Here is a 113852-nt window from a genome sequence, read left to right on the forward strand (position 1 = left end):
CCTCCCTGCGTCACGAGCCCCGCGAAGCTCTCTCATCCTGATTGACGCTGCACTTCCATCCTGATTGCCGCGCCGCAAGCAGGGGTACCGGTAAGCGGGCCTCGCAATACCCATTGATGCGGATGTTCGAACATAGGGGTAGATCCCAGCGGGTATCTTGGCCTCTTGCTTGAGCGCAGCGCAGCATCACGAGAGCCGGAAGGGGGAGGGACCCGAACGGTCTTCCCTATTTGGAGTCGGAATTTCTTCGCGGAGTGAGTTGGACGATCAGCCCGGGAGAACTGCGCAACGCATGCGACGAAAGCGCCTTTGGGACGACTGAGCGTACCACCGCACGGCCAGCAGCCGCACGCGATCATTTTGCCGAATGACGAGCATCCGATAGCCCCGGAGCTTTACTTCATCGAGCCAGTGCGGTCCCGATGGGACGGGCTTGCCGTCGGTCGCAGAGCTCGTACGCCATGCGCATGTGCGAAAAGACAGGCGTGCCTGGTATTTTCAAGTCGGGAACAAGCGGCAATCGGCGGTGTTCGTCTCCAGCTCCGGGCAGAATCTCGGAGCGAACGCGTAGAACTTCCGGCCTCAGGACTCATCCTCCGGGGCCGACTTTTTGCGGGGTTGCAAGACTTGGCGCGTTCGGCCGGGTCACCCTCTCAGGCCTCCTGCACGGGGGTGTGATGCGCTTTGTGTGAATTAGTTCACAAGCGGCAGGCATCGCCCAGCATAGCGTGCGCGCTTCAACCGGAGGAAGCGCCATGAACGTTAATTGGACGACCTCTCGATTCATCGCACTGACAGCCGTTGTTCTAGTGGCCGGTGCTACTATGGCTATCGGCACTCCTCGCGGAGTGTTTGAGCCGACTTTGGGACAAGATTGGCAATGCAGCCGAACCTTGCTGCTCGTGACGACGTGTTCTCACTTGAGCGTTCGGCCGGAATAAGCTTGCAGCCTTCGAACGGACCCATCGTGGGGCCGAACATGGCCGGCCCCGAACTTAAGCGTATGCCGTCGCCGTTTGCATCGCAAGTGCGACCGCGATCGGCTGATGACGCATCGCCGGCGGCTGAGGCGCTGAAAACGGGTCAGCTGGTTCGCGCTGAGCCGCCGACTCGGCTAACCCAAGCCTCGTGATCGGTGCCCGCCGATCGCCAATATGTCAGTCAAAACTCCCGCCGGCTCACAAGGTCGGCGGGCTTTCTTTAGCCCTTGGCCTATGGGACAATCAGCCTAACCTAAGTTATTGTTTACGACGGGTTGTCTGGTTACAATCATCTATTGCAGATTGCGGTGATTGGAGCCCACATGATTACGGCCGCCCAATGCAGGAATTTGAGCAAGCAGTTCAAGGCACTTTCCTCCGCCCCCAAAACCTCCGAAGATCGAGCTTCTTTGTTGAGAAATATCGCCAAGAGCTTTGCGGGTGTCGCGGGGCAATTGGATCGGCTCGGCGCTCTGGTTAGAGCCGAAGGGTCCCGGAGACTCTCGCGGGCCGGCTAGCAGCCAAGCCGCCCCTACTTAGTTTGTTTCATTGCGTCCCACGGATGCGCATGCACGATGGGCCCGCAGTCGGCGGCAGCGCCGACGCTCGGTCCCGTGCTGCGGATTCAGGTGCGGACCTCCTAAAGCACGGGGCCGATTTGGCAACACTCTCCGGTGGAAATAGCGGCAGTTGCCTCAAGGCTTGTTCCAGCAATAGTGGAACCCGTTAGTTAGGGCATTTTCCAATGAGTGCGCGTAAGGTTAGCGAGCATTTCCGCTCGATGGAGCGGCTGTGCCTCGAGCAGGCCAAGCTCTCTCTTCCCGGTCTTGGTCGCGAGGCGCTTGAAGAGATTGCAAGAACTACAACGATGAGGCAAAGCGGCTGGAGAGCCGACACCAGTAAGCCGTTCAGGGAGATCCCGGTATGCGCAGGCTTACGAAACCGATGACTCTAGCTGGTAGCCTCGCTATCGCTGGCACATTCCTGGCGTCCTGCACCACTTCGGAGCGGATCGGATCGCAATCGTCTCCTCAAGCTGGCGCCGCCTGGGCGCGGAATCTGGGCGAGCCGCCTCCAAGCCGAGAGCTGAATGGCGAGGGCGTAGCAGCAGCGAAGTCGGGCCTGAACGCCGCTCGCGAGAAGGCGGTGCGGTAGGGCCAAACACAAGCGAGGTTGCGAGCGGACGGGTGCACTAAGTTTGTCTGTCTCTGGGGAGAGACGGCTCCGGCTGCAGGGTGGCTTTTGGGGTATGCCGGGGCCGGTCCGCCAGCTTGGGCAAGCTAGCGAGACAGCAAATCGGATGATCAGGGTTCGGTTCCTAACGGAGCGTCAGCAGATCCTCGCCAGGCGTCAGCAGCCGCACATAGGTCCTGATTTCGTGCAGCTCGAGCCAGCCGCGCTCGACTGCATACTTGATCCCGGCGCCGAACTCTGCGCCGCTTCCCTTCAGCGTGTAGAGGAAGGGATAGTTGATCTTCTCGATGTGGATTCGGCCGTCCTGTACCGGCTCGATGCTCCAAGCCAGCTTAACGAGCTGCCGCGCGGCAGCTTCCGGATCGGCGAAACGGCGTTCGGTGACGAGCTTCATGGCTGGAACAAAACCTCGACCCCATGCTTGGCCTGACTTCCCCAGGCCTGTCATGCCAGTTCGGGACGATATGCAGAGATCCTGCGGCGCCGCATGCTGAGCAGACCAGGCGCAAGCCGATGCGGACCACGGCTGATCCTGCGGAAGGGTGTCGAGCCGCACGTCGACCCTGCAATCGCAACGCCCGTTCAGGCATTGGATGCTGCAGGTCACATGGCCATCGAGCAGCCATTCCGCGGGGCTGCGGGACGGATAGTGGCCGGGCCCATTTCGTGTATCGACGGCGAGAGTGCATGCCGCATCAAAGCGACATCGCAAGTGCCTCGCAAATTGTCGATTCCTAGTAGCTCGGAAGGCGCGCGAGCTACGTCTGTCGTAGGTGGGGAAAAATCGCTTTCACGCTGGGAGGTGCTCGCCTGAGCCGACAAGCCAAAATTAGGCCGCCGGGCACGCAATAACTTGTCCCGGCGGCGTTTGTTCAGTCCAGCCCCGAGATTGGGATTAGCAAAAAATCCCGGATACTCTTGAGTATGGGCGTTGAGTGTGAAAGTTCAGTTCGCTTTGAGAAAAAACCACAAAGCCCGCCGGTTCACCATGCTACAATCCAGGAGCGATCAAAGAGTCCTCTGCCCCGCATTGCAGGTAGGGAGTGCCGGATGATTAGGCCGATCTTATTTGCTTCCCTCGTCCTGGTCGGCGGCGCTGTACAGGCTCAGCAGGGCGCGCCTCGCAACCCTCAAAAGCTGGAAAGATGCCAGCAGCTCGCTACCGAACGCGGTTTTTCGAGTGCGGGCGGAAGAGCAAAGGGACAAGCCCGCGTCGTTGCTGCCCGATGCGCAATAGTCCAGGGAACTTGTCTGACGGTCTTGGGGGCGATGGATCGACTCCCAGATTGGAAGCTCCGGAAAATTTCCCATCTCGCTGTTAACCGTGTGGATCACCTTCCCGTCGGTGTCGACAAACTCGACGACCAGAAGGATGTTTGAGGCGCGCTTGCCCAGGCTAACGGCTGCCCCTTCTTCTCGAACAAACGTGCGTCCGAAGCACTCAGCCGAAGCGAAAGTTCCGTAACGGCCCGAACGTGGCTGATAGGCGCGACCAGGGCCGGCGAAATCCTCGGGGCTCGATCTCTTCACCCCTGTGACGAAGCAGACGGCCGGTATTGATAAGGCGGTGTTCGAATCTTTTCTGAACGGTAGCGACGCCGGCGAAATTGTCTGCAGGCTGCAGCGAGGCTCGCTAGGTATTTTGGTCACCTCTAACGAGACCTGTTCCCGCTTGTCCGCGATTAGCTTGATTTTCTCAGTCCATTCCTTGTTCGCGGCGCCGCTGGCAAAGAATGTGATCGGCACGGTTAGCCAAACGGAGTCAGATGCCGACGGCAGATTCGCATTAACCTCCGCCTTTCCAACACCGATCGTTACTAAAGCGTCTATTCGGGCGATCAGGTCCTTGTAAGTTTCAAACGCTGCCGCCCGCTCGGCACCCAATGTAGTCGCCGCTGCTTCGGCAGAGTTGCTGTCGAACTCGACCGTAGGCACCGCGCTTGCGCGCAGTGTCTGGACCAGCGGGGCGACGTTCACCGTAATCCGTGCGACAACTTTGCAGTTTCCATTAGTGCACTCCTGGGACACCGGCTCGAATTTCGATACGTAGGCATTGGTGTACGACAGAAGCTTTTCTTCTACGATGGTCGAGACTTGATCGGCCGACATCTTGGTTTCAACGCGGCGCCGATTATCGATGTAGAGGCCGGCCACCTGTTGAACAGCCAAACGCGAGGCGTCTTAACGATCACGTCCGCCGGATGCATATCCTCCTGGGCGGGTTCTTCGGTCTTTTTCTTCCCCGGCTTTTGTGTCGAAAACGCCAGTTCCGCCCGATCGAACTCGGACAATTCCTTCGCGAACGCTGCCGACCAGCGTTTGTTGACCGGTTTGGCAAAAGCGAGCGCAGCCTTCACCGCGGCCGATTTGGCTGAACCTGGGTCCCCGACGAGCGCGGTCCACAGAACGCAGAGCACCGACCAGGAGCTCCGGTTTTGGTACATTTGCAGCCGATTGGTTGCCGGAATGAGCGAACCTACGACAGCTACAGCCGCGGCGGTGATCGCGTCTTGGTTCACGCCAAGCGACCGGGCCCGGTCCCTTCCGAACGCGTTCAGAAAGGGAGGAACGATGCCGTCAAGCATGTCTTCTGGCGGCTTCTCCTGTTTCCAGAGGTCAACCGGTCCATCCCATTCGCCGGCCAGCTTCGGTCGTTCGTCCACTTCGACAGGCTCGAACTCCACCTCGGCGCATGCGATGCCGGGAGGATCCTGGGCGTAGGTGTAGGCGTTTCGAACCCGCATCTCGATGTGGTCCTGGCTCTTGCCTTCGGCGCCCGGCCAATGCTCGACGATCAATTCTAGGCACGTCTCTTCGCTGATGCCGAGGCCGCGGACGGAGCAGGCTACGACGTATGTGCCATGCGCCGGCGCACCGCCGGCTAGGTACGACATGGCGCGTTCGATGTTGGTTGGTTGATCGAGCTCGACTAGGGGAATCGCGCGGTCGAGGGCGGATCGCTCACGAGGACGTCCACAGGCTGTTGCCCATGCCTCCGGAAGAACGAAGAATTGTGGGTTTGTGAATCGCTAAAATCGACAAACCCACAAATGCAAGGGGAGACGGCTTCTGATGGTCGTTGCTAGCATCTGATCCAAGTGGTGGGCGCGGGCTTCCTTCTGATGACGGCGCCCCGCAAATGGAGAAGGGATCAATGCAGCAATTTCTCGACACGAAAGAAGCCGCCAAGCACGTTCGACTTTCGACTGCCACGCTCGAGCGCTTGCGCGTGCGAGGTGGCGGTCCCCCCTACATCACGCCTATTCCTAGCCGCGTGCTTTACGACGTGACCGACCTTGATGCCTGGATGTGGAGCCGCCGGCGTAAATCGACTTCGGAAACTGAAGCGGCCTAAGTCACGGCGCGCCTACGCGTCTTCACCGGCCAAGCATTCCTAGACACCAGATATGAGGGCCAAATAGCCACGTCCCCCGCGGGCGCCAAAAGAATGGCCCCGCCGACTGCCAGGTCGCACGGGGCCAAATCGAAACCAAGAGATGGATATCACAAGCAGCGTTACGAAACAACGAACTACCCTTGCCAACCTAAAGCCGAAACTCGACATCGCGCTCGGTCTTGCCGAGCTGGGTTTCGACGTATTCCCGCTAGCGCCCAACCGGAAAACACCGGTCTTCAAGGACAATTGGAAGGACCTCGCAACCCACGATACCGATCGTGTGAAGAGGCTTTGGGCCGGCGGCTATCGCGTGTGCAACGTTGGTCTGCGCACCGGCCTTCCCTTCTTGAACGGCCTTCTTGCTGTGGTCGATATCGACATCAAGGATGGGAAACCAGGGAAGCAGTCACTTGCCGAGCTCGAGCAAGATCTAGGCAAGCTCCCCTCAACAATGACGTTCCGGACCGCCTCGGGCGGCGAGCATCGCTACTTTGTTGCGCCTTGGCCATTGGGTAACAGCAATTCGAAGCTAGGTCCGGGAATCGATATTCGAGGTGTTGGCGGCTACGTTGTCGGATGTGGTAGCACGGTCGACGGCAAAGAGTATGGCCTGATCGGGGGCGAAGAGTTTGCCGCCCTCCCTCGGTGATCGGTACGACATTCTCGCCAGCGCCCAGGAGCGGCGCACGCGAAACGGGCCTGGTGCCGATAATCTTCCGGAGCTCCGCCTCAAGAATCCCGACGACCGTTCGTTTCTCGGGGAGCATGTCGTATTTGTCGTAGGTCGCCGTCACATCGCCCTCGAGGTGATCGAGCAGCGCTTTGACATCCTCACGCTTGGCCCCGCCGCGGCGCGCGATCGTTGCGGCCGTACGTCGGAGGTCATGCGGCGTGAAGTGGGCCATGCCGAGATGCTCTCGAATGCCTTTGCGCGCAGGCCGCTTTCCTTTTGCCAGCCGGCCATTGAGCGCGGCAGACAGGGCATCTCGGGTGATCGGGGATAGTTGGGGAGGCGGGGGATCAGCCGGCCTTCCGTTCGCCGGTTGCGATTCATCTGAACCGGACCGCACCGTCCAGGAACAAAAGACCGCCCCTTGGTCTTCGGAAACGATAGCATCGCGCAGAACTGAGGTCGCCAAACCATTCATAGGGACAATCACTTCGCGCCGCTTCTTCACCCGATTCTTCGGGATGTGATACTGCGGGTCATCCGAGGTGAAGCCGACAAGCTCGGGGACTAGAAGGCCGGCGGACTGGCCTGGCCGGACCATGGTTGCCAGAATGAATCGCAGGGCGAGCGCAATCGGCCGGCCGGCGGGGAGGGCCGGCCCATCCAAGCCCCACCACAGCGTTTTGATCTCGTCGTCGGTGAGAACGCGTTCCCGCGGCGTTTCTTGGTAGCGCCGGCGCATGTCTGCCACGGGATTGAGTGGCACATGTTTCCGCCCCGGTTCCTTGGCCCAGGAAAAGAGAGTGTGCAGGACCGACTGGGTTCGGTTGGCCCCGACCGGCGCCGTCGCGCCAATCTCCTCGAGGAGCTCCGCGACGTCGTCATCGGTGATTTCGGCGGCGATTCGCCGTTTCCATTTGGCCCGGGGCTTTTTCAGGTAGCCCTCATCGTTCTTCCAGGACGATTTCCGGACCTTCGCGTATTGGTCCAGGTAGAGTTGGGCGAGCTCATCGAATGTCAGCCGCTCACGCTTGGGGCGATTCGCGCGCTTCTCCGCGGCCGGGTCGGAGCCGTTGGCCACGGTTCCCAGCAGTATCTTGGCTTGGGTTCGAGCGGCCTCCGGGGCGATCTTGCCCACGGCCGCCAGAGTGAGCCGGCGAACGGGCGCGGTCCGGCCGGTTCCGGCCCGGTAAACGATGATGAATGACTTGGCCCCGGTCGGCCGGACGCGCACCCCGAACCCGGGAAGCTTGGCGTCCCAAACTGTATACTCCGACGCTTGCTTTTCCAGTCCGTCGACCAGGGTTTTGGTGATGGTTTGACCGCTCATTTGCCCTCCGGGAAGCACGGGGGAAGCACCGCGGTGCCAATCACAGCAGGTGATGGATGGCACGAGGTGAAAGAGCGGGCGATTTCCAGGCCACGACTGAGGCCTGGGATGGTGCCGGATGGTGGTTGAGGGACTAGCTGGTATGTTTTGGGTACTGCAGGTCGTTGGTTCGAATCCAGCTGCCCCGACCAGTCCCCGACCCGGACCGACAGCGTCTTCGTCCATCGCCGCAACGTCATGCTTCGCCGCGCGAAATCGCGCGAGGGTCATCGAACCTTTGGCTGCCGCCACAGACATATGGGTGTTGGGGATTTCAGCGCCCAATATCTAAACGGACGCCGCCAAGCGATAATACTCCGCTTGCGCGGCGTTGCGCGTTTCTGGACTGGCTTGATGGGCTCGCACAATCAGTTCGTCGCGTACCAGCCGAGCGGAAATGGAAGGTACGGCCAGACCAGCTGGTTGTCGTTGGCGGCCTTCGGCGGCTCCGGAACGGAGGTCTGGACGCGCGGAACAGGCGGCGTCGAGCGAAACGCCAGGCGCAGCCATAGACATTGCAAATTCATTGTGGTCGCGCCCCCGGCCGGTCAATTCCCTGAAAAATTCGCGTCAGTTCAAAATTGCAAATGCGTGCCTAAAACGGCGCGCTCGTTCTCAGATTATGCACGCACTGTAGAAACATCGGCGCCGGTTTTCAACCGGCCGGGGCCGCTGGGCACGACAGGTAAGGTTGACCGGTTAGGTTAAGGACCGACGATAGTTGCGGCCGCATGAGGGGCTGTGGTCAGGTCTGCAAGGCGCGCGATGGGCTGCCTGCAATTGATGCTCACACGGGATCACAGTTCGTCGCGGCGCGCGTATCCTGCGAGTTCTGCGCCATGACTTTCGATCGCAACATCCAAACCGTCCGTCCGCAATCCAGCTGGACTGAAATCTGGCACCTCTGGACCGTGATCGTGCCGCGCCGCTCGATCAACGGGCAGCTCGTGATCGGAAAGGTCTGGCGCCGCCACGACGGCCGCGACTGGATCTACAGGAAGTTCACCGAGTACGACAGCGAAGCGGCTTGAAGCCGCATCGCCATCATCGGGCTCAGGCCGCCTTTGCCGGCGCGCTGGCTGCGGGCTTGGCCGGCGGCGGCTTCAGCGGCTTGTCCTGCTTCTTCGACCAGGAAATGTAGTACGCAACCGTCGTCATGATCGCGATGCCGGCGATGCTGACGAAGATCTGCGCGAACAGCGAGCCCGAGCTCATCGACAGCTCGAAATGGCCGACAAAGGACAGGAACACGCCGACGCAGAACACGGCGAGCGACTGCTGGCCGCACACGATCAGCGGGTCGAACACCTTCCACTCCAGGCCCGGCCATTCCTTCGGAACGAAGCGGATCACCAGGATCACGATCACCACGAAGTGGAGGAAGCGGTAGGGCGCAAGATTGGTCTTGTCGTTGGGGTTGAAGGCCGAGAACAGCCATTCCGGGAGCATGCCGCCCAGGGCCGGGAAGCGGCCGGCCATGGTCATGACCAGCGCGAACAACAGATAGCCGAGACAAAACCACAGCGTAACGGGCGAATTGATCACCGCTCCCGAGCGCCGTGCCCCGCCCATCGCACACCAGGCCCCGAACACGAACAGCACCTGCCAGGCATACGGGTTGAAATACCACTGGCCGGCCGGATAGGCAGTCAGGTTCAGGCCGTAATAGCGCGCGGCGAGCCACAGCACGATCGACAGCGCCATCGTCAAATCCGGCTTGCGCAGCATGAACCACAGCACCGGTGGAAACAGGCCCATCAGCACGATGTAGAGCGGCAGCACGTCGAGATTGAGCGGCTTGAAGCGCAGGAACAGCCCTTGGCGCAGCGTCTCGGTGGCGTTGTCGACGAGGCCGGCGACGTTGAACTCGTTGATCATCTCGGAATCGCCGAAGCGCAGCGCGAGATAGCTGATCGAGGCGATGTAGATCACGAACAGGATGATGTGGGCGACGTAGAGCTGCCAGACCCGCTTGGTCAGCCTTGTGGCGCCGACGATGAAGCCGCGCTCCAGCATCATCCGCGCATAGACGAAGGAGGCGGTGTAGCCGGAGATGAAGACGAACAAATCGGCGGCATCGGAAAAGCCGTAATTGCGCGTCGTGATCCAGTTCACGACGTTGTCGGGGATGTGGTCGAGGAAGATCGCCCAGTTGGCGACGCCGCGAAACAGGTCGAGCCTGAGGTCGCGGCCCTTCTCGGGAAGCGTTGCGCTGACGTTCAGGAAGGCCATGCGAGGTGGGCTTTCGAATGGGACGGACAGGCTGATGTCGGCGAGGCAGGGCCACCGGGCGGGATCCCGGCGCGGAAGGCGGGTACGCAATTGTCACGGTGCAGCATAATGACTATACCCGTCGGCAAGGCGTCCCGGAGGACCGGAATCACCGAACAGTTCCGAAGGGTGTCTCTATACTATGCCCGCGGTTTCCACCAACTGCTACCGTGACGCATCGAAATCGAACGAAAAGACGAGGCCCGGACCACCCATGACCGCACGCATTTTCAAGCCAGCCAAGAACGCGATGCAATCCGGCCGGTCCAAGACCAAGGAATGGCAGCTCGATTACGAACCCGAGCAGCCGCGCGCGGTCGAGCCGCTGATGGGCTGGACCTCGTCCGGCGACATGAAGCAGCAGATCACGCTGCGCTTCCACAGCAAGGAAGAGGCGGTCGCCTATTGCGAGCGCAAGGGCATCGCCTACCAGGTGATCGAGCCGCAGGAATCGGTGCGCCGTCCGGCGGCATATGCGGACAATTTTTCGTTCCGCCGCGGCGAGCCCTGGACGCATTGACCTCCGTCCGCGTAACCGCGTGAAAGACGTGGATGGCCGGGACAAGCCCGGCCATGACGCGAGGACTCACCTGCCGTTCAACCCCTTGGCACCCATTCCGCCGCGTGCTTCGCTGCCCCGCATGACACGATCATGGCGAGGTGGGGTATGGCGGGACGTGACCAGCTCGACGGCGTCGATCTGAAGATATTGTCCGAGCTGCAGCAGGACGGGCGGATGCGCAACAACGAGCTGGCGCTGCGCGTCGGCGTGTCCGGACCCAACTGCGTGAGGCGGCTGAAATCGCTGTTCAGCCGCGGCGTGATCCGGGCGGTGCGCGCCGTCATCGACGAGCGGCTGCTCGGCTACGAGGTGGTGTCGTTCGTCTCGATCCAGCTCGGCAGCCAGGCGCAGCCGGTGCTGGAGGCGTTCGAGAGCTCGATCGCCGTGATCCCGCGCATCCAGCAGTGCTGGCGGATCTCGGGCGATACAGATTATCTGCTGAAATGCGTCGCGCCCAGCGTTGAGAGCATGCGCCAGCAGCTGCTGCATTTCGCGGCGATGCCGAACGTGAGAAACGTCCGCAGCTTCCCGGTGCTGGGCGTCGCCAAGGACGTGCCGCTGCCGTTGCAGGAGGCGGCGGTATCGGCTGCAGGATAGGGCTGCCAAGCCGGGGGCTCGATCACCGAAAATTCCGAAGCGCAGGGCCTTCGAGAGCGAGCACATCGATTCGGATAATGTCACAAAAGCTTAGTAACTCACCTAACTGTGACATGTGATTTAGGAAGCCCTGCAATGCGCGGGCCCGTGATTGCCGGTCATGGCGCGCTGCCTAGATGCTAGGGTGTGAACCTCGGCCTGCGTCGCACGCTGGGGATGCTTTTGTGGGACCCTAAGCAGGAAAAGACATCATGACATCGACTTCGAAGACGATCGCGGCTTCAGCCGCGACGCTGATTGCTTCCGCGTTTTTCGTTCTGTCGGCCCCGGCTGCAAAGGCCGACGATTACTGCATCACCAACGGCGCCCAAGCCGCGCATGGCTGCGGCTATCCGACCATGGAAGCCTGCCGGCAGGCGGCGGGCGGCATCGGCGGCCAGTGCTCGCAGAGCGGCGGAGCGAAGACCAGCAACGACGCGCTCGCCTTCCAGCCGAAGCAGACGCAGTCGCGCACCAAACTTCGCCCGGCCGGCCAGACCAACTCGAACTAACTCCTGACATCCAGAGCGGTTTCGAAAATCGCGGCCTCCGGGGATCGATCCCGGGGGCCGTCAATTTGTGACAGCCGGGCGACGGCACGCCTCAGCGATACCTTGCGCGAAACTCGCGCGGGCTCGCGCCGGTCCAGGCGCGGAAGGCCCGCGAAAAGCTCTTGTCGTTGCGGAACCCGGCGATCTCCGCGATGCGCTTGATCGGCGCCCGTCCGCGCATCAGCTCCTGCTTGGCGAGCTCGAATTTCGCCTCTTCCTTGAGGTCGCGCAGCGAGGTGGCCTCCGCGCGCAGGCGCCGGTGCATGGTGCGGGTGGAGAGCGCCAGCTCGCGCGCGACATCCTCGGCGCCGAGACTGCGTCCGCGCGCGTTGCGGAGCACGCGGCGGACGCGCTCGACCAGGAGACGGTCGCGCCGGTAGGGCAGCACGGTCAGCCGCAGCGCCCCCTTCAGCATGTTGTCCAGATCGGCGGCGCTGCGGGTGAGCGGCAGCGACAGGTAATGCTTGTCGAAGACGATGCAGGCGTGGTCCGCATCGAAGCGGGTATTTCGGCAAAAGATGGTCGGATAGAGCGAGACGTGGCCGGGCTCCGCATACGGGAAGTCCGCCGTTCGGAGCGCGATGGCGGAATCGACCGCCCAGCACGAGAAGCCGAGCACGTAGCGGAGCAGGGTGACCAGGCAGAATTCGCGCAAGCGGCCGAGGTCGCGCTGCTCGCGGATCGATACGATCGCGGTCTCCTCGCCGACCGCGAGATCGAGCAGCACGTCCTCGGTGAGCAGGCGGTGATGCCGGCACCAGCGCTTGAGCGCGACCTCGAGATTGGGCGCCGTGATCGAGGCGCGGCACAGCATGCCGTAGGTGCCGAAGGGCAGCCGCCGCGAGAACCAGCCGAGCGCCTCGTCGTCGAGCTCGCGCATAGCGTGGCCCGCCAGGGCCTCGAACTGGGCGGCCGTGACCCGCCCGTCCGGAGAATTGACAAGGTCCGGCGCTATCTGCCCTCGGCTCAGCGCCTCGGCGGGGTCGCGGCCGTATCGTTCGTAAGCGGCAACCACGCCTTGGACGAAGGCGGCAGGGGTCACGGCGCGGCGCGGGATGGCCGTTGCGGCTTGAAAAGGCATAGCAAATCCTCTGGGAAAATCCTCGCCAAGTTTGGCGGAAAATGCAACCTTTTCGACCGCAAGAGGGCGCTGATGCAGTTAGGTTCGGTGCCAAATTACGGAGGAATCGCCTTGAACATCCCGAGCATCGACTTCGATCTGGGCGAAGACATCGGCATGCTGCGCGACACGCTCCGCGCCTTCGTGGAGGCGGAGATCGCCCCGCGCGCGGCCGAGATCGAGAAGGCCAATCTGTTCCCGGCGGATCTCTGGAAGCGCCTCGGCGACCTCGGCCTGCTCGGCATGACCGCGCCGGAGCAATATGGCGGCTCGAACATGGGCTATCTCGCCCACATCGTCGCCATGGAAGAGGTTTCGCGCGGGTCCGCCGCCGTGGGCCTGTCCTACGGCGCGCACTCCAACCTCTGCGTCAACCAGATCCGCCGCAACGGCAACGACGCGCAGCGCCAGCGTTACCTGCCGAAGCTGATCTCCGGCGAATATGTCGGTGCGCTCGCGATGTCCGAGCCCGGCGCCGGCTCCGACGTCGTCTCGATGAAACTGCGCGCCGACAAGCGCGGCGACCGTTACGTGCTGAACGGCTCGAAGATGTGGATCACCAATGGCGGCGATGCCGACGTGCTCGTGGTCTATGCCAAGACCGATCCGGACGCGGGCCCGCGCGGCATGACGGCCTTCCTGATCGAAAAGGGTTTCAAGGGCTTCACCCACGGCCAGCATCTCGACAAGCTCGGCATGCGCGGCTCCAATACCTATCCGTTGTTCTTCGACGAGTGCGAGGTGCCGGAGGAGAACGTGCTCGGCAAGGTCGGCGAGGGCGTCAAGGTGCTGATGTCCGGCCTAGACTATGAGCGCACGGTGCTCTCGGGCGGCCCGCTCGGGATCATGGCCGCCTGCATGGACGCGGTGGTGCCCTACATGCATGAACGAAAGCAGTTCGGCCAGCCGATCGGCGATTTCCAGCTGATGCAGGGCAAGCTCGCCGATATGTACGCGACCTGGCAGGCCACCCGCGCCTATGTCTACGCGGTCGGGCGAGCCTGCGACCGCGCCGACCACGCGCGCAGCTTGCGCAAGGATGCGGCGGCTGCGATCCTCTATTCCGCGGAAAAGGCGACGTGGATGGCGGGCGAGGCGATCCAGGCGCTTGGCGGCGTCGGCTATACCAGTGAATTCCCGGTCGGGCGCCTCTGGCGCGACGCCAAGCTTTATGAGATCGGCGCCGGCACCTCGGAGGTCCGCCGCATGCTGATCGGCCGCGAACTGATGGCTGAGACGGCTTAGAACCTTCATCCAATTGGAAACAACATGCCGCTTCATTCCAGCATCGATCCGTCTTCATCAGACTTCGCGCGCAACTCGGAATCCATGCGCACCCTCGTCGCCGATTTGCGCGAAAAGCTCGCCCAAGTCGCAGGCGGCGGCGGCGAGGTTTCGCGCAGCCGCCACACCTCGCGCGGCAAGATGCTGGCGCGCGAGCGCGTCGACCTGCTGATCGATCCCGGGACCTCGTTCCTGGAGCTGTCGCCGCTTGCGGCCTACGGTCTCTATGGCGGGGACGTGCATTCGGCGAGCGTCGTCACCGGGGTGGGGCGCGTTTCGGGGCGCGAATGCGTCATCGTCGCCAACGACGCCACCATCAAGGGCGGCACCTATTACCCCATGACCGTGAAGAAGCATCTGCGCGCGCAGGACGTGGCGCGGCAGAACAATCTTCCTTGCGTCTACATGGTCGACTCCGGTGGCGCATTCCTGCCGCTCCAGGACGAGATCTTTCCGGACGAGCGGCATTTCGGCCGCATCTTCTACAACCAGGCGCAGATGTCGTCGCAGGGCATTCCGCAGATCGCCATCGTGATGGGCTCCTGCACCGCCGGCGGCGCCTATGTCCCCGCGATGTCGGACGAGAGCATCATCGTGCGCAATCAGGGCACCATCTTCCTCGGCGGCCCGCCGCTGGTGAAGGCTGCGACCGGCGAGGTGGTGACTGCGGAGGAGCTCGGCGGCGCCGACGTGCATTCGCGCCAGTCTGGCGTGACCGATCACTACGCACAGAACGACGCCCATGCGATCGGGATTGCCCGGCGCATCGTCGGCACCTTGAAGCCGTCCACACGGCCGAACCTCAACATGCATCCGCCGCGCGATCCGCTGTTCGCGGCCGAGGAGATCTACGGCGTCGTGCCGGTCGACGGTCGCAAGCCGTTCGACGTGCGCGACATCATCGCCCGCATCGTCGACGGGTCGGAGTTCGACGAGTTCAAGAAGCTCTATGGCACGACGCTGGTGTGCGGCTTCGCCCATGTCTGGGGCTATCCGGTCGGGATCATCGCCAATAACGGCATCCTGTTCAGCGAGAGCTCGCTGAAGGGCGCGCATTTCATCGAGCTGTGCTGCCAGCGCGGCATTCCGCTGGTGTTCCTGCAAAACATCACCGGCTTCATGGTCGGCAAGAAGTACGAGGCCGGCGGCATCGCGCGCGATGGTGCGAAACTGGTGACGGCCGTCGCGACCGCCTCGGTGCCGAAATTCACCGTCGTGATCGGCGGCTCCTACGGCGCCGGCAATTACGGCATGTGCGGGCGCGCCTACTCACCGCGCTTCCTCTGGATGTGGCCGAATGCGCGCATCTCGGTGATGGGCGGCGAGCAGGCCTCGATGGTGCTGAGCCAGGTCCGGCGTGACAACATCGAGGCCAAGGGCGATAGCTGGTCCAAGGAAGACGAAGACAAGTTCCGGGAGCCGATCCGCGCGCAATATGAGAGTCAGGGGCACCCGTATTACGCCACCGCGCGTCTCTGGGACGACGGCGTGATCGACCCGGCCGATACGCGGCTCGTGCTCGGTCTCGGCCTCTCCGCGGCGTCGAATGCGCCGATCGAGCCGACCAAATTCGGCCTGTTCAGGATGTGATGCGATGGACCGCTCAAAGCTCTACCGTCGTTTTCGTACGCTCCTGATCGCCAACCGCGGCGAGATCGCCTGCCGCGTCATCCGCACCGCCCGCGCCATGGGCCTGCGCACCGTCGCGGTCTATTCCGAGGCCGACCGCGACGCGATGCATGTAGCGCTCGCCGACGAGGCCGTGCTGCTGGGGCCCGCGCGTGCCCGCGACAGCTATCTCAACGTCGAGCGGCTGATCGAGGCGGCGCGCAAGACCGGTGCGGAGGCCGTGCATCCCGGCTACGGCTTCCTGTCCGAGAACGCCGAATTCGCGCAGGCTTGTTATGACGCGGGGCTCGTCTTCGTCGGCCCGACCGCGGCGATGATGAATGCGATGGGCTCGAAGTCCGGCTCGAAAGCGCTGATGGAGAAGGCGGGCGTGCCGCTGGTGCCGGGCTATCACGGCGAAGCGCAGGACGATGCGACGCTGGCGAAGGCGGCCGAGAAGGTTGGCTTCCCCATCCTGGTGAAGGCCTCCGCAGGCGGCGGCGGCCGCGGCATGCGCATCGTGCGTTCGGCGGCGGAGTTTGAGCCTGCCATTGTCAGCGCCAAGCGGGAAGCAAAAGCCGCGTTCGGCGACGACCGTATGCTGATCGAAAAATATGTCGACAATCCCCGCCACATCGAGGTGCAGATCATCGGCGACAGCCACGGCAATCTGCTCTCGCTGTTCGAGCGCGAATGCACCTTGCAGCGCCGCCACCAGAAGGTGATCGAGGAGGCGCCGTCGCCGACGCTCAATCCTGCCCAGCGCGAGACGGTCTGCGCCGCCGCGAGAAAGGCGGCGGGGGCGGTGAACTATGTCGGCGCCGGCACCATCGAGTTCGTCTCCGACGGCAAGGACGTGTTCTTCATCGAGATGAACACGCGTCTGCAGGTCGAGCATCCCGTGACCGAGTTGATCACCGGCATCGACCTCGTCGAATGGCAGTTGCGCGTCGCGTTCGGCGAGGCGCTGCCGCTCAAACAAGATGAAATCAAGCTCAACGGCCACGCCGTCGAGGCGCGCGTCTATGCGGAAAACCCGACCAGGAATTTCATGCCGTCGGTCGGCCGGATATCGACCTGGCGCTTGCCGGCGGAGACCGGTGGCCTGCGCATCGACGCCGGCTATCGCGAGGGTGATGCGGTCTCGCCGTACTACGACGCCATGCTCGCCAAGATGATCGCGTGGGCACCTTCGCGAGATATCGCGGTCGAGCGGCTGAACCGCGGACTGGAAGAGTCCGACGTTCGCGGCATCGTCACCAATATCCCGTTCCTGTCGGCGCTGATGACCCATCCGAACGTGCGGACCAATGCGATCGACACCGGCTTCATCGAGCGCGAGCTGGCGGTGCTGACACAGGCCTCGCCGGCGCCCGGAGAGCTCGAGCTGTGCGCGGCGGTTGCCGGGATCGTCAATGACGAGCGGCAGGCGGCGCAAGGCGGGGCGAACTCGCCCTGGCAGACGTTTGGCTGGCAGCCGGTCGGCCGCCGCCAGCGCAAGTTTTCCTTCCGCATCGGACATGGCGTCGGACATGGGCCCGAGCACAAGATCACACTGAACTATGGCAGCGGGTCGTCGACGCTGCTGATCGGCGAGCGCGAGCTGGCGTTTGCCGTCATGCCGAAGGACGGCGGCTTCGATCTGACGCTGGACGGCGTCAAATCGCAGGTTGCCGCCGTGATCGACGGCCATGAGCTTTACTTGCGCACCCGCAACGGGCGCTTCGATCTGCACTGGATCGACCCGTTCGGCGGCGAGAGCGAGGAGCATGTCGGCGAGGACAAGATCACGGCGCCGCTGCCGGGCACCGTCGTCGCCGTGCTGGCGGAGGCGGGTGCAACGCTCGAGAAGGGCGCGCCGATCCTCACCCTGGAGGTGATGAAGATGGAGCAGACGCTGCGAGCCCCGTTCGCGGGCGTCCTGACTGCGATCAAGTGCAAGGTCGGCGACATCGTCCAGGAGGGCGTCGAACTCGCCGTGGTGGAGCCATCGGGTGAGTGACATGAGCGATCAGGTCCGCATCATCGAAATGGGGCCGCGCGACGGCCTCCAGAACGAGAAGATCCCCGTCAGCGTCGAGGCCCGCATCGGCTTTATCGAGGCGCTGGTCGCAGCCGGCCTCACCACCGTCGAGGTCGGCGCCTTCGTCTCCCCCAAGGCAATCCCGCAGATGGCGAGCTCCGATGCCGTGCTGCGCGGCGTGAGCCATGTGACGGGCGCCGAATTCCACGTGCTGGTGCCGAACGAGAAGGGCTATGACGCCGCGCGCGCCGCCGGCGCGAAAGTCGTCTCGGTGTTCGCGGCGGCCTCCGAGGGCTTCTCGCGGGCCAACATCAACTGCACCGTCGCGGAATCGATCGAGCGGTTCAAGCCGGTTCTCGCGCGCGCGAAGACCGACGGCGTCAAGGTACGCGGCTATATCTCCTGTGTGCTCGGCTGCCCGTTCGACGGCGAGATCAAGCCGGGAGCGGTGGCCGAACTCGCGAAGACGCTTTGGGAGCTCGGTTGTTACGAGATCTCGCTCGGCGACACCATCGGCGTCGGCACGCCAACCAGGGCCAAGGAGATGCTGCGCGCTGTTGCCGCCAACATTCCAGCTGCCAAACTCGCGATGCATTTCCACGACACCTACGGCCAGGCGCTCGCCAATCTCTACGCGGGGATGGAGGAGGGCGTCCGCGTCATCGACGCCGCCGCCGGCGGCCTCGGCGGTTGCCCCTACGCCCCCGGTGCGACCGGCAATGTCGCGACCGAGGATGTGGTCTACATGCTCGAAGGCATGGGCGTCAGAAGCGGCATCGACATGGTGAAGCTGCTGGCCGCCACGAATGAGATGAGCGGCGTGCTCGGCAAACCGCCCGTCAGTCGCGTGGTGTCCGCGTTGAATGCGAAGAAGAAGCGCGCGGCGACTTCAGCTTCGTAGCTTCGTAGGGTGGGCAAAGCGGAGCGTGCCCACCATTGGAGAAGACGGACGCGGGGAAATGGTGGGCACGGCGCTACGCGCCTTTGCCCACCCTACGAGACCTTCCGTCAGGCCGCCTTCAGCCCAACATCCGGCAGGCGCGGCCGGTTCTTCAGCGCTTTGGCCATCATCGCCTCGACCTCGGCCTTCTCGTGCGGCAGCAGCGCGAGGCGAGGCGGGCGCGTCAGCGCGGTGCCGCGGCCCATGATGTGCTCGCACAGCTTGATGCACTGGACGAGGTCCGGGCGGGCGTCGAGATGCAGCAGCGGCATGAACCATTCGTAGATCGGCATGGCCTCGGCAAAGCGGCCGGCCTTGGCGAGACGAAACAGCGTCTCGCCCTCGCGCGGGAAGGCATTCGACATGCCGGAGACCCAGCCCACCGCGCCCATGGCGATGCTCTCGACGATGACGTCATCGAGGCCTGCGAACAGCACGAAGCGGTCGCCGACCATGTTGCGCGTGTCAATGAAGCGCCGTGTGTCGCCGGAAGAATCCTTGAAGCAGACCACGGTCTCGACGTCGGCGAGCGTCGCCAGGATATCAGGCGTGACGTCGTTCTTGTAGATCGGCGGATTGTTGTAGAGCATCACCGGCAGATCCGTCGCGCTGGCGACGGCGCGGAAATGCGCGGCGGTCTCGTGCGGTTTCGAGGAATAGACCAGCGCCGGCATCACCATCACGCCGTCGATGCCGACGCGCGCGGCTTCCTTCGCGGTTTCGACCGCGAAGGCCGTGGTGAATTCGGCGATGCCGCACAGTACCGGCACGCGGCCCGCCGCGACCGACTTCGCCGTCTCCATGATCGCGACCTTCTCCTTGCGCTCCAGTGACGTGTTCTCGCCGACCGAGCCGCAGACGATCAGGCCGGAGACGCCGTCGCGGATCAGCCCGTCCATGACCTTCGCGGTCGCCTCGATGTCGAGCGAGAGATCGTCGTGGAATTGCGTGGTGACGGCCGGGAAGACGCCTTCCCAGGAAACGCGGCGGCTCATGAGTTCACTCCAAGTGACTTGTGACAAGTGTATGGCCGGCGGGGGGCTGGGTCCGCCGGGCGTTGTGAAGAAGATGGCGGGCTAGATCAGAGCGTCGCGCCGACCTTGCGCAGTTCTGCGAGAACAGGTGCCTTCGGCAGCCAGATCTTGTCGAACTCGGCAATGACAGCCTCGGTGTCGCCGGCCGGCACCTGGCGGATCGGGATCGGCGCGTTGCGGAAGTTCTCGATCAGCGTCGGCTCGTTGGAGGCCAGCTCGTCGATCTGTGCGTCCAGCGTCGTCTTGATCGTCTTGGTGATCAGCTCGCGGTCGGTGGCAGGCAGCGTCTGCCAAACCCGGCCCGAGACGACCGCGGCCATCGGCATGAAGACCGCGTTCATCTGGAGGATCACCTTGGAGACCTTGTCGAAGCGCTGGTTCCAGGAGAATTCGAGATCGGCCTCGAGGCCGTCGACCTGGCCGTTGGCCATCGCGTCGAACACCTGCGGCGTCGGGATCGGCGTCGGCGCGGCGCCCAGCGAGGAATAGAAATCGCGATAGACCGGCGTCGGATTGATGCGCAGCTTCATGCCCTTGATGTCGGCGAGCGAATTCAGGTCCTTGGACGAGAACACCGCACGCATGCCGGTGATGCCCCAGCCGAGCCCGATCGTGCCGGTCTCCTGCGGCAGCACCTCGAACAGCTTCACCGCCGCCGGATGCCGCACGAATTTCGCAACCGCCGGCGTCGAACGGACGATGTAGGGCGCGTTGATCGCGGCGATGTGCGGCACGCGTGAGCCGAGCTCGGCGGCCTGGATGAAGCCCATGTCCAGTGCGCCGGATTGCAATTGCTGCATCATCGCGGGCTCATTGCCGAGCTGGCCGGAGTGGAACACGGTCAGGGTCAGGCGGCCGTTGGTCGCGGCCTTGAGCTCGTCACCGAACTTGATGGCGGCCTTGTTCCAGGAATGGCCGTTCGGCGTGATCAGGCCGAGGCGGAATTCCTTGGCCTGGGCGAGCGCCAGCGATGGCGCGAACACCGATGCGGCGGCACTGGCGGCGAGAAAGCGGCGGCGAGTAAGCGGCATGGTCGGGCTTCCTTTTGAACGGGGCTATTTGACGAGGATCAGCGAGAGCGAGGGATAGAGCGAGAGCAGCACCAGCAAAACGCAGGAGATCACGAAGAACGGCAGCGTCACCATGAACATCTTGCCGGGCTTGGCGCCGGTGACGGCGGCCGCGACGAAGAAGCAGAGCCCGACCGGCGGCGACAGCAGGCCAAGCACGAGATTGATCACCACGACGACGCCGAAATGCCGAGGATCGATGTGGTACACCTCGGTTGCGACCGGCAGCAGGATCGGCACGGTCATGATCAGGCCGGGAATGCCGTCGATCACCGTGCCGATCACCAGCAGGATGACGTTGCAGATCAGCATGAAGCTGACCGGGTCCTTGGCGACCGTCTGGATCCAGGCCGCGGTTTCCTGCGGCACCTTGCCGAAAATCAGCACCCAGGAGAACACCGCCGCGGCCGCCACCAGGAACAGCACGATGGCCGAATAGATGGCGCTGCGCAGCATCATCTGCGGCAACTGGGAGAACTCGAACTCCCTGGTCCAGTATTTTCCGACGAGGGCAGCGGCTACCGCGCCGACGGCAGCGGATTCGGTCGCATTGGCGAGGCCGCCGAGGATGGTGCCGACGATGACGATCGGGATCAGCAGCGTCGGCGAGGTCCGCAGGATCGTCATGACGCGCTGGCGCGGCGTCTGATAGTCCGCGCGCGGATAGTTGTAGACATACCCCATCAGTGCGATGACGAGGCAGAACATCACCGTGAGGATGACGCCCGGCACGATGCCGGCGATCAGCATGTCGCTGACCGAGACCTGCGCGAGCACGCTGTAGACCACGAACATCACCGATGGCGGGATGATGGGGCCGAGCATACCGCCATAGGCGGTCAGTCCCGCCGCAAAGGTCTTGTCGTAGCCCTTCTTCTCCATCTCCGGCACCATGATCTGCGCCATGATTGCGACCTGCGCGGTGGCCGATCCCAGGATCGAGGAGATGAACATGTTGGCGAGGATGTTGACATAGGCGAGCCCGCCCTTGAGCGAGCCGACAAACGCCATCGCCATGTCGACGATGCGGCGTGTGATGCCGCCGCCGTTCATGATCTCGCCGATCAGGATGAAGAGCGGGATGGCGATCAGGCCATAGCTGTCGACGCCGCCGAACAGTTGGAGCGGATAGGACTGGAACAGCACCGGGTTGCCGGACGCCGCGATGTAGACGAGGCCGGCGAGGCACAGGCAGAGGCCGATCGGTACGCCGACCAGCATGAAAACCATGAAGGCTGCCGACGTGATCATCAGTTGACCCCGTCGAGCTCGGAGAGCGCAAAGCCCTTCGGCGGGGTGCGCGGGACCAGCTCGAGATCTTCCAGCAAATTGGCGAGCCCATGAGTGGTCATCGACACCGCGAAAATCGGCAGCGTCAGGTACAGCACCCAGGTCGGCCAGTTCAGCGTCTGGGTGTGCTCGGTGTAGAGGAAGTTGAAGGTTTCGGCGGCGAGCTTGCGTCCGTCGAAGCCGGCGCGTGCGAGGCCGATCGGGTCCATCCAGAGCACGCAGGTGACGGTCAGGGCGATGCCGAACGCGACGACGAGGCCGGTCGAGATCACCTTGGCGATCTTCTGGTGCTGTGCCGAAAGACGCTCGGTCAGCATGGTCACCGCGAAATCGAGCCGCAGCCGCGTCATCGCGGAGGCGCCGACGAAGGTCAGCCAGACCACGCAATAGACCGCGGATTCATCGATCCAGTAGATCGGAAAGCGCGCGTAGCGGGTGACGACGTTCACCAGGATCAGGCCGGTGAGCAGATACATCAGGCCCATCAGCGCGAGGCGCTCACAGGCGAGCAGGCCGCTGGAGGCGCGGACGACCATGCGTCGAACGTTGAATGCGCGCGTGGCCGGCATCGTCTGCTCGATCATGAAAGATCCCAACCCCCGAAGATTTGTCGTGCGATTGCCAAATGTATAATTTATACATTTTTGGTGTCAAACGAAGATTGCGGTCATTTCGGCGGCAGGGCGCGCTTTTGCTGGGCACTCGCTTTTGCCGGGGCCTTCGACATGCAAGAGAGGGACCGCTTCGGCCGACGAGTCGGGAAGGACAACAGAAGGTCAGATGAAACAGCCTCTGAAGCATCGTACCCTGTCGGCTGCGATCGTCGACCAGCTCCGGCAGGCCATCCTCGACGGCACCTATCCGGCTGGATCGCAGCTCCGTCAGGATGCACTTGGCGAGGCCTATGGCGTCAGCCGCATCCCGGTACGCGAGGCGCTGTTCCAGCTCGAAGCGGAAGGGCTGGTGCGGATCGTGCCGCAGAAGGGCGCCATCGTTTCCGAGCTGTCACTGGACGAGATCAACGACGTGTTCGACCTGCGCCGGATTCTCGAGCCGCGGCTCCTCGCGCAGTCGGCGCCGCGTTTCGGCGCTGATGATTTCGACGGGCTCGACGACATCCACAAGAGCTTCGAGAAGGCGATCAAGGCGCGGAACGTCAGCGAATGGGGGCAGCTCAATGCCGACTTCCACATGGCGCTGTACGTCCACGCGCCGCAGCCGCGCACGCGGGCGATCGTGCTGTCGTTGCTGCAAACCAGCGACCGCTACACGCGCCTTCAGCTTTCCAACACCAAGGCGATGGGGACTGCGGAGAGGGAGCATGCCCATCTGATCGCGCTCTGCCGCGCGCAGAAGGTCGAGGAGGCCTGCCGGTTTCTGGAACGGCACATCGAGGCCGTGCGGAAGGATCTACTGCAGGTCGTGGCCAGCACCACGACCGCGGCGAAGGGGCGGAAGGGCAAATCGTAGGGTGGGCAAAGGCGCACTTGCGCCGTGCCCACCATGCCGTTCAACGACTGCGAGAGGTGGTGGGCACGCTACGCTTTGCCCACCCTACGGCGGTTGCGAGTGCCGCTACCTGCTCCCGTCCGGTCCCATCACCAGATCCGGCAGGCCGGTCGAAATCCCCGGGAAGAAGCACAGCAGCAGCACCGCGACCATCATCAGCAGCACGAAGGGCAGGGTGCCCCAGATCACCTCGCGCAGGGGAATATCCGGCGCGACGTTGCGGATGACGAAGATGTTGAGGCCGACCGGCGGGTGGATCAGGCCCATCTCCATCACGATGGTCATGACCACGCCGAACCAGATGATGTCGAAATTGGCGGCGCGCAGCGGCGGCAGGATGATCGGCGCGGTCATCAGAATGATCGAGACCGGCGGCAGAAAGAAGCCGAGCACGACGACCATGACGAGGATCGCGAACAGCAGCTCCCAGCGCGGCAGGTGCATCGCGACGATGGACTCGGCGACCGATTGCGAGATGTGCAGATAGCTCATCACGTAGGAATAGAGCAGCGACATGCCGATGATCATCATCAGCATGGTCGATTCCCGGATCGTCGATTTCATGATGGGGGCAAGGTCGCTCGGTCGCCACACGCTGTAGATCGCCGCGATCAGTGCCAGCGCGAGCAGGCCGCCGAGGCCGGCGGTCTCCGACGGCGTGGCATAGCCGCCATAGAGCGCGATCATGACGCCGGTGAGCAGCAGCACGAACGGGATCACGCGCGGCAGCACGCTGAAACGCTCAGCCAGCGTGTACTCGTCGCGGGCGAGGATCGCGGCCTCCGGTCCGCCGTTCTTGTACACCGCTTCGGCGGCGGCATATTCCTGGCGGAAGCGGATCACCGCATAGGCCCCGAACAGCGAGACCAGCAGCAGGCCGGGGCCGATGCCGGCGAGGAACAGCCGGCCCAGCGATTTTTCGGCGGCCACTGCGAACAGGATCATGGTGATCGAGGGCGGCAGCAGGATGCCGAGCGTGCCGCCGGCGGCGATGATGCCGGCGGCAAAACCGCCGGAATAGCCGCGCTTGCGCATCTCGGGGATGCCGGCCGAGCCGATCGCCGAGCAGGTCGCGGGCGAGGAGCCGGCCATCGCCGCAAACAGCGCGCAGGCGAACACGTTGGCGACGCCGAGCCCGCCGGGGACGCGATGCAGCCAGGCATGCAGAGCCAAATAGAGATCCTGGCCGGCGCGCGACTTGCCGATCGCGGCGCCCTTCAGGATGAAGAGCGGGATCGACAACAGCGTGATCGAGGCCATTTCCTCGTAGACGTTCTGTGTCACGGTATCGAGAGAGGCTGATGGCATGTAGATGCCCATGAACACGACCGCGACCGCTCCGAGCGCGAACGCGATGGGCATGCCCGAAAACATCACGAGCAGTGTCGCGACGGCGTAAGCGAGGCCGATACCGAAAACGCTCATGAACGCCTGGCTCCTGCGAAAGGCAGCGCAAGCTGCACGAGGATCTGGACGCAGAGCAGGCTCATGCCGAGCGCCATCAGTGAATAGGGAATGGCGAGCGGCGGCGACCACATCGAGTTCGAGACCTGGCCGTCGACATAGGCCTCATGGGCCAGCGTCCAGGACTTCCAGGTGAAGAAGGCACAGAACAGGAATGTGGCGGCATCGACCAGCCACAGCCTGATCCGGTTCGCCAGCGGCGACAGCAGGCCGACGAACGCCTCAATGCCGATGTGACCGCGGTTCTGCTGCACATAGGCCGCCGTCATGAAGGTGGCGCCGACCAGCAGGAACACGGCGGCCTCGTCCTGCCAGTAATTGGCGGCCTGAAACAGGGCGCGGCTGAGCACGCTGTAGCTCAGGATGGCGCAGGCCGCGATCAGCGCGATCGCGGCGAACACGACGATGATGCTGTTGAGGATGGCGAGAGCGCGATCGATGGCCGCCGCAAGGCCTGTGCTTGCGGCAGCGGTCACGTGGCCGTCGCGATCCGGAAGCGGACCGTGACTCATGCCGCGACGTCGGTGGCGAGTTTGAGCAGGTTCGCCGAGGTCGTGGTCTTGGCGCTGTAATCTTTCCAGGCGGTGTCGCGGGCGATGTCGCGCCACTTGCCGACGGTCGCGGCATCGAGCGCCGAGACTTTTGCGCCGGCCTTCTCGTAGACCTTGGCGACCTCGACGTCGTCGTCCTGCGCGCCCTTGCGGCCGAAGGCCTCGAGTTCGGTGCCGACCGTGAGCAGGACCTCCTGCTGATTCTTCGGCAGCTTGTCGAAGATCGCCTTCGACATCATCAGCGGCTCGAGCATGAACCAGTACGATGCGCCCGCACCCGAGGTCAGCGACTTCGCGACCTCTTCGAGGCGGAACGAGATCAGGCTGGTGGAGGAGGTGATGCCGGCATCGCAGGCGCCGGTCTGCATCGCCGCGTAGATTTCGTTCGACGGCACCGACAGCACCGAGGCGCCTGCGGTCTGCAGCACCATGTCCATCTCGCGCGAGCCGCCGCGCACCTTCATGCCCTTGGCGTCTTCGGGGGCGACGATCGGCTTTGAGCGGCTGGCGACGCCGCCGGCCTGCCACACCCAGGTGAGCAGGATGATGCCCTTGTCGGCGAGGAAGTCGGTCAGCGCCTTGCCGATCGGCTCCTTCTTCCAGCGCAGGCCCTGGTCGTAAGTGGTGACGAGCCCGGGCATCAGGCCGATATTGGTCTCGGGCAATTCGCCGCCGGCGTAGGGCATCGGATACAGGCTGATGTCGAGCGCGCCCTTGCGCATCGCGGAGAACTGCGCGTTGGTCTTGATCAGCGAAGAGTTCGGATAGATCTCGGCAGCAATGTCGCCATTGCTGCGCTTACTGACTTCAGCGGCGAACATGCGGCAGAGGCGATCGCGGAAATCGCCCTTGTCGATGGTGCCGCCCGGGAATTGATGCGAGATCTTCAGCGTGGTCGCGGCATGCGCGGTCCCGGTGCCGAAGCGCAAGATGGCAGGTGCTGCGACCGCGGTTGCGATCAGGTGACGGCGCGTGAGCATGGTGTAATTCCCTTGGACGGTTCTTTGGACTGTTTTTGTTTGGTGTTGGGAGACCGGCGTCAGGCTCATTCTAGCCGGTCTTTGACCCGATATTCTCTCATCTGATAGTTCGAGACCGAATGCCGCGGCAAGTGCCGATCGTGCTGCGCTGCACACTCGCGATCCGCCCTGAAAGCCTGAGTCGACCTCGAATGAGGGATGGCAGGAGGCTCGCTAAAATTTATCGGCGACCGCGTAACAACGCTGCGTCGCAATCCGTCCAGATCAGATAGCGGCGTCCGTCGCTGACAAACATCATCTCGAAGGGAAGACCAATCATGACCATTCGTACCCGCATCGCGCTCGGCGTCTCCGCTGCCGCTCTCTCGCTTGGCCTTGCGCTGTCGCCGGCCGCCTTCGCCCAGGACAAGATGGGCAAGGACGACGGCATGATGAAGAAGGACACGATGTCCAAGGACGGCATGAAGAAGGACACCATGTCCAAGGACGACGGCATGAAAAAGGACACGATGTCGAAGGACGGGATGAAGAAAGACGACGGGATGATGAAGAAGCACTGATCGTCCGGCGGTCGTCGGAACGTTGCGAAGGCGCACGCGCACGTCAAAACTCCGGGGCGGTCATTTCGACCGCTCCGGACTGATGTTCCAGTTCAAATACAATTGAACGTAACTTGCGAACTTACTTGCGCTTCGCCTTGCGCGCGGCGTAGCGGGCGTCTCGCCTGGCCTTTTGCTCGGCCTCGGCTTCGGCCGCCTTTGCGAGGGCTTCTTCGGCTTCGCGGGCGATCCGCGCGGCCTCGAGCGCGGCAGCCTCTTCTGCGAGGCGCTTCTGCTCGGCCTTTTCCGCCTCGCGCGCGGCTTTTGCCTCGGCGCGCTTGGCAGCGAGGGCCTCGCGCTCGGCACGCTTCGCCACAACCGCGGGATCATCCGGTCCCGGCTGCGACTTGAATTTGTTCAAAAGGTTTTTGCGTGCTTCCTGTGCCGCCTTTTGTCGGTCGGAGAAGCCTGGTTCCCTAAATCCACTCATCGACGAGCCTTGTCTTCCTCGCTTCCGATCCTACATCACTGCGGTTGGTACGTCGGCTGGGCATAGCAGGCGCCACGCGACGCAGAAGCGTTTACATCGCCGCGCGTCGCGACGCCACCCATAATCGCAGCCGATCAGGTAGACGAAAAATCGCCAGCCCCGACGATCTCTCGTAACCCGAAAAAACTGCCGAATTGTGATGTCCCTCATAGGGGAGCACATGGAGCGGCGCCTAGCGTCCGCCCCGATACGAGACGGAGCCCGGGCATGACGATCTTCCATCTGAGCCTGAAAGCGCTCGCAATCGTCGTCGCGGTGGCCGCCGTGACCGCTGCCGCGCTCCTGCTTGCCCGTCCCCAGCCGATCGACAGCGCCGTTCTCGGCGCCGATTGGGAGTGCACCCAGACCGCGTTCGTCCTCACGACCTGCGCGCCGCGAGCGACCCCGGCGGTCGAAACCTCGCGCAAGGATCTGGTTCGGCCGACCCGAGGCTGAACGGCATGTGACGCCAGGTCGCAGCGGTGATAAAGCCGGCTCGCCCCTGTGATCGGTTAGCCATGCCCAAGTCCGAGTTCAAGTCCGAGCCCAAGCCAGAGCCGGGCGAGAAGCCCAAATCCCCGCCGAAACCTCAATCCGGTGACAACCGCCGCGGCGCGATCGCGGGGTTGATCATCGCGATTCTGATCCTCGGTGTCGGCTGGTGGCTGGCCCGGGATCTCACCGCCGCCAGTAAGATGCAGGACTGCCTGATGTCCGGGCGGAGCAACTGCAACGTGATCGAGCCGGCCCGCTAGAAGCGGTCCAGCAGGATCCTTTGCGGCCCGTCGGAGCCAAAAAATGCCGTGATCTTAAACATTTGTAACGGGACACGGCCTGCCAAAGCAGATCTGTTATGTCCACCGGCATCAGCCCAGCGCGAGGCGAATCGTCTATTCGCCGCGAGGGGACCACGGCAATCGAGAGAGTAGGGGGCAAGCACGCATGAGTGCGTCCAGCCGCATGAAGATCATTATTCCCTTGGTTTCGGCCTTGTCATTGCTCGCGCTCCAGGCGCAGGCGCAGGACGCGGGGCCATCAAGGCGCGACGGCCAACCGCCGGCAGGGCCGGGCGCGGGCGCGCCGCCCCAGAACAATCAGAACATGCGCAAGGGCCCGCCGCCGCAGCAGGCGGCCCGGCCTGCGCCACAGCCCGGCGGCCAGCCTCATGCCGGCGGCCCCGGTCATGCAGGTCCAGCTCCTGGTGCTCGCCCACGTCCTCAGCCGGGTCCTGGCCCCCACAATGCCGGCAGTCCCCCGCCCGGACGTCATTACGCCAGGGGTCCCGCACCGACGCGCGACTGGGGCGGTCACGCCTATCGCGGCAATCGCGCCTGGGATGGCGGGCGCTGGCGCCACGAGGTCCACAACGGCCGCTCGGGCTGGTGGTGGGATGTCGGCGGCGTCCGGTATTATTATCCGCAGCGCATGGCCGGCCCGCCCACCTACATCTCCGAGGACTATTACGATGATGTGCCGGTGGCCTATGCCCCGCCGGTCGCCTACGAGCCGCCACCTCCGCCGCCCCCGGCCGATCCCGGCGCGAGCGCGCTTGGCGGCGCCATCGTCGGCGGCTTGCTCGGCGGCCTGATCTCGGGGAATGCCTCGGGTGCGGCCGCGGGTGCCGTGATCGGCGGCGCCACCGGCGCAATCGCCGGCGCGACGGCCGCCTCGCGCCCCGGCTATTATCTGGCCGAGGGCAATTGCTACTACCGCTATCCGAGCGGCCAGTATGTGCAGGCCGATCCGCGCGCGTGTTACTGAGGCTTCAGGCAGTCTGTGAATCGAAGAGGCGGGCGCAGGTCCGCCTCTTTTGTTTTGACGGCGGCCGATCGCCTGATCGGATCGTGCGTCACACCAGCCAGTTGAAGAACGCGATCGCGGCCCAGACCAGACCTGCGATCCAGGCCAGCATCAAGATACCGATGGTGGCAAGAAACGCGGCTCCGAACAGGTCGGGCCTTACGCGTTGTGTCGGGACGTGAGCCTCGGCTGCTACTTCTTGTCTCATGACGGCCACCCTTGCCCTCGCGCCGGTGCGAGCGGTTGAGGTGCTGTTTAGCCGAGGCGCCGGGCGCAGGCTGTGACGCACTTCACAGATGGCTCCAATGAGCCCTTGGTCACTCCGCATTCATACGGACGAAATTGCCATCTGCATGTCCAGATCGGCCGGCTAAAGTTCACCTCATGTGTACCAGGTACGACCCCCAGCACGAGGCCGAGGCGGCGATGAAGCGCGCCGCGGCGTCCGCCGACGGCGACGACAGGCAGAGACTGATCCAGCTGGCCCTGGCCTGGCATCAGCTCGCCCGTGATCGGCGTGAAGAGGAAGCGGACTGAAGGCATCCTCAGCGCAGTCTCGCGTCAATGGTCGCCGAGTCGGGAAGCTGGTTGCCAGCATGAGAGAGCCCCGTGCTCGGGGGACAAGCACAGGGCTCTTCAAAGCCGGCTGGGGCTGGCGGGCCGGCCATTCCATTTGGTTGCAACCAACGTGCTGGCCGTGATCTGGTTCCGCGGCCCTGCGCATTTGTCGTGCCGCAGTGCGTCGCGGCTGGTGTCACACGGTTGGGAACATCCGTTCCGCGCCGACGTTGGCCGGCTATGACCAACCCCGAGTTACGCGCACAGTCCTTCGCGATCGCCTGGAGATATCTCGATCAGTCCGGCCTGCTCACCGGCGAGCACGAGGACTCAGCCCGCTTCATCCTGAACCGGATCGACCGGATGATGCTGCGGGGAGAACGGCGCCGGCTGCTGCTGTCGAATGCCGCGATCGATGCGTACCGGTTGCGGCCCATGCTGGTGAGCGAGTCCGCGTGATCAATTCGATCTGCTGAAAGGTGTCGTTAACAACCGTTCGGATGCCGATTTGGCAGTCTCGATTCGTGCTTTGGGAACGAAGCGGAGTCGGACCGTGAACAAATAAAAAAGCCCCCGAAGGGGCTCGGTGGATCAGGCAGCCTCCGTCTTCGGGACCGCGTCGGCATTCACCGAGAGCTTGACGATATCGCCTTCGACGGCGCCGACATATTTCGTGTCGATGTAGTGGTGATGATCCCGGTGGCCTTCCGGGCTGTCCTTCCGCGTCAGCTTGATGCGGCTGCCCTCGAGGCGATCGACGGTGCCGACAGGCGCGCCGTCCTTGCCGATGATCTTCATGTGCTCCTTGATCTCAGACATGCTGTCCTCCTTGGCTGGTATCAACTGCGCAGATGCGTCTTCGTTGCAAGGCGGGCGCGAGCCGATATTTGGACCTCAGGCACGCGCCGGACGTTGACGAGCGACGAAAGCTTGCCAAAGGCCGTATCAAAGAGCCGCATGGAGACCATCAAGGCCTATCTGGAGCGGAAGCACAGGGAAATCGGGCTGATGAATGATTGCCTGAGAAGCCCGCGGCAGCTGCCTTGTCCGCGATCGGTGGACGAGGTCATCAAGGCAAAATTCCAGCTGGCCGCCGCACTGCGCGCGGAACATGAGCTGCAGGACTGGAACGCGACAGAGACGGCTTGGGCGGCAACGGCTCGTCCTGCGAGCGGCCCGTTCGTGTTCAGCTACGACTACCAGCGCGCCGATCTCAGCGTCAGCGGCCCCCCGTTTTACGAACCCGGGCGCGGCCGCACCAGCGACACGATCTACACCGCCTCCGGCATGGCCGCGATCTCGGCGCTGCTGCTGGCGTCAGCACCGATCCTCGCCAAAGGCGACATTCTGGTGCTGCCGGGCTCCTACGGCGAGACGCTGGAACTGATCGAGCGCTTTGTCCCGAACTTGCGCCTTGTCGCTCTTGGACTGCCGCTGTCCGATGCGTTTGGCCCCGCCGGAGTGCCGCGAATTCTCCTGCTGGATTCATGCGTCTCGGCCGCCGCGTTCGAGGCGGTCCTGCGCTGCGACGGTTCGGCGCTCGATCTGCTGGTCTTCGACACGACATGCCTTGCCGGCCGGTCGGGTCGCATCCGGCGCGTGCTGGGCTGGGCGCGGCGCTGCGGAATTCCAGTGGTGATGGTGCGAAGCCATAACAAGCTGGATTCGCTCGGCGCGGAATACGGGCGGCTCGGCTCTGCGGTATTCGTCAGTTGGAGCAAGGAGGGCGCTGAGGCCCGTTCGATGGTCGAACGACTGGCCGCGGAAACCCGCAACGCGGTCCGGCTTCTCGGCGGCGCGGCGCTCCCGGCGCACTTTCCGCCCTATATGGGCGGCGAACCCTATTGGGTTCTCACCAAGGCGCGCGTCGCAGCCATTCTGCGCAATGGCCGCCATGCGGCCCGGCTGTTTGCGCGCGAACTCGCCTCGCTGTCGGCCGAACTCCACTTCAGCCACGGCCTCTACGTCACGCTCCGCGGCCCGCGGCCCTTCGACGAGGCGGGCGCGCGGCAGGCCGCCGAGGCCATGAGCGGCGATCTGGGCCGGGAGGGATATCCGATCCGCCACGCCGGCAGCTTCGGTTTCGACTTTGCGGCCACGGAATGGTTTCACGACGCGACCACCGACCAGTACAGCGTCCGCGTGGCGGTGCCCGATCTGCCGACTGAGCTCTGGAACGATCTCGCGGCGGCGATTGCGGGGTGGTGGAGGTCGAATCAGTTGAAGCTTGGAGGCGGCTAAAAAAGTGTAGGCTTCGGCTAAGATCCATTTATTGCCGCGCCTGACTCAATCGACGGCCAGGCAATGCTCCAAGGCCGGCTTCTGGTTGTCGCGACGCGCCCACGCCTGAACGGCAAAGGCGAGATGATGCTGCCCCATCGCGGCGCCCACAATGGACGCCTGAGCCGTCTCGATGCGCTTGGCGACCACGCTGGTGTTCACGAGGCCGGCGTCGATTGCCAAATACGATATTGCGATCACGGCCACCGCAGAAGCGATAGCCATTCTCGTCCACTCGGTCGGCAGCATCGACAGTCCTTTTTAGGCGCACTTCGTCCGCCGCTTAGATAGGCCTCATTTGTCGGGATCACAGACCGGCGCGAGGGTACCCACGCGTTCGTGAAGAACGGACGGGTTGGCGAGTGCACATGATGTATGCGCCGAGAACTCGTAGGATGGGTAGAGCTCTTGCGAACCCATCGCCTATGTTGGCGCTGGTAGAATGACCGATGTCGTCGCCAAGCGCTTGTCGGCTAGACGGAGCCATATTCGCTCCAGCGACGGGAATGGGACATTTGATGGTTTCGCAAGAGCTCTACCCATCCTACGCGCTGGCGCGTTGCAGTCACTTAGCGCAGTGGGCGTCATTCGGCGATAACGCCACCATCGCCGGGGTAAGTTTTGTATTAACTTTCTCGAACGTCTCGGTCAGTCGTTTGGCCTTCAGCGCTTCCTCTGCGATCACCAGAGCCGCGGTCTTGTAGCAAGCGGATGTGCCGCAATAAACGGCCGCAGACCCTGCGCCATCCGCTCGACGAAGCGATCTTCGCGACAGCGACCGTCAAGTTCCTGGTCGCCTTCGCGATCGTCATTGCGCTGTTGTCGCTGTTCGCCGCAATCGCCAATGCCGGCCGGCGCCGGCCGACCTCCGCCATGGGCTGGCTCGCCGGCGCCGCGATCGTGGCGGCAGTCGTCGCCGCCGTGCTGGTCGGCAGCGTGACCGCGACCTACGCCTGAATTCGTCCGCGCTTAGCCTCCCGGACGAAATAAACCGCGTGGGCCATGTCCCCGGCCGGCGGTTGGCCCGGCGCGCTGACCCGGCGCACCGGGCTTTTTCGTTTTGATTGTGCTGTGAAAACCTGCAATGACGAATTGTCGCGCGCGCTGGTTGCGCCTATGGTTTCGTGCGCGTTTGTGGGGTGCTGGTGACCAGATTCGGACCGTTTATCGAGCTTGGACTTTTGGCCGGGCTTCTCGCTGCTCTTGCGTCGCTGGCATGGGGCTATCCTAGCACGCTCTGGGCGGGTGACGATTATTCGCTGCAGTATCTGGCGGCGGCCTGCAATGCCGGCGCGCGGATCCGTGATCTTGCGATGCACCCGAGCATGACCATGGGCTATCACCCAGCCGTGCTGTTCTACGTCTTCAGCTGGCTCGCCGCCTTCGCCGCGCTGGGTGCCGGCGCGATCGGATCTGACCTCGCATATTTCGATCGGCTGATCGACAATGCGCCGCTGCTGTTTATCTCGCTCAAGGCCTGCGCCATTCTGGTGACCGGGCTGCTGGTGTTTGCCTGCAGGCAATCGCTGGCGCGTCTCGCGCCTGCAGGTGTCGTGCTGCTCGCGATCGCGCTCTATTTCGCGGTGACGCCGCAGTCGGTGTTTCGTGCGGTCTATCCGCTGACCGAGACCTTTGCGCTCGCCGTCAATGCGCTGTTCGCGGTGGGGCTGGTGCGCTTTGCCAAGAATCCACTGGGGTGGGGGCCTTACGTCCTGAACGGCTTCGTCGTCGCCTTTGCCTATCTACTCAAGGTCAGCTTTCTCTATGTCTATGCCGCGTTGGTGGTGGCCTTCCTGTACGTGGGGCTGTTCGGCGGCAGAAGGTGGGGGCCTCTCCTCGGCCGTTTTGTGGCGTCGCATGCGAGGGGCTCATTGTGGTTGCGGCGGTTGGGTTCTTCGTCATCGGCTGGGAGTATTTCCTGGCGCTGCTGCGACTGCATTGGGCAATTCTGACCCATGGGGCGGGCTCTGAAGCGAACGGCAGCGTCGCTGCTGTCCTCGACTCCGTCGCGGCATATTGGCGTAGCGGTGCGAGCGCGATTCCGTTGGTGCTGATCGTCGCCCCGACGCTTCTGCTCGCGGTGACAGTTTCGACCTGGCTGAGGCGGATGCCCATTGTCACGGGCACCATCGCAGTCGGCGCATCCATGGCTTCGCTTGCGTCGTTGGCCGCAGTCCTGACACGGTTTGGCGAGACCTATGTGGTCGCGGTAGCCGCGACCGTCCCGCTATTGGTCGTCAGCGCCTGGCTGGCGGCTGGCACATGGCGGGCGAGGGCGATCGTCACCGGCGTTGCGCTTTGCGTGGCAGTTGTCTCGGCCTGGCGTTCCGTGCCGGCGATCGGGATGCTGTTCCTGGACAAGACCGAAGTGTCAGCGCGAGCGGCGGCCGATATGGCGGCAATCGAGCGGCGCGTGGCGCCCGATGCGAAGGGACTGTTCCTGTATCGGGTCTCGATGCCGGGGTATGGCAAGGGCTACGTCGCGCTGCATTGCGAGGTGCCCAAGATCACCGCGGCGCTGCTCGGAGCCGATCGCAGCCAGCAATCGAGCATGGCGCGCTCGGTTGCCGATCCCGATTACATCGTTGCGGACAAGGGCTACAATTATCCGGAGTCGGCCATCCGGTCGGGCAAGAACCTCGATCCGATCAATCTGGTCGCGACGACTTATCGCGACGGCGACGAGATCCTGCCGCTTGGGGATGCCTGGCTGATCATCCGGCGGCGCTGATCCATATCACGGGATCGTCCGCCTTCGGTCTCCGCGCCGCGCTCCCTTCACTCCGGCGGCAGTTTGGCGATCAGGTGCGGCCAGTTGCGTTCGATGATGCCGCGCAGCTCGAATCGACTTCCTATATGGTCTGGAAGTTCTCGAGCTGAATGCGAAGCTCTTCCAGCTGGTCCGGATCGAGCACCTGGCCACGGTAGACTTCGATTGGCATGGCGCTGTCGCTCCTACGGCAGATCTGCAAGCTTGCGTGCAAGGCGTTGGGTGGCCTCGACCACCTGTTCGTCATCGAGCACGGTAAGCAAGGCGCTCCACGCAACGCAACACGTGGATTCGAGTCATTCAAGCTGGAATCGTTCCGGGGAGGCAGCGCCCGCCGCGTTTCGCGATACGAAATCGCTCCGGGGTTTTCTCCGGGGTTTTGGTGCCTCAATCACCCGCAAATGCCAGCAATGTCCCGCAATTGTTCTCGTCGGGAGGCGGGCTTGTCTGCGCCCGTTTTCGCTAAATGCCTTCGATTGATATGGTTTTTTATGGCGATCCCAGCAGGACTCGAACCTGCAACCCGCGGAGTAGAAATCCGCTACTCTATCCAGTTGAGCTATGGGACCGTCTTGAAGCCGGCCTTGAGACCAGGCTTGCGCCGGCCTCGGCTACCGCCTGCCGGTCTTCTACCATGCCAATATGAAAAATCTGGTCTTTCGCCAAGCCTGAACCGAACCGTTTTCCCTCACGCCGCGACAAAGCGGAACGGTGGGGTGTCAGGGTGCCGGGTTGAGCGGCAGCGGACTGGACGATGGATCACATCGCCGGGAACGCTGGCCAGCTTCCGGGACATTGCCGCCGGTCGACTGGTCCGGAATTGCTGCGCCATCAGGACGGCGTGCGCGGCGGTGTCTGGGTTGGTCTCCTCCGGGCTTGCTTTGTCATGGCGAATGCGACGATTTGCACCTTTGGTTCCATCGCCTTGAGTCCGTCACCTTTCCACGCATTTCATGCTCACGCGGCGCTCGCCGCGATTTCCGGGAGTCCCTCATGATCGGTCTGGTTCGCGCCGTCACAATCTGCGCCACGCTGGCGTTTGGCTTGGGCACGGCGCATGCCGCGGACAAGGCGTTCAAACGCGACGACCTTGCCGATTCCGCGATCAAGCTCGAGGCGCAGATCAAGAGCGAGGCGGGGCCGGTCGCCAAGACCAGCGCGAGCTTGCGCACCGACGCGGACGCCGCCTTCCGCCGTAATGATTACCGCACCGGCCTGTCGGTACTCGGCCAGATCGCGGCGACCACGCCGGAGGATACCGGCAACTGGCTGCGGCTCGCCAAGGTGATCTTCCAGATCTCGCCGAAGAGTTCGAGCGAGCAGACATTCCTGTTTGAGCGCGCCTCGACCGCGGCCTACATCGCCTACCAGCGCGCCGGCAACGCGAACGAGGAGGCGGATGCGCTCGCCGTGCTCGGCAGGTCGCTGGCCGAGCGAAAGCTGTGGCGGCCGGCGCTGGATGCGCTGCGGCTGTCGCTCGACATGCGCGAGGTCGCGGACGTCCGCGGCCAATATGAAAAGATGCGTGACGAGCACGGTTTCCGGCTGCTCGACTATACCGTGGACTCGGATTCGGCGAGCCCGCGCGCCTGCTTCCAATTCTCGGAGGAGCTCGCCAAGCGCACTGACTTTGCGCCGTTCCTCGCCCTCGCAGGCCAGGACAAGCCGGCACTGTCGGCCGAAGGCAAGCAGCTCTGCGTCGACGGGCTCAAGCACGGCGAGCGCTACAACATCAATCTGCGCGCCGGCCTGCCGTCCACTGTCAAGGAAGGCCTGCCGAAATCGGCCGAGTTCAACGTCTATGTGCGTGATCGCAAGCCGTTGGTGCGCTTCACCAGCCGCGCCTATGTGCTGCCCAAGACCGGCCAGCGCGGCATTCCCGTGGTCAGTGTCAACACGCCCGCGGTCAGCGTCAACGTGTTCCGGATCGGCGATCGCAACCTGATCAACACGGTCGTGGACAGCGACTTCCAGAAGACGCTGTCGAAATACCAGCTCAGCGATCTCGGTGGCGAGCGCGGCGTGAAAGTCTGGACCGGCGAGCTCGCCACCGCGATGACGCTGAACCAGGACGTCACCACCGCATTTCCGGTCGACCAGGCGCTCGGCGAGCTGCAGCCCGGCGTCTACGTGATGACGGCCGCCGCCAAGGGCCCGGGCTCGGACGATGACTACCAGCTCGCGACGCAATGGTTCATCGTGTCGGACCTCGGCGTCACCGCCTATTCCGGCAATGACGGCATTCATGTCTTCGTCAACTCGCTGGCCTCGACCGATCCGGTGGGCAAGGCTGAGGTGCGGCTGGTCGCGCGCAACAACGAGATACTGGCGACGCGCAAGACCGACGATTCCGGCCACGTGCTGTTCGAGGCGGGCCTCGCGCGCGGCGAGGGCGGCCTGTCGCCCGCGATGCTGACGGTGACCGGCGAGAAGGCCGACTATGCCTTCCTGAGCCTCAAGACATCCGCGTTCGACCTGTCCGACCGCGGCGTTGCGGGTCGTGCCGTGCCGGTTGGCGCCGATGCCTTCGTCTATGCCGAGCGCGGCGTCTACCGCTCCAGCGAGACGGTCTATCTCACTGTGCTGCTCCGCGACGGGCAGGGCAATGCCGTCTCGGGCGGGCCGCTGACGCTGGTGATCGAGCGTCCCGACGGCGTCGAATTCCGCCGCGCCGTGCTGCCTGACCAGGGCGCCGGCGGCCGCTCGCTCGCCGTGCCGCTCAACTCGGCCGTCCCGACCGGGACCTGGCGGGTGCGCGCCTTCACCGATCCGAAAGGCACGTCGGTCGGCGAGACCACGTTCATGGTCGAGGACTACGTTCCTGATCGGATCGAATTCGAGTTGTCCGCCAAGGTCAAGCTGATCAAAGCTAACGCTCCAGTGGAGCTTAAGGCGGACGGCCATTTCCTCTATGGCGCGCCGGCCTCGGGCCTCCAGCTCGAGGGCGACATGCTGATCGCGCCCGCAAGCGAACGACCGGGCTTTGCCGGATATCAGTTCGGCGTTGCCGACGAGGAGACCACCTCGAACGAGCGCACGCCGCTGGAGAACCTGCCCGAGGCCGACGCCAACGGCGTTGCGACCTTTCCGGTCACGCTGGACAAGCCGCCGGCCTCGACCCGTCCGCAGGAAGCGCAGATCTTCGTCCGCATGGTCGAGACTGGCGGCCGTGCCGTCGAGCGCAAGATCGTGCTGCCGGTCGCGCCCGCGAGCGCCATGATCGGCATCAAGCCGCTGTTCGGCGACAAGAACGTCGCCGAGGGCGACAAGGCCGAGTTCGACGTCGTATTCGTCTCGCCCGAGGGCGAGAGGCTGCGCCGCGACGGCCTGCGCTACGAACTCTTGAAGATGGAGTCGCGCTACCAATGGTATCGCCAGAACAATTACTGGGACTACGAGCCGGTCAAGTCGACCTCGCGCGTCGCTGACGGCGACGTCACTGTTACCGCCGACAAGCCGTCGCGTATTTCGCTGAGCCCGCAGCCCGGCCGCTACCGGCTCGACGTGAAATCGAACGACGCCGACGGCCCGGTGACCTCGGTGCAGTTCGACGTCGGCTGGTATTCCGACGGCAGCGCCGACACGCCGGACTTGCTGGAGACCTCGATCGACAAGCCGCAATATGCTTCCGGCGACACCATGACCGTGTCGGTGAACGTCCGCACCGCGGGCAAGCTCACCGTCAACGTGCTCGGCGACCGTCTGCTGACGACGCAGGCCATCGACGTCAAGGAGGGCACCGCGCAGGTCAAGCTCCCAGTTGGCAAGGACTGGGGCACCGGCGCCTATGTGGTGGCGACGCTGCGCCGTCCGCTCGATGCGGCTGCGCAACGCATGCCGGGCCGGGCGATCGGCCTGAAATGGTTCGGCATCGACAAGCAGGCCCGCACGCTCCAGGTCAAGCTGACGCCACCTGCGCTGATCCGGCCGAACGCGACGCTGAAGATCCCGGTCAAGCTCGACGGACTCAATCCGGGCGAAGACGCCAAGGTCGTAATCGCGGCGGTCGATGTCGGCATCCTCAACCTCACCAACTACAAGCCGCCGGCGCCGGATGATTACTATCTCGGCCAGCGCCGCCTCAGTGCCGAGATCCGCGATCTGTATGGGCAGCTGATCAACGGCATGTCGGGCACGCGCGGCCAGATCAGGTCCGGCGGTGATGCCGGTGCGGCCGACCTCCAGGGCTCGCCGCCCGCGCAAAAGCCGCTGGCGCTTTATTCCGGCATCGTCACGGTCGCGGCCGACGGCACGGCGGAGGTGAGCTTCGACATCCCCGAGTTCGCCGGCACCGCGCGGGTGTTGGCGGTGGCGTGGACCGCGACCAAGCTCGGCCGCGCCAACATTGATGTCGTGATCCGCGATCCCGTGGTGCTGACCACGACCCTGCCGCGCTTCCTGCTCAACGGCGACCACGGCACGGTCAATCTCGAGATCGACAATGTCGAGGGCCAGGCCGGCGACTACATCATCAACGTCAAGACGGGCGGTCCGGTGAAGATGACCGGCAATCCCGCCACCACGGTCAAGCTCGCCGCCAAGCAGCGCAACTCGTTCTCGCTCGCGATCGATGCGACCGCGGCGGGGCAGGCGACGCTCGACGTCGACATCAAGGGGCCGAACGGCCTGGCGCTGGCGCGGCACTACGCGCTCGACGTCAAGGCGGCGACGCAGGTGCTGGCGCGGCGCTCGATCCGCACGCTGGCGAAGGGCGAGAGCCTGACGCTGACCTCGGACATGTTCGCCGATCTCGTGCCGGGCACCGGCAGCGTCTCGGTTTCGGCGAGCCTGTCGACCGCGCTCGATGCCGCGACGATCCTCAAGGCGCTCGACCGCTATCCCTATGGCTGCTCGGAGCAGATCACCAGCCGCGCGATGCCGCTGCTCTATGTCAACGAGCTCGCGGCCGGCGCGCATCTGGCCATGGATACAGAGGTCGACCAGCGCATCCGCGACGCGATCGAGCGGCTGCTGGCACGCCAGGGCTCCAATGGCTCGTTTGGTCTGTGGTCGGCCGGCGGCGATGACGCCTGGCTCGATGCTTACGTGACGGACTTCCTGACCCGCGCCCGCGAGAAGGGCTTTGTGGTGCCGGATGTGCTGTTCAAGAACGCGCTGGACCGCATCCGCAACTCCGTCCTCAACGGCAACGAGCCGGAGAAGGACGGCGGGCGCGATCTCGCCTACGGTCTGTACGTGCTCGCCCGCAATGGCGCAGCTCCCATTGGCGATCTGCGCTATCTCGCCGACACCAAGCTCGCCAACCTCGCAACGCCGATTGCGAAGTCGCAGCTCGCCGCGGCGCTCGCGCTGGTCGGCGACCGCAACCGCGCCGAGCGGGTCTATGGCGCAGCCCTCGACAGCCTCGCGCCGAAGCCGGTGCTGGAGTTCGGCCGCACCGATTACGGCTCGCAGCTCCGTGACGCCGCTGCGCTGGTGTCACTTGCCAGCGAAAGCAACGCGCCGAAGGCGACGCTGACGCAGGCGGTGACCCGGGTCGAGACCGCGCGCGGGCTCACGCCCTACACCTCCACGCAGGAGAATGCGTGGCTGGTGCTGGCGGCGCGCGCACTGGCCAAGGAGAACATGTCGATCGAGGTTGACGGCCAGAGCGTCAAGACCGCGCTCTATCGCAGCTACAAGGCGGACACGCTGAGCGGCAAGCCGCTGAAGATCACCAACACCGGCGACGCGCCGGTCCAGGCGGTGGTCTCGGTGTCGGGCTCGCCGGTGACGCCGGAGCCGGCAGCGTCCAACGGCTTCAAGATCGAGCGCAGCTACTTCACGCTCGACGGCAAGCCCGCCGACATCAGCAAGGTCAAGCAGAACCAGCGTTTTGCAGTGGTGCTGAAGATCACCGAAGCCAAGCCCGAATACGGCCACATCATGGTGTCCGACTATCTGCCGGCCGGACTCGAGATCGACAATCCGAAGCTGGTCTCGTCCGGCGACAGCGGCACGCTGGACTGGATCGAGGACGGCGAGGAGCCCGAGGACACCGAGTTCCGCGACGACCGCTTCACCGCGGCCATCGACCGCGCCTCGGATTCCAACGCGGTCTTCACCGTTGCCTATGTCGTGCGCGCGGTCTCGCCGGGCAAATACGTGCTACCGCAGGCCTATGTCGAGGACATGTACAATCCCTCGCGCTACGGGCGGACGGGCACGGGCACTGTCGAGGTGCGGGCGGCGAAGTGAGTGGCGGTGCGATGAGCGAGGTCAACAAGGTATCTCGTCATTCCGGGATGGTCCGAAGGACCAGACCCGGAATCTCGAGATTCCGGTTTCGACTCTTCGAGTCGCCCCGGAATGACGGAGGAGGAGGGCGCAGCATTATGCGTATACCCTCCGCGCTAGCGCTCACGTTCATCATCGGCTTCGTCGGCTGGGTCTACTCGCTTGGTCCTCTCCCGCTCGGCGAGGCGCGCCAGGTCTCCACCACCATTATCGACCGCAACGGAAAGCTGCTGCGCGCCTATGCGATGGCGGACGGTCGCTGGCGGCTGCCGGTCGACGCCAAGGCCAACGTCGATCCGACCTATCTGAAACTGCTGCTCGCCTATGAGGACCAGCGCTTCTACATGCATAATGGCCTCGATCCGCTCGCGCTCGGCCGCGCCGCGTTGCAACTCACGACGCGCGGCCACATCGTCTCCGGCGGCTCGACCATCAGCATGCAGCTTGCCCGCCTGATGGAGCCGCGACGGCAGCGCTCGCTCTATGCAAAGCTGCGGCAGATCGTGCGTGCGATCGAGATCGAGCGCAGCATGAGCAAGGCCGAGATCCTCGACCTCTATCTCGCGCTCGCGCCTTACGGCGGCAATCTCGAAGGCATCCGCTCAGCCTCGATCGCCTATCTCGGCAAGGAGCCGAAGCGGCTGTCGCTGGCCGAAGCCGCGCTTCTGGTCGCGCTGCCGCAATCGCCGGAGACGCGCCGGCTCGATCGCTATCCCGAGACCGCACGCAAGGCGCGCGACCGCGTGCTCGATCGCATGGTCGAGGAGCATGTCGTCAGTGCTGACGACGCGACGCAGGCCAAGGCGGTGCCGGTGCCAAAACTTCGCAAGCCGATGCCGATCCTGGCGCCGCACGCCTCCGACACCGCGCTCTCGACCGTCAAGGACACGCCGGTCATCAAGCTGACGCTGGATGCGAATCTGCAGAAGGTGCTGGAGCCGCTGGCGCGCGACCGCGCCGTTGCGCTCGGGCCGAACATCTCCATCGGCATCATCGTCGTCGATAATGAGAGCGGCGACGTGCTGGCGCGGGTCGGATCTGCCGATTATTTCGATGAGAGCCGGGCCGGGCAGGTCGACATGACCCGCGCCATCCGCTCGCCGGGCTCGACGCTGAAGCCGTTCATCTACGGCCTCGCCTTCGAGGACGGCTTCGTTCACCCCGACAGCCTGATCGACGACCGGCCGGTCCGCTTCGGCTCCTACGCGCCGGAAAATTTCGACATGACGTTCCAGGGAACGGTGCCGGTGAAGAAGGCGCTGCAATTGTCGCTGAACGTGCCGGCCATCGTGCTGCTCGACCGCGTCGGCGCGAGCCGGCTGGCCTCGCGGCTGCGGCAGGCCGGCGGCAATCTGGTGCTGCCCAAGGACGAGGCGCCGGGCCTCGCGATGGGCCTCGGCGGCGTCGGCGTAACGCTTCAGGATCTTGCCCAGCTCTATACGGGGGTCGCCCGGCTCGGCACCACCAGGCCGCTGCGCGAGGTCATTGCGGCCAGGGACGACCGCGAGCCGCTGCGGCTCCTGGATCAGGCCGCGGCCTGGCAGGTCGGCAACGTGCTGCTGGGCACGCCGCCGCCGGAGAACGCCGCCCACAACCGCATCGCCTTCAAGACCGGCACCTCCTACGGCTATCGCGACGCCTGGTCGGTCGGGTTCGATGGCCGCATGACCATCGGCGTCTGGGTCGGCCGTCCGGACGGCGCTCCGGTTCCGGGCCTGATCGGGCGGGTCGCTGCCGCGCCGATCCTGTTCGACGCCTTCGCCAGGTCCGGCAAGACGCTAGCGCCGCTGCCGAAGCCGCCGAAGGGAACCCTGGTGGCGAGCAACGCGAAGTTGCCGTTGCCGCTGAGGCGGTTCCGCCCGGTCGGAGAACTGGTGCGAATCGGCGGCGAACAGGCGCTGCACATTCAGTTTCCGCTGAACGGCTCGCGGATCGACGTCGATCGCTCCGGCGGCGAGGGAAGCGCAGCCATGCCGGTGAAAGTCGCGGGCGGCGTGCTGCCCATGACCGTCATGGTTAACGGAACGTCGCGCGGCGAGATCGATGGACGCCGCCAGCGGCTGATCGATCCGCCAGGTCCAGGCTTTGCGCGGCTGACCGTCATCGATGCGACTGGCGCCGCGGACACAGTTGTCATTCGAATTCAATGATCCCGCCTCAAGCGGTTGTGGCGATGGCGGTTTCGGCGTAAGCGGAACCAATGGCCGAGACCTATCCCACGCCTCGTTTTGGAGCGCCCCGCGAGCCGAAATCGCCCGTGAATCCGGGCAGTCGGCTCGTGTCCATGCTCGACCTCGCGACGGCTAGCCATGCCCGTGCGGTCGGCTTCCTCCTAGTGTGCGCGCTGCTGCTGTTCCTGCCGGGTTTCTTCACGATCCCGCCGATCGATCGCGACGAGGCGCGCTTTGCCCAGGCCACCAAGCAGATGGTCGAGAGCGGCGACTATGTCGACATCCGTTTCCAGGAAGACGTCCGTTACAAGAAGCCGGTCGGCATCTACTGGCTGCAATCGGCCGCGGTTGAAGCCGCATCTGCGCTCAAGCTGCCGAAGGCCGAATTGCGGATCTGGGTCTACCGGCTGCCGTCGCTGATTGGCGCCATCGGTGCCGTGCTCATGACCTACTGGGCCGCGCTCGGCTTCGTCACGCGCCGTGCCGCGGTGCTCGCCGCGCTCCTGATGTGCGCCTCCGTGCTGCTCGGCGTCGAGGCGCGGCTCGCGAAAACCGACGCGATGCTGCTGCTTTGCGTGACCGCCGCGATGGGCGCGATGGCGCGCGCCTATCTGTCGTGGCAGCGTGCCGAGGACGAGGCCCATCCGCCCTGGAGCTGGCCCGCGATATTCTGGACCGCGCTCGCGGTGGGCATCCTGATCAAGGGCCCGCTGATCCTGATGTTCGCAGGGCTGACCGCGGTCGCGCTGGCGATCCAGGACCGCGATGCCTCCTGGCTCTGGAAGCTACGCCCGCTCTGGGGCCTGATGTGGATGCTGGTGCTGGTGCTGCCCTGGTTCGTCGCGATCTTCTGGCGCGCGGGCGATGCCTTCTTCGCCGATTCCGTCGGCGGCGACATGCTGAGCAAGCTGGGCGCCCAGGAATCCCATGGTGCGCCGCCAGGACTTTACCTGGCGCTGTTCTGGATCACGTTCTGGCCCGGCGCGCCGCTCGCGGCGATGGCGGCGCCTGCGGTGTGGCGGGCGCGGCGCGAGCCCGGTGCCCAGTTCCTGCTGGCCTGGCTGATCCCGTCCTGGATCGTGTTCGAGGCGGTGCTGACCAAGCTGCCGCATTACGTGCTGCCGCTGTATCCGGCGATCGCGATCCTCACCGTCGGTGCGCTGGAGCGGCGCGTGCTGTCGCGGTCCTGGCTGATGCGCGGCTCGGCCTGGTGGTTTGCGATTCCCGCGGCCGCTTCGATCATCGCCGTCGTCGGCGCGGTGATGCTGACGCGGCAGCCGGCCTTCGTCGCCTGGCCGTTCATCGCAGCATCGCTGATCTTCGGCCTGTTCGCCTGGTGGCTCTACGACAACAACCGCGCGGAGCGCTCGGTGCTCAACGCGCTGGTCGCGGCCCTGATGCTGGCGGTCGTGGTCTATGGCATCGTGCTGCCGTCGCTGACCCCGCTGTTTCCGAGCATCGAGATCGCGCGTGCACTTCGCAACGTCACCTGCGTCGGACCGAAGGCGGCTGCGGCCGGCTATCACGAGCCGAGCCTCGTGTTCCTGACGGGCACGCAGACGTTGCTCACCGACGGCTCGGGCGCAGCGGACTTCCTGCTGCAGGGGAGTTGCCGCTTCGCGCTGATCGAGCAGCGTACGGAGCGCAGCTTCGCGCAACGCGCTGAGGCGATCGGGCTGCGCTACAAGGTCGGCACGCGCATCGATGGCTACAATTTCTCGCAAGGGCGCGCGATCTCGATCTCGATCTTCCGCTCGGAAGGCACCGAGTAGGATGCCTGTTACGACCGACATCGCGCCGCGTCCGGGCTATCCCGCGCAATTGCTCACAATTGTGGGACGCGCGCTCGCGCAGCTGATGCGCTCGCCCTCGCATTCGCGCCGCGCCGAGGCCGCGCGAAAGCTGGCGCGGCATTCGCTGTGGCTTAGCGCTGCGGGCGCGGCCCTGGTCATCGGGCTGATGCTCGCGTTCGACCAGACCGAGATCCAGCTGATGCCGGCGCGGGGCACGCCGAGCCTGTGGCCGATCCGCATCCTCACCGATTTCGGCAAGGACGAGTATGTGCTCTCGGTGCTCGGGATTGCGCTGGTGGCCGTGGCGCTCGCTGCGGCAGGCCTTTACGGCAGCCGCCGCACCCTGCTGCTCGGTTTGGGCACCCGTCTCCAGTTCCTGTTTCTGTCTGTTACCCTGCCGGTGTTCGTCACCGAGATCCTGAAATATCTGATCGGGCGCGGGCGTCCGTTCGTCGGCGGCCAAGCCAATCCGTTCAACTTCGTCCCGCTCGAGGGAACGGGGGCCTACGCCAGCCTGCCGTCGGGCCATGCGGTGACGGCGTTCGCGCTGGCCTTTGCCGTCTCGGCGTTGTGGCCGCGCCTGCGCGTGTTCATGTTCACTTACGCAATTGTGATCCTGCTGACGCGCCTGGTGCTGCTCGCGCATCACCCAAGCGACGTCGTCGCCGGTGCCCTGGTCGGCATGGTCGGCGCCATGGCGGTGCGCTACTGGTTTGCGGCCCGGAGGCTGGGCTTCGCCATCAGGGCGGACGGCACCATTGTGCCTCTTGCCGGGACAGTCTCGGGCCGCCTCAAAAGGGTTGCCCACCGGGCATCCGCCCCATAAAAGCGGCTGCCTTGCCGGGGCCGCCGGTTCCGCAAGTCGCAGGCCCATTCCAACCACGAGCTTTCGATTTGTCGTCGCCCCAGCCTTCGGTTTCCCAGCCTGCGGTTTCCATCGTCGTTCCCGTGCGCAACGAAGCGGATAACATCGCGCCGCTGATCGAAGAGATCGGCGCGGCGCTCGACGGCCGTTGGGGCTACGAGATCATCTACGTCAACGACGGCTCCACCGATGCGACCGGCGAGCGGCTCGCTTCCGTCATGCAGCAGCGGGACAATCTGCGGCAGCTTCGCCACGCCAGATCGGGCGGCCAGTCGGCGGCGGTGCGCAGCGGCGTGCGCGCGGCGCGCGGCGCCATTGTCGCGACGCTCGACGGCGACGGCCAGAACAACCCGGCCTTCCTGCCGGACCTGATCGCGGCGGTCGAGAAGGGCGCGCGCGTCGGCCTCGCCGCCGGCCAGCGGATCGGGCGCAAGGACACCGGCTTCAAGAAGTTTCAGTCGCGCGTCGCCAACGGCGTCCGCAATGCGATCCTGAAGGACGGCACGCGTGATACCGGCTGCGGCCTGAAGGCATTCCGGCGCGAGGTGTTTCTGATGATGCCCTATTTCGATGGGCTGCACCGCTTCCTGCCGGCGCTGGTCCGCCGCGAAGGCTACGAGATCGCCTATGTCGAGGTGATCGACCGGCCGCGCCGCTCCGGCGTGTCGAATTACGGTTTCTTCGACCGGCTCTGGATCGGCATCATGGATCTCGTCGGCGTGTGGTGGCTGATCCGCCGCAAGAAGCCGACACCAGACGTGACCGAGGTGAAGGCATGATCATTCAATACGGTCAGGCGCTGAGCAACTATCTCTACGACGTCTTCGTCGCCAAGTTCGATTTCTGGCTGGCGTTCGGCCTGGTCGCGCAGCTGTTCTTCACCGCCCGATTCCTGGTGCAGTGGATCGCGAGCGAGCGTGCCGGCAACAGCGTCGTGCCGATGGCGTTCTGGTTCTGCTCCATGGGCGGCGGGCTGATGACGCTGGTTTACGGTGTCGTGAAGCGCGAGCCCGTGATCATCCTGGGACAGGCGTTGGCCACGGTGATCTACATCCGCAACATCATGCTGATCATCAAGAACCGTGGCCGCGCCTCGAAGACGCTGGAGCGCTGAGGCGGCTTGATCAGCGCGGCAGCGCCGGGGCCGCACGTGTGGCCGGCACGGCGGCGGCATCCGCCTCGCTCCTGCGATAGGGCTCGCCGGCCGCGTCCAGAACGGGGTAGGCGACCGAGCAGATATGCGAGTGGATGCGGCGCAGATCGCGCAGCACGTCCAGATGCAGCGAGGTGGTCTCGATGGTCTGGGGCCGGCCCTCGCGCAGGCGGTCGAGATGGCGCTCGACGGCGGCAAGCTCGGTGTTGCGCAGCGCGGTCTTCTCCGCCAGCAGCTTGCGCGCTTCGTTGGCATCGCCCGACATGAAGACGCCGAAGGCGATCCGCAGCGAGTCCATCGTGCGCTTGTGGAAGGCGGCGAGCTCCTCGGCACCCTCGGCCGAGAACTGGAAGCGCCGCTTGATCTTCTTGGTCGCAAGCTCGCTCAGACTCTTGTCGATGATGTCGCCGATATGCTCGAGATTGATCGCGAAGGAGATGATCTCCATTGCGCGCCGGCCCTCGCTCTCGTCGAGGCTGCCCCGCATGAGCTTCGTCACATAGAGCTTGATGGCCTCGTCGAGGCCGTCGACGACATTGTCCATCTTCGAGACCTGGTCGACCAGCGCGCGGTCGCCCGTCATCATCGCGGCCATGACGTTGCGCAACATGACCTCGACAAAGTCGCCCATCCGCAAGGTCTCGCGTGCTGCGTCGGCGAGCGCCAGTGACGGCGTCTCCAGCGCGGTCTCGTCGAGATAACGCGGGCGGGCGGGGTCGGTCTCCTGCACGCGATCCGGCAAGAGGCGGGTCAACAGGCGCGACATCGTGTCGAGCAGGCCGATGAACAGGACGGCCGTGCCGACGTTGAAAGCGATGTGAAATGCCGCCGTCATCCTGGCGAGATCAGGCTGCCAGGCATGCATGTGCTCGGCGATCGGGCCAAGGAACGGCAAGACGAGGGCTATCCCGATCACGCGATTGATGAGATTGCCGACCGGCAGGCGATAGCTGGCGGGATCGTCGCGGTTGGCGCCTTCGAACACGGGGTTGATGGCGCTGCCGAGATTGGCGCCGAGCACGAGGGCCAACGCCGCGTAGGGTGTCACGAACTGGGCATAGGCCAGCGACATGATCAGCAGCACGCTGGCGACGCTCGAATGCACGGCCCACGTGACGAGCGCTGCGATCACGATGCACAGGATGGGATCGCCTGTGATGGCCGACATGATGACGCGGGCGCCGGGCGCGTTCTCGGCCGGCGCCAGCGTGTCGAGCAGGATGTGCAGCGACAGCAGCATCAAGCCAAGACCGATTGAGATACGGCCGATATCCTTGATGCGCGAGCGTGGGCCGGAGCGGAACGCAACGAGCCCGAGTACGAACAGCACGGGTGCGACAGCGGCGATGTTGAATGACAGCGCCTGCACGATCAGCGTGGTACCGACATTGGCCCCTAACATGATGGCAAGCGCCGCAACGAGGCTGAGCAGGCCCTCGGCCGCGAACGAGCTGGTGAGCAGCGCTGTCGCCGTGCTGCTCTGGAGCAGCGCGGTGAGCCCGAGCCCGGCGGCGAACGCGCTGGCGCGGTTGCCCAGCGCCTTGCCGAGCAGGCGGCGCAGGTCAGGGCCAAAGGCGCGCAGGATGCCGCTTTGGACCATATGGAGGCCCCACAGCAGCAGCGCCACGCCGCCCATCAGATCGAGCAGTACCAACGTTCCCATGCTCCGTGGATGAGGGTCGATTGGTGAAGCTAGCGATAAATGCTTGAGGTTCAAACCATTTGTTGGCGCATCGGCCTTAACGTTTCCGCGCGCTGCTCGTTCCCCCGGCGCGCGTTGGCGCGTCCGCAGGCGCGATGCCTTGCGAGCAGGCTCACATTGCCGCCTTGAGGGCAGCAAAGCCCCGATCGAGATCGGCCTTGAGGTCATCGGTGCTTTCCAGCCCGATGTGCAGACGCAGGGTAGGGCCGCCCGGCTCCCACTTGGTCGCGGTGCGATAGGCGTCGCAATCGAAGGGAATCGCAAGGCTCTCGAAGCCGCCCCAGGAAAAGCCCATGCCGAACAGTTTTAGCGTATTGAGCATGGTATCGACCGCCTTCTGCGGCGCCGGCTTCAGCACGATGCTGAACAGGCCGGAGGCGCCGGTGAAGTCGCGCTTCCAGATCGCGTGCCCCGGATCGGTTTCGAGCGCCGGATGCAGCACGCGCGCGACCTCGGGACGGCCCGCGAGCCAGCGCGCCATGTCGAGGCCGGAACGATGATGCTGTGCCAGTCGCACCGACAGCGTGCGCAGGCCGCGCAGCGCGAGGAAGACGTCGTCGGGGCCGGCGCAGACGCCGAGCAGGCGGATGCCTTCGGCAATCTGCGGCCAGGCCTTGGCGTTGGCCGAGATCGTGCCGAACATGATGTCGGAGTGGCCGCCGATATATTTGGTGGCGGCCTGCATGCTGATGTCGACGCCCTGCTCGAGCGAACGATGATAGAGCGGCGTCGCCCAGGTGTTGTCGTCGATGACGAGCGCGCCGCGGGCGTGGGCGACCTCGGCGATGGCACGGATGTCGGGCATCTCGAACGATTGCGAGCCCGGCGCCTCCACCAGCACGGCACGGGTGTTCGGCTTGAACAGCTTGTCGATGCCGGCGCCGATCATCGGGTCGAAATAGGTTGTCTCGATGCCGAGGCGGGCGAGCATGCCGTTGCAGAAATTGCGCGAGGGCCGATAGACGTTATCGCAGACGAGGATGTGGTCGCCGGTCTTCAGCACCGAGAGCAGCGTGGTCGAGATCGCCGACAGCCCCGACGGCACGATGCCGACGCCGGCGCATTGCGGCCCCTCCAGCGCCATCAGCGTCTCCTGGAACGCCTTGGTGGTGGGGGAGCCGTGCCGGCCATAGGTGAATTCGCCGCGATGGGCGTGCAGGTCCTCGGCGGTGGGATAGAGCACGGTCGAGCCGTGGAACACCGGCGGATTGACGAACCCCTTCTGCGCCTTGGTGTCGCGGCCGGAGGTAACCAGCCGGGTCTCGGCCTGCTGCTCGGAGCGGTGCGAGGAATCCATGCGTCTGCTTTCAAAACCGCGTTTCCGTTCGGCGCCTGGCGCCTGACGGGCCGGCCGAAAGGCCGCTGTTGTTAATAACAGAACACAGAAGAGTCCCGTCAACCCCTTGACCCGGCTCGCCAGTCGTTCTGAGATGCGCAGGTGCTATTCAGTCGCCGCATGTTGAGGGGCTGCCGCGACCTTCGATCCATCGTCTGACCGGACCTTGCGCCACCGCCGGAAGTGCGAGCGCCTGCGGCGGGGGATTAAGGTATGGCCTCCCGAGATCGGCGAGTGTTCGGCAAGGTTTTCCAGCACGACTCTTGCAGGGCAAGCCCGGGTAGGGTTTGCCCTGGCAGAGACGATCCTGAGACAACATTCCTGACCTTGAGACGACCTTGAAAGGCCCTCAGCCCATGAAACGCGTAACCCTGGCTCTCACTCTCGCTCTCGCCGCCGGCCTGACTGCCCAAGCCGCCGACGCGCAAACGCTCAAGACCGTCAAGGACCGGGGCACGCTGTCCTGCGGCGTCAGCCAGGGGCTGCCGGGCTTCTCCTCGCCGGACGACAAGGGCAACTGGACCGGGCTCGACGTCGACGTCTGCCGCGCCGTCGCGGCCGCCATCTTCAACGATCCGACCAAGGTCAAGTTCGTGCCTCTGTCCGCCAAGGACCGCTTCACGGCGCTGCAATCCGGCGAAGTCGACGTGCTCTCGCGCAACACCACCTGGACCATCTCGCGCGACACCTCGCTCGGTGCCAACTTCACCGGCGTCACCTATTATGACGGGCAGGGCTTCATGGTGAAGAAGTCGCTCAAGGTGAATTCGGCGCTCGAGCTCAACAGCGCCTCGGTCTGCGTACAGACGGGCACCACCACCGAGCAGAATCTTGCCGACTACTTCAAGGCCAACAACATGAAGTACGAGGTGATCGCGTTCGGCACCAACGACGAAACCCTCAAGGCCTATGAAGCCGGCCGCTGCGACGTCTTCACCACCGACCAGTCGGGCCTGTACGCCAACCGCCTCAAGCTGGCCAGTCCCAACGATCACATGGTGCTGCCCGAGATCATCTCGAAGGAGCCGCTCGGCCCGATGGTGCGTCATGGTGACGACCAGTGGTTCGACATCGTGAAGTGGACGCTGTTCGCACTGATCACCACCGAAGAGCTCGGCGTGACCTCGAAGAACGTCGACGAGAAGGCCAAGACGGAGAATCCGGAGCTGAAGCGCGTGCTCGGCAGCGACGGCAACTTCGGTGAACAGCTCGGCCTGACCAAGGACTGGGTGATCCGGATTACGAAGGCGGTCGGCAATTACGGCGAGATGTTCGACCGCAATGTCGGCGCCGGCTCGCCGCTCGCCATCAACCGCGGCCTCAACAATCTCTGGAACAAGGGCGGTCTTCAGTACGCGCCGCCGATCCGCTGATCTCGCCTGATCCGCAGGCAGCGGCGATGAGCACCGAGGCCCGTAAACCGCCGGCCCAGATTGCGCTGAAGATCAGGCGCATTCTGGGCGGCAAGACCGGCTGGAACGGCGTCGCCGTCCAGTTTGCCTTCGCGGCGATCTTGGGCTGGATTGCCTATGAAATCGTCTCCAACACCCGCGCCAACCTCGAGAACCAGCACATCGCCGCCGGCTTCGGCTTCCTTCGGAACAATGCCGGCTTCGACGTCAACCAGACCCTGATCTCGTACACCGGCTCGGACACGTTCCTGCGCGTGTTCGTCGTCGGGCTCCTGAACACGCTCGTGGTCTCGGTGGTCGGCATCGTCTTCGCCACCGTGATCGGCTTCGTCGTCGCGCTGTGCCGGCTGTCGCCGAACTGGCTGCTGTCGCGCATCGGCGAACTCTATGTCGAGATCATCCGCAATTTGCCGCTGCTGTTCCAGATCCTGTTCTGGTACCTGGCGGTGCTCGCGGCCCTGCCCAACCCGCGGCAGAGCATTTCGCTGTTCGGCCTGGCCTTCGTCAGCAATCGCGGCCTCGTCATTCCGAGCCCGATTGGCGAGCGCGGATTGGGACCATTCTTGGCGGTGCTGGCGCTCGGCATTGTCGTTTCGCTGGCCTTGCGCATCCATGCGCGGCGGGCGCTCTTTGACCGCGGGCAGATCATTCGGATCTGGCCTTACGTGCTGGGCCTGCTGCTCGCCCTGCCGTTCGCAACCATGCTGGTGTTCGGTTTGCCCTTCACCTTCGAGCTGCCGCAGCTCAAGGGGTTCAACTTTGCCGGCGGCTCGCGCATCATCCCGGAATTCGTCGCGCTGACCTTGGCGCTGTCGACCTATACCGCGGCCTTCATCGCCGAGATCGTGCGCGCCGGCATCCTGTCCGTCCACAAGGGGCAGATGGAGGCGGGGGCGTCGCTGGGCCTCAGCCGCGGCGCCACGCTCCGCCTGATCGTCGTGCCGCAGGCGATGCGCGTGATCGTGCCGCCACTGACCAACCAGTACCTCAACCTCACCAAGAATTCCTCGCTTGCCGTCGCGATCGGCTATCCCGATCTGGTATCGGTTTTCGCCGGCACGTCGCTCAGCCAGACCGGGCAGGCGATCGAGATCATCGCCATGACGATGGGCGTCTATCTCCTGATCTCGCTGCTCACCAGCGCGGTCATGAGCGTCTACGGCTGGCGCGTCAGCCGGAGCCTTGGCGCATGAGCGATATCACCGCGCCCGCCTATGTCCGTCAGGACCTGCTCACCGAGCGTCCCGCGCCGGTGAAGACAACGGGTTTCATCGGCCTCGTGCGCACGCGCCTGTTCAACTCGCCGACCAACATTCTGCTCACGATCGTGGGCGCGTTGCTGCTCTGGTTCACCATCGTACCCTCCGTCAAGTTCCTGCTGGTCGATGCGGTCTGGACCGGCAAGGACCGCACGGCATGCCTGACCGAGAACGTGGGGTTTGCCGTCGGCGCCTGCTGGCCCTACATCCAGGCCAAGCTGCCTCAATTGATCTACGGCTTTTATCCCGAGGCCGAGCGCTGGCGGGTCAATCTCTCGCTGATCCTGGCGGCGGTGTTGCTGTTGCCGATGCTCATCCCGCGCCTGCCGGCGAAGGGGCTGAATGCCGGCCTGTTCTTCTTCGCCTTTCCGGTGGTCGCGTTCTTCCTGCTGCATGGCGGCGGCATCAAGGGATTTGGCCTGAGCTGGACGGCTGATCTGCTGCAATTGTTCGACGACAGCATCATCGGGGCCGGGCAGGCCCTGCTCAATCTCAGCAAAGGCTCGGCGATCGCGCCGCTGCTGTGGGTTGTCGGCAGCCTCGTCGTGCTGATCGGCACGGCGATCCAATGGCTGATCTTTCCGTTGACCTGGCTGCGCGATCATATCCAGGGCTCGGGCCAGTCGGTCTGGGCCGATTTCGCTGTCACGGCCGTCTTCGTGTCCTTGATCGCATTCTTCCTCGGCGGCGGTCTGCGCACCGGCTGGCGTGCGCTGGCATCGAGCATTGCCACCTTCGTCGCCATCGCGATCGTGATCAAGCTGATGGGCCTTGATCGCGGCGGGCTGCCGATCGTGCAGACGAATTTGTGGGGCGGGCTTCTGGTCACGCTGGTGGTCTCCGTGACCGGCATCGTCACCTCGCTGCCGATCGGCATTGCGCTGGCACTCGGCCGCCGCTCCACCATTCCGCTGATCCGGATCTTCTCGATCGCATTCATTGAGTTCTGGCGCGGCGTGCCGCTGATCACCGTGCTGTTCTTCGCCACCTACATGCTGCCGCTGTTCCTGCCGGGCAATTTCACGGTCGACGGCCTCGTACGCGCGCTGATCGGCATCTCGCTGTTCACGGGGGCCTACCAAGCCGAGAACGTTCGCGGCGGCCTTGCCGCGATCCCGCGCGGGCAGGGCGAGGCGGCCGCTGCTCTCGGGCTCTCCTGGTGGAAGACGACCTCGCTGATCGTGCTGCCGCAGGCGCTGCGCCACGTCATTCCGAACCTCGTCAACAGCTTCATCTCGCTGTTCAAGGACACCTCGCTGGTGTCGATCGTGGCGCTGTTCGACCTCCTGGGTTCGCTCCGGGCATCGTTCTCGGATCCGAAATGGTCGACGCCGTCGACCGCATTCACCGGCTTTGCCTTCGCCGGGATCATCTACTTCCTCTTTTGCTTTGGAATGTCGCGCTACTCGCTGTTCGTCGAGCACCGCCTCAACGCTCACCGCCGCAACTGATCGAGGTCTCCATGTCCGACCCCATCGTCAAGATTTCCGGCCTCAACAAATGGTACGGCGAGTTTCACGTGCTGCGCGACATCGACCTCGAGGTCCGCAAGGGCGAGCGCATCGTGATCTGCGGCCCGTCGGGCTCCGGCAAGTCGACGCTGATCCGCTGCATCAACGCACTCGAGGAATTCCAGGAGGGCGAGATCGTCGTCGACGGCATTGAGCTCGGGCCGAACCTCAAGCATGTCGATGCGGTCCGGCGCGAGGTCGGCATGGTGTTCCAGAGCTTCAATCTGTTCCCGCATCTGACCGTGCTGGACAATTGCACGCTGGCGCCGATCTGGGTCCGCAACATCCCCAAGCGGGATGCCGAGGCGACCGCGATGAAATTCCTGGAGCGGGTCAAGATCCCGCATCAGGCCAACAAGTTTCCCGGCCAGATGTCCGGCGGCCAGCAGCAGCGCGTCGCGATTGCACGCGCGCTGACGATGAACCCGAAGGTCATGTTGTTCGACGAGCCGACCTCGGCGCTCGACCCCGAAATGGTCAAGGAAGTCCTCGACACCATGGTCGATCTCGCCGAGGAGGGCATGACCATGCTGGTCGTGACCCATGAGATGGGCTTTGCCCGCGAGGTCGCCAACCGCGTAGTGTTCATGGACGCCGGCCAGATCATCGAGGCCAACACGCCGAACGAGTTCTTCGCCGCTCCCCAGCACGCGCGCACAAAGCTGTTTTTGAGCCAGATCTTGCGTTGATCTCGCGCTGACCTCAAGCGATGGTGGGCACGCTACGCTTTGCCCACCCGGCGCCGTTCGATTGTTCTGGCCGGGCGACGACCGCCACGGCTAGACGAACGGCGGCTTGATGTTGCTGCGCTTCTCCAGCCACTCCGGCACGGGCAGGTTCTTGGCGCGCATGAAATCCGCGTTGAACAGCTTTGACTGATAGCGGCTGCCGGAATCGCAGAGCACTGTGACGATCGTCTTGCCGGGGCCAAGCTGCTTTGCCAGGCGCATCGCGCCCGCGATGTTGATGCCGGTCGAGCCGCCGAGGCACAGCCCTTCGTGCTGGAGCAGCTCGTAGATGACCGTAACGGCTTCCGCATCGGGAATGAGATAGGCGTCATCCACCTTCGCGCTCTCGACGATCGCGGTCGCGCGGTTGAGGCCGATGCCTTCCGTGATCGAGCCGCCGGGCGTCGCCTTGGCGTCGCCGGTCCGGAAATATTCGAACATTCCGGCGCCGTGCGGATCGGCGCAGGCGATGCGAATGGTCTTGTTCTTCTCTTTCAGATAGCGGCTGGTGCCGACGAGCGTGCCGCCGCTGCCGACCGAGCAGACGAAGCCGTCAACCTTGCCGCCGGTCTGCTCCCAGATCTCGGGGCCGGTCGACTCGTAATGCGCCTTGGCGTTGTCCAGGTTGTTCCACTGATCGGCGAACAGCACGCCGTTGGACTCGGTCTTGCGCAACTCGTCGGCAAGGCGCCGTCCCACATGCTGGTAATTGTTGGGATTGGCATAGGGCAGGGCCGGCACCTCGATCAGCTCGGCGCCGCACAGCTTCAGAAAATCCTTCTTCTCCTGGCTCTGCGTCTCCGGGATCACGATCAGTGTGCGATAGCCGCGGGCGCTCGCCACGACCGCAAGACCGATGCCGGTATTGCCGGCGGTCGCTTCGACCACAAGACCGCCCGGCTTGAGCTCGCCGCGCTTCTCAGCCTCCAGAATCATCCATTTGCCGGCGCGGTCCTTGACCGATTGGCCCGGATTCATGAACTCGGCCTTGCCAAGAATGGTGCAGCCGGTCAGTTCGGAGGCGCGCTTGAGCTTGATGAGCGGGGTGTTGCCGATGGCTTCGACAACGTCGTATTTGATGGTCATGTCAGGCAATTACCGGCTGGTTCACAAGGTGGGCGCGACCCTAAAGTAGGGTCGCGGGGCTTACAAGCGACCCCTTGCAGGGCCGCCCCTGCAAACTCTTATTGCTGCTTTGCGAAGATGACCTGCCGGACGTCGATATTCCCGGACAGGAATCCAGCCTCGCAATAGGACAGATAATACTCCCACAGTCGCCGGAACCGGTCGTCGAAGCCGAGCGGCACGAGGCCCGGCCAGGCGGCGCGGAAATTATTCCGCCAGGTGGCCAGCGTCTTGGCATAATCTTGCCCGAAGATGCGCTCGCGGATAACGGGCACGCCGAACCTGTCGCCGAGCGACTTGAGCACGGCGGGCGAGGGCAGCATACCGCCCGGGAAGACGTAACGCTGGATGAAGTCCACCTCGCGCCGGTAGCCCTGGAACAGCCGGTCCTGGATGGTGATTGCCTGGATGCCGGCAAGCCCGCCCGGCAGCAGCCGGTCACGCAGCTGGGCGAAATATTTCGGCCAGAACTGCTCGCCGACGGCTTCGATCATCTCGATCGAGGCGATGCGGTCGTAACGGTCGCGCTCGTCGCGATAGTCCTGAAGGCGGATCTCGACCTTGTCGCCAAGGCCCGCCTCGTGAATGCGCTTCTGCGCGAAATCGCGCTGCTCGACCGAGATCGTGAGGCCGACCACGCGCGTGCCAAAGGTCTTTGCGGCGAACTCGGCGAAGCCGCCCCAGCCGCAGCCGATCTCGAGCAGCGTCTGGTCCGGCTTCAGGTCGAGCGCCTCGGCGAGCCGGCGGTATTTGTTGGTTTGGGCTGCCGCCAGATCGGAGATGCTCTCCTCGAACAGCGCCGAGGAATAGGTCATGCCGGGATCGAGCCAGGCTGAATAGAACGCGTTGCCGATGTCGTAATGGGCCTGGATGTTGCGCCGCGCCTGGTGGCGGGTATTGCGGTTGAACCAGTGCTGCACCATCTGCACGAACCGCATGAGCGGCTTGTCGTGCAGCATGGCCTGGATCAAATCGTGATTGACGCAAAACAGGTAGAGGAATTGCGTCAGGTCCGGCGTATCCCAGTCGCCGGCGAGATAGGCTTCCGCGATGCCGATATCGCCGGCGTTGATCAGGCGCGAGGCGAAGCCGTAATTGTGCAGCCGCATCGCCGCATTCGGGCCTGGCTCCGGGCCGCCGAGGCGGATCACGCGTCCGTCGGGCAGCGTGACATCGAGCGTTCCGCGCCGCAGCCGCGATCCGAAGCTGAGCGCAAGGCGAACGACGCGCGGCAGATCGGCGAGCACTATGTCGATGGTGTCTGACGTCACCGAGATGGTGTGCGACATCGGTGGATCCATCACCTGAACGGATACTGTCCTGCCGCAAGCCAGGCGCGCCCATACGCCTCATATCGCTGCACCCGAGCGCGCCCCGCAAACGGTCAGCATCGAATCTATATAGGTCAGCGTTGCGCCGGCCGCCAAGATGCGCCCGGCGTGGGGCCTGCCGGCGGCATCGCGCCCGCCACGGTCGGGCAAGTTGCGTGCGCTGCGGCGCAGGTTTCAGTGGGTCGCCTGCCGGGCCGGTGGTCCCGGCGACGGCGCCGCTGCGATATCACATGAAATCTTGGTAAGCTTGAACGCGGCCAGCGGCGGCGTCGAAATACAAGAAAGCCTTGCAAGACAAGTACATTTTGGATTCATGCGACCTCGACATCGACGCATTCGGGACCGCCTTTCGCAGGTGCGGGACTGTCCCGCTGTTCCGCACCCCGCTAGTATGGACGTCAGGTTTCCGCAGAAAGCATCAGGACTGTGAACGAGTTACACAATGGCCTCCGGCCGTCCCGCCGCGAATCGGTTAATCCCGCTCGGCGGTGCCGGCTTGATCTGCCCGGCGGGGGGTGAATGTGACACAGTACGGTCCTGCGGTCGCCATGCGGCGGTTTCCTGGCCCTATGTCCCGGACACTGCGCGCGGCGCACTGGATCGCGGTGCTGAGCCTTGCTGCAAGTTCAGGCGCCTGCGTGCTGACGCAGGATCTGCCTGATCCCGCGCTCGACGTTCCCGCGCAGTACAAATACGCCGCTAAGTCTGCGGCTAAGTCTGCCGCCATTTCTGATGCGCCACCGACGCTGGACTGGTGGCGCGGCTTCCGCTCGGCCGAGCTGACGCAGCTGATGGAGGAGGCGCACACCGTCAATCTCGACATCGCCGCCGCGGTGGCGCGCATCGTCCAGGCCGACGCCCAGGCGCGGCAGGCGGGCGCGGCGCTGCTGCCAAGCCTGTCGGGCAGCGGCTCGGAGACCTATTCGCGCACTTCGGGCTCGAGCTCGTCAGGCCTGACCAATGGCGGCCGCGAGGTCGTCAACTATTCGGCGTCGCTCAGCGCGAGCTACCAGCTCGACTTCTGGGGCCAGAACCGCGATGCGCTGCAAACGGCGGAAGAGACCGCGAACGCCAACCGCTTCGATCGCGACGTCGTCGCGCTGACGACGCTGGCCGGCGTCGCCAATGCGTATTTCCAGGTACTGGCCTCGCAGGATCGGCTGCGCACCGCCCAGCGCAACATCGCCAGCGCCCAGCGCATCCTCGATGCGATCCGCGAGCGCCGCAAGGCCGGCACTGGCACCGATCTCGATGTTGCGCAGCAGGAGAGCGTGCTCGCCAACCAGAAGGCGCTGGTGCCGCCGCTGCGCCAGACCCTCGACCAGAACGTCAATGCGCTCGCCGTGCTGGTCTCGCGCCCGCCGGAGAGCGTACGCGTGCTCGGCGGCTCCCTGAACAGCATTGCGATCCCCAAGGTGACGCCCGGCCTGCCGTCGGAGATCCTGACGCAGCGGCCGGACATTCGCCGCCAGGAAGCGCAGCTCGCCTCGGCGACCGCCAACATCGGCAATGCCCGCGCGCAGTTCTTTCCGACCATCCAGCTGACCGGCAATGGTGGCTATCAGAGCTCGGCGCTGGTGTCGCTGTTCCAGCCGCATGCGGCGTTCTTCCAGCTCGTCGGCAGTGCGACGCAGCCGATCTTCGACGGCGGCAGGATTTTGGGCAATTTCGAGTTCGCCAAGGCGCGGCAGGACGAATTGCTTCAGACCTACCGCAAGACCATCATCCAGTCGTTCGCCGATGTCGACAATGCGCTGTTCTCGATCAAGCAGACCACGATCAAGCTGCAATTGCAGCGTGATGTCCTGGCCGCCTCGCGGCGCGCCTTCGATCTCTCCGAGCAGCAATTGCGCGCGGGTACCGCCGATATCGTGACTGTGCTCAACACCCAACTGACCCTGTTCCAGGCGGAAGACGCGCTGTCGCAGGCCCAACTCGCACGGCTTCTTGCCGTCGTCAGCCTGTATCAGGCGCTCGGCGGCGGCTGGGAGCCGCGCATGGAGAAACCGGTCAATGCTCTTTAAGCCGGATACGAAGGAAGGCGCGAAAGGAGGGGCGGCGAGGAAATCGCGCGGCCGCGGCTTCGTGATGACCTTGATCACGCTCGCGATCCTCGGCGGTCTCGGCTATGTCGGCTGGATTGCGCTGCATCAGCAGCAGCAGGCCAACGGCCGCAACCAGCGGCCCGATCTGCCGGTGCCGGTGTTGGCCGCGACCCCGCGCATCCAGGACGTGCCGGTCTATCTCGACGGCGTCGGCGCGATCCGCGCGCTCAACACCGTGACCGTGCGCTCGCAGGTCGACGGCAAGCTGATCGCCGTGAAATTCACTGAAGGCCAGGACGTCAAGAAGGGCGACGTGGTCGGCGAGATCGATCCGGCGATCTACCAGGCCGCCTATGACCAGGCCGTCGCCAAGAAGGCACAGGACGAGGCGCAGCTCGCCAACCAGCGCATCGATCTGACGCGCTACGAGCAACTCGCGGCCTCCAATGCCGGCTCCAAGCAGCAGGCGGACACCCAGCGTGCGCTGGTCGCGCAGACCGAGGCGCTGGTCAAGGCCGACCAGGCCGCGATCGACAATGCGGCGGCGACGCTGAGCTACACCAAGATCGTGGCCCCGCTCTCGGGCCGGGCCGGCTTGCGCCAGGTCGACCAGGGCAACATCATCCACGCCTCCGACACGACCGGCCTCGTGGTGATCACGCAATTGCAGCCGATCGCGGTGTGGTTCAGCCTGCCGCAGCAGCAGATCATGCGTGTCAACGCGGCTGCGTCGAAGGGCGCGCTCGCGGTCGATGTGTTCGGCAACGACGGCGTCACCGTGATCGACACCGGCAAGCTCACCGGCATCGACAACCAGGTCGACCAGACCACCGGCACGCTCAGGCTCAAGGCCGAATTCCCCAACGCCAATTACCAGCTCTGGCCGGGCCAGTTCGTCAATGTCCGTCTCAAGGTCGAGACCTTGCCGCAGGCGCTGGTGGTGCCGACATCGGCGGTGCAGCGCGGACCGATCGGCACTTTCAGCTATGTTATCGGCGAGGACAACGTCGCCTCGGCCAAGCCGGTGACGGTGACACAGCAGAACGAGCATGACGCGGTGATCGCAAGCGGCCTGTCGCCAAACGACCGGGTCGTCACCACGGGCTTTGCCAATTTGTCAGACGGCTCCAAGGTGATCGTCGGCCGCGACGACCAGACCCCGTCGGCCGATCTCGCGCCGCGCAAGCGCTCGCGCGGGCCGGATGGTCAGAAGAAGGATGGCGCAAAAGACGGCCAGAAGGACGGACAAGACAAGGACGGCGAGTTCCGCGCCAAGCGCAAGAGCAGCGAGGGCGACCAGAAGGGACAGACCGGGCCGGCACCGGGGCCTCCATCAAATCCTGGGGCATCGGGAGCTGGAGCCAAGCAGCCATGATCCCGACAACAGCCGCCTGAGCGGCAGGCATATCCCATGGGTGTCTCCGAACCCTTCATCCGCCGCCCGATCGCGACCTCGCTGCTTGGCATCGCCCTGCTGATCGGCGGGCTGCTGGGCTATTTCGCGTTGCCGGTCTCGGCGCTGCCGCAGGTCGATTTCCCCACCGTTCAGGTGACGACGCAGCTTCCGGGCGCAAGTCCCGACGTGATCGCCTCGCTGATCACGTCGCCGCTGGAACGGCAGCTCGGCCAGATCCCGTCGCTGTCGGCGATGAACTCGACGAGCTCGTTCGGCGTCAGCCAGATATCGCTTCAATTCGACCTCAACCGCGACATCGACGGCGCCACCCAGGACGTGCAGGCCGCGATCAACGCGGCGGCCGGCGTGCTGCCCAAGACGCTGCCTTATCCGCCGACCTACGCCAAGGTGAACCCGGCCGACGCGCCGGTGATGACGCTGGCACTCCGCTCCGACACGATCTCGCTGCGGGCGATGAGCGACATTGCCGACACGATTCTGGCGCAGCGGCTGAGCCAGATCTCCGGCGTCGGGCGCGTCTCGGTGCTGGGCGGGCTGAAGCCGGCCGTGCGCATCCAGGCGGATCTGGCACGGTTAGCTGCGTATGGCATCGCCATGGAGGATCTGCGCACCGCGATCGCCAGCGCCAATGTCTCGGGGCCGAAGGGCTCGCTCGACGGTGCGCAGCAATCCTACATCATCGCCGCCAACGACCAGATCGCAGCCGCCGAGGCCTACAGGCCTGTGATCATCGCCTATCGCAACGGCTCGCCGGTTACGATCGGCGACGTCGCGCAGATCGTGGACGGCCTCGAGAACGACCGCACCGGCGGCTGGTACCAGGGCACGCCGGCCGTCATCATCGACATCCAGCGCCAGCCCGGCGCCAACGTCATCGACGTCGTCAGCCAGATCCGGGCGGAAATCCCCAAAGTTCAGCGTGCCATTCCGGCCGGCGTGAACCTCACCATCGTCTCCGACCGTACCGTCACCATCCGCGCCTCGGTGCGGGACGTGCAGTTCACGCTGATCCTCAGCGTCGTGCTGGTGACGCTGGTCGTGCTGCTGTTCCTGCGTTCGCTGCGGGCGACGCTGATCGCGGGCGTCGCGCTGCCGCTGTCGCTGATCACCAGCTTCGGCATCATGTATTTCGCCGGCTTCAGCCTCGACAATCTTTCGCTGATGGCGCTCACCATCGGCACCGGTTTCGTCGTCGACGACGCCATCGTCATGATCGAGAACATCGTGCGCCACATGGAGAACGGCGACAGCGCGATGGAGGCCTCGCTGAAGGGCGCCAGCGAGATCGGCTTTACGGTGATTTCGCTGACGGTGTCGCTGATCGCGGTGTTCATCCCGCTGCTGTTCATGTCGGGCCTCGTCGGGCGCATGTTCCGCGAGTTCGCGCTGACGCTGACCATCGCGGTCGTGACCTCGGCCGTGGTCTCGCTGACGCTGACGCCGATGATGTGCTCGCGGCTGCTCAAGCACGCCCACGAGGAATTGGCGGTGCCGGGATTGGCCGCGATCAGCCGCTTCATCGATCGCACCGTCGAGTTCTATCACCGGACGCTACTCTGGGTGCTGGAGCGCCAGCGCGCGACGCTGCTCGTGACCTTCGCCACGCTGGTCGCGACGCTGGTTCTCTACGTCGTCGCGCCGAAGGGCTTTTTGCCGCTTCAGGACACCGCCTCGATCACCGCGGTGACGGAAGCCGGGCCCGACGTCTCGTTCGCGGAGATGGAGAAGCGGCAGGCCGCGGCGGCCGATGCCATCAAGGCCGACCCTGACGTGATCGGCGTCGTCTCCGTGATCGGGGCGGGCTCGGTCAATCCGACCACCAATGTCGGTCGCCTCGTCATGAGCTTGAGACCCCGTGGCGAGCGCCGCGACGATATCAGCGCGGTCATCATCCGGCTGAAGCAGCGGGTCGCGGGCATTCCCGGCATGACCGTCTATTTCCAGCCGGTGCAGGACGTGCAGATCTCGACCCAGTCGAGCCGTTCGCAATACCAGTACACCCTGACCGGCACCGATGCGATGCTGGTGTCGGAATGGGCCGGAAAGCTGGTGGCCGAGATGCGGCGCGATCCGCTGTTCCGGGACGTCTCTTCCGAAGCTCAGGAAGGCGGCCTGCGGGCACAGCTCACTGTCGATCGCACGCGCGCCGGCCAACTCGGCGTCAGCCTCCAGGGCATCACCGATACGCTCAACGACGCCTTCGCGCAGCGGCAGATCTCGACGATCTACGGCCAGGCCAACCAGTACCGCGTGGTCCTGGAGGCGCTGCCGATGTACCAGCGCGATCCCTCGATCCTGTCGAAACTCTATCTGCCGGGCGCCGCGAGCGCGACCGCCGGTGCGCCCAACGCGCAGGTACCGCTCTCCGCCGTGGCGACGCTGACGCGCACCACCGCGCCGCTTGCGATCTCGCACCAGGCTCAGTTCCCGGCGATCTCGCTCAGCTTCAACCTCGCAACGGGCGTAGCCCTCGGCGATGCGGTCGAGGCGGTGAAGACGATCGAGACCCGGATCGGGATGCCCAACAGCATCGTCGGCGTCTATGCCGGCGATGCCGCCGAATTCGCCAAGGCGCTCGCGGGCCAGCCCTGGCTGCTGCTCGCCGCCGTGATCACGATCTACATCGTGCTCGGCGTACTCTATGAGAGCTACATCCACCCGATCACCATCCTCTCGACGCTGCCCTCGGCCGGCGTCGGCGCGATCCTGGCGCTGGTGCTGTTCGGTCAGGACCTCTCGGTCATCGGTCTGATCGGCATCATCCTGTTGATGGGCATCGTCAAGAAGAACGCGATCATGATGATCGACTTCGCGCTGGAGGCCGAGCGCGGGCAGGGGATGTCGCCCAACGAGGCGATCGTGCAGGCCTGTCTGTTGCGTTTCCGCCCAATCATGATGACGACGCTGGCCGCGCTGTTCGGCGCGCTGCCGCTCGCGATCGAAAGCGGCACCGGCGCCGAGCTGCGCTTTCCGCTCGGCATCTCCATCATCGGCGGCCTGCTGCTGAGCCAGTTGCTGACGCTCTACACCACGCCCGTGATCTACCTCGCGCTCGACCGCATCAACCGCCGTCTCGAGCAGGCGCTGCCGCCGGCCGAATCCGGCGGCCCGCCGGTCGCAGGCGCGACCGAGGGGATGCAGTGATGGCATCGATCTCGGAACCCTTCATCCGCCGCCCGGTCGCGACCACGCTGCTGTCGATCGGGTTGTTCCTGCTGGGTGTCGTCGCCTACCAGTTCCTTCCCGTCGCCTCGGTCCCGAACGTCGATTTCCCCGCGATCTTCGTCTCGGCAAGCCGGCCGGGCGCGGATCCGTCGGTGATGGCGGCGACGGTGGCCTCGCCGCTGGAGCGGCGGCTCGGCGAGATATCGGGGATCAACCAGATCACCTCGACGTCGTCGCTCGGCATCTCCAACATCCAGCTCCAGTTCGACATCGGCCGCAACATCGACAAGGCTGCGCGCGACGTGCAGGCGGCGATCAACGCATCCCTCGTCGATCTGCCGAGCGACCTGCCGACGTTGCCGCGTTTCCGCAAGGCCAATTCGGCAGGCGCCCCCGTCTTCGTGCTGGCACTGACCTCGAAGACGCTGTCGGCCAGCGCGATCTACGACGTCGCCGATACGGTTCTGGCGCAGCGCATCTCGCAGGTGCCGGGGGTCGGCGACGTGACGGTGAGCGGCGCGGATCAGCCGGCAGTGCGCGTGCAGCTCAACCCCGTCGCACTCTCCAATGCCGGCATCGCGACGGACGACGTCAGGACCGCGATCATCAACGCCAACCCGCTCGGTCCCGTCGGCATCTTCAACGGCGAGCGGCAGAGCGAGACCCTGGCGCTCAACAAGCAGATGCGCACGGCGAAAGAGTTCCGCGACATCGTCATCAAGAGCTCGAACGGCAATTTCGTGCGCTTGTCCGACGTCGCCGAGATCGAGGACTCCGTCCGTAACGCCCGCTCGATCGCCTGGTTCAACAAGCAGCCGGCAGTTCTGATCCAGATCACCAAGCAGGGCGATGCCAACGTCATCGACACCGTCGACAGGGTGAAGGCGCTGATTCCGGATTTGAAGCAATGGATTCCGGCCGGCGTCGATATATCCACCCTGGTCGACCGCACCAGCACGATCCGCGCCAGCGTGCTGGACATGCAGTGGACGCTGCTCGCGACCGCCGTCCTCGTGATGGTCGTGGTGTTCGTGTTCCTGCGGCGGCTGACGCCTACGATCGCCGCCGGCATCTCCGTGCCGCTGGCGCTGGCGGGCACCTGCGCCGGGATGTGGGTCGCGGGCTTCTCGATCGACAATCTCTCGCTGATGGCGCTGGCGATCTCGGTCGGCTTCGTGGTCGACGACGCCATCGTCATGATCGAGAACATGTACCGCAATCTCGAGCAGGGCATGCGGCCGTTCCAGGCTGCGCTGGAAGGAGCCCGGCAGATCGGCTTCACCGTGGTCTCGATCAGCCTGTCGCTGATCGCGGCCTTCACGCCGCTGATCTTCATGGACGGCATCGTCGGCCGCCTCCTGCGCGAATTCTCGCTGACGCTGACATTCGCGATCGTGGTCTCGACGCTGGTGTCGCTGACAGTGACGCCGATGATCTGCGCCCATTACATCCGGCAGACCACGTCGGGGACCGCGACGCTGTTCGACCGGTTGATCGAAGGCTCGCTGTCGCGCGTCGTCGCCTTCTACGCCCGCACCTTGCGCACTGTGCTGGAATACCCGCTGCTGACGCTGCTGGTGTTCTTCGCCACCATCGGCCTCACGGTGACGCTCTACATCAAGGTCCCCAAGGGCTATTTCCCGACCGACGATTCCGGCTTCGTCATCGGCGCGACGCGCGCCTCGGCCGACATCTCGTTCCAGTCCATGCTCGGCCTCCAGCAGCGGCTCGCCGACATCGTGGTGCAGGATCCGGCCGTGGCCGGCATCGGCTCGACGGTCGGCAGCGGCGGGGGCCCGGGCGCTCCGACCTCGAACCGCGGCACCATGTTCATCAGCCTGAAGCCGCCGGAGGAGCGCGACCACGTCTCGACGCAGGTCGTGATCGACCGGCTCAGGCGTGCGCTATACCCCGTGCCCGGCATCCGCCTGTTCATGTTCGCCGCCCAGGACGTGCGCGCCGGCGGACGGCAGAGCGATTCCGACTACCAGTACACGCTCTCCAGCACCGATCTCGGCCTGCTCCAGAAATGGGCGCCGATCGTGGCCAAGCGGATGGAGAGCGTCGAAGGCATCACCGACATTTCCAGCGATCGCGACCCCGGCGGGCTTCAGCTGACGTTGTCGATCGACCGCCAGAAGGCCTCGGCGCTCGGCGTCCGCGTCCAGGACATCGACAACGCGCTCAACAACGCCTTCGCGCAGCGGCAGATCGGGATCATCTACACCCAGCGCAACCAGTACATGACCGTGCTGGAGATCGATCCGAAATTCCAGGTCGACCCGTCCAACCTCGACCGCATCTATGTCGCCGGCGCGGGCGACGTCCAGGTGCCACTCTCAGCCGTGGTGCGTGCGACGCGCGGGCTCGCCGCGCTCGCGGTCTATCATTCGCAGTCGTTCCCATCGACCACGGTGTCGTTCAACCTGTTGCCGGACGTGCCGCTCCAGACCGCCACCCAGAACGTCCAGCGCGCGGTCGAGGAGCTGCACATGCCGGAGGGCATCCGCGGCAGTTTCGACGGCAATGCCGGCGATTTCGCCAAGACCAGCGGCCGCCAGCCGCTGCTGATCCTCGGCGCGCTGGTCGCGATGTATATCGTGCTCGGCGTGCTCTATGAGAGCCTCGCCCATCCACTGACGATCATCTCGACGTTGCCTTCGGCCGGGCTCGGCGCGCTGCTGGCCTTGATGCTCACCAATACGCCGCTGACGGTGATCGCCTTCGTCGGCATCATCCTCCTGATCGGCATCGTCAAGAAGAACGGCATCATGATGGTGGACTTCGCGCTCGATGCCGAGCGCCAGCGCGGCTTATCCTCGGCCGAGGCGATCTTCGAGGCCTGCCAGGCGCGTTTCCGCCCGATCCTGATGACGACCATGGCCGCCTTGTTCGCCGGCATCCCGCTGGTCATTGCGACCGGCCCCGGCACGGAGCTGCGCCGGCCGCTCGGCATCACCATCATCGGCGGCCTGTTCGTCTCGCAGATCCTGACGCTCTACACCACGCCGGTGATCTACCTGTTGATCGACCGCCTGCGGCGGCGATCCGAGCCGCGCCCTCTGGCCGCGCCGGCCGAATAGGCGGGTTGTTCAACCGCCGGGCAAAGCGTATAGCGGCGGCCATGTCGAACCCCACAGCCGCCGCACCAGCCGAGCCGATCCCCGAGTGCCCGCACTGCCAGAAGCCGATGCCGCTGTGCATCTGCGACAGCGTCACGCCGATCGAAAACCGGCTCTCGCTCCTGATCCTCCAGCATCCGCAGGAGCAGGACAGGGCGCTCGGCACCGCGCGGCTGCTCGCGAAGCACTTTGCCGATGCCACCGTGCGGGTCGGCCTGTCCTGGCCGAGCCTGTCCAAGGCGCTGGGCCGGCCGGTCGAGAACGCCTCGCACTGGGCGGTGCTCTATCTCGGCTCGGCACGCGCCGCCGATCTCGAAGCCGAGGGCGAGATTTTGGCGCTTAACCGCAAGGGCGAGGTCGCGGACAACCAGCGCTCGATCCTCGGCAAGCTCGAAGGCGTGGTGCTGCTCGACGGCACCTGGAGCCAGGCCAAGGCCCTGTGGTGGCGCAATCCCTGGATGCTGAAATGCCAGCGCGTCATCCTCAACCCGGCGCACCCCTCCCGCTACGGACGCCTGCGCAAGGAGCCGCGCAAGGACGGGCTCTCGACGATCGAGGCCGCCGCGACGATCCTGGCCGGCCTGGAGAGGCGTCCGGACATCGCGGAGACGCTGAATGCCAGTTTTGAACGGCTGTTGACGCGCTACCGCGAGGTTCAGGCCGAGATGCCGGAATTGGCGCCGAAACCGGTGGTCAAGGACCGCCGGCGCGGCGTGCGGCGCGTCAAACGCGCCTGACCCCTGGCCAGCCTCATCCGTACGGGTGATTGCCGCAAGGCAGGCGTGCGGATAGAGACGGTCCGCCGATAAGCCTGCTATCCTGTCGCGGCATCGGAGAGCCGGGAGCGGAATGGGACGTCGAATTCAGGCCGCAGCGAAGGAAATCCTCGCACAGGGCGCACAATTCGACCGTTGGGGCACGCTCGCCCTGATGGACATTTCGCTGCGCTACCGGCGCACCGTGATCGGCCCGCTCTGGATCACGCTGACGTTGGCTGCGACGATCGCCAGCGTCGGCACCGTCTATGCGGCGCTGTTCAGGCAGGACATCGTCGGCTTCCTGCCGCCCTTCGCCGTCGGCCTGATCCTCTGGACCCTGATCGCGACGACGCTGCAGGAGGGCTCCAACATCTTCGTCGCCTCCGGCCATCTGATCAAGGCGGTGCCTGCACCGCTGATCGTGCACGTGCTCCAGATGATCGCGCGCAACGTCCTCATCTTCGCGCATCATCTGGTGATCGTGGTGCTGCTCTACGTCGTGATGCCATGGCCGCTGCATGGAAGCATGCTGCTTGCGGTGCCCGGCTTCGCGATCCTGTTCGTCGTTCTGCTCGGCGGCTCGGTCGCGCTCGGCGTGCTCTGCGCGCGCTTCCGCGACATCGGCTCGGCGATCGTCAGCGGCCTGCAATTCGTGTTCTTCCTGACCCCGATCATCTGGACCGAGGACAGTGTGCGCGGCACCGCGTTTTCCTGGCTGATCCGCGCCAATCCGTTCGCGACGCTGCTCGATCTGGTGCGTCGGCCGCTGCTATCGCAGCCGACCGATCCGGAGCAATGGCTGCTCGGGATCGCCTATGCGGTCGTGGTGGCCGTCATCGGCCTTGGCTGCTACGCAAGATATCGCCACCGCGTGGCGTACTGGCTGTGAGGCGCGCATGAGCTTTGCGGCCCACATCGTCCTGCGCGACGTCTCGGTGACGTTTCCGGTGCTGTCGTTCCGCGACCGCTCCTTGCGGAGCCGCTTGGTCAGTGCCGTGACGCTGCGGCGGACGGCAGCGGTCCCGCACGTCGTCTCGGCGCTGAGCGGCGTCAGCCTTGACATCCGCGCCGGCGACCGGCTCGCCGTCATCGGTGCCAATGGCGCCGGCAAGACCACGCTGCTGCGGGTTCTCGCCGGCATCTACCACCCGACCGCAGGCAGCGTGGATGTGCGCGGCCGCTGCCTGTCGCTGTTCGACCTGTCGGCCGGCTTCGACGAGGAAGCCACCGGCTACGAGAACATCATGCGGCGCGGCCTCGTGATCGGCGCGCGGCGTTCCGAGATCGACGCGCGGCGCGCGGAGATCGCCGAATTCACCGAGCTGGGCGACCGGCTCGACCTGCCGCTGCGCACCTATTCCAGCGGGATGATGCTGCGCCTGATCTTTGCGGTCGCAACCGCCCTGGAGGGCGAGATCGTGCTGCTCGACGAATGGATCGGCGTCGGCGACCAGCAATTCCGCAAGAAGGCGCGGCAGCGGCTCGACGAGATCGTCGCCCGTGCCGGCATCCTGGTGCTGGCCTCGCATGACATCGAGCTCGTCAAGAGCACCTGCAATCGTGCGATCCTGCTGGAGGAGGGGCGGATCATCGCTGCCGGTGCGACCGATGAGATTCTCGGCCGTTATCTCGACGGAGCGAAGGCGTAAGCGACCGGTCGGGGTTGCCTAAGCCCTTGACCCCCTATGTTGGTCCGCCCTTACGGGGCCACGTGCGTAAGCTGCCTCGGGGAACTGCACGCTGAGGCAGGCCTTGGACATCATGACTGAAAATCTCGACGGCTAGTTCAGTAGAGCAGGCACGGAACACGAACGGACGTCACGAGTGACAGAACTCCTTCTGCTTCCGCAACCGTTGCACTTGCGACAAGCTATGGAAATGTCTATCAGAACGGCCAAGGGGCCACGTGGCGGAGTGGTTACGCAACGGTCTGCAAAACCGTGTACACCAGTTCAATTCTGGTCGTGGCCTCCATCACAAGCTTCTGAATTTCCAGCACAAATTCTTTCCTGTTACAGGTTCCGCAGGGCCCCTGAACGAGGCCTGCCGGCCCGCCCACACCGGGTTTGCCCGGGGGCTTGGCGGAACCCCCCGATTCAGGCGGGTGGCATAGACTTCGCATCTGCGAAGTGATGCGTCACGAATCCCTGGAGCTGGAAAGCACGTGAGCGAAATCGTCCAATTCGTCCCGAAATCCGAGCTGGAGCGGGCTCGCCTCATTCGAGAGGCCCGCGCGATCTACGACAGTATCTTTCCGCCGGCCGCACCCGACCGGTTGCCGCAGAACGGCGAGGACCGGGTCAAGACGTAAAACGCCCACGAGGCGGGCGCTTTGGGTTCACCTTGAAAGTCGCCTCAGCAGGTCGCGTACCAGCCGTCCGGAAACGGCAGCAGGGGCCAGGCGCCCTCATTGTCGTTGGCGGCCTTGGGCGTCGCGTCGAAGCTCCACGAGCGGGGCACGAATTCCTCCTCCGGCACGGGTGCGACATCTTCGTTGAGCATGGCGCCCCGGACAGCATCCAGCAGCAAGTTGAATTCGGCTTCGCTCATCACACCCTCGCAGAACGCGGATGGCGCAATGTCGCAAAGCCGGTTTGTTACCGGATTGAGCCGATCGTTCGCATTTTAACGATCCGGCGATCGGGTCCCGTTTGGTTAGCGATTTGTGAAAATCCCCGCGAGAATCTACGGGCGTCGGGCTGACCGGCGGTGTGAAAGAGATCACATCCCCCGCGGTTTCTTTCTCCTACCCCTTCACGTCAGGGCGGGCAGGCGGAACGGAGACGGTCATGAAGGCGAGGTTCTTGCGGTTTGCGGGTGTGAAGAGCCGGGCGCGTCGGGCCTCCACGGTCGGGTTGTTCCTGACGCTGTTTGCCTCCGCCGCCAATGCACAGCAGGGAACGCCGGAACAACGCCGGGCCTGCACCCCCGACGTCTACCGGCTCTGTGCCGGCGAAATCCCCAACGTCCGCGCCATCACGGCGTGCCTGCGCCGTAACCGGTCAAGCCTGAGCGAGGCTTGCCGGAGCCTGTTCGATCAGGCCGGCGGCTGACATGGCGGGTCTGTGGGTTTGTGCGCAGCAAGTGGCTCGCGCGGGCAGGCGAATCCGGCATAGTCGCCCTGTGGATATGCTGCGGACAGGCTGTGGAGTGCTGTGGATCTCGGCCATAGATGCTCAGCCCGGCGTCGCAACTCCGGCGGCAGGCGTCATATCTCTGCCAGAAAACTTCATCAGATGATTCTCGGATCGCGCCAGATCCTGACCTAAACAGTATCATTTGGTTCATCCGAATTCGGAATAGCGTTCCACCCGGGTCCCTCGCGCACGTACAGTTTTTGGGCAGCCGCTTGCCCAAATCGCAGGCCCTCTCCATCCAATTTTTTGTACGCCCGCGGACAAGCTTTTCACGGGCCGCTCCACCTAGGCTCGCTCCCGAGATCTGGAACATGGCCTTTGCCATGGCAATCGAAGGAGCGGGACGATGGACGGACGGGTATTGCCCCAAATGTCGCACCAAGTGCAGCGGGGAACGGCACGCGCATCATTGCCATGGCTCAAGGTCGCACTCGGTGCCACCATCGCTGTCGGCCTCGTCGGCGCCGTACCGCCGAGCGCACAGGCCGCGGCGCCCGCCGCCTGCACCGCGCTCCAGGACAAATATCCGGACTGGAAGGGCAAGACGCTGGTCAACGCCATCAACCCGCACACGCCGGGCTACGAGACGATCGATCCGAAGGATCCCAGCAAATATATCGGCTTCGATATCGATCTCGGCGAAGCCATCGGCGAATGCCTCGGCTTCAAGCTGACCTACAAGCCGGTGACGTTCGCAGCGCTCCTGACCACGCTCGCCGCCGGGCAAGCCGACATCGTCATCTCCGACATCTATGCCACCAAGGAGCGCGCCAAGGCGGCCGATTTCATCACCTATTCGAAGGTGTTCGACGGCGTGCTCGTCGCCAAGGGCAACCCGAAGGGAATCAACGGCATCAACATGTCGATGTGTGGTGCGGCTGCCGCCGAAAACACCGGCTATGTCGAGGTGCCGCTGATCCAGGCGCTGATCCCCGAGTGCAAGAAGGCCGGCAAGCCCGAGCCGACCGTTCAGCTCTATGACAACAACGCCAACTGCATCCAGGCAATCCTCGCCGGCCGCGCTGACACCTATGTCAACGACGTCAACACCGTCGACAGCGCCGTCAAAGCCTATCCGGACAAGCTGGAGAAGGCGATCGCGGTGACGATCCCGTATTCGGTTGGCATCGCCGTTCCCAAGGACAAGCCGAAATTCCGCGATGCCGTGCTGGCCGCGCTGATCGAGGTGCAGAGGGCCGGCACGCATATGGCGCTTCTGAAGAAGCACGGGCTCGACGTGAACAATTTCAAGGAGCCGGACATCTTGACGGCCGACTGATGTCACTATTCCTCCACTATCTGAGCATGCCGTATCTGCTCGGCGGCATCGAGCTCACCCTCGAGGTGACTGCCCTCGGGCTTGGCGGCGGATTGATCCTCGGATTGATCCTCGCCGGCATGCAGCTGTCGCGCTTCTGGCTGCTGGCGGCGATCGCCAGGGCCTACACCGTGATCTTCCGCGGCACGCCGCTGATCCTTCAGATGGTGTTCGCCTACGACGCGCTGCCGCATATCGGCATCAAGCTGCCGGCGGTGCTGGCCGCCGGCCTCGCGCTCGCCTGCAACGAGGCGCCGTTCATCGCGGAGATGCTTCGCGCCGGCGTGCTCGGCGTCGATCGCGGGCAGGTGACGGCAGGCCAGGCGCTCGGCATGACGCCGCGGATCCTGATGCGGCGGGTGATCGCGCCGCAGGCGATCCGCACCATGATTCCTGCGTTTGGCAACGAGGCCGTCAGCGCGCTGAAGAACTCCTCGCTGGCGTCCGTCGTCGCGGTCCAGGAGCTGACGCTGCGCTCGACCCAGCTTGCGTCCTCGACTTTCGATTTCTTCTCGATCTTCTTCGCGTCGGGCTTGCTGTACCTCGTGCTGACCTTCGCCATCAGCGTGATCCAGCTGTTCGTCGAGTGGCTGCTCGATCTCGACCGAGCCAAGGGCCGCCAGCGCAAGCTCGCCGATTACCTGCCGTGGCGCCGTGTCGACCTCACGACCAAGCTCGAGCTGGCCGAGGCCACGGCGGACAATCCCGAGCCCGTGCAGGCCGAGCCTGCCGACACGCCGCCGCTGGCGCTGACCCGCGAGGAGCGCACGCGGCGTGCGGTCACGATCGCGCGCAACAACATCGCGGTCGAGACCAAGGACCTCACCAAGAGTTACGGCGCGCAAAAAGTGCTTGGCGGCCTCGATCTCTCGGTGCGCGTGGGCGAGGTGGTGGCGCTGCTCGGGCCCAGCGGCTCCGGCAAGAGCACATTGCTTCGCTGTATCAACCATCTCGAAAGCTGGGACGGAGGCACCGTGCGCGTCGGCGGCCGCCGTCTCGGGTTCGACGACGACGGCAAGCTGCTGTCACCGCGGGCCATCGCCAACGAGCGGGCGACCGTCGGCGTCGGCATGGTGTTCCAGCAGTTCAATCTGTTCGCCCATCTCTCAGCCAGGGAAAACATCGCCGGTCCGCTGCGCTGGGTTCACGGCATGACCCGCATCGATGCCGACCGCCGCGCTGCCGAGCTGCTGGAGCGCGTCGGCCTGACGCATCGTGCGGACGCCTTGCCGCGGCATCTCTCCGGCGGCCAGCAGCAGCGTGTCGCGATCGCGCGAGCGCTGGCGCCGAACCCGAGCGTGCTGCTGCTGGACGAGCCGACCTCAGCGCTCGATCCCGAATTGGTCAACGAGGTGCTGGAGGTGATCCGGCGTCTTGCGATCGACGACGGCCTCACCATGATCATCTCGACCCACCAGATCCGCTTCGCCGACGAAGTCGCCGACCGCGTCGCGTTCCTGAGCGGTGGCACGATCATCGAGGAGGGGCCGGCGCACGAGGTGCTCTCCAATCCCCGCAATCCGCTCACGGCCCGTTTCCTCAGCGTGATGGAAGCCGACAAGTCCCCGGAGCCGGTGCGATGAGCGCTGCCGCCGCAAGATTCAAGACCGCATTCCCTGATGAGGCCACGTCATGAAACATTTCACGCTGCCGGTTTCGCCGAAGACAGTCCACTGGGGCTATTTCTCCAAGAAGGTCGCCCCAGCCCTGACGCTGCGCTCCCGCGACCGCGCCACCATCGAGACGCTGACCCATCACGCCAATGACGATTACGAGCGCATGATCCAGGGCGATCCCGGCGCCGAGAGCGTGTTCCAGTGGACGCGCGAGCACAAGGCGGTGGCGCGGCGCGGCTCAGGCCCGACGGAAGGTCCCTTCATTCGCGGCGCAGGCGAGGGGATCGGGGTGCATCTGCTCACCGGACCGGTCGCGATCGAAGGTGCCGAGGCCGGCGACATCCTCGAAGTGCGCATCCTCGACGTGCGGCCGCGGCCGAGCTGCAGCGCCTGCCATTCCGGCCGCTGCTTCGGCTCCAACGTCGCGGCGAACTGGGGCTTTCACTATCACGATCTGATCGAGGAGCCGAAGCCGCGCGAGGTCGTCACCATCTTCGAGCTCGACACGTCCGGCGAGCCCTATGCGAAGGCCGTGTACAATTACGTCTGGACACCGCAGACCGACCCCGACGGCATCGTGCATTCCACCATCGACTATCCCGGCGTCCGCGTCGACCACGCCACCATCAGGAAGCGTGAGAACATTCTGTCGAGCGTGAAGGTGCCGGCGCGGCTGCATTTCGGCACCATGGGCCTCGCGCCGTCGGAAGCCGATTTCGTCAGCTCGATTCCACCGAGCTACACCGGCGGCAACATCGACGACTGGCGCATCGGCAAGGGTGCGCGGATGTTCTATCCGGTCGCGGTACCAGGCGCCTTTTTCTCCGTCGGAGATCCTCATGCCGCTCAGGGCGACAGCGAGCTCGGCGGCACCGCGATCGAAACCTCGCTGACCGGCGACTTCGAGTTCATCCTGCACAAGAAGGCTGATCTGGCCGGCACCAACCTGGAAGGTCTCGATCATCCCATGCTCGAGACCGATCAGGCCTGGTCGTTCTACGGCTTCACCTATCCGAACTATCTCGCCACGCTCGGCGCTGACGCGCAAACCGAGATTGCCAATCACTCGAGCCTCGACCGCGCGATGCGCGATGCGTTCAGAAAACTCCGGCGCTTCCTGATGACCGTGCATCGCCTCAGCGAGGACGAGGCGATCTCGCTGCTGTCGGTTGGCGCCGATTTCGGCGTCACCCAGGTGGTCGACGCCAATTGGGGTGTCCACGGCACGATCCGCAAGAACATGTTTCGGTGCGACTAAGGCGTTGAAGGCGGGCCTGTTTCTGGGATGACACGGTGACCAACGAACCTCATCTACGACCCGTCGCTGCGACGGATGACCGCGTGCGTCTGGCACAGCGATTGCTTCGATCAACTGCAATCTGGGTCGATCCGATGAGCTTCCGTCCCTTCACGAGCGAGTCCTACGCGCAAGACGATCGCCCCGAAGCCTGGCGGGACGTGCTAGCGGCGGTCGGCCTGCAGCCGGCAGCTGGTCATTCCTTCCTCGACGGACATGCGACAGCTTCGCATCGTCATGCCGCCGGCGTCGCATTAACGCGCATGGCCGCGGGCGCGCAGTCCATCGGTCCGCTCTTGCAAGCGAACGAAGACATTCCGATCGCCCTGATGCCGGTCGAGGACGGCATGGTGCTGAAAAGCGCCGGTGGTCATCGCATCGTTCCGGTCGGTCATCTCGTGCTGCTGCCGCGGAGCGGCGACTGGAGCATCGTGTTCCAGCGCGACATGCGCGCCATCGTACTCTCGGTGACGTCGGAAGCGCTGCACGGACGCCTCTCGGGTAAACCCAGGCTTGGCGAGCCCCGCGTGGTGCCGCCAAGCGGCTTTGCCGATGTGTTCTCGCGCCTGCTGGACGCGACCGCGCGCACGCTCGACAGCTTGAGCGACGCCGAATGGAGTTCGGTTGCGCAGTCACTGGTCGATCTGCTCCTGACTCTCGCGCATCAACTGGCGGCCTCGACATCCGACGCCGGATCGAGCGCGACACAGGCCGCGCTGCTGCACCGGATCTGCCAGACCATCGAGCGCCGGCTCGACGATCCCGAACTGGTGCCGGCGCGCGTCGCGCAGGCCGAAGGGATTTCCGAGCGGTACTTGCAAAAGCTGTTCGAGACGGTCGGCGACAACTTTACCCATTACGTCCGCGAGCGCCGGCTCCAGCGTGCCTGGGCAGATCTGTCCAACCCAACCGAAGCGCATCGCTCGATCTCGGAGATCGCCTACGCCTATGGCTTTGGCGATTCCGCGCATTTCAGCCGCGCCTTCCGTCATCGCTTCGGTCTGCCGCCGCGCGAGTTTCGGCAGCAGGAGGCGGAGCGGGCGATCGCGCAACATGGCGTGGCCGGTCAGCGCGGCTGGCCGCAGGAGGCGCTGGCGCAGCTTCGCGTGCATCCGAGCGTCGCCGCCCGCAGCAGCGTCGCTTGTCCCGACGCCGAAGAGCGAACGACAGCGGAGCGCCGGCATCACCATCTGCCGGTCGAAGCCGGTCGCATTCATTGGGGTTATTTCAGCCGCTCGCTGCCGGCGCAGATCGAGATCACCTCGGGTGACACCATCACGATCGAAACGCTGACCCAGCACGCTTCCGATGCTCCCGAGATGATGATCGCTGGTGATGCCGGTGCTGAAAGCGTGTTCGGCTGGACACGGGACAAGAAGAATGTCGATCGTCGCGGTGCCGGTCCGATGGACGCGAGCGTGTTCGGCCGCGGCGCCGGCGAGGGATTTGGCGTTCACATCTGCACGGGGCCCGTGGCGGTGAAGGACGCCCAGCCCGGCGACGTGCTGGAGGTGCGCATCCTCGACATCGTGCCGCGCGCCAGCTGCAATCCGAGCCATGCCGGCCGCGTGTTCGGCTCCTCGGTCGCGGCCTGGTGGGGCTATCACTACAACGAGTTTCTCGGCGGCCCCAAGCCGCGCGAAATCGTCACCATCTACGAGATTTTTGACGATCCCGAGGAGCCGCACGCCCGCGCGCTCTACTCCTATCGCTGGGAGCCGCAGACCGATCCATTCGGCATCGTGCACACGACGTATGATTATCCCGGCGTTCCCGTCGTATCGGGCACGGTGAAGCGCCGGCATGCCGTGCTTGACGGCATCCGCATTCCCCTGCGTCCGCATTTCGGCGTGATCGCCGTGGCGCCGCGCGAGGTTGATTTCGTCGACTCCGTGCCGCCATCCTATTTTGGTGGCAATCTGGACAATTGGCGGCTGGGAAAGGGGGCGACCATCTATCTCCCGGTCTCTGTGCCCGGCGCACTGCTGTCGGTTGGCGATTCCCATGCCGCACAGGGCGACGGCGAGCTCAGCGGCACTGCAATCGAATGCTCGATGACCGGCACGTTCGAGGTGATCCTGCACAAGAAGACCGATCTCGCCGGCCGGCCCTTCGCCGATCTCTCTTATCCGCTGATCGAGACCGAAACGGATTGGGTGCTGACCGGCTTCAGCCATCCCAACTACCTCGCCGAGTTCGGCGCGCAGGGCCAGAGCGAGGTCTACGCCAAGTCCTCGCTCGACCTCGCCATGAAGGACGCGTTCCGCAAGATGCGGCGCTTCCTCATGAATGTGAAAGGCCTCAGCGAGGACGAGGCGATCGCGCTGATGTCGGCCGCGGTCGACTTCGGCGTCACCCAGGTCGTCGACGGCAATTGGGGCGTGCATGCGATCATCAGCAAGCGCCTGTTTCAGGACGCCTCCAAACTTCAAGGGTAGCTCACGTGAAATTCCACATGATTAGCGGCGGACCGAAGCCGGTCGCGCCCTTCAGCCACGCTGTCGAGACCGACGGCTTCGTCTTCGTCACCGGACAGATGCCGGACACGCCGCAAACCCCGGGCGTACTGCCGGACGGTATCGTCGCGCAGACCTGCGCAGTGATGGAAAATTTGAAGGTTGTGCTCGCTGGCCTCGATCTCGGCCTCGAGCACGTCGTGATGACGCGGATTTATCTGACGCGTTTCAAGGAGGATTATGCGGCGATGAACGAGACGTACCGCGCGTTCTTTCCGCCAGATCGTCTGCCGGCCCGCACCTGCGTCGGCGTCACCGGGCTCGCGTACGACGCATTGATCGAGATCGATCTGGTGTGCCGGCGGCCGTGAGGCGACAGTCGGTAGGGTGGGTTAGCAAAGCGGCGGCGCGAAGCGCGGTCCGCCCGGCGTAACCCACCAACTTCGCCTGAAGCATGTGGGTTACGCTACGCTAACCCATCCTACGATCCTGCGCAGCACGAAGTGATGCGCTGCAGAGCCGGGGCCGATGTTGCAGCGAGTGCCGCGGCTCCCTGGGTCCCGGCTCTGCGCTCCGCTTGTCCGGAACACGAGAGTGGCGGGTCACCGAACGCTCTCTCCACTTCGTCTCAAGATTGCAACCCGCGCGTGCAAGAAGTCTTGATTGGTCGTGATGTAGGGTGATCGGCCCGCCCTTGAACGCGCCGCCGAGCCGCCGCGACTAACCGACAGAGTGCAGGTGGATCAGTGGAACGTGATCAAACTACTCCTTCCGAAAGCACTAAAATGGTGCTTTAGTGCTTTCCATGAGCCAGTCGCCCCGAAATGCGCCGTCGGCGCTGCGTTACAGGCTTGCCCCTGACCCGGCCGCCAAGGCCGCTCTGGAGGCGACCTTCCAGGCCTATGACCAGATGATGGAAATTCTGGACGTGGTCGCGCGGAGCCACAATGTCGGCTCCAACCTCGTCCTGCTGCACGCCCATGCCTATGACCCGATCCGGAAAAAGACGGCGCTGCCCTCGCGGCTGGTGACGCTGGGTCTACGCGACCGCGCCGATTATCGCGCCGCGCAAGGTCGCCGCCTGCCGCTCGACGACAAGCTCGCCAAGATCAAGGGGCCCGCCACCATTTCGATTGCGACCGTGCAAGGACGCTTCAGCGTGCCCTTCGACTACGCCGGTTATGCCGAGGGCTGGGGACAGAGCGCGCCCGCGCACCTCATCCGCACTGACGACGGCTTCGAAGTTCACTACGGCGTCACGCCGAACAGTCTGCCAGAGGAGGAGAACGCCATGGATACCATCGCTGCTGCCCCCGACAATTTCCTGTCTCGGGTCGGGCGCCTGATCGCCGGGATCGCCTATGACGCGATCGAGCAGGCCGAAGGCAAGAACAAGCTCAAGGTGGTCGGCCAGGCCATCCGCGAGATCGAGCGCGCCGAAGCCGAGGCGCGCGACGCACTCGCCGCCGCGCGGGCCGAGGAGTACCGGCTCAACGCGCGCCGCACCGAGATCGAACGCGAGATGGCCGACCTCGCTCCCAAGATCGAAGGCGCGATCGCTGATAGCCGCGACGATCTCGCCCGCGCCGGTATCGCGCGGCAGATGGATCTGGAGGCCCAGTTCGAGGTGCTCTCCCGCGCCATCGACGAGAACAACGAGAAGATCGAGAGTGGCGTGACTTCGCTGCGCGCCGTGCTGTCGGCACTTCAGGATGCCGAGCAGCGTCGCGCCGATCTCGAAAAGAGCGAGGCAGCGGCAAGCCACCAGGCCCAGACGTCGCCCCAGAAACCCGGCGGTGCCTCGGCGGCGGCGAAGGCATTGCGCGCGGGCAGGGCGGTGGCGCGGGCCACCGGCGTTCCCGCAGCCATTCCGTTTTCAAGCGACATCGACGAGCTCAGCACGTTGCATCGCGACAAGGAGATTGCAGCGAGGCTGGCGCGGTTGAAGTCGCGCTCCTGAGCAATGTGTCATGAGCGCTCTGCTCGAACACGTCATGTCGCCGGAGGTCAGGCCGTTCGCGATCGCGGCGGCCATGATCCTCATCGTCGGCTCGATCGAGGTGGTCTCGATGCTGGTCGGGGCTTCGCTGAGCGAGATGCTCGGGACCAACATCGATTTCGGTCATCCCAGCGACAACGGCATCATCAACGCCATCTCCTGGATCAATGTCGGCGGCGTGCCGCTGTTGATCTTCCTGCTGCTGCTGCTCGGCGCCTTCTCCATCACCGGATTCCTCATCCAGGACATCGCGCGGCTGGTGGCCGGCCCCTTGCCGGCGACGCTCGCCTCGGTCGGGGCGGTCGTCGTCTCGGTTCCGCTGGTCCGCGCCACGAGCAGGGCCATCGCGCGGGTCATTCCCAAGGATGAGAGCTACGCGGTCGGCCTTGGCGATCTCGTCGGCCGCGTCGGTGAGGTCGTGATCGGGCCGCTCGACCAGGGACCGCCCGGCCGCGTCAGCGTCGCCGACATCCACGGCAACCGCCATTTCGTCTGGGCGGTCGCCGCACCCTCGTCATCGCCCCTGCCGCAGGGAACCATGGTCCTGCTGGTCGATCGCGCCGGCTCCCGCTTCGTCGCGGTGAAGGCCGAGGATGAACTCAAACCGTCCAAACCATCTCTAAGCAACTAGCAAGTCATTTAGCGGAGAAAGTCATGTTCGACATCGCAGTCCCGGCCATGATCGGCGTCGCGCTGATCGTCGTCCTCGGGATCGTCTTTACCATCCTCTACAAGCGCGCCACCCGCGACGAGGCTTTCGTGCGTACCGGCCTCGGCGGCAAGAAGGTCGTGCTCGACGGCGGCGCCATGATCCTGCCGATCTTCCACTCCTATGCCAGCGTCAATCTGAAGACGCTGCGGCTCACGGTCGAGCGCAAGGAGCGGGAATCCCTGATCACCAAGGACCGCCTGCGCGTCGACATCGTCGCCGAATTTTACGTGCGCGTCCGCCCCGACGATGAGAGCATTGCGCTGGCGAGCCAGACGCTGGGCGCGCTGACCAATGACGCCGAAGCCCTGCGTAACCAGGTCGAGGCTAAATTCGTCGACGGCCTGCGCTCGGTGGCGGCCACCATGACCATCCTGGAGCTGCAGGAAAAGCGCAGCGATTTCGTCAAGCACGTGCAGGCGACCGTCGAGTCCGACGTCAAGTCGAACGGGCTCGAGCTGGAATCGGTATCGCTGACCAAGCTCGACCAGACCGACGTCAAATTCTTCAATCCGGAAAACTTCTTCGACGCCGAAGGTTTGACCCAGCTGAAAACCGTCACCGAAACCCGACGCCGCGACCGCAACTCGATCGTGCGCGACAACGAGGTGGCGATCGCGCAGAAGGACCTCGAGGCACGGCAGCAGACGCTGACCATCGAACGTACCAAGAAGGAGGCCGAGCTCTCCCAGGAGCGCGACATCGCCAACAAGACCGCGAGCACGCGGGCCGAGGTCGCGACCGCGACCCAGACCGCGCGCCTGACCGAGGAGAACGCCCGCATCGACACCGACCGTGCCGTTGCGGAGAAGGAGGCCGGCGCCAAGCAGGTCAAGGAAACCGCTGTGATCGAGTCGGATCTGGCGATCAACAAGCGCAAGACCGACGCGCAGCGCGAGATCCAGATCGCAACGCAAGAGAACGAGATCCAGATCGCATCCAAAAGCAAGGAGACATCGGAAGCCGTGGCCGAGGCCAAGGCGGCCGAAGCGCTCGCCGTCTCTGCGGAGGAAAAGGTCCTGACCGCCCGCGCCGTCGAGGTCGCCGACCGTGCGCGTCTCACCCAGGTGCTTGCTGCGCGAACCGAGGCCGAGCGCAAGTCGACCGAACTGATCGTCGCGGCCGAGGCCGAGAAGAAGGCCTCGCTCGACCGCGCCGAGGCCGTCAAGACGCTGGCCACCGCCGAAGCCGAGTCCAACAAGATCAAGGCCGTCGGCGTCCGGAACATCGGTGAAGCCGAAGCTGCCGTTATCACCATGAAGAACGAGGCGCAGAACAAGCTCGGCAGCAACGTGATCGATTTCGAGATCGCCAAGAAGCGGATCGAGACCATGCCTTCGGCGCTGGCCGAGATGGTTAAGCCGATCGCCAATCTCAAGGACGTCCGCATCCTGCACACCGGCGGAATGTTCGGCGGCAACGGTAGCGGCGGCGGCAATGTCGGCTTCGGCGAGGGGCTCGCCGGCGAGCTCCTGAAGGTGCATGCGCTGCGTCCGATGATCGACGAGATCCTGCGCCAGAGCGGCTTTGCGCCGGACGAGGATCCCGTGAAGGCGCTGGTCGGCGCAGTGACCGGAAAGAGCAACGGCGCGGCCGTGCCAGCGCCTGTGGCCGTGCCGGAGAAAACAAACTCCGCCGATCTATGAATGCCGGTTCATTGCTGCGGAGAATTCGAAACGATATGAACTGGCGCGTTGCGTGTCTCACATCGCGCAACGCGCCAGAGCACTGATCGATCGCGCATTGATCTCTCGATCATGGTTCGGGCGCCGGAGCCTGTTTCGATCGGGAGATTTTCAAATGAAGTATTTTCTGTCTGCACTGACCGCGATCGGTCTTGCCATCGTCGCCGCGCCGTCGTTCGCGGCTGATGCCCGCAACGTCACCATCGTCAACGAGACCGGTTACGCCATCAAATTCCTGGGCTTCAACGCGCCGGACGATGGTCTGGACGAATGGGACAACGAGCTCGACAAGGTTTTGCAGAACCAGGCGAGCACCTATGTCGAGTTCGACGATGACGACGAAGGGTGCGTCTGGAACGTCCGCGTCGACTGGCAGAGTTACGACGAGGCCGTGCTCTGGAAGAACGTCAACCTCTGCAAGTTCACCGCGCTGCGGCTGCGCTACGATTCCGGTACCAAGACCACCTCGTTCGTCGCCGAGTAGTTCGACCTGACCTGACTTGCCGGAGGAGGGGCCGCTCCAGGGCCTTTCTCGCCGCATTGTGCAAGATAGCGAATTCGTCCTTTGCAAGCGCAACCGGCTTTGTTATACGCAGCCGCGCGCGAACGACGAGTTCGCCCTTTTCCTCGGTAGCTCAGCGGTAGAGCATCCGACTGTTAATCGGATGGTCGCTGGTTCGAATCCAGCCCGGGGAGCCACCACTTACCGCGTAAGCCCTTCCAAAAATTGAAGAAATGGCTCCAGAGCGATCCACGATGTCCACGTGGTCTATACACAAGTGGCTACACATGGTAGGAGCCAAGCCATGTCAAAGCGCTCCCAATTGCCTCATTTCCTGTCCGAGATTCCTTATCTCACGATCACCCCGACCGGATTCTATGGGTACAGGCGTCGGGTTCCTGATGAGATTCGCGCCGATCTCGGCGGCGAGTTCATCCGCAGTCTCCGCACCCGCGACCCGGCCAAGGTTCTCAGAAACTATGCGAAGATGCACTCGACCGCAGAAGAGGTATTCGCACGGGCGAGGCGGAAGGCGGGGGTTGGTGAAGACATTGTCTTTGAGATGGCCTTGCGCTCGCTCAGGACAAAAGGGCTGGCTGACCAGAACGGGGGCTTGGCTCATCTCGACCACGATGACAGGTCGGAAGGGCAAGACATCATCCTCAGCGCTGCCGGGTTCGGCAACACTGAGGAACTGAGTGAGGAGCTTGATGCCTATCCAGCCGGTAAGGCCCCGATCAAGTTGAAAGCGGTGTCCGCCGCTCTCGGCCTGCTGGCCGGTAACAAGCGCCGCCCGGTCGTCTCCTACTGCCTAAACCAGTTTCTTGCGGACAACCACTTGCTCAAGATCGCGGACGCCGCATCAGCGCCACCATCACGTCCATAACGCGGAAAGACAGGGGCGGAGGGATTGCGGCCCTTGATTCTCGTGCGTAGGACCGCAACCGACTTCTGATCAACCACCGGCACGGTTCGGACAGACTGCTGGTTCTTCAAGCGCCGGATGTCGTTGAATCGGAGATCGAGGACAACACCATCATCACCCTTGTCCAAGATGTCGCGAACCTCCAAGCCGGTGATCTCGGCAAGCCGCGCTCCGGTGCAGGCGAGCAGCCTGACGATGTCCTGTAGATCATCGTTCATGGTGCCGGTCTTGGTCAGGAGCGACTTCACTTCATCGTATTCGAAGGACACGCCGTCCTCGTTGTGATCGGCGGGTTTCGCGACTTCCAGCCGCGAGAACTGATTCGTGCCTTCCAACTCAAGTTCACGCAGGCACCACCCGGTCAGCCTCCCTCATGAACTTGCTGTATTTCTCCACGGTGGAGGGCTTGTAGCCGTCCGCCTCCAGCTTCATGACGAAGCTGCGAGCTTCCGGGCGGGTGATCTCGGTGATGTCCTTGTCCCCGACGACCTTGATAAATTCACCAACGATAAGCTTGCGCTGCTGCTCGTAGCGCTTCCACTTCCGTGATTCGGGGTCTTCGCGACGTAGCTTGACCACCATCGGGCTGCGTGATCCCAAGGCAAAAAAGCCCAAGACCACCCACAGCCTGCGTCACACCTTCAAGGATGCCTTACGAGACGCCAGCGTCACCCGTGACATCGCGAATAAGATACAGGGCCACACTGAGGGTGATGCGTCCGATGACTACGGCTCCCTTGGATTGCTAGCCCGTAAGCGCGAAGGGATGGTGAAGGCTTGGAAGTTGCTGGCCCCAGCCACCACGCCTGTCCTCGATGCTGCGGTATCGCCAGCCCCAGCCAATACGGTATTAGCCGGGGCTGAATAGGGTGTTTCTTTATTTCACCGCGACGGAGAAATTACGTTCATGTTCGGAAGTTCAGCCCTCGTATGGGCGTTAGTCCTTAATGTCGGTTCACCGCCTGTGGGTTACTTTAAGACGAAAGAGGCTTGCATTGAGGGGTTCAGAGCGTCCGTTGCCGTTTTTACTCGCGGCGAGAAACCCTTTTCCGAGCTAGGAAACGGTATGGCGGGCTTTTGCATTCCGGTTGAGACCCCCATTAGAGGCAATTGAAGCGCTTCGTGATTATGCTCTCGCAAATTGCCTAGCTAGCGCGAGCACATGCCTCCACGTCACGTGCTTGGCCTTGCCGGTCATTCTCTTGATGCCGTGATCAATCACGACGCTCTTGATGGCCGCGCTGTTGTCGGCGAGCCGGGTCAGTTCATCGTAGCCAGCCTGTCCAAGCTCACGCATGGCCGCCGCCTGTCCGACGCTGACCACTTGATGCACTGAGCCGAAAGCAGCATCCTTGCTGATACCCCGCTGCTGCAAGCCGGTCCAGATTACGTCATCCTGTGCAAGCTCACCCGTGAGGATGTCTTTGCCGAGTTCAATGGCAGCATCCTGATCTAGCCCGGTATCTCCCTGCTTGTGAACGCTACACCGGCCGCATCTATGGGCGGATCACCAAAGAGGGATGGGAAAGCTATTTTCAGAACAGCAGCCGGGTGAAGATTCTGATTATGTCAGGGCTTTACGGGCTAATCGAGCCGAATGAGTTTATTCAAAACTACGACATCCATCTGTCGGACACGCACAAGGACTATGGATTGGATGTCAAATCACAGTGGCTGGAGTTATATACCAAGGCGCTCACTTCCTACGTCAGGCACGCATGGAGTGGGGGACGCAGAGTCCGTATCTTCAACCTCCTTTGTGATCATCACTACGTCGATGCAGTACGGTGGCTTCGCGTTCCCAGAGAGAGCTAACATCGGGTTTGATCTTGTTGAGTATGTCGGAGGGGAAAACACGCTGATCGTTCGGGCGGAAGGCGAGAAGGACAGATTTGACTACACATTCGATGTGAGCGGATTGCCGGCTGCCTTCGAGAAAATGAAAGACGTGTGCAAGCGCCAAGCGGGGTGATTCCTAAGTTGAACTTGGCCACCTTAGGATCGAGCGCGAGCGAGCAGACTGCCGATTGCCGCCTCTCGATTTTCCGGATTTCTGGATGGGTCTATACACACGAACCACCGCGACTCTATACACGCACAGAGCCTTCGCTCCGGATAACAAAGTCAAGTCAATAGGTTACTGGCACGTCAATAGGAGCCAAATCCAGCCCGGGGAGCCAAAATCCAACAAAATCAAACGCTTGATTGTGTTGCATGTTAGCAACACAGACCTCGGCTGTGCGTTCGTTCTGCTGAGCGGCGCAAAGGGAATCGGTTGGACCGGCCTCGGTGCCGCCGGCCAGGGTGCCTAGATTTCATGCCCGGAGGGGTGGAGGCGACGGCGAGCGGCTCCGACTCCCAGCGTCTGCGATGGATATTCGCCGAACATGGCGAGGTAATACTGCGAAAATCGCCCCAGCTCGTAAAAGCCTTGCTCCATTGCCACCGCCGTGACGGTCGTCGAGCCCGGGGCGCTCTCGCGCAGGATGGAGTGAGCGGTGCACAGACGTTTCTGCCGCAGGAACGTCACCGGGCCGAGGCCGAACACTTCTTGAAAAGCGCGATGGAGGGTGCGGCGCGACATCCCGAGCGCGGCGCAGATCTCCGAAACATGCACCGGGCGCGTACCGGTCTCATCGAGATACTCCTCGACCCTGCGGATCAGCCGTCGTGCCGAGGGCAGCCATCCGCTGTTGTCGGGCGGCAGCGACGACAAGACATTGGCCGCCATGCATTCGACAATCGATCGCTTCCAGAAATCTGCGGTCGACGGCGTCAGTCCGTGCTGGTGCCCGCAGAGGTGCGACATGATCCGGACCAGGCGGCGCGAGGCAATCGCGCCGGTCTCGAGGTCCGCACGGAAATGGCCTCGGCTGCGCCAGGTTTCGGGATCGCCCAGCCGCGCCTCGCCGCCGAACAGGGACACGACCTCGGTGAGGTCGAAACGCATCGCGGCGTACGCGGACGGGCCGTGAAAGACGCCGTCATGCTCGACCAGCGGCGGAATGACGAGCACGTCATTGAGCTGCATGTCGAACGACCAGTGGGCGACGCGCTCTTCGGCCGCGAGCAGCATTCCGACGATCAGCTTGTCGTCGCTGGGGACGCGCTGCGTGCGCATGCCGACGTTGAAGGTACCGATGCTCAGCGAGAAATCGCCGATACCGACGTGCGACAGGGTTCCGCGCAGACGCCCGCGTCCGAGCTGCATCACGTCGACATGTGAGCCGTGCACGGCTTGGTGAAGGCCTTCGAAACCGTCCAGCTGCCGCGAATCAACCAGCAGGAATTTCCCCATGGCTGTATTCTGTTGCTGAAGCCCGACAATTCTGCGGCGGTGACAGCCAAGCACCACCACAATGCGAACTGGGTACGACCGACCGACTTCGCGTTTTGAGGTACTGCGCGACACTGCTGATCGAACAGCTCGCGACCTGCATCGTGGAGTCTCGCGAATCGCGGCGTGCTGGCACAAACTGCACGTCACAGCCGTCAAATCCTGGGGTACCATTTGCAAGCTCAGCGACATCAGCGGTGTTCGCCCTGCGACACCGGGTTTCGCACAGTTGGCGCCGGGAAGATGAGGCCAGACAATGCGCCTGACGTGTCGGGCAATGGGCCATCGTCGATATCGGCCGAAGTCGGCACCGTAGCTGCGGGAATGCGCGTCTCGGAGTTTGCACCATGTTGCGGGCGGAGCCGGGTCACTGTGAGTGGCTGCCGGATGACGTGAAGACCGGCGAGATGGTCTTCATTCCCGGCGGGACCTTTCGCATGGGATCCGACCACCACTATCCCGAAGAGGCGGCAAGCCATCGCGTCTCCCTCGACGGCTTCTGGATCGACCGCACGCCTGTGACCAACAGGCAGTTCAAGCAATTCGTCGAGGCGACCGGCCATGTCACCGAGGCGCAGGTCGTTTCCGATCCAACGGCCTGTCCCGGCGCACTGAACGACACGCTCTACGCCGGTTCGCTGGTGTTCTCGCCGCTGCCGCGCATCACCGATCTCACCGACTGGAGCCAATGGTGGTCGTTCGTGCGCGGCGCCAACTGGCGACATCCGTATGGCGCCGGCAGCGACATCAGGGACCTCGACGACCATCCGGTCGTGCACGTCTCGCACAACGATGCAGCCGCCTATGCCCGCTGGGCCGGCAAGGACCTTCCGACGGAAGCGGAATGGGAATTCGCCGCCCGCGGCGGTCTCGACGGCGAGGAGTTCGCCTGGGGCGATGCGCTGATGCCCGGCGGCAAGCACATGGCCAACATCTGGCAGGGCAATTTTCCCGTCCAGAATCTCGGCGATGACGGGTTCGAGCGTACCTCGCCGGTCATGGCCTTCCCGCCGAACGGTTACGGCCTCCACGACATGATCGGCAATGTCTGGGAGTGGACCTCGGACTGGTGGTCACCCAGCCATCCGGCGGACGCCGCAAAATCCTGCTGCGTCCCGAAAAATCCGCGCGGCGGCCGCGAGGACACCAGCTACGACACGCGTCGGCCCGACATCCACATTCCGTGCAAAGTCCTGAAGGGCGGCTCGCATCTCTGCGCACCCAATTATTGCCGGCGCTACCGGCCCGCCGCGCGCCGCGCCGAACCGGTCGATATTTCGACCAGCCATATCGGCTTCCGCTGCGTGGTGCGCACGCCTCGCGACGTTGACCGCGCACGGGAGGGGAGTTGCCGCGAGCGCGCTCGCGTCGATGCGCCGGCTGGCGGACCGGGCGGTGACTGGAGCGCAATTCACCGCATTTTCAGTGTCTTGCATTCACATTCTGACGTGACGCGCGATGATGGTTGAAGCGGGATCTCAACATTGCTCCGCCCGAATTCAGCAAGATCGCGCTCAAGCGCTTGTGTGCGCGTGGCTGCGGTCGGGTCATGAGAGCGACGCCAATTCGACTTATTTTGCATCGAGCTTGGCACATGCCGGAATTCTTACGGAGCTGATTCCCATGCCAGATATCCTGGCCGACCTTTCCCGGACGGCCCCTTCGATCCTGCCGGCCGATGTTCCCGAGCTCAGCGATGACGAGTGCCTGGCCTGTCTCGCGCGCGCTGTCGATGCCCCCGACTCGGTGCGGCTCGACGAAGTCGCCGCACTGATCGGCCGCCTCGCGGTAACAATCGAATAGCTGATCCTCCGCCCGATCCCATGAGGTGGGCAGGCTTTGGAGCCTGCGCAGGTCTGGTCCGTCCAGGCCAACGGACGTGTTGCGTTTTCCCGGAGCCTGCTCCAAAGATGCCGCCAAGTTTCGTCCGCGGCATCGTCCGCATCTCAGGGTCCGCAAATGTCCGGTTTCTCGACCGCGCGCCTCAAAATGGTCGATGGCCAGGTGCGCACCAATGACGTCACTGATCGCCGTGTTCTCGACGCCATGCTCACGGTTCCGCGCGAGACATTCGTGCCGGCGGCCAAGCAGGCCCTGGCCTATCTCGACCTCGATCTCGACGTCAGCGAGGACGGCACCAAGCGCTTCCTGATCAAGCCGCAGCTGACCGGCAAGCTGCTCCAGGCCGCCGAAATCGGCGCGGATGACAATGTGCTAGTGGTCGGCTGCGCGACGGGCTACCTCGCGGCGCTGACGGCGAAGATCGCGCGCCAGGTCACCGCGACGGAGAACGAATCGGCTCTGGTTGCAAAGGCCAGGGACACCTTTGCCAGCCTCGGGCTCACCAACGTCACTTGCAAGGCCGCTTCCTGCACTGAGGGAGATCCGTCTGCCGCCCCCTATGATGTGATCATCCTCAACGGCGCCGTCGAGGTCACGCCCGAAGGGTTGCTCGGACAGCTCAGGGAGGGGGGGCGCCTGGTCGGGGTATCTGCCGAATCGAGGCCGCCGCGGGCCGTGATCATGACCCGTACCCACGGCGAATTCGGCCACCGGGCGCTGTTCGATGCCGCAGCTCCGGTCCTTCCCGGGCTGGAACGGGCCGCCGCTTTCGTCTTCTGACGGCCCTATCACGGGTTTCGCCCGTAAAATCCCGTTCTGAATCAGAAGTGTGGCCGGGATGCTGCACGTAAAGAGTTTCCACTGGGAACCACTCTTGAGTAGTTCCGTCGCGCTTGACTGCGTCCTATGTTGCGACGGGGTAACGACTCCACTCGGATACGGTAACCAGGTTCGCGGGCACGAGCCTGGCGTTAGAATGAACGGAATTTCACGGATGCATGGGGTGAAGCTCTTCACCGGAGCTGCGGTTTCGGTCCTGCTGATGGCGCTGGCCGGGCCCGCGCCTGCCTTGGCCGACACGATCGAGGCCGCTTTGGTGCGAGCCTATCAGAACAATCCGCAGCTCAACGCACAGCGCGCCCAGGTGCGCTCGACCGACGAGAACGTGCCTCAGGCCTTGTCGGGCTATCGCCCGAGGGTGTCGCTGACGGCGAGCGGCGGCTATCAATATCAAGATATTCAGAGTGCCCCGGGGAGTGACTCATTCCATGGAAACAGGTTGCCTCGCAGCGCTGGAGTGACCGCTACGCAGACGCTCTACAATGGCAATCAGACCGCCAACAGAACGCGGGCGGCGGAGAGTCAGGTCTCCGGTGCCCGCGAAGCGCTGCGCAGCCTCGATCAGAGCGTGCTGCTCCAGGCCGCCACGACCTACATGGACTATCTGCGCGACGCCGCGACGCTCGAAGTCCAGCGCAGCAACGTGCGCGTGCTCGAGCAGACGCTGAAGCAGACCCGTGACCGTTTCAACGTCGGCGAAGTGACGCGCACCGACGTCGCGCAATCGGAAGCGCAACTGGCTGCCGGCAGGACTCAGGCGCTCACCGCCGAAGCGAACCTCACCACGACGCGGGCGAACTTCCGCCGCATCATCGGCAACGAGCCGACGAACCTCGCACCGGGCTCGCCGGTCGACCGGTTCCTGCCGCCAACACTCGCTTCGGCTGTCGAGCTCGGCCTGGTCGAGCATCCCAATGTCACGGCGGCAATGTTCGGCATCGACGTCAATTTCTTGCAGGTCAAAGTCGCCGAAGGTGCGTTGCTGCCGACCGTTACGATCCAGGCATCGGCCACGCAGGCCAACGAACAGTCGTTGATTCAGATGCGCTCGTTCAGCGCATCGGCGATCGCGCAGGTCTCGGTGCCGATTTATCAGGGCGGTGGTGAGTATTCGCTGATCCGGCAATCCAAGGAAAACCTGGCGCAGCAGCGTCTCAACCTCGAAACGACACGCGATCAGGCTCGTGCGACCGTCGTGCAGTGGTGGGGCTCGTTGCAGGCTGGCAAGGCGCAGGTGCAATCCGCGCAGGCACAGGTTACGGCCTCCGAGATCGCGCTGAACGGCGTGCGCGAAGAAGCCAAGGCCGGTCAGCGCACGACTCTCGACGTGCTCAACGCGCAGCAGGCGCTGGTCAATGCGCGCGTCGCGCTGGTGACCGCGCAGCACGACCGTGTCGTGGCATCCTATAACGTCCTTGCCGCCGTCGGCCGCCTTGCGCCGCAGGTCCTCGGCCTTTCGACAAATGTCTACGATCCCAGCGTGCACTACCATCAGGTCCGCGACAGCTGGGCCGGCGTGCGAACGCCTGACGGGCGCTGAAGTCCCGTAGTCATCCGGTCGGCCCCCGCGAATAACCGAGGCCGACCGGCGCTTTGCTTGCAATCATTAAAATCCCTGACATAGCCTTGCCAAGAAGATGTGGGCCGATTCGGCACGCATCGATGTTGCGTGCGTAAAGCTTGAGTGCCGGGGCAGGGGCGCACCGCGCACGTTGAGCCCGTGAACTGGGGACAAGTCGGGCTGCCGCGACGAAAATGTCGGGGCGTCCGTTGCGGAACCGGCCAATCCTGTCGTGCTTGGTGTAAAACAACGCATGCGAGGGCGTTGATGATGTGGAGTCGGAGATGACGCAGCCTGCAAAGGTCACAGAACCCTCGATGGAGGAGATTCTGGCCTCGATCCGGCGCATCATTGCCGACGATGAGGCCAAGCCGCCGCCGGCCGAAGCCGCGAAACCCGAGAAGGCCGCGGCGCCCGTCGCGCCGCCAAAGCCGCAGGCGATGAACGACGTTCCGCCATCCAAGGTCGCCTCCGCAAAACCTGCCGCCGAGAAACCCGCGCCGCCGCCGGCTGCGAAGCCAGCACCGGCCCCGCCGCCCGCACCTGCGGCAGATGCATCCAACAACCAGGACGATATCGACGCGCTGCTGGCGGGGCTCGACGCGACGACGCCTGCGCCCGAGGTCCGTGCTCCGGAACCGGAGCCCGAACCCGACGTGCTCGAATTGACCGACGAGATGGCGGTGGAGCCGACGCCGCCACCAGAGCCGCCGAACTTTCGCAAGGTCGAGCCGCGCGACGATCTGGAATTCGCCGAATCGCCGCCGCCGCGACCGACGCCACCGCCGTCTTATGCACAGGTGGATTTCGATGCGCCGCCGCTGCCGCCGCAGCAGCCGATGCTGGCGCAATCGACGGTCTCCGCGGTCGAATCCGCCTTCAACTCCCTGGCCCACACGGTGCTCAGCAGCAATGCGCGGACGCTGGAGGATCTGGTCAAGGAGATGCTGCGTCCGATGCTGAAATCCTGGCTCGACGACAATCTGCCGGGGCTCGTTGAACGCATCGTGAAGGCCGAAATCGAGCGGGTCTCGCGCGGCGGCAGGTAGGGCGGCCGCACAGCCCTCATAAAGCCTCGCTCAAGCGTCATATTCGGCCTTTCCAGCGGGCCGGGAAGCCGTTTTGCCGCGGGGCTTTCCGTTGACCTTCTCTTCGACCTTTTCGTTGACTTGCCCCTCGCGCGCGGCTTTCTAGCAGCCCATGATCGAGAAAAATTACCAGCCCGCCGATATCGAAGCCCGCATGTCCGTCGTGTGGGAGGACAGCCTTGCGTTCAAGGCCGGTCGCCCCGACCGCCGCGACGCCGTGCCCTATACCATCGTGATCCCGCCGCCGAACGTGACGGGCTCGCTGCACATGGGCCACGCCCTCAATAATACGCTCCAGGACATCCTGTGCCGCTTCGAGCGCATGCGCGGCCGCGACGTGCTGTGGCAGCCCGGCACCGACCATGCCGGCATCGCCACCCAGATGGTGGTCGAACGGCAATTGATGGAGCGTCAGCAGCCCAGCCGCCGCGAGATGGGCCGCGAGAAGTTTTTGGAGCGGGTCTGGCAGTGGAAGGCCGAGAGCGGCGACACCATCATCAACCAGCTCAAGCGCCTCGGCGCCTCCTGCGACTGGTCGCGCGAGCGCTTCACCATGGACGAGGGCCTGTCGAAGGCCGTCATCAAGGTGTTCGTCGAGTTGCACCGCGACGGCCTGATCTACAAGGACAAGCGGCTGGTGAACTGGGACACCAAGCTGCTGACCGCGATCTCCGATCTCGAAGTGCAGCAGACCGAGGTCAAGGGCAATCTCTGGTATCTGCGCTATCCGATCGAGGGCAGGACCTTTAGCCCCGAGGATCCCTCGAGCTTCATCGTCGTTGCCACGACGCGCCCGGAGACCATGCTCGGCGACACCGGCGTGGCCGTGCATCCCGATGACGAGCGCTATCAGAAGCTGATCGGCAAGAACGTGCTCCTGCCGCTGGTCGGCCGCAAGATCAAGATCGTCGCCGACGAGTATTCCGATCCGGAGAAGGGCTCCGGCGCGGTCAAGGTGACGCCGGCGCACGACTTCAACGATTTCGAGGTCGGCAACCGCCACGGCCTCGCCCGGATCAGCGTCATCGACAGGGAAGGTTGCCTCGACCTTCTCGACAACGAGGATTATCTGCGCGACCTGCCCGAAGGCGCCTCGCAGTTCGCCGAGGAATTCAACAAGCTCGACCGCTTCGTGGCGCGCAAGCGCATCGTCGAGCGTCTGGACTCGTTCGGCTTCGTCGAGCGGATCGAACCGCACACCCACATGGTACCGCACGGCGATCGCTCGGGCAGCGTGATCGAGCCGTATCTGACGGACCAGTGGTACGTCGACGCCAAGACACTTGCAAAACCCGCGATCGCGGCGGTGCGTTCGGGCGAGACCAGCTTCGTGCCGAAGAACTGGGAAAAGACCTATTTCGAGTGGATGGAGAACATCCAGCCCTGGTGCATCTCGCGCCAGCTCTGGTGGGGACATCAGATCCCGGCCTGGTACGGCCCCGACGGCAAGGTGTTCGTTGCCGAGACCGAGGAAGAAGCCGTTAGCCACGCGCTCGGCTATTACGTCGAGCAGGAGGTCATCACGGCCGAGCAGGGCCGCGAGATGGCGCTCGACCGCAACAAGCGGGACGGCTTCATCACGCGCGACGAGGACGTGCTCGACACCTGGTTCTCCTCGGCGCTGTGGCCGTTCTCGACGCTCGGCTGGCCCGACGACGCGCCCGAGGTGCAGCGTTACTATCCGACCAACGCCCTGGTCACCGGCTTCGACATCATCTTCTTCTGGGTCGCCCGCATGATGATGATGGGCCTGCACTTCATGAAGGAGGTACCGTTCTCGACCATCTACATCCACGCCCTCGTCCGCGACGAGAAGGGCGCCAAGATGTCGAAGTCGAAGGGCAATGTCATCGATCCGCTCAACCTGATCGACGAATACGGCGCAGACGCATTGCGTTTCACGCTGGCTGCGATGGCGGCGCAGGGACGCGACATCAAGCTCGCCACCAGCCGCGTCGAGGGCTACCGCAACTTCGCGACAAAGCTCTGGAATGCCTGCCGCTTCGCGGAGATGAACCATTGCGCCATGCCGGAGGGCTTCGAGCCGGCAAAGGCGAAGGAGACGCTGAACCGCTGGATCGCACATGAGAGCGCGCACACCACGCGCGAGGTGACCGAGGCGATCGAGGCCTACCGCTTCAACGATGCCGCAGGCAGCATCTACCGCTTTGTCTGGAACGTCTATTGCGACTGGTATGTCGAGCTCGCAAAGCCTGTGCTGCTGGGCCCGGATGGCCCCGCCAAAGACGAGACCCGCGCTATGGTTGCCTGGGCGCGCGACGAGATCCTGAAGCTGCTGCATCCCTTCATGCCCTTCATCACCGAAGAGCTGTGGGAGGTGACGGCCAAGCGCGACGGCCTGCTGGCACTGGCGCCATGGCCGCTGAAGCCGGCCGAGCCGACGCCGGAGCAGCTTGCGATGCTCGCGGCGACGACGGGCCCCACCGACGCGCTCGTCTCGCCGGCCTGGGTGCTGCCGATCTTCGACCATGCCGACTTCACCGATCCCGCGGCCGAGGCCGAGATCGGCTGGGTGATCGACCTCGTCACGCAGATCCGTTCGGTACGCGCCGAGATGAACATCTCCCCGGCGACGCTGACGGCGCTGGTGCTCGCCGGCGCCTCGGCCGAGACGAAGGAGCGCGCGCCGCGCTGGACGGATGTGATCAAGCGCATGGCCCGCCTGTCCGACATCTTCTTCGCCGACCGCGCGCCGGACGGCGCGGTTCAGCTGCTGGTGCGCGGCGAGGTCGCCGCGCTGCCGCTGAAGGGCGTGATCGACGTCGCCGCCGAGCGTACGCGCCTCGACAAGGAGATCGGCAAGGCCGACGCCGACATCAAGCGCGCCGAGTCGAAGCTGGGGAACGAGAAATTCGTCGCCAACGCGGCCGAAGAGGTCGTCGAGGAGGAGCGCGAGAAGCGCGAGGCGGCGCTGGCCCGCAAGGCCAAGCTGCTCGAAGCGCTGGAGCGGCTGAAACAGGCGTCGTAAAACTCCCGTCATTCCGGGGCGATGCGTGGCATCGAACTACGGCGCGCAATTGCGCGCCTGAGAATCTCGAGGTTCCGGGTTCGCCCCTTCGCCGCGCCCCGGAACGACAACTATTTCGGGAACGGCTTGCTCAGGAATTTCGAGCCCCTGACGCCATAGCGCCAGGGCAGCTCGACCGCCCTGGTGATGCCGATCCGGATGCCGGTCGCCACTTCCACGTCCTCCGTTCGTGCATGCAGCGCGATCGGCGGCCGGTCCAGCGGCAAGGCGTTGTACGCGATGGTGATGCCGAGCGCTTCGGTCAGCTTGCCCGGGCCCGAGCACAGCGTATGCAAATCCTGGAGATGGCGGCGGCGGCGCATCGCGGCGATGCCGTGGGTCGGCTCCAACGCGCGGATCAGCACGGCGCTCGCCGAGCCTTCTTCCTCGCAGACGAAGTTCACGCACCAGTGGATGCCGTAGGAGCGGTAGACATAGGCAAAGCCGGGCGGACCGAACATCACCTGGTTCCGCGGCGTCGGACCGTTGTAGGAGTGCGCGGCGGGGTCGGTATGATGATAGGCCTCGACCTCGACGATGATCCCGCCGACGCCGTTGACCAGCAGGGTCGCGCCGATCAGGTCGGGCGCGACCTCGTGGACGCTGCGTCCGAAAAAGGCACGTTTCAGGGCTTTGCCGAGTCGTGGTGTGGAGGCTTTCGAGACTGGAGTCATTCGAGATGAGAATCGCTTGAGAACAGAGCAGGATATTGCCCATATCTGCCATGTTCCCTGAAGCAGGGCGAGCCGGGTTGCGATGCGTAGCGAGACCGACTAGGTAGGACCTGAACAGACCGGACACCCCATGGTCGTTATTGTCGATACCATCTCGAACCCGCTGCGGCCGCGCCACCCCGAAAAGGTGAATCGCCCCGATTCCGCTTCGCCGCCGAAGCCGGACTGGATCCGCGTGCGAGCGCCCAACACCCGCGGCTATGCCGACACCCGCAACATCGTGCGCGCCAACGGTCTGCACACGGTATGCGAGGAGGCGGGTTGCCCGAACATCGGCGAGTGCTGGGACAAGAAGCACGCGACCTTCATGATCATGGGTGACACCTGCACCCGTGCCTGCGCCTTCTGCAACGTCAAGACCGGCATGCCCAATGTGCTGGACGCGGCCGAGCCGCACAACGTCGCCGAGGCCGTGGCCAAGCTCGGCCTCGCGCACGTCGTCATCACCTCCGTCGACCGCGACGATCTCGGCGATGGCGGCGCCGAGCATTTTGCAGAGACCATCCGCGCGATCCGGGCCGCGTGTCCCTCGACCACGATCGAGATCCTGACGCCCGACTTCCTGCGCAAGCAGGGGGCGCTGGAGGTCGTCGTCGCGGCGAGGCCCGACGTGTTCAACCACAATCTCGAGACCGTGCCGTCGCGCTATCTCACGGTGCGGCCCGGCGCGCGCTATTTCCACTCGATCCGGCTGCTGCAGCAGGTCAAGGAGCTCGATCCCACCATCTTCACCAAGTCCGGCATCATGGTCGGGCTCGGCGAGGAGCGCCACGAGGTGCAGCAGGTGATGGACGATCTGCGCTCCGCCGACGTCGACTTCCTCACCATCGGGCAATATCTCCAGCCGACCCGCAAACACCACGCCGTGATGCGCTACGTGCCGCCGGACGAATTCAGTTCTTACGAAAAGGTCGCCTACACCAAAGGCTTTCTGATGGTGTCGGCAAGCCCGCTCACCCGCTCGTCGCATCATGCCGGCGAGGACTTTGCGAGACTGAAGGCCGCGCGGGCCGCGACTGCCCGCTGAACCGCTATGCCCAAATTTTCGAGCAAGCGCCGTGTCAATCACAGCGCACCCAAGATGTTTGATCTGGTCGCCGACGTCGAGCGCTACCCGGAATTCGTACCGCTGTGCAGCGCGCTGAAGGTCCGCCAGCGCATGGCCAAGCCTGACGGCACCGAGGTGCTGGTGGCCGACATGACGGTGTCGTTCAAGTTGGTCAAAGAGTCCTTCACCAGCCGCGTGACGCTCGACCGTGCCAATCTGAAGATCCTGGTCGAATATCTGCAAGGTCCGTTCAGCAACCTCGAAAACCGCTGGACCTTCGAGCCCAGGGGCCAAGAGGACGGCAATGATGTCTGTGACGTCGGCTTCTTCCTCTCCTACGAATTCAGGAGCCGCATGCTGGCGCTGCTGATGGGCTCGATGTTCGACGCCGCATTCGCGCGCTTCTCCACCGCATTCGAGAAACGGGCCGATGCGATCTACGGCCGGCCGAAGCTGGCGTCGTCGTAGGCTCCGGCCGGGCACACTCTCGTGTCCCGGACGCGGTGCGGCGCGTAGCGCTGCTCCGCAGAGCCGGGACCCACGCCACACGAACGCCTCGGAAGCATGGGCCCCGGCTCTGCAGCGCACCGCTGAAGGAGCGCTGCGCTGCGTCCGGGGCACGAGCTCCTCACTTCAATCCACCGCCTTCACCACATCCGGCGGCTGCGAGGCGTAATACGCCGCGGCTTGTTCGATCTCCTGCGGCGTCATCGCGCGCGCGACGTTGCGCATCTGCTGGCTGATGTCGTTGCGGCGCTCGCCTGAGGCGAAGGCCTGGAGCTGCGCCTTCATGTAGGCCTCGGACTGACCCTCCAGCCACGGGCTGCCGGTCTTGTTGTCGAGGCTGCCATGGCAGGCGCCGCAGGGCGCGATGCCGCGGATCGGCGCACCGTAGATGACGATGTCGGGTTTCGGGAGAAGCGGCGTCGGATGATAGGCCGGCAGCCGCGGCAGATAGGCGTAATAGTTCGAGAGATCGGCGATTTCCTGGTCGGTCAGATTGACGGCGAACGGCGACATCACGGCATTGGTGCGCGCGCCGGAGCGGAAATCGTGCAGCTCCTTGTAGATCACGGCGGCATATTGGCCGGCGAGGTTGGGCGAGTCCGCGCGGCTGATGCCGGTCGGGCCGTGGCAGATCGCGCAACGCTGCGCCAGCGTGGCGCCGCGGCCGATCGCCTCCTGGCTCGGACGCGCCAGTGTGCGCGAGGTCAGCACCACCTCCGACAGGCGTTTTGTCTGCTCCGGCGCCGTGACGCTCGGCGCGGGTTGCAGGACTCCGGCGGCACTGCAGATCGCATCCCAGACGTTGGCGAACTGCACCCAGGGCTGGGCAAACGGCAGCACGATGAAGCCGGCAATTGCCGTGACGATCAGGATCGCGGCGGTGATGCCGACGCCGACCCTGAAATGGCTGTTGCGGAGGGTGAAGAGATCGCGCGTGCTCATCACTGCGCTCCCACATAGACGGCCGGCACCGACGTGCCCGAACTGAGCGCCAGATTCAGGATCGGATAGCCGTAATTGGTGAGGGTAAGGGCGATCATCAGCGCCACCCAGAGGCCATGTGTGTTGAGCGCAACGGGTACGGTTGTCGGCTGGTGCACGGCGAGCGCGAAGCGGTAGGGGCCGGCATCAACCTGAGGCGCACGCATGCCACGCGCGAGGATGACGATGAACATGATGCCCGACGCCAACAGGATGAAGCCGCCGATTGCCGAGAAGGTGACCGAGAGCGCCTGCGGCGCGATGGCGGGATCGCCGAAGTCGAAATAGGCCATGCGGCGCGGCATGCCGAGGATGCCGACCCAGTGCCATGGAAAGGTGGTGACGATCATGCCGACAAACCACATCCAGAGCTGGCTGCGGATCAGGCGGACGTCGATCAGCTCCCGTCCGGTCAGATGCGGCCACAGATCGTAGGCGATCGCAAAGTACATGATCACGATGGCGCCACCGAAGATCAGGTGGAAATGACCGGTGATCCACTGCGTGTTGTGGATCGATGCGTCGAGCTGATAGCTCATGTTGATGAGGCCGCCGGCGCCGCCGAAGCCGAGCATGACGAACGAGAACGCCAGCGCCAGCATCATCGGATTGTCCCAGGGCAGGGCCTTGATCCAGCCGAACATGCCGCGGCCGCCGCGCAGGCGTGCCGCGATCTCGACGGACGCGCAGATCGTGAACACGGTCAGCAGCGTCGGCAGCGCGACCAGCGCCGTGAACGCCGAGTGGATGAACTTGAAGCCGGCCCCGACCTGCGGATCGGCGAAGGTATGGTGCATGCCGATCGGCATCGACACCACCAGGAACAGGATGAAGGCGATCCGCCCCATGCTGTCGGAATAGACCCGGCCGCCGATCGCGCGCGGCACGATGGTGTAATAGGCAATGTAGGTCGGCATCAGCCAGAAATAGACGATGGCGTGAAGCGTCCAGGAGAAGAACACGCGGGCAAGGCCCGCATCGATGGTGGCCTTGAGGCCTGCGGCAACCGGAATGATCTGGAGCAACAGCTCGAGCGCGGCACCGACCGCGGTCCAGGCCCACAGGTAAGAGCCCGCGACATTGGCGAACATCGCGAGCGGCACCGGCGCCCCGGGATGCGCCCTGCGCCAGACGCGCAGATTGATCGACATCAGCGCGACCCAGATCCAGGAGCCGACCACGACGAGGACAACGCCGAGGTAGTAGAACACGTTGCCGATCAGCGGCGGATAGAACGTGTAGAGCACCGAGGCGCGGCCGAGCGCTATCGGGATCAGCGCCATAATGCTGCCGGCGACGATCAGCCAGAATCCGGTCCACGCCCAGCGCACACCGACCAGGCGCTGCTCCAGTGCGGACTCGCTGATGGCGTAGCCAAAGGCCATCGCGACCAGGGTTGGGAAGACGTAGCCCATCACCGTGCCGTGCGCGGTCAGGGAGCGGTAGTAGAGCTCGGGGTTCGACAGCCAGCTCCCGATCGGGCTGCGGATGAACATTTGCCAGGCGCCGAGAGTCAGCGCGAAGCCGAACACCGCGAAGGCCAGCCAGAAATGGGCGAGGATGAGCTTCCTATTGACCAACACAGCTCAGCCTCCCGCCGCCCTTTGCACGATTGGCGAATTCGGTCTTGTCGATCACCTTGACCTTGCCCCACATCCCCTCATGGCCGAAGGAGCAAAACTCCTGGCAGGGCATCAGATAGTCGCCGGTCCTGGCAAAGCGCATGAGCTGCTCGGAGATGTAGCCGGGCACCAGCATGGTGTTGACGTTGGTGCCCTGGATCAGGATGCCGTGCACCACGTCGGCACTGGTGGCACGCAACGTGATCGGCGTATCCGACGGCACGAGGATGCAGGCCGGGGTGAAGGAATATTGCTGGCCGATCGCGCGCACGGTCACATTGCCGTTGGCTTCCAGCACGCTGCCGAGATTGCTCTCGACAAATTCGCCGGAGAGGTGAATCCGGGACGGATCGGCGGTTTCCACGCGCGGCTGCGGCATGGTCGCGCGATGGATGCCGGCGAACGCCGCCAGCAACGCCATCATCACAACGATGACCACGGCGATGCTGGCCCAGCGCCGCTCGACGCGGGCGGCGACCTCGGCGCTGGCGCTTCCGTTGCTGTGGGTTTGCTCTGCGCTCATTGCAGCGGTCCGCGCGGCAGGAAGACGAACAGATAGAAGGCGAACCACATCGCGACCACGCAGGCGGTGGCGATGCCGGCCACCACGATCGCGCCGGACGGGCCCTGCGCTACGACTTCCTCGATGGCCTGGTCGGCTGCTGCTGGGCTAGTCGGCGGGTCGGAATTGAACATGATGGATCTCTGGCGCCTCTCAGTTCAGCGGTGCGGAGCGCAGCTCGTTGGCCTCGCGCGCCGAGACCGGCGTGCCGCGATTGCCCCAGGCGGTGCGGATGTAGGAGACGACGGCGGCGACCTCGTTGTCGGAGAGGACGCCGGCGAAGGGCGGCATGCCGTAGGGCATCGGATTGCCCTTGGTGCCCGGCGGATAGCCGCCATTGAGCACCATGCGGATCGGATTGACCGCCGACTGCATTTCGATCGACTGGTTGTTGGCGAGCGGCGGCCAGTGCGGCGGTTTGCCCTCGCCCTGCGTGCCATGACAGCTCGCGCAGCTCTTGTCATAGACGGTCTTGCCGAGGCTGATGAGCAGGCTGCTTTCGGTGGTCGGCAGCGCCGAGCCCGGCAGCGGAGGAGGCGAGGGCTCCGCGATGCCCTTGAGGTACACTGCCATCGCCCTGGTATCCTCGTCGTTGAGATATTGCAGGCTATTGTGCACGACCTCGGCCATCGGGCCGTAGACCACGCCACGCATGGAGACACCAGTCTGGAGCAGGTCGGTGATGTCCTTGATGCTCCAGTCGCCGAGCCCGGCCTCGCGGTTGTTGGTGAGAGACGGCGCGTACCAGTTCTGCATCGGGATCAGGCCGCCCTTGAACGCGTCCGCTTGCGAGGTGCCGCCGAGTGCGTTGATCGGCGAATGGCACATGCTGCAATGGCCGAGACCCTCGACCAGATAAGCGCCGCGATTCCATTCCGCCGACTTGGTGGTGTCGGGCTTGAACTCGCCCTCGCGGAAGTACAGCGTGCGCCACCCGAGAATGAGCTGGCGGTTGTCGTAGGGGAAGCGCAGCTCGTGCGGCTTGTTTTTCTGGCTGACCGGCGCGATCGAACGAAGATAGGCGAAGATTGCGTCGCTGTCGGCGCGTGTCACCTTTGTGTAGGACGCGAACGGCATCGCCGGGTAGATCAGCCCGCCATCCGGGAAGCGGCCGTTGTGCATGGTTCGGTAGAAATCGTCCGCGCTCCACTTGCCGATTCCGGTATCGCGATCCGGCGTAATGTTGGAGGTGTAGATCGTTCCGAACGGGGTCGGCATCGGGCGCCCGCCGGCGAACAGGCGGCCCTCAGCCGCCGTGTGGCAGGCGGTGCAATCGCCGGCGCGTGCGAGATATTCGCCTCGGGTGATAATCTCGCTCGTCTTGTCCTGGGCCTGCGCAGCCCTGGTGAGCGCGGCGAGGGCGAGGAGAGCGATCAACAATTTCGAGCCCATCATCCGCCTCGTCAGTTGGGCTGGCTGCCGCAGCCGAACGGCAGCGCGTAGGTGCCTTCCGGTACGGGAGCCGGATTCGCTGGCGCTGGCCGCGTCGCGAGCCAGGCCGCGACGGCGGTGACGTCGGCCTCGGTCAGATGACCGGCGACGAGCTGCATGCAGTCGGGCGACTTCGCCGTGCGGGTGCCGTAGCGCCAGGCACCGAGCTGCGCGCTGACATAGGCCGCGCGCAAGCCGAGCAGGCCGGGGATACCCGGCTGCATGCCCGTGAGACCCGGGCCATGGCAGCTTACGCAGGCCGGAATGCCACGGCCCGCATCGCCGCTGGTGGCGAGCAGCTCGCCCTGCGCCAGGACGTCCTTGCTGGCCCCGCTCGGTACGGGTTGCGGTAACGGAGGGTGCTCGCTGGCGAAATATTCCGCCATTGCTTCCAGATACGGATCGGGCAGGAATTCCAGCAGATAATTCATCGGCGGGTATTTGCGCCGGCCGCTGCGGAAGGCAAGGAGCTGGTTGTAGAGATAGCCCGCCGGCTTACCGGCAAGTCGCGGGAAGTAAACGTCGCTGGTGCCTTCGCCCTTGTTGCCGTGACACGGCGTGCAAGCTTCCACCCGCGCTGCCATGGTATCCGGCGGCTGGTTGGCCGTTTGTGCGGACGCGCCATCAAAGGCGGCCAAGGCGACAATGGCGCTGGCCAGGGCAGTGAAGCGAACGAACACGCCGTCGCCCTCCAGAAAGCAGGACCGGGTCGATGCCGCAAGGTAGAGGGCATTATTGCGCCATTATTTTTCCCACGCCAAGTTCTGATGGAAGCCACGACGTTTGGTCGCGGTTGCATGTTTGCGATCCCGATCGATTTCGACAAGATTTGTGTGCATTTTGAAAAGCATGGGTTCGCAGTCCCGCGGCGCGTCTCGCGCGAGCTTGCTTGCCCCTCCGGGGCGGTGTTCCCCATCGACCATCGACGGGATCATTTCGCGCCAACGCGAGTTCTGTACGGATTGTCCGGGTTGGAGCCGCCATGACCATCAATCTCGACACGCTGAAAGCGTCGCTCATCCTGTATGGGCTAAATGCGATCTACGCGATCCTGCTGCTGGCGATCGGCTGGTATCTGTCCGGCGCGATGCAGCGTTTCGTCACGCGCGTCTTGAGCGTCACGCATCGCGTCGATCCGCTGGTGACCTTGTTTGTCGCCAGCGTCGCTCGCTATGCCGTGCTGGCAGTGGTCGGAATTGCCGTGCTGCAGCTGTTCGGCATCCAGACCGCGAGTCTTGTCGCAGTGCTCGGCGCGACATCGCTCGCCATCGGACTGGCCTTGCAGGGCACGCTGTCCAATCTCGCTGCCGGCGTGATGCTGCTGCTGTTCCGGCCCTTCCATATCGGCGATGATGTCGAGGTCGGCGGCAAGGCGGGAAAGGTGCGATCACTGTCGCTGTTCATGACCGAGCTGGTCGGCGCCGACAACACGCAGATACTGTTGCCGAACGGGCAGGTATGGGGCGCAGCGATCATCAATCACAGCGCCTATCCCGGCACGGGGGAGGTCAAGGTGACGTTTCCGGTCAGGGCCGGAGCCGCCAATGCGCTGGCCGACCAGATCCTGAAGGAGCTGCGTGAAGATCCGCGCGTCGACGAGCGGGCCGCGCCATCGGTCAATGTGTCGAAGGTGATCGCGGCCGATCCCGCGGCGCCTGTCGTCGAGTTGACCGTGATCGCGAAGGTGAAGCCATCCGACGCCGATACAGTCAAGCAGCGCGTGCTCGACCATGCGGGTGCGCTGCTTGCAGCGGCGTGAGGGGCCTGGTCAGGCCATACTCTCGGATATCACCCCCGCGGCGGGCGCGGTGGCCGGCGCTTGACCGCATGCCGGCGCGGCGAGCGTGTCACGCGGGGACGCAGCCGCGTTGCGGCGGCGGCGCGTTGCGGCTTGGCCGTGACTTGCGGGCCCCGCGCGAGATCCATCAGCATGCGCAGCGCCTCGACCACCGAGCGCTGCCGCACGGCGGTGCGGCCGATCGCGCCAAAGCGATGCTCGCGATGGATGATGCGCCCGTCGCGCGCCGCGGCGGCGAAATGCACGAGGCCGACCGGCTTGCCCGGCGTCGCCCCGCCGGGGCCGGCAATGCCGGTGATGGCGACGGCGAGATCGACGCCCGCACGCTCGAGCGCGCCGATCGCCATCGCCGTTGCGGTCTCTTTGCTGACGGCGCCGAAATTCGTGAGCGTGCTCGCCTCGACCCCGAGCATGGCGCGCTTGGCGTCGTTGGAATAGGTGACGAAGCCGCGATCAATGACATCTGACGAGCCGGGGATGTCGGTCAGTGCGCCGGCGACGAGGCCGCCGGTGCAGGACTCGGCGGTCGCGATCGTCAGCTTGCGCATCCGGCACAGATCGAGCAGCGAGCGGGAGAGGGCGCGTGCGTCGCTGCCGCCCATGGTCCTACACGCTCCAGGGAAGACGGATGGTGGCGCTCGCGGTGGCCGCGATGCCTTCCTCGCGGCCGGTGAAACCGAGCCGCTCGCTGGTGGTCGCCTTCACCGCGACGCGGGAGACGTCAACGCCGCAGATCTCGGCGATGCGCGCACGCATGCTGTCGCGCAGCGGCCCGATCTTCGGCCGCTCGCAGATCATCGTCACCTCGAGATTGGCGATGCGCCCGCCGCGCGCCGTGACGCGCTCGATCGCGTACTTCAAAAACTGGTCGGAGGAGGCGCCCTTCCACTTGGCATCGCTCGGCGGGAAGTGCGAGCCGATATCGCCATCGGCGAGGGCGCCGAGGATGGCGTCGACCAGCGCATGCAGGCCGACATCGCCGTCGGAATGCGCCAGGAAGCCTTTGGTGTGCGGCACGCGCACGCCGCAGATCATGAGATGATCGCCCTCGCCGAAGGCGTGCACGTCATAACCCGTACCGGTCCTGATGTCGCCGAGCAGGCTGGCCAGGCGCGCTTCCTCGCGCACGAAATCTTCGGGAGTGGTGAGCTTCATATTGGCAACATCGCCTTCAAAGGTTGCAACCGTCAATCCCGCCCATTCGGCAATCGCGGCATCGTCGGTGAAATCGCTGCGCCCGTCCTTTGCGGCGCGACGATGCGCCTCGAGAATGACGTCGAAACGAAAGGATTGCGGCGTCTGCGCGATTCTGAGCCTCGCCCGGTCCGGCGTGTCCTCGACATCGCCGCTCGCGCCGGTGAGCTTGATGGTGTCGGTGACGGGAACGACGGGGATCGCAGCGCCGGTGCGGCTTGCCGCCTCGATCGCGCGCGAAATCACGCCTTCCGAGACGAACGGACGTGCCGCGTCGTGGATCAGGACGATGTCCGGTTTGTGCCTGGCGAGCGCTTCCAATCCGGCGAGCACCGACGCCTGACGCGTGGCGCCACCGCCGGTCGGCGCCTCGTGCTTCAATCCTGCGACCGCTGCCGTGAACATGGCGCGGTCGTCGGGGTTCACGACCGGCTGCACCGCGAACACATCGGCATGGCGGCTGAAGGGTTCCATGGCGCGATAAATCACGGGCACGCCGCCGATCATCCGATATTGCTTCGGCCCGCCCGCGCCTGCGCGCAGACCGCGTCCGGCCGCGACAAGAACGACTGCGGTGCGCTGTGATTTCGCCATAGGACTCAAATACTCAGTTGGTGATGAAGAGAGTCGGGGGAGTGGGGTGATTGCCGCAAGCCTCTAGCACGGCAGGCCCGCAAAAAAAGGGGGTTTCCCCGGATTGTGGGAAACAGCAATTTGCTGCACTGCACTTGAAAGATCTGCAGAACTGGTTAAAGTGTAGGCATGACGCTTGACTGCACAAGATTTGTGCGCAAGATAGGTCATGGCAGGCGCGATGAGGCTCTGTCCAGCAACGAGATCCCTGTGACCGGCACGGCAGTATTAGGCTCTAAGCCGTTGAAGATAGGCGACATTGAAGTCGCCGCCCCGGTCTTCCTGGCGCCGATGTCGGGAGTGACGGACTCACCCGTTCGCAAGCTGGCTGCCGAGCTTGGGGCTGGTCTGGTCGTCTCCGAAATGACTGCCAGCGATGAGCTCGCCAATGGCCATCAGATGTCGCGGTTGCGTTGCGAGGCGACCGGAATCGGACCGCACGTGGTCCAGCTCGCCGGGTGCGAGACGCACTGGATGGCCGAGGGCGCTCGGATCGCCGAAGCCGAAGGCGCCGATATCATCGACATCAACATGGGTTGTCCGGCCCGCCACGTCACCGGCGGCCAGTCCGGCTCGGCCTTGATGCGCGACCTCGACCATGCCATCAGCCTGATCGAGGCGACGATTGCCGCGGTGAAGGTCCCGGTGACGCTGAAGATGCGGCTCGGCTGGGACGACCGCACGAGAAATGCGCCGGAACTGGCGCGCCGCGCGGAAGCCGCCGGCATCCAGCTCATCACCGTGCATGGCCGCACCCGCTGCCAGTTCTACAAGGGCGAGGCCGATTGGGACGCGATCCGCGCGGTGCGCGAGGCGATCTCGGTTCCGCTCGTCGTCAATGGCGACATCACCACTTACGAAAAGGCGCGCGCGGCGCTCGAGGCCTCCGGTGCCGATGCCGTGATGATCGGCCGCGGCGCCAATGGCCAGCCCTGGCTGCCCGGCGAGATCGGCCGGCGCCTGAAGGGCGGAGCTGAGGAAGCCACGCCGTCGCTCGAAACCCAGCTTCACTACGTTCGCACGCTCTACGAGGGCGTCTGCGCGCTCTACGGCCTGCGTGTCGGGCTCAGGCACGCGCGCAAGCATCTCGGCTGGGCGCTCGACGTCGCTGCGGATACGAGCGGCGCGACGGTCGAGACGCTGAAGGGATGGCGCCAGAAGATCCTCACGTCGGAGGATCCGCGTCTCGTCCACCAGTCATTGCAAGATGCCTTCGACGACTTCGCATGGAGCGCTGCTGCATGAGCTCAGCCGCTGAACATCGTCGGCCGTTTCCGTCCGACAGCGACGCGATCCTGGACGCACTGCCCAATCCCGTTCTGATGATCGGGCCGGACGGCAAGATCATCGCCGCCAACATCGCCACCGAAGCCTTTTTCGACATATCGACGCAGTTTTTGAAGCGGCAGTCGCTGAAGGAGCTGGTCCCGTTCGGCAGCCCCTTGCTGGCGCTGATCGACCAGGTGCGCTCGTCGAACTCGCCGGTGAACGAATACAAGGTCGATCTGGGCACGCCGCGCATGGGCGGCGACCGCCAAGTCGATCTGCACGTCGCCCCGCTCACGGAGCGGCCCGGCCATATCGTCGTGATGCTCCAGGAGCGCTCCATCGCCGACAAGATGGACCGCCAGCTCACCCATCGCAGCGCCGCGCGCTCGGTGATCGCGCTGGCCGCGATGCTGGCGCATGAGATCAAGAACCCGCTCTCGGGAATCCGCGGCGCCGCCCAGCTTCTGGAGCAGCAGGCCTCGTCCGAGGACCGCATGCTGACGCGGCTGATCTGCGACGAGGCCGACCGCATCGTCACCCTGGTCGACCGCATGGAAGTGTTCGGCGACGAGCGCCCGGTGGTTCGCGGCCCCGTCAACATCCATTCCGTGCTCGATCACGTGAAGCGGCTGGCGCAGTCGGGCTTTGCCCGCAACATCCGCTTCGTCGAGGACTACGATCCCTCGTTGCCGCCGGTACTGGCGAACCAGGACCAGCTGATCCAGGTGTTCCTCAACCTCGTGAAGAATGCCGCCGAAGCGCTGATCGACGTTCCCGACGGCGAGATCCAGCTCACCACCGCGTTCCGCCCCGGCGTGCGCCTGTCAGTCCCCGGTCAAAAATCCCGGGTATCCCTGCCGCTCGAATTCTGCGTGAGGGACAACGGACCAGGCGTGCCGGACGATCTTCTGCCCAACCTGTTCGATCCCTTCGTGACCACCAAGCAGACCGGCTCGGGGCTGGGCCTCGCGCTGGTCGCAAAGATCGTCGGCGATCACGGGGGCATCATCGAATGCGAGTCTCAGCCGCGCAAGACCACCTTCCGCGTGCTGATGCCGATGTATTCCACATCGGTGAAACATGCCGATCACAGCAGTCGCGACGGCTCTGCCGGGAAGTCGTCGTCTGCATCTCAGGGGGCAAAATGAGGATTAACGATGCCCGCAGGTAGCATTCTCGTTGCTGATGACGACACCGCCATCCGCACAGTTCTCAATCAGGCACTTTCCCGGGCTGGCTATGAGGTCAGGCTCACCGGCAACGCCGCAACGCTTTGGCGATGGGTCAGCCAGGGGGAGGGCGATCTCGTCATCACCGACGTGGTGATGCCCGACGAGAACGCGTTCGACCTGCTGCCGCGGATCAAGAAGATGCGGCCGAATTTGCCCGTCATCGTCATGAGTGCGCAAAACACCTTCATGACGGCGATCCGCGCCTCCGAGCGCGGGGCATACGAATATCTGCCAAAGCCCTTCGACCTGAAGGAGCTGATCGCCATCGTCGGCCGCGCGCTGGCCGAGCCGAAGGAACGGGTCTCGGCGCCCGACGATGACGCCGAGATGGAGGCGATCCCGCTGGTCGGCCGCTCGCCGGCGATGCAGGAAATCTACCGGGTGCTGGCCCGCCTGATGCAGACCGACCTCACGGTGATGATCACCGGCGAGTCCGGTACCGGCAAGGAGCTGGTGGCGCGCGCGCTGCACGATTACGGCAAGCGCCGCAACGGTCCGTTCGTCGCGGTCAACATGGCGGCGATTCCGCGCGACCTCATCGAATCCGAGCTGTTCGGCCATGAGCGCGGCGCCTTCACCGGCGCCAACACCCGCGCCTCCGGCCGATTCGAGCAGGCCGAGGGCGGCACGCTGTTCCTCGACGAAATCGGCGACATGCCGATGGAGGCCCAGACTCGCCTGCTGCGCGTGCTTCAGCAGGGCGAATACACCACCGTCGGCGGCCGCACCCCGATCAAGACCGACGTGCGGATCGTCGCGGCTTCCAACAAGGATCTGCGGGTCCTGATCCAGCAGGGACTGTTCCGCGAAGATTTGTTCTTCCGCCTCAACGTGGTGCCGCTGCGGCTGCCCCCCTTGCGCGAGCGCATCGAGGACCTGCCGGATCTGGTGCGTCACTTCTTCACGCTGGCCGAGAAGGACGGCCTGCCGCCGAAGAAGCTCGATACGCTGGCGCTGGAGCGGATGAAGCAGCACCGCTGGCCCGGCAACGTGCGCGAGCTCGAAAACCTCGCCCGCCGCCTTGCCGCGCTCTATCCGCAGGACGTGATCACGGGTTCCGTCATCGACGGTGAGCTCGCGCCGCCCACGGTCAGCCCGGGTGCCGCGGTCCAGCAGGGCGTCGACAATCTCGGCGGCGCGGTGGAGGCGTATCTGTCCTCGCACTTCCAGGGCTTCCCGAACGGCGTGCCGCCGCCGGGCCTCTATCATCGCATCCTCAAGGAAATCGAGGTGCCGCTGCTCACGGCCGCGCTCGCCGCCACCCGCGGCAACCAGATCCGCGCCGCCGACCTGCTCGGCCTCAACCGCAACACGCTGCGGAAGAAGATCCGGGATCTGGATATCCAGGTGTATCGGAGCGGGGGCTAATCTTCCGGAACGAACGGTGGCTCAGCTCCCCCTACCAAAGCGGAGCTGAGCCTGTCCGGATCGCGCTGGCCGTTGTGGCTGACGCGGTGAGCTAAAGTCCGGATCGGGCAGAAACGTTCCGCCAGAACACACGAATTGGTCACATACGAATTGTCGACGGCCGCAGGCGCGGCGTCGCACTCATCTGATCAGCCGGCCTGAGACCGGAAGGGCGCTGGCGAGGTTCGTGGGCTGCTGCACCCCGACACCATTGACCAGGAGGTCGGCGGCCACGATCAGCAGCAGCACGGCCGACACCATCATCGCGAGAAAGAACCTGTGCATCCCGGTCAAGCCGCAGGGACGGCAATTCGTTCCCGCCAACCAGGCCTGCCAGACGAACGCCTGTGGATGCGCCGGTCCACCACGCCCGAAGCGCCGCGGAATTGTCGCAATTCGGCAACAATGTGGTACGAATACATCAGTATCCGCCCGCCGCGGCCCCCGTTTTCAGTACCACCATTGCCGGAATGACCAGCGCAGACACCTCGGCCGCACACTTCGACACGGCCCCAGCAGAAGAGTCCCGGCCCTGGTCGGTGCGGCGCTGGCTGGCACCCCTTGCCGTGGCGATGGCGCTGCTGTCGGCCCTTCTGACCTTCCTGGTCCTGACCGGCCTCACGAGGATCGAGCCGACGCCGGAGGTGGTCCGCTCGTTCTACCTGATCAACGCGGCCACGATCCTGCTGCTGGTCGGGATCATCATCCGCGAACTCTGGCAGCTGATTCTGGCGCGGCGGCGGGGCAGGGCGGCTGCGCGCCTCCATGTCCAGATCGTCAGCCTGTTCTCGATCGTGGCGGTGCTGCCGGCCGTGCTGGTCGCCGTGGTCGCCAACGTCACCATCGAGCGCGGCCTCGACCGCCTGTTCTCGGGGCCGACCAAGGAGGTCATCCAGAATTCGCTGACGATCGCGCGGGCCTACATGCAGGACCATGCGCAGCTGATCCGCGGCGACATCCTCGGCATGGCCAATGACATCGCCCACGCCCGGCCGCTCTACGACCAGGACCGCCGCTCGTTCCGCGAGTTGCTCGCCGGCAGCGCCGGCTCCCGCAATCTGCCGGGCGCGATGATCATCGACAAGAACACCAACATTCTGGAGTCCGCCGACACCGGCATGCGGCTGGCCTATTCGCCGCCGGCGCCGGACTTTCTCAGCAACGTCAACGAATCCGAGCCCGAGATCGCGGTGCTGCCGGATGCGAGCTTCGTCGCGGCGGTGATCCGCCTGCGCGCCTTCAGCGACACCTTCCTCTACGTCGCGCGGCCGCTCGATCCGAACGTCGTCCACCAGCTCAAGCAGACCGAGGTCAGCGTCGCCGAATATGCCCAGATCGAGTCGCGCCGGCTCGGCATCCAGGTCGCCTTCGCGCTGATGTTCGCGGTGATCGCGCTGACCATCTTGATGGCCTCGGTGCTGATCGGCCTCAACTTCGCCAACTCGCTGGTCTCGCCGATCCGGCGGCTGATGAATGCGGCCCACACCGTCTCGACCGGCGACCTCCACGTCCAGGTGCCCGTGCACCAATCCGAAGGCGATCTCGCCCAATTGGGCGAGACCTTCAACAAGATGACGCAGGAATTGCGCAGCCAGCGCGACGAGCTCGTCAACGCCAGCGACCTCATCGACAGCCGCCGCCGCTTCATCGAGGCCGTGCTGTCCTCGGCGAGCGCCGGCATCATCGGCGTCGACAATTCGGGCAGCGTCGGCATCCTCAACCGCTCCGCCGAGAAGCTGATCGGGCACTCCGAAGCGGAGACGCTCGGCCATCCGCTCACCGACGTCCTGCCCGAGCTCGACGAGATGATGAAGACGGCGCGGGAAGGGACCCAGCGCCTGGTGCAGGGCCAGATCACGATCACGCGCGACGGGCAGGAGCGTAACCTTTCGGTTCGCGTCAGCGCGGAGAAGAACCAGCCGCACGACAGCTACATCATCACGCTCGACGACATCACCGAGTTGGTCTCTGCGCAGCGCACCTCGGCCTGGGGCGATGTCGCCCGCCGCATCGCCCACGAGATCAAGAACCCGCTGACGCCGATCCAGCTCTCGGCCGAGCGCATCCGCCGCAAATTCGGCAAGGACATCACCGAGGCCAAGGACAAGCAGATCTTCGAGCAGTGTACCGACACCATCGTGCGCCAGGTCGACGATATCAGGCGCATGGTCGACGAGTTCTCGCGCTTTGCGCGGATGCCGAAGCCGGTGATGGAGGGCGAGGACGTCGCCGATACCGTGCGGCAGGCGGTGTTCCTGATGAAGGTCGCCCATCCCGAGATCGATATCGACGCGGAGTTCAGGGAAGATCCGCTGCGCGCCCAGTTCGATCGGCGGCTGATCTCGCAAGCCGTCACCAACATCGTCAAGAACGCCACCGAGGCGATCGAGCAGGTCCCGGCGGAGGAGCTGGGCAAGGGACGTATCGATGTCGTCGTGTCGCGCGAGGGCGAGGACGTGCTGATCGACGTCATCGACAACGGTATCGGCCTGCCCAAGGTCGCGCGCTCGCGCCTGCTGGAGCCCTATGTGACAACACGCGCCAAGGGCACCGGCCTTGGCCTGGCGATCGTCGGCCGCGTGCTGGAAGACCATGGCGGGCGCATCGAGCTGAAGGATGCCTCCGACTTCCGGGAGGGCCAGCGCGGCGCCTGGATGCGGATGCGATTTGCGATCTCCGGCGCGCCCGCGAAAAGCGAAGGGGCAGAACCGGCGGCCGCGGCAACGATCAAGCCGGACATCACGGAAACGGGCACAGCTCCCGTCAAGCACCTCGAAACAATAGAGCCGGCGGCCGAAACCAAAGAGCCGGCTGAAAAGACCAATGATTCAACGAAGATCGAAGCCTCAACAGGCAACTGAGAAGACAGGGGCGACCCATGGCTAATGAAATTCTGATTGTCGATGATGAGGCCGATATTCGGGATCTCGTTGCGGGCATCCTCGAAGACGAGGGTTTCGTGACCCGGACGGCCCGCGACAGCGATACGGCGCTTGCCGAGATCGCCAATCGCAGACCGCATCTGGTGTTCCTCGACATCTGGCTGCAGGGCTCCAAGCTCGACGGCTTGCAGCTCTTGGAGCAGGTCAAGAAGGACAACGCCGATCTGCCGGTCGTGATGATCTCCGGTCACGGCAACATCGAGACCGCGGTCGCCGCGATCAAGCGCGGCGCCTACGACTTCATCGAGAAGCCGTTCAAGGCCGACCGGCTGATCCTGGTCGCAACCAGAGCGCTGGAGAACTCGCGGCTCAAGCGCGAGGTCAAGGAGCTGAAGCAGCTGGCGCCGAGCGCAAGCTCGCTGGTCGGCCGTTCGCCGAGCATGAACCAGCTCCGCCAGACCATCGAGCGAGCGGCCAAGGCCAACAGCCGCATCCTGATCGTCGGCCCCGCCGGTGCAGGCAAGGAGCTGACCGCGCGCACGCTGCACACGGCCTCGGGCCGCGCCGACGGCCCCTTCGTCGTCATCAACGCCGCCGCGATCACGCCCGAGCGGATGGAGCACGAGCTGTTCGGCATCGAGCAGTCCAACGGCGAGCACGCGCGCAAGCCCGGCGCCCTTGAAGAGGCCCATGGCGGCACGCTGTTCATCGACGAGATCGCGGACATGCCGCGCGAGACCCAGAACAAGATTTTGCGCGTGCTGGTCGAGCAGTCGTTCCAGCGCGTCGGCGGCACCGCCAGGGTGCAGGTCGACGTCCGCATCATCTCCTCCACAGCGCGAAACCTCGAAGAGGAGATCGCGGCCGGTCATTTCCGCGAAGACCTCTATCATCGACTCTCGGTGGTGCCGATCCGCGTGCCCGCGCTGTCGGAGCGGCGCGAGGACATTCCGGAACTGATCGACTATTTCATGGAGCAGATCTCGGCCGGCAGCGGCCTGCCCAAGCGGCAGATCGGGCAGGACGCGATGGCGGTGCTGCAATCGCATGTCTGGCCGGGCAATGTGCGCCAGCTCCGCAACAACGTTGAGAGAGTCATGATT

General features: G+C 64.5%; 99 protein-coding genes, 3 tRNA genes and 3 pseudogenes (1 of these 105 running past the window's edge). 67 read left to right on the forward strand and 38 right to left on the reverse strand.

The genetic code is table 11. From position 1 onward, the window contains the following. Positions 1-2298: 2298 nt before the first annotated feature. From QSV46_RS28845 to QSV46_RS28855, 3 genes are all read right to left on the reverse strand, one after another. Positions 2299-2568: a hypothetical protein gene (locus QSV46_RS28845; protein WP_314959535.1), complete on the reverse strand. Its 270-nt coding sequence runs from the start codon at positions 2566-2568 to the stop codon at positions 2299-2301. A gap of 671 nt (positions 2569-3239) precedes the next feature. Next, entirely contained in the window at positions 3240-4283 is a 1044-nt protein-coding gene (locus QSV46_RS28850) for a hypothetical protein (protein ID WP_314959537.1), read from the reverse strand. Then, entirely contained in the window at positions 4253-5068 is an 816-nt protein-coding gene (locus QSV46_RS28855) for a DUF3987 domain-containing protein (protein ID WP_314959539.1), read from the reverse strand. The genes QSV46_RS28850 and QSV46_RS28855 overlap by 31 nt, the downstream gene beginning before the upstream one ends. A 260-nt stretch (positions 5069-5328) precedes the next feature. On the opposite strand from QSV46_RS28855, the gene QSV46_RS28860 reads away from it, so the two are divergent. Both QSV46_RS28860 and QSV46_RS41460 read left to right on the forward strand, forming a co-directional pair. Next, positions 5329-5529 carry a helix-turn-helix domain-containing protein gene (locus tag QSV46_RS28860; protein ID WP_314959542.1) on the forward strand — a complete coding sequence of 67 codons (201 nt, stop codon included), beginning with the start codon at positions 5329-5331 and terminating at the stop codon, positions 5527-5529. A 142-nt stretch (positions 5530-5671) separates the two neighbouring features. After that, the gene (locus QSV46_RS41460; protein ID WP_409997217.1) at positions 5672-6220 is read left to right on the forward strand and encodes a bifunctional DNA primase/polymerase; all 549 of its coding nucleotides are present in this window, start codon (positions 5672-5674) and stop codon (positions 6218-6220) included. A gap of 139 nt (positions 6221-6359) precedes the next feature. Here the strand turns inward: QSV46_RS41460 and QSV46_RS28865 are convergent. Then, positions 6360-7868, reverse strand: a pseudogene (locus tag QSV46_RS28865) (tyrosine-type recombinase/integrase); the annotation flags it as partial. Positions 7869-7978: 110 nt separating this feature from the next. Next, complete coding sequence (locus QSV46_RS28870; protein ID WP_314959545.1) at positions 7979-8137, reverse strand: hypothetical protein; 159 nt, start codon at positions 8135-8137, stop codon at positions 7979-7981. A 312-nt stretch (positions 8138-8449) separates the two neighbouring features. On the opposite strand from QSV46_RS28870, the gene QSV46_RS28875 reads away from it, so the two are divergent. Next, positions 8450-8641 (forward strand): hypothetical protein, encoded by a 192-nt coding sequence (locus tag QSV46_RS28875; protein ID WP_314959546.1) that lies wholly within the window; start codon positions 8450-8452, stop codon positions 8639-8641. 22 nt (positions 8642-8663) lie between these two features. Here the strand turns inward: QSV46_RS28875 and QSV46_RS28880 are convergent, their stop codons facing one another. Next, the gene (locus QSV46_RS28880; protein WP_314959548.1) at positions 8664-9842 is read right to left on the reverse strand and encodes an OpgC domain-containing protein; all 1179 of its coding nucleotides are present in this window, start codon (positions 9840-9842) and stop codon (positions 8664-8666) included. 253 nt (positions 9843-10095) lie between these two features. On the opposite strand from QSV46_RS28880, the gene QSV46_RS28885 reads away from it, so the two are divergent. From QSV46_RS28885 to QSV46_RS28895, 3 genes are all read left to right on the forward strand, one after another. Beyond that, positions 10096-10401, forward strand: a complete 306-nt coding sequence (locus QSV46_RS28885; RefSeq protein WP_314959552.1) for an ETC complex I subunit — start codon at positions 10096-10098, stop codon at positions 10399-10401. A 147-nt stretch (positions 10402-10548) separates the two neighbouring features. Continuing rightward, positions 10549-11040 (forward strand): Lrp/AsnC family transcriptional regulator, encoded by a 492-nt coding sequence (locus tag QSV46_RS28890; protein WP_314959951.1) that lies wholly within the window; start codon positions 10549-10551, stop codon positions 11038-11040. A 251-nt stretch (positions 11041-11291) separates the two neighbouring features. Beyond that, on the forward strand, positions 11292-11591 hold the full coding sequence (locus QSV46_RS28895) for a DUF3551 domain-containing protein (protein ID WP_314959555.1): 300 nt from the start codon (positions 11292-11294) through the stop codon (positions 11589-11591). A gap of 91 nt (positions 11592-11682) precedes the next feature. On the opposite strand, the gene QSV46_RS28900 is transcribed toward QSV46_RS28895, so the two are convergent. Continuing rightward, the gene (locus QSV46_RS28900) at positions 11683-12711 is read right to left on the reverse strand and encodes an AraC family transcriptional regulator (RefSeq protein WP_314959558.1); all 1029 of its coding nucleotides are present in this window, start codon (positions 12709-12711) and stop codon (positions 11683-11685) included. A gap of 111 nt (positions 12712-12822) precedes the next feature. Between QSV46_RS28900 and QSV46_RS28905 the strand changes: the two genes are divergently transcribed. Genes QSV46_RS28905 through QSV46_RS28920 form a run of 4 tightly spaced genes read left to right on the forward strand, consistent with a single transcriptional unit; the run spans position 12823 to position 18566 of the window. Next, on the forward strand, positions 12823-13995 hold the full coding sequence (locus tag QSV46_RS28905) for an isovaleryl-CoA dehydrogenase (protein WP_409997218.1): 1173 nt from the start codon (positions 12823-12825) through the stop codon (positions 13993-13995). 24 nt (positions 13996-14019) lie between these two features. Beyond that, entirely contained in the window at positions 14020-15624 is a 1605-nt protein-coding gene (locus QSV46_RS28910; RefSeq protein WP_314959561.1) for a carboxyl transferase domain-containing protein, read from the forward strand. Between the two features lie 4 nt (positions 15625-15628). Then, positions 15629-17644, forward strand: coding sequence for an acetyl/propionyl/methylcrotonyl-CoA carboxylase subunit alpha (locus QSV46_RS28915; RefSeq protein ID WP_314959563.1), 2016 nt, complete (start codon positions 15629-15631; stop codon positions 17642-17644). Between the two features lies 1 nt (position 17645). Beyond that, positions 17646-18566, forward strand: coding sequence for a hydroxymethylglutaryl-CoA lyase (locus QSV46_RS28920; protein WP_314959564.1), 921 nt, complete (start codon positions 17646-17648; stop codon positions 18564-18566). A gap of 107 nt (positions 18567-18673) precedes the next feature. Here the strand turns inward: QSV46_RS28920 and QSV46_RS28925 are convergent, their stop codons facing one another. The 4 genes from QSV46_RS28925 to QSV46_RS28940 all read right to left on the reverse strand — a co-directional run bounded on the left by QSV46_RS28925 (position 18674) and on the right by QSV46_RS28940 (position 22568). Next, positions 18674-19600 carry a dihydrodipicolinate synthase family protein gene (locus QSV46_RS28925; protein WP_314959566.1) on the reverse strand — a complete coding sequence of 309 codons (927 nt, stop codon included), beginning with the start codon at positions 19598-19600 and terminating at the stop codon, positions 18674-18676. Between the two features lie 86 nt (positions 19601-19686). Continuing rightward, entirely contained in the window at positions 19687-20670 is a 984-nt protein-coding gene (locus QSV46_RS28930; protein WP_314959567.1) for a TRAP transporter substrate-binding protein, read from the reverse strand. A 24-nt stretch (positions 20671-20694) separates the two neighbouring features. Then, positions 20695-21960, reverse strand: a complete 1266-nt coding sequence (locus tag QSV46_RS28935) for a TRAP transporter large permease (RefSeq protein WP_314959569.1) — start codon at positions 21958-21960, stop codon at positions 20695-20697. Then, a complete protein-coding gene (locus QSV46_RS28940) occupies positions 21960-22568 on the reverse strand; it encodes a TRAP transporter small permease (protein WP_314959954.1) in 609 nt (202 codons plus the stop codon). The genes QSV46_RS28935 and QSV46_RS28940 overlap by 1 nt, the downstream gene beginning before the upstream one ends. A gap of 211 nt (positions 22569-22779) precedes the next feature. On the opposite strand from QSV46_RS28940, the gene QSV46_RS28945 reads away from it, so the two are divergent. Continuing rightward, on the forward strand, positions 22780-23469 hold the full coding sequence (locus QSV46_RS28945; protein WP_314959571.1) for a GntR family transcriptional regulator: 690 nt from the start codon (positions 22780-22782) through the stop codon (positions 23467-23469). Between the two features lie 105 nt (positions 23470-23574). On the opposite strand, the gene QSV46_RS28950 is transcribed toward QSV46_RS28945, so the two are convergent. Genes QSV46_RS28950 through dctP form a run of 3 tightly spaced genes read right to left on the reverse strand, consistent with a single transcriptional unit; the run spans position 23575 to position 26503 of the window. Continuing rightward, the gene (locus QSV46_RS28950) at positions 23575-24933 is read right to left on the reverse strand and encodes a TRAP transporter large permease (protein ID WP_314959573.1); all 1359 of its coding nucleotides are present in this window, start codon (positions 24931-24933) and stop codon (positions 23575-23577) included. Continuing rightward, positions 24930-25484, reverse strand: a complete 555-nt coding sequence (locus QSV46_RS28955) for a TRAP transporter small permease (protein WP_314959575.1) — start codon at positions 25482-25484, stop codon at positions 24930-24932. The genes QSV46_RS28950 and QSV46_RS28955 overlap by 4 nt, the downstream gene beginning before the upstream one ends. Next, entirely contained in the window at positions 25481-26503 is a 1023-nt protein-coding gene (gene dctP / locus QSV46_RS28960) for a TRAP transporter substrate-binding protein DctP (RefSeq protein WP_314959578.1), read from the reverse strand. The genes QSV46_RS28955 and dctP overlap by 4 nt, the downstream gene beginning before the upstream one ends. 317 nt (positions 26504-26820) lie before the next feature. Between dctP and QSV46_RS28965 the strand changes: the two genes are divergently transcribed. Further along, positions 26821-27063 (forward strand): pentapeptide MXKDX repeat protein, encoded by a 243-nt coding sequence (locus tag QSV46_RS28965; RefSeq protein ID WP_314959580.1) that lies wholly within the window; start codon positions 26821-26823, stop codon positions 27061-27063. A gap of 121 nt (positions 27064-27184) precedes the next feature. Here the strand turns inward: QSV46_RS28965 and QSV46_RS28970 are convergent, their stop codons facing one another. Further along, entirely contained in the window at positions 27185-27532 is a 348-nt protein-coding gene (locus QSV46_RS28970; RefSeq protein ID WP_094974237.1) for a DUF6481 family protein, read from the reverse strand. 267 nt (positions 27533-27799) lie between these two features. Between QSV46_RS28970 and QSV46_RS28975 the strand changes: the two genes are divergently transcribed. The 3 genes from QSV46_RS28975 (at position 27800) to QSV46_RS28985 (ending at position 29332) form a co-directional block, all read left to right on the forward strand. Continuing rightward, entirely contained in the window at positions 27800-28027 is a 228-nt protein-coding gene (locus QSV46_RS28975; protein WP_314959592.1) for a hypothetical protein, read from the forward strand. A 62-nt stretch (positions 28028-28089) separates the two neighbouring features. Beyond that, entirely contained in the window at positions 28090-28326 is a 237-nt protein-coding gene (locus tag QSV46_RS28980; protein ID WP_314959594.1) for a hypothetical protein, read from the forward strand. Positions 28327-28513: 187 nt separating this feature from the next. Next, the gene (locus tag QSV46_RS28985) at positions 28514-29332 is read left to right on the forward strand and encodes a hypothetical protein (RefSeq protein ID WP_314959596.1); all 819 of its coding nucleotides are present in this window, start codon (positions 28514-28516) and stop codon (positions 29330-29332) included. Between the two features lie 88 nt (positions 29333-29420). On the opposite strand, the gene QSV46_RS28990 is transcribed toward QSV46_RS28985, so the two are convergent. Then, a complete protein-coding gene (locus tag QSV46_RS28990) occupies positions 29421-29579 on the reverse strand; it encodes a hypothetical protein (protein WP_314959599.1) in 159 nt (52 codons plus the stop codon). 590 nt (positions 29580-30169) lie between these two features. Here QSV46_RS28990 and QSV46_RS28995 point away from each other — a divergent pair. Next, positions 30170-30388 carry a hypothetical protein gene (locus QSV46_RS28995; protein ID WP_314959602.1) on the forward strand — a complete coding sequence of 73 codons (219 nt, stop codon included), beginning with the start codon at positions 30170-30172 and terminating at the stop codon, positions 30386-30388. Between the two features lie 132 nt (positions 30389-30520). Here the strand turns inward: QSV46_RS28995 and QSV46_RS29000 are convergent, their stop codons facing one another. Next, positions 30521-30748 carry a DUF2171 domain-containing protein gene (locus QSV46_RS29000; RefSeq protein WP_314959605.1) on the reverse strand — a complete coding sequence of 76 codons (228 nt, stop codon included), beginning with the start codon at positions 30746-30748 and terminating at the stop codon, positions 30521-30523. Positions 30749-30886: 138 nt separating this feature from the next. On the opposite strand from QSV46_RS29000, the gene QSV46_RS29005 reads away from it, so the two are divergent. After that, entirely contained in the window at positions 30887-32170 is a 1284-nt protein-coding gene (locus QSV46_RS29005) for a hypothetical protein (protein WP_314959608.1), read from the forward strand. A 45-nt stretch (positions 32171-32215) separates the two neighbouring features. Here QSV46_RS29005 and QSV46_RS29010 read toward each other — a convergent pair whose 3' ends face one another. After that, the gene (locus QSV46_RS29010) at positions 32216-32458 is read right to left on the reverse strand and encodes a hypothetical protein (protein WP_314959612.1); all 243 of its coding nucleotides are present in this window, start codon (positions 32456-32458) and stop codon (positions 32216-32218) included. A 462-nt stretch (positions 32459-32920) separates the two neighbouring features. On the opposite strand from QSV46_RS29010, the gene QSV46_RS29015 reads away from it, so the two are divergent. The 3 genes from QSV46_RS29015 to QSV46_RS29025 all read left to right on the forward strand — a co-directional run bounded on the left by QSV46_RS29015 (position 32921) and on the right by QSV46_RS29025 (position 34940). Continuing rightward, positions 32921-33166 (forward strand): hypothetical protein, encoded by a 246-nt coding sequence (locus tag QSV46_RS29015; protein WP_314959615.1) that lies wholly within the window; start codon positions 32921-32923, stop codon positions 33164-33166. 188 nt (positions 33167-33354) lie between these two features. After that, positions 33355-34161, forward strand: a complete 807-nt coding sequence (locus QSV46_RS29020) for a hypothetical protein (protein ID WP_314959616.1) — start codon at positions 33355-33357, stop codon at positions 34159-34161. After that, complete coding sequence (locus QSV46_RS29025) at positions 34083-34940, forward strand: hypothetical protein (RefSeq protein ID WP_314959619.1); 858 nt, start codon at positions 34083-34085, stop codon at positions 34938-34940. Before QSV46_RS29020 ends, QSV46_RS29025 begins: the two co-directional genes overlap by 79 nt. A gap of 531 nt (positions 34941-35471) precedes the next feature. On the opposite strand, the gene QSV46_RS29030 is transcribed toward QSV46_RS29025, so the two are convergent. Then, positions 35472-35548 (reverse strand) — tRNA-Arg (locus QSV46_RS29030). 424 nt (positions 35549-35972) lie between these two features. Here QSV46_RS29030 and QSV46_RS29035 point away from each other — a divergent pair. The 6 genes from QSV46_RS29035 to QSV46_RS29060 all read left to right on the forward strand — a co-directional run bounded on the left by QSV46_RS29035 (position 35973) and on the right by QSV46_RS29060 (position 47159). Continuing rightward, on the forward strand, positions 35973-41177 hold the full coding sequence (locus QSV46_RS29035) for an alpha-2-macroglobulin (RefSeq protein ID WP_314959621.1): 5205 nt from the start codon (positions 35973-35975) through the stop codon (positions 41175-41177). A 137-nt stretch (positions 41178-41314) separates the two neighbouring features. After that, positions 41315-43366 carry a penicillin-binding protein 1C gene (pbpC, locus tag QSV46_RS29040; protein ID WP_314959623.1) on the forward strand — a complete coding sequence of 684 codons (2052 nt, stop codon included), beginning with the start codon at positions 41315-41317 and terminating at the stop codon, positions 43364-43366. 50 nt (positions 43367-43416) lie between these two features. Beyond that, positions 43417-45159: a glycosyltransferase family 39 protein gene (locus tag QSV46_RS29045; protein ID WP_314959625.1), complete on the forward strand. Its 1743-nt coding sequence runs from the start codon at positions 43417-43419 to the stop codon at positions 45157-45159. 1 nt (position 45160) lies between these two features. After that, positions 45161-46006, forward strand: a complete 846-nt coding sequence (locus QSV46_RS29050) for a phosphatase PAP2 family protein (RefSeq protein WP_314959627.1) — start codon at positions 45161-45163, stop codon at positions 46004-46006. Positions 46007-46074: 68 nt separating this feature from the next. Then, positions 46075-46824 carry a glycosyltransferase family 2 protein gene (locus QSV46_RS29055; protein ID WP_314959629.1) on the forward strand — a complete coding sequence of 250 codons (750 nt, stop codon included), beginning with the start codon at positions 46075-46077 and terminating at the stop codon, positions 46822-46824. After that, a complete protein-coding gene (locus QSV46_RS29060) occupies positions 46821-47159 on the forward strand; it encodes a lipid-A-disaccharide synthase N-terminal domain-containing protein (protein ID WP_027542719.1) in 339 nt (112 codons plus the stop codon). The genes QSV46_RS29055 and QSV46_RS29060 overlap by 4 nt, the downstream gene beginning before the upstream one ends. Positions 47160-47169: 10 nt before the next feature. On the opposite strand, the gene QSV46_RS29065 is transcribed toward QSV46_RS29060, so the two are convergent. Next, complete coding sequence (locus QSV46_RS29065) at positions 47170-48861, reverse strand: Na/Pi cotransporter family protein (RefSeq protein ID WP_314959636.1); 1692 nt, start codon at positions 48859-48861, stop codon at positions 47170-47172. A gap of 151 nt (positions 48862-49012) precedes the next feature. Continuing rightward, positions 49013-50197 (reverse strand): cystathionine beta-lyase, encoded by a 1185-nt coding sequence (metC, locus tag QSV46_RS29070; protein ID WP_314959639.1) that lies wholly within the window; start codon positions 50195-50197, stop codon positions 49013-49015. 395 nt (positions 50198-50592) lie between these two features. Here metC and QSV46_RS29075 point away from each other — a divergent pair, with 395 nt between their 5' ends. The 4 genes from QSV46_RS29075 to QSV46_RS29090 are packed head-to-tail and all read left to right on the forward strand — an operon-like array spanning position 50593 to position 55107. Beyond that, positions 50593-51609, forward strand: a complete 1017-nt coding sequence (locus tag QSV46_RS29075) for an amino acid ABC transporter substrate-binding protein (protein WP_314959641.1) — start codon at positions 50593-50595, stop codon at positions 51607-51609. Positions 51610-51635: 26 nt separating this feature from the next. Further along, positions 51636-52841: an ABC transporter permease subunit gene (locus tag QSV46_RS29080; protein ID WP_314959644.1), complete on the forward strand. Its 1206-nt coding sequence runs from the start codon at positions 51636-51638 to the stop codon at positions 52839-52841. After that, positions 52838-54358, forward strand: coding sequence for an amino acid ABC transporter permease (locus QSV46_RS29085; RefSeq protein ID WP_314959646.1), 1521 nt, complete (start codon positions 52838-52840; stop codon positions 54356-54358). Before QSV46_RS29080 ends, QSV46_RS29085 begins: the two co-directional genes overlap by 4 nt. Before the next feature lie 11 nt (positions 54359-54369). Further along, on the forward strand, positions 54370-55107 hold the full coding sequence (locus tag QSV46_RS29090; RefSeq protein WP_314959649.1) for an amino acid ABC transporter ATP-binding protein: 738 nt from the start codon (positions 54370-54372) through the stop codon (positions 55105-55107). Positions 55108-55197: 90 nt separating this feature from the next. Here QSV46_RS29090 and QSV46_RS29095 read toward each other — a convergent pair whose 3' ends face one another. Then, a complete protein-coding gene (locus tag QSV46_RS29095) occupies positions 55198-56232 on the reverse strand; it encodes a cysteine synthase A (RefSeq protein WP_314959651.1) in 1035 nt (344 codons plus the stop codon). A gap of 98 nt (positions 56233-56330) precedes the next feature. After that, positions 56331-57560 (reverse strand): cyclopropane-fatty-acyl-phospholipid synthase family protein, encoded by a 1230-nt coding sequence (locus tag QSV46_RS29100; RefSeq protein ID WP_314959653.1) that lies wholly within the window; start codon positions 57558-57560, stop codon positions 56331-56333. A gap of 611 nt (positions 57561-58171) precedes the next feature. On the opposite strand from QSV46_RS29100, the gene QSV46_RS29105 reads away from it, so the two are divergent. The 9 genes and pseudogenes from QSV46_RS29105 to QSV46_RS29145 all read left to right on the forward strand — a co-directional run bounded on the left by QSV46_RS29105 (position 58172) and on the right by QSV46_RS29145 (position 70420). Further along, the gene (locus QSV46_RS29105) at positions 58172-59626 is read left to right on the forward strand and encodes an efflux transporter outer membrane subunit (protein ID WP_314959656.1); all 1455 of its coding nucleotides are present in this window, start codon (positions 58172-58174) and stop codon (positions 59624-59626) included. Then, positions 59616-61022 carry an efflux RND transporter periplasmic adaptor subunit gene (locus tag QSV46_RS29110; RefSeq protein ID WP_314959658.1) on the forward strand — a complete coding sequence of 469 codons (1407 nt, stop codon included), beginning with the start codon at positions 59616-59618 and terminating at the stop codon, positions 61020-61022. The genes QSV46_RS29105 and QSV46_RS29110 overlap by 11 nt, the downstream gene beginning before the upstream one ends. 36 nt (positions 61023-61058) lie before the next feature. Further along, positions 61059-64208: an efflux RND transporter permease subunit gene (locus QSV46_RS29115; RefSeq protein WP_314959661.1), complete on the forward strand. Its 3150-nt coding sequence runs from the start codon at positions 61059-61061 to the stop codon at positions 64206-64208. Further along, entirely contained in the window at positions 64208-67312 is a 3105-nt protein-coding gene (locus QSV46_RS29120; RefSeq protein WP_314959665.1) for an efflux RND transporter permease subunit, read from the forward strand. The genes QSV46_RS29115 and QSV46_RS29120 overlap by 1 nt, the downstream gene beginning before the upstream one ends. Positions 67313-67353: 41 nt before the next feature. Continuing rightward, positions 67354-68088 (forward strand): tRNA-uridine aminocarboxypropyltransferase, encoded by a 735-nt coding sequence (locus tag QSV46_RS29125; RefSeq protein ID WP_314959667.1) that lies wholly within the window; start codon positions 67354-67356, stop codon positions 68086-68088. Between the two features lie 193 nt (positions 68089-68281). Continuing rightward, positions 68282-68998, forward strand: a complete 717-nt coding sequence (locus QSV46_RS29130; protein ID WP_409997219.1) for an ABC transporter permease — start codon at positions 68282-68284, stop codon at positions 68996-68998. Between the two features lie 157 nt (positions 68999-69155). After that, positions 69156-69758: pseudogene (locus QSV46_RS29135) on the forward strand (ABC transporter ATP-binding protein); the annotation flags it as partial. A gap of 251 nt (positions 69759-70009) precedes the next feature. Beyond that, positions 70010-70083, forward strand: a tRNA-Cys gene (locus QSV46_RS29140). 190 nt (positions 70084-70273) lie between these two features. Further along, positions 70274-70420, forward strand: a complete 147-nt coding sequence (locus QSV46_RS29145) for a hypothetical protein (RefSeq protein WP_314959673.1) — start codon at positions 70274-70276, stop codon at positions 70418-70420. A 44-nt stretch (positions 70421-70464) separates the two neighbouring features. On the opposite strand, the gene QSV46_RS29150 is transcribed toward QSV46_RS29145, so the two are convergent. Next, positions 70465-70659 carry a hypothetical protein gene (locus tag QSV46_RS29150; RefSeq protein WP_314959676.1) on the reverse strand — a complete coding sequence of 65 codons (195 nt, stop codon included), beginning with the start codon at positions 70657-70659 and terminating at the stop codon, positions 70465-70467. Positions 70660-70898: 239 nt separating this feature from the next. Between QSV46_RS29150 and QSV46_RS29155 the strand changes: the two genes are divergently transcribed. From QSV46_RS29155 to QSV46_RS29210, 12 genes are all read left to right on the forward strand, one after another. Further along, positions 70899-71162, forward strand: a complete 264-nt coding sequence (locus QSV46_RS29155; RefSeq protein ID WP_314959677.1) for a hypothetical protein — start codon at positions 70899-70901, stop codon at positions 71160-71162. Positions 71163-71616: 454 nt separating this feature from the next. Then, the gene (locus tag QSV46_RS29160; RefSeq protein WP_314959956.1) at positions 71617-72525 is read left to right on the forward strand and encodes an ABC transporter substrate-binding protein; all 909 of its coding nucleotides are present in this window, start codon (positions 71617-71619) and stop codon (positions 72523-72525) included. After that, positions 72525-74147: an amino acid ABC transporter permease/ATP-binding protein gene (locus QSV46_RS29165; protein WP_314959678.1), complete on the forward strand. Its 1623-nt coding sequence runs from the start codon at positions 72525-72527 to the stop codon at positions 74145-74147. The genes QSV46_RS29160 and QSV46_RS29165 overlap by 1 nt, the downstream gene beginning before the upstream one ends. Positions 74148-74196: 49 nt before the next feature. After that, the gene (locus QSV46_RS29170) at positions 74197-75438 is read left to right on the forward strand and encodes an acetamidase/formamidase family protein (RefSeq protein WP_314959680.1); all 1242 of its coding nucleotides are present in this window, start codon (positions 74197-74199) and stop codon (positions 75436-75438) included. Between the two features lie 134 nt (positions 75439-75572). Continuing rightward, positions 75573-77915 carry an acetamidase/formamidase family protein gene (locus tag QSV46_RS29175; protein WP_314959682.1) on the forward strand — a complete coding sequence of 781 codons (2343 nt, stop codon included), beginning with the start codon at positions 75573-75575 and terminating at the stop codon, positions 77913-77915. Positions 77916-77920: 5 nt separating this feature from the next. Beyond that, the gene (locus tag QSV46_RS29180) at positions 77921-78304 is read left to right on the forward strand and encodes a RidA family protein (RefSeq protein WP_314959684.1); all 384 of its coding nucleotides are present in this window, start codon (positions 77921-77923) and stop codon (positions 78302-78304) included. 425 nt (positions 78305-78729) lie between these two features. Beyond that, positions 78730-79893, forward strand: a complete 1164-nt coding sequence (locus QSV46_RS29185) for a PspA/IM30 family protein (RefSeq protein ID WP_314959686.1) — start codon at positions 78730-78732, stop codon at positions 79891-79893. Positions 79894-79903: 10 nt separating this feature from the next. Then, positions 79904-80563, forward strand: coding sequence for an OB-fold-containig protein (locus QSV46_RS29190; RefSeq protein WP_314959689.1), 660 nt, complete (start codon positions 79904-79906; stop codon positions 80561-80563). 23 nt (positions 80564-80586) lie between these two features. Then, positions 80587-82287 carry a flotillin family protein gene (locus QSV46_RS29195; protein WP_314959692.1) on the forward strand — a complete coding sequence of 567 codons (1701 nt, stop codon included), beginning with the start codon at positions 80587-80589 and terminating at the stop codon, positions 82285-82287. Between the two features lie 154 nt (positions 82288-82441). Then, the gene (locus QSV46_RS29200) at positions 82442-82810 is read left to right on the forward strand and encodes a hypothetical protein (protein WP_314959695.1); all 369 of its coding nucleotides are present in this window, start codon (positions 82442-82444) and stop codon (positions 82808-82810) included. A 140-nt stretch (positions 82811-82950) separates the two neighbouring features. Then, positions 82951-83025, forward strand: a tRNA-Asn gene (locus tag QSV46_RS29205). A gap of 107 nt (positions 83026-83132) precedes the next feature. Then, positions 83133-83714 (forward strand): DUF6538 domain-containing protein, encoded by a 582-nt coding sequence (locus QSV46_RS29210; RefSeq protein WP_314959697.1) that lies wholly within the window; start codon positions 83133-83135, stop codon positions 83712-83714. Here QSV46_RS29210 and QSV46_RS29215 read toward each other — a convergent pair. Next, on the reverse strand, positions 83633-84088 hold the full coding sequence (locus tag QSV46_RS29215; protein ID WP_314959698.1) for a hypothetical protein: 456 nt from the start codon (positions 84086-84088) through the stop codon (positions 83633-83635). The genes QSV46_RS29210 and QSV46_RS29215 overlap by 82 nt on opposite strands. 7 nt (positions 84089-84095) lie before the next feature. Continuing rightward, positions 84096-84335, reverse strand: a complete 240-nt coding sequence (locus QSV46_RS29220; protein ID WP_314959699.1) for a hypothetical protein — start codon at positions 84333-84335, stop codon at positions 84096-84098. On the opposite strand from QSV46_RS29220, the gene QSV46_RS29225 reads away from it, so the two are divergent. After that, on the forward strand, positions 84325-84621 hold the full coding sequence (locus QSV46_RS29225) for a hypothetical protein (RefSeq protein ID WP_314959700.1): 297 nt from the start codon (positions 84325-84327) through the stop codon (positions 84619-84621). The two genes, QSV46_RS29220 and QSV46_RS29225, sit on opposite strands and share 11 nt — an antisense overlap. 258 nt (positions 84622-84879) lie before the next feature. Here QSV46_RS29225 and QSV46_RS29230 read toward each other — a convergent pair whose 3' ends face one another. After that, complete coding sequence (locus QSV46_RS29230) at positions 84880-85128, reverse strand: hypothetical protein (protein WP_314959702.1); 249 nt, start codon at positions 85126-85128, stop codon at positions 84880-84882. A 95-nt stretch (positions 85129-85223) separates the two neighbouring features. Between QSV46_RS29230 and yaaA the strand changes: the two are divergent. Next, a pseudogene (yaaA, locus tag QSV46_RS41465) lies at positions 85224-85568 on the forward strand (peroxide stress protein YaaA); the annotation flags it as partial. 493 nt (positions 85569-86061) lie between these two features. Here yaaA and QSV46_RS29235 read toward each other — a convergent pair. Continuing rightward, positions 86062-87051, reverse strand: coding sequence for a helix-turn-helix domain-containing protein (locus QSV46_RS29235; protein ID WP_314959957.1), 990 nt, complete (start codon positions 87049-87051; stop codon positions 86062-86064). Positions 87052-87437: 386 nt separating this feature from the next. Here QSV46_RS29235 and QSV46_RS29240 point away from each other — a divergent pair, with 386 nt between their 5' ends. The 6 genes from QSV46_RS29240 (at position 87438) to QSV46_RS29265 (ending at position 95410) form a co-directional block, all read left to right on the forward strand. Continuing rightward, positions 87438-88559: a formylglycine-generating enzyme family protein gene (locus QSV46_RS29240; RefSeq protein WP_314959703.1), complete on the forward strand. Its 1122-nt coding sequence runs from the start codon at positions 87438-87440 to the stop codon at positions 88557-88559. A gap of 154 nt (positions 88560-88713) precedes the next feature. Then, the gene (locus tag QSV46_RS29245; protein WP_314959704.1) at positions 88714-88893 is read left to right on the forward strand and encodes a hypothetical protein; all 180 of its coding nucleotides are present in this window, start codon (positions 88714-88716) and stop codon (positions 88891-88893) included. A gap of 156 nt (positions 88894-89049) precedes the next feature. After that, on the forward strand, positions 89050-89712 hold the full coding sequence (locus QSV46_RS29250; protein WP_314959705.1) for a protein-L-isoaspartate O-methyltransferase: 663 nt from the start codon (positions 89050-89052) through the stop codon (positions 89710-89712). 214 nt (positions 89713-89926) lie between these two features. Then, positions 89927-91312 (forward strand): TolC family outer membrane protein, encoded by a 1386-nt coding sequence (locus tag QSV46_RS29255; protein ID WP_314959707.1) that lies wholly within the window; start codon positions 89927-89929, stop codon positions 91310-91312. Positions 91313-91617: 305 nt separating this feature from the next. Continuing rightward, complete coding sequence (locus QSV46_RS29260; protein WP_314959708.1) at positions 91618-92382, forward strand: DUF2497 domain-containing protein; 765 nt, start codon at positions 91618-91620, stop codon at positions 92380-92382. A gap of 151 nt (positions 92383-92533) precedes the next feature. Next, the gene (locus QSV46_RS29265; RefSeq protein WP_314959712.1) at positions 92534-95410 is read left to right on the forward strand and encodes a valine--tRNA ligase; all 2877 of its coding nucleotides are present in this window, start codon (positions 92534-92536) and stop codon (positions 95408-95410) included. A 110-nt stretch (positions 95411-95520) separates the two neighbouring features. Here the strand turns inward: QSV46_RS29265 and QSV46_RS29270 are convergent, their stop codons facing one another. Next, positions 95521-96123 carry a DNA-3-methyladenine glycosylase gene (locus tag QSV46_RS29270; RefSeq protein WP_314959715.1) on the reverse strand — a complete coding sequence of 201 codons (603 nt, stop codon included), beginning with the start codon at positions 96121-96123 and terminating at the stop codon, positions 95521-95523. Between the two features lie 130 nt (positions 96124-96253). On the opposite strand from QSV46_RS29270, the gene lipA reads away from it, so the two are divergent. Next, positions 96254-97210, forward strand: coding sequence for a lipoyl synthase (lipA, locus tag QSV46_RS29275; protein ID WP_314959717.1), 957 nt, complete (start codon positions 96254-96256; stop codon positions 97208-97210). Positions 97211-97216: 6 nt separating this feature from the next. Continuing rightward, positions 97217-97699: a type II toxin-antitoxin system RatA family toxin gene (locus tag QSV46_RS29280; protein ID WP_314959719.1), complete on the forward strand. Its 483-nt coding sequence runs from the start codon at positions 97217-97219 to the stop codon at positions 97697-97699. Between the two features lie 165 nt (positions 97700-97864). Here the strand turns inward: QSV46_RS29280 and QSV46_RS29285 are convergent, their stop codons facing one another. Genes QSV46_RS29285 through QSV46_RS29310 form a run of 6 tightly spaced genes read right to left on the reverse strand, consistent with a single transcriptional unit; the run spans position 97865 to position 103014 of the window. Continuing rightward, entirely contained in the window at positions 97865-98680 is an 816-nt protein-coding gene (locus QSV46_RS29285) for a c-type cytochrome (protein WP_314959722.1), read from the reverse strand. Next, complete coding sequence (locus QSV46_RS29290; RefSeq protein ID WP_314959726.1) at positions 98680-100302, reverse strand: b(o/a)3-type cytochrome-c oxidase subunit 1; 1623 nt, start codon at positions 100300-100302, stop codon at positions 98680-98682. The genes QSV46_RS29285 and QSV46_RS29290 overlap by 1 nt, the downstream gene beginning before the upstream one ends. Next, positions 100289-100864, reverse strand: a complete 576-nt coding sequence (locus QSV46_RS29295) for a cytochrome C oxidase subunit II (protein WP_314959730.1) — start codon at positions 100862-100864, stop codon at positions 100289-100291. Before QSV46_RS29295 ends, QSV46_RS29290 begins: the two co-directional genes overlap by 14 nt. Then, the gene (locus tag QSV46_RS29300) at positions 100861-101037 is read right to left on the reverse strand and encodes a hypothetical protein (RefSeq protein ID WP_314959733.1); all 177 of its coding nucleotides are present in this window, start codon (positions 101035-101037) and stop codon (positions 100861-100863) included. Before QSV46_RS29300 ends, QSV46_RS29295 begins: the two co-directional genes overlap by 4 nt. Before the next feature lie 19 nt (positions 101038-101056). Further along, positions 101057-102298, reverse strand: a complete 1242-nt coding sequence (locus QSV46_RS29305; RefSeq protein WP_314959736.1) for a cytochrome c — start codon at positions 102296-102298, stop codon at positions 101057-101059. Between the two features lie 8 nt (positions 102299-102306). Further along, a complete protein-coding gene (locus tag QSV46_RS29310; protein WP_314959738.1) occupies positions 102307-103014 on the reverse strand; it encodes a c-type cytochrome in 708 nt (235 codons plus the stop codon). 302 nt (positions 103015-103316) lie between these two features. Between QSV46_RS29310 and QSV46_RS29315 the strand changes: the two genes are divergently transcribed. Then, positions 103317-104093: a mechanosensitive ion channel family protein gene (locus QSV46_RS29315; RefSeq protein ID WP_314959740.1), complete on the forward strand. Its 777-nt coding sequence runs from the start codon at positions 103317-103319 to the stop codon at positions 104091-104093. Positions 104094-104122: 29 nt separating this feature from the next. Here QSV46_RS29315 and QSV46_RS29320 read toward each other — a convergent pair whose 3' ends face one another. After that, positions 104123-104734: a CinA family protein gene (locus tag QSV46_RS29320; RefSeq protein WP_314959742.1), complete on the reverse strand. Its 612-nt coding sequence runs from the start codon at positions 104732-104734 to the stop codon at positions 104123-104125. Positions 104735-104738: 4 nt separating this feature from the next. Continuing rightward, positions 104739-105920 carry a bifunctional 2-C-methyl-D-erythritol 4-phosphate cytidylyltransferase/2-C-methyl-D-erythritol 2,4-cyclodiphosphate synthase gene (locus QSV46_RS29325; protein ID WP_314959744.1) on the reverse strand — a complete coding sequence of 394 codons (1182 nt, stop codon included), beginning with the start codon at positions 105918-105920 and terminating at the stop codon, positions 104739-104741. Positions 105921-106202: 282 nt separating this feature from the next. Here QSV46_RS29325 and dusB point away from each other — a divergent pair, with 282 nt between their 5' ends. From dusB to ntrC, 3 genes are read left to right on the forward strand one after another with little or no spacing between them, the layout of a single operon-like run. After that, a complete protein-coding gene (gene dusB, locus QSV46_RS29330; protein ID WP_314959745.1) occupies positions 106203-107204 on the forward strand; it encodes a tRNA dihydrouridine synthase DusB in 1002 nt (333 codons plus the stop codon). Beyond that, positions 107201-108376, forward strand: coding sequence for a nitrogen regulation protein NR(II) (locus QSV46_RS29335; protein WP_314959747.1), 1176 nt, complete (start codon positions 107201-107203; stop codon positions 108374-108376). The genes dusB and QSV46_RS29335 overlap by 4 nt, the downstream gene beginning before the upstream one ends. Positions 108377-108385: 9 nt before the next feature. Continuing rightward, positions 108386-109828: a nitrogen regulation protein NR(I) gene (gene ntrC, locus QSV46_RS29340; protein ID WP_314959749.1), complete on the forward strand. Its 1443-nt coding sequence runs from the start codon at positions 108386-108388 to the stop codon at positions 109826-109828. A gap of 180 nt (positions 109829-110008) precedes the next feature. Here the strand turns inward: ntrC and QSV46_RS29345 are convergent, their stop codons facing one another. Then, entirely contained in the window at positions 110009-110152 is a 144-nt protein-coding gene (locus tag QSV46_RS29345; RefSeq protein WP_314959750.1) for a hypothetical protein, read from the reverse strand. Positions 110153-110337: 185 nt separating this feature from the next. Between QSV46_RS29345 and QSV46_RS29350 the strand changes: the two genes are divergently transcribed. Together QSV46_RS29350 and QSV46_RS29355 are read left to right on the forward strand one after the other, a co-directional pair. Beyond that, on the forward strand, positions 110338-112728 hold the full coding sequence (locus QSV46_RS29350; RefSeq protein WP_314959753.1) for a PAS domain-containing sensor histidine kinase: 2391 nt from the start codon (positions 110338-110340) through the stop codon (positions 112726-112728). 17 nt (positions 112729-112745) lie between these two features. Beyond that, a protein-coding gene (locus QSV46_RS29355; RefSeq protein WP_314959755.1) for a sigma-54 dependent transcriptional regulator crosses the window boundary here: on the forward strand, positions 112746-113852 show its 5' portion. 264 nt of this gene lie beyond the right edge of the window; the window shows 1107 of its 1371 coding nt (coding positions 1-1107); the start codon lies at positions 112746-112748; the stop codon falls past the right edge of the window.

It is taken from the genome of Bradyrhizobium cosmicum (assembly GCF_032290525.1).
In the GTDB taxonomy this organism is placed as follows: Bacteria; Pseudomonadota; Alphaproteobacteria; order Rhizobiales; family Xanthobacteraceae; genus Bradyrhizobium; species Bradyrhizobium cosmicum_A.

What these genes read in the sequence shown, in the direction of transcription:
- QSV46_RS29280 (WP_314959719.1), top strand. Translation starts at nt 97,217, where the DNA reads ATGCCCAAATTTTCGAGCAAGCGCCGTGTCAATCACAGCGCACCCAAG.
- QSV46_RS29165 (WP_314959678.1), top strand. Translation starts at nt 72,525, where the DNA reads ATGTCACTATTCCTCCACTATCTGAGCATGCCGTATCTGCTCGGCGGC.
- QSV46_RS29160 (WP_314959956.1), top strand. Translation starts at nt 71,617, where the DNA reads ATGTCGCACCAAGTGCAGCGGGGAACGGCACGCGCATCATTGCCATGG.
- QSV46_RS28940 (WP_314959954.1), bottom strand. Translation starts at nt 22,568, where the DNA reads ATGCCGGCCACGCGCGCATTCAACGTTCGACGCATGGTCGTCCGCGCC.
- dctP (WP_314959578.1), bottom strand. Translation starts at nt 26,503, where the DNA reads ATGCTCACGCGCCGTCACCTGATCGCAACCGCGGTCGCAGCACCTGCC.
- QSV46_RS28885 (WP_314959552.1), top strand. Translation starts at nt 10,096, where the DNA reads ATGACCGCACGCATTTTCAAGCCAGCCAAGAACGCGATGCAATCCGGC.
- lipA (WP_314959717.1), top strand. Translation starts at nt 96,254, where the DNA reads ATGGTCGTTATTGTCGATACCATCTCGAACCCGCTGCGGCCGCGCCAC.
- QSV46_RS29075 (WP_314959641.1), top strand. Translation starts at nt 50,593, where the DNA reads ATGAAACGCGTAACCCTGGCTCTCACTCTCGCTCTCGCCGCCGGCCTG.
- QSV46_RS29045 (WP_314959625.1), top strand. Translation starts at nt 43,417, where the DNA reads ATGGCCGAGACCTATCCCACGCCTCGTTTTGGAGCGCCCCGCGAGCCG.
- QSV46_RS28870 (WP_314959545.1), bottom strand. Translation starts at nt 8,137, where the DNA reads ATGAATTTGCAATGTCTATGGCTGCGCCTGGCGTTTCGCTCGACGCCG.
- QSV46_RS28950 (WP_314959573.1), bottom strand. Translation starts at nt 24,933, where the DNA reads ATGAGCGTTTTCGGTATCGGCCTCGCTTACGCCGTCGCGACACTGCTC.
- QSV46_RS28850 (WP_314959537.1), bottom strand. Translation starts at nt 4,283, where the DNA reads ATGTCGGCCGATCAAGTCTCGACCATCGTAGAAGAAAAGCTTCTGTCG.
- QSV46_RS29015 (WP_314959615.1), top strand. Translation starts at nt 32,921, where the DNA reads ATGTGCCGCAATAAACGGCCGCAGACCCTGCGCCATCCGCTCGACGAA.
- QSV46_RS29175 (WP_314959682.1), top strand. Translation starts at nt 75,573, where the DNA reads ATGAGCTTCCGTCCCTTCACGAGCGAGTCCTACGCGCAAGACGATCGC.
- QSV46_RS29320 (WP_314959742.1), bottom strand. Translation starts at nt 104,734, where the DNA reads ATGGGCGGCAGCGACGCACGCGCCCTCTCCCGCTCGCTGCTCGATCTG.
- QSV46_RS28895 (WP_314959555.1), top strand. Translation starts at nt 11,292, where the DNA reads ATGACATCGACTTCGAAGACGATCGCGGCTTCAGCCGCGACGCTGATT.
- QSV46_RS28955 (WP_314959575.1), bottom strand. Translation starts at nt 25,484, where the DNA reads ATGAGTCACGGTCCGCTTCCGGATCGCGACGGCCACGTGACCGCTGCC.
- QSV46_RS29105 (WP_314959656.1), top strand. Translation starts at nt 58,172, where the DNA reads ATGTCCCGGACACTGCGCGCGGCGCACTGGATCGCGGTGCTGAGCCTT.
- QSV46_RS29085 (WP_314959646.1), top strand. Translation starts at nt 52,838, where the DNA reads ATGAGCGATATCACCGCGCCCGCCTATGTCCGTCAGGACCTGCTCACC.
- QSV46_RS28880 (WP_314959548.1), bottom strand. Translation starts at nt 9,842, where the DNA reads ATGGCCTTCCTGAACGTCAGCGCAACGCTTCCCGAGAAGGGCCGCGAC.
- QSV46_RS28845 (WP_314959535.1), bottom strand. Translation starts at nt 2,568, where the DNA reads ATGAAGCTCGTCACCGAACGCCGTTTCGCCGATCCGGAAGCTGCCGCG.
- QSV46_RS28970 (WP_094974237.1), bottom strand. Translation starts at nt 27,532, where the DNA reads ATGAGTGGATTTAGGGAACCAGGCTTCTCCGACCGACAAAAGGCGGCA.
- QSV46_RS28935 (WP_314959569.1), bottom strand. Translation starts at nt 21,960, where the DNA reads ATGATCACGTCGGCAGCCTTCATGGTTTTCATGCTGGTCGGCGTACCG.
- QSV46_RS29115 (WP_314959661.1), top strand. Translation starts at nt 61,059, where the DNA reads ATGGGTGTCTCCGAACCCTTCATCCGCCGCCCGATCGCGACCTCGCTG.
- QSV46_RS28890 (WP_314959951.1), top strand. Translation starts at nt 10,549, where the DNA reads ATGGCGGGACGTGACCAGCTCGACGGCGTCGATCTGAAGATATTGTCC.
- QSV46_RS29065 (WP_314959636.1), bottom strand. Translation starts at nt 48,861, where the DNA reads ATGGGAACGTTGGTACTGCTCGATCTGATGGGCGGCGTGGCGCTGCTG.
- QSV46_RS28925 (WP_314959566.1), bottom strand. Translation starts at nt 19,600, where the DNA reads ATGAGCCGCCGCGTTTCCTGGGAAGGCGTCTTCCCGGCCGTCACCACG.
- QSV46_RS29150 (WP_314959676.1), bottom strand. Translation starts at nt 70,659, where the DNA reads ATGAGCGAAGCCGAATTCAACTTGCTGCTGGATGCTGTCCGGGGCGCC.
- QSV46_RS29325 (WP_314959744.1), bottom strand. Translation starts at nt 105,920, where the DNA reads ATGGCGAAATCACAGCGCACCGCAGTCGTTCTTGTCGCGGCCGGACGC.
- QSV46_RS29110 (WP_314959658.1), top strand. Translation starts at nt 59,616, where the DNA reads ATGCTCTTTAAGCCGGATACGAAGGAAGGCGCGAAAGGAGGGGCGGCG.
- QSV46_RS29300 (WP_314959733.1), bottom strand. Translation starts at nt 101,037, where the DNA reads ATGTTCAATTCCGACCCGCCGACTAGCCCAGCAGCAGCCGACCAGGCC.
- QSV46_RS29060 (WP_027542719.1), top strand. Translation starts at nt 46,821, where the DNA reads ATGATCATTCAATACGGTCAGGCGCTGAGCAACTATCTCTACGACGTC.
- QSV46_RS29220 (WP_314959699.1), bottom strand. Translation starts at nt 84,335, where the DNA reads ATGGTGGTCAAGCTACGTCGCGAAGACCCCGAATCACGGAAGTGGAAG.
- QSV46_RS28855 (WP_314959539.1), bottom strand. Translation starts at nt 5,068, where the DNA reads ATGTCGTACCTAGCCGGCGGTGCGCCGGCGCATGGCACATACGTCGTA.
- QSV46_RS29245 (WP_314959704.1), top strand. Translation starts at nt 88,714, where the DNA reads ATGCCAGATATCCTGGCCGACCTTTCCCGGACGGCCCCTTCGATCCTG.
- metC (WP_314959639.1), bottom strand. Translation starts at nt 50,197, where the DNA reads ATGGATTCCTCGCACCGCTCCGAGCAGCAGGCCGAGACCCGGCTGGTT.
- QSV46_RS29080 (WP_314959644.1), top strand. Translation starts at nt 51,636, where the DNA reads ATGAGCACCGAGGCCCGTAAACCGCCGGCCCAGATTGCGCTGAAGATC.
- QSV46_RS28875 (WP_314959546.1), top strand. Translation starts at nt 8,450, where the DNA reads ATGACTTTCGATCGCAACATCCAAACCGTCCGTCCGCAATCCAGCTGG.
- QSV46_RS29000 (WP_314959605.1), bottom strand. Translation starts at nt 30,748, where the DNA reads ATGTCTGAGATCAAGGAGCACATGAAGATCATCGGCAAGGACGGCGCG.
- QSV46_RS29345 (WP_314959750.1), bottom strand. Translation starts at nt 110,152, where the DNA reads ATGCACAGGTTCTTTCTCGCGATGATGGTGTCGGCCGTGCTGCTGCTG.
- QSV46_RS29285 (WP_314959722.1), bottom strand. Translation starts at nt 98,680, where the DNA reads ATGAGCACGCGCGATCTCTTCACCCTCCGCAACAGCCATTTCAGGGTC.
- QSV46_RS29005 (WP_314959608.1), top strand. Translation starts at nt 30,887, where the DNA reads ATGGAGACCATCAAGGCCTATCTGGAGCGGAAGCACAGGGAAATCGGG.
- QSV46_RS29235 (WP_314959957.1), bottom strand. Translation starts at nt 87,051, where the DNA reads ATGGGGAAATTCCTGCTGGTTGATTCGCGGCAGCTGGACGGTTTCGAA.
- QSV46_RS29270 (WP_314959715.1), bottom strand. Translation starts at nt 96,123, where the DNA reads ATGACTCCAGTCTCGAAAGCCTCCACACCACGACTCGGCAAAGCCCTG.
- pbpC (WP_314959623.1), top strand. Translation starts at nt 41,315, where the DNA reads ATGCGTATACCCTCCGCGCTAGCGCTCACGTTCATCATCGGCTTCGTC.
- QSV46_RS29240 (WP_314959703.1), top strand. Translation starts at nt 87,438, where the DNA reads ATGTTGCGGGCGGAGCCGGGTCACTGTGAGTGGCTGCCGGATGACGTG.
- QSV46_RS28995 (WP_314959602.1), top strand. Translation starts at nt 30,170, where the DNA reads ATGACCAACCCCGAGTTACGCGCACAGTCCTTCGCGATCGCCTGGAGA.
- QSV46_RS29130 (WP_409997219.1), top strand. Translation starts at nt 68,282, where the DNA reads ATGGACATTTCGCTGCGCTACCGGCGCACCGTGATCGGCCCGCTCTGG.
- QSV46_RS28975 (WP_314959592.1), top strand. Translation starts at nt 27,800, where the DNA reads ATGACGATCTTCCATCTGAGCCTGAAAGCGCTCGCAATCGTCGTCGCG.
- QSV46_RS28990 (WP_314959599.1), bottom strand. Translation starts at nt 29,579, where the DNA reads ATGAGACAAGAAGTAGCAGCCGAGGCTCACGTCCCGACACAACGCGTA.
- QSV46_RS29050 (WP_314959627.1), top strand. Translation starts at nt 45,161, where the DNA reads ATGCCTGTTACGACCGACATCGCGCCGCGTCCGGGCTATCCCGCGCAA.
- QSV46_RS29350 (WP_314959753.1), top strand. Translation starts at nt 110,338, where the DNA reads ATGACCAGCGCAGACACCTCGGCCGCACACTTCGACACGGCCCCAGCA.
- QSV46_RS29095 (WP_314959651.1), bottom strand. Translation starts at nt 56,232, where the DNA reads ATGACCATCAAATACGACGTTGTCGAAGCCATCGGCAACACCCCGCTC.
- QSV46_RS29200 (WP_314959695.1), top strand. Translation starts at nt 82,442, where the DNA reads ATGAAGTATTTTCTGTCTGCACTGACCGCGATCGGTCTTGCCATCGTC.
- QSV46_RS28860 (WP_314959542.1), top strand. Translation starts at nt 5,329, where the DNA reads ATGCAGCAATTTCTCGACACGAAAGAAGCCGCCAAGCACGTTCGACTT.
- QSV46_RS29195 (WP_314959692.1), top strand. Translation starts at nt 80,587, where the DNA reads ATGTTCGACATCGCAGTCCCGGCCATGATCGGCGTCGCGCTGATCGTC.
- QSV46_RS28945 (WP_314959571.1), top strand. Translation starts at nt 22,780, where the DNA reads ATGAAACAGCCTCTGAAGCATCGTACCCTGTCGGCTGCGATCGTCGAC.
- QSV46_RS29305 (WP_314959736.1), bottom strand. Translation starts at nt 102,298, where the DNA reads ATGATGGGCTCGAAATTGTTGATCGCTCTCCTCGCCCTCGCCGCGCTC.
- QSV46_RS29265 (WP_314959712.1), top strand. Translation starts at nt 92,534, where the DNA reads ATGATCGAGAAAAATTACCAGCCCGCCGATATCGAAGCCCGCATGTCC.
- ntrC (WP_314959749.1), top strand. Translation starts at nt 108,386, where the DNA reads ATGCCCGCAGGTAGCATTCTCGTTGCTGATGACGACACCGCCATCCGC.
- QSV46_RS29155 (WP_314959677.1), top strand. Translation starts at nt 70,899, where the DNA reads ATGAAGGCGAGGTTCTTGCGGTTTGCGGGTGTGAAGAGCCGGGCGCGT.
- QSV46_RS29100 (WP_314959653.1), bottom strand. Translation starts at nt 57,560, where the DNA reads ATGTCGCACACCATCTCGGTGACGTCAGACACCATCGACATAGTGCTC.
- QSV46_RS29295 (WP_314959730.1), bottom strand. Translation starts at nt 100,864, where the DNA reads ATGAGCGCAGAGCAAACCCACAGCAACGGAAGCGCCAGCGCCGAGGTC.
- QSV46_RS28930 (WP_314959567.1), bottom strand. Translation starts at nt 20,670, where the DNA reads ATGCCGCTTACTCGCCGCCGCTTTCTCGCCGCCAGTGCCGCCGCATCG.
- QSV46_RS28910 (WP_314959561.1), top strand. Translation starts at nt 14,020, where the DNA reads ATGCCGCTTCATTCCAGCATCGATCCGTCTTCATCAGACTTCGCGCGC.
- QSV46_RS29335 (WP_314959747.1), top strand. Translation starts at nt 107,201, where the DNA reads ATGAGCTCAGCCGCTGAACATCGTCGGCCGTTTCCGTCCGACAGCGAC.
- QSV46_RS29210 (WP_314959697.1), top strand. Translation starts at nt 83,133, where the DNA reads ATGTCAAAGCGCTCCCAATTGCCTCATTTCCTGTCCGAGATTCCTTAT.
- QSV46_RS28915 (WP_314959563.1), top strand. Translation starts at nt 15,629, where the DNA reads ATGGACCGCTCAAAGCTCTACCGTCGTTTTCGTACGCTCCTGATCGCC.
- QSV46_RS28985 (WP_314959596.1), top strand. Translation starts at nt 28,514, where the DNA reads ATGAGTGCGTCCAGCCGCATGAAGATCATTATTCCCTTGGTTTCGGCC.
- QSV46_RS29090 (WP_314959649.1), top strand. Translation starts at nt 54,370, where the DNA reads ATGTCCGACCCCATCGTCAAGATTTCCGGCCTCAACAAATGGTACGGC.
- QSV46_RS41460 (WP_409997217.1), top strand. Translation starts at nt 5,672, where the DNA reads ATGGATATCACAAGCAGCGTTACGAAACAACGAACTACCCTTGCCAAC.
- QSV46_RS28900 (WP_314959558.1), bottom strand. Translation starts at nt 12,711, where the DNA reads ATGCCTTTTCAAGCCGCAACGGCCATCCCGCGCCGCGCCGTGACCCCT.
- QSV46_RS29190 (WP_314959689.1), top strand. Translation starts at nt 79,904, where the DNA reads ATGAGCGCTCTGCTCGAACACGTCATGTCGCCGGAGGTCAGGCCGTTC.
- QSV46_RS28980 (WP_314959594.1), top strand. Translation starts at nt 28,090, where the DNA reads ATGCCCAAGTCCGAGTTCAAGTCCGAGCCCAAGCCAGAGCCGGGCGAG.
- QSV46_RS29260 (WP_314959708.1), top strand. Translation starts at nt 91,618, where the DNA reads ATGACGCAGCCTGCAAAGGTCACAGAACCCTCGATGGAGGAGATTCTG.
- QSV46_RS29250 (WP_314959705.1), top strand. Translation starts at nt 89,050, where the DNA reads ATGTCCGGTTTCTCGACCGCGCGCCTCAAAATGGTCGATGGCCAGGTG.
- QSV46_RS29315 (WP_314959740.1), top strand. Translation starts at nt 103,317, where the DNA reads ATGACCATCAATCTCGACACGCTGAAAGCGTCGCTCATCCTGTATGGG.
- QSV46_RS28920 (WP_314959564.1), top strand. Translation starts at nt 17,646, where the DNA reads ATGAGCGATCAGGTCCGCATCATCGAAATGGGGCCGCGCGACGGCCTC.
- QSV46_RS29120 (WP_314959665.1), top strand. Translation starts at nt 64,208, where the DNA reads ATGGCATCGATCTCGGAACCCTTCATCCGCCGCCCGGTCGCGACCACG.
- QSV46_RS28965 (WP_314959580.1), top strand. Translation starts at nt 26,821, where the DNA reads ATGACCATTCGTACCCGCATCGCGCTCGGCGTCTCCGCTGCCGCTCTC.
- QSV46_RS29010 (WP_314959612.1), bottom strand. Translation starts at nt 32,458, where the DNA reads ATGCTGCCGACCGAGTGGACGAGAATGGCTATCGCTTCTGCGGTGGCC.
- QSV46_RS29035 (WP_314959621.1), top strand. Translation starts at nt 35,973, where the DNA reads ATGATCGGTCTGGTTCGCGCCGTCACAATCTGCGCCACGCTGGCGTTT.
- QSV46_RS29255 (WP_314959707.1), top strand. Translation starts at nt 89,927, where the DNA reads ATGCATGGGGTGAAGCTCTTCACCGGAGCTGCGGTTTCGGTCCTGCTG.
- QSV46_RS29125 (WP_314959667.1), top strand. Translation starts at nt 67,354, where the DNA reads ATGTCGAACCCCACAGCCGCCGCACCAGCCGAGCCGATCCCCGAGTGC.
- QSV46_RS29170 (WP_314959680.1), top strand. Translation starts at nt 74,197, where the DNA reads ATGAAACATTTCACGCTGCCGGTTTCGCCGAAGACAGTCCACTGGGGC.